Genomic DNA, 115,343 nt, shown 5'->3' on the forward strand with positions numbered 1-115,343 from the left:
AAAAGGTTTAACACCTAAAGCAAAAACCTTTCCTCATGAGTATGAGAGGGAAGGTTTTTCTTATTTTTCACTCGATCTCTTTGAAAAACTGTCCGATATAAAGAAAGAGGGGATGAAAAGTAAGATAGGGTTATAGAAATGAGGTGAGGGGATTTGAACAACAAAGAGCGATTATTATATGTACAAGAAATTTTACAAAAAGAGACCGATGAGGAGAATGAATTAACTCTTGAGCAAATTATGACAAAGCTTCATGCTGTTAAAGGTACGGAAGTCAATAAAAAAACGTTGCGTGATGACTTAAATGCTCTTAAAGATTCTGGGTTATTTCCCATTTCCGTGAATCAAGAAAAGAACGGAGTGGAGAAAACGTACCAACATCGAACGAAATTATTTACCATTCAGGAACTGCGCCTCTTGGCAGATGCTCTTACGACCGCGTCGTTCATCAGCAAAGAAGAGACTGAGCAAATGATTAACAAGCTAAAAAAGCTAACGAGTCATAGGCTAGCAGATCATTTGGATAACCGACTACTGGTACCGCCAGATCGAGGGAATAGGGAAGTTCAAGAGCTCATAAAGACCGTTCACTTACTCCATGATGTGATTAAACACGGTGACGTCATTCGCTATCAGTATGGGCAATACAACCTTACGAAAGAATTTACGCTGCGTGAAAATGGGCGTTTTTATACATTAAAATCATATGCACTTATCTGGGATGATCAGAGGTATTATTTAATTGGGGAAGACGAAGACGAAGATCTAATTCGTTATGAACGGGTCGATCAAATGTATCATGTGGAACGAACAGGTGCCTTTTTCACATGGCCTGAAAAATTTGATCTTATGGAATGGCTTCGCACCCACTCTTCTGTGATGACAGAGCAGAAAGAAGACTTGCAGCTTGAATGTCACCTAGATTCCTTGCAAGACGTACTCGATTGTTTTGGACTTGATGTAACGATTCAATCGTTAACGGATGAGCGTTTTCTCTTGGCAACGAAGGCTGTCATAGACAAAGGATTGATGGATTGGCTCTTTTCTTTAGGAGGAAAGGTGAAAGTGATTCATCCACCTAAGCTTGCAGAAGAAATTCAGCGGGAAGCAACGGCGATTATAGATCAATATCGATTAGCAAATTCATGACAAAATGATAAAGTGCGATAGAGGGGGATAATATATGGAACGCTGGGAAAAGGTTGGAATATTTGTTCGCGATCATGAAACGGTGACGTTGTTTACAGCTATGGAGCAAGAGACGGAGGAGAGAGAGGAAGGTGACAGGCAATATAAATGGACTTACTCATGTTATGGACGGAATGGAAAAGTGAATACGTATAGTCAAGAGGAAGAGCACTTGCTAGATGTTATTGATCAGTTTCATGACAAAGGATTTTGGGCGTTCATTCCGGTCATAATCGATAAGGACCATACTTATTGGGTAAAACGAGAGATCAATCGAAAAATGGAGAACGTGTGGAAGTCACATGGATAACCATTCAAGGGAAAGGTGATGTCAATTGGGCATCGCCTTTTTGTATTCGGGATTTAAACAAACGGTTACCAGGAGGTATATTGTTAAAAAGGGAAGGGAAAATGTTTCTGCTTATCACTCTCTATAGAGCATGTCACAAAGGAGAAAAAAACCTGCTGGAGTTTACTATAAAAAGGCGATTGCTTACATTAAAAATCAAATGTCGTAAGTCTGCCAGCATCTTTTACCGCTGGTTTTTCTTGTGTTTTTATTTTTGTATGATTTATAATAGTGGAAAAACTGTTATTCGGACTTATATTCTGAATATCGGAACAAAGGGGTGGTTTACATTCAAATGAAGAGTACAGCAAAGGTTCTTCCACTAGGAGAGTCGGCTTTGCTGGTGCAATTTGGTAAGGAGATAGATCCGCATGTTCAGCGAAAAGTGGATGCCTTTATGACCTTGCTTGAAACGGAGCCATTTCTAGGGATGCTTGAATGTGTACCATCCTATACGAGTGTTGCGGTTTATTACGACATTTTAAAAATAGCGCCCATGATCGATCATGGTACCACAGCATTCCAAGTTGTCCGAAAACTAGTTAGCGAAAAACTCGAACAGATGAACGAAGGGACGGTGAAGGAACGAAATGTCATAGAAATACCTGTGTGCTATGGAGGGAGCTATGGCCCGGATTTAGAGGAGGTTGCTCAGCATAATCAGCTTAGTCTAGAAGAGGTTGTGAATATACATGCGAGTAAGGAATATTTAGTGTATATGATCGGCTTTGCCCCTGGGTTTCCTTATTTAGGAGGAATGTCAAAGCGAATCGCAGCTCCTCGGAGGAAGGAGCCACGGACGCTTATACCTGCTGGTTCCGTCGGGATTGCTGGTGAACAAACAGGCGTTTATTCCACAGACACACCTGGAGGATGGCAAATCATTGGAAAAACCCCACTCTCTTTATTTCGACCAACAGCAAAACACCCAAGTCTTTTGCAAGCGGGGGACTTTGTTCGCTTTCAACCAATTACAGAGAAAGAATTTATTCGTTTGGAAGGTGAGGAGGCATGAGCATGACAATTTTTCGACCAGGTCTGTTAACTACGATTCAAGACCTTGGTCGAACGGGGTATTTAAAGTACGGTGTCATTGTTAGTGGCCCGATGGATGAATATGCTCACCGAATGGCCAACCTACTTGTCGGGAACGATGAAAAAGCGGCACTTTTAGAAATGACATTTATCGGTCCGACGATTCAATTTACGTCTGATCAGCTGATCGCGATGACAGGTGGGGACTTGTCCCCTACGATTGATGGCCACTCCGTACCGATGTATCGTCCTGTATTTGTAAAAAAAGGAGCCGTTCTATCTTTTGGACGTTGTAAAACAGGCTGTCGATCCTATTTAGCGATTGGCGGCGGAATCGATGTACCAAAGGTCATGAACAGCAGGAGTACCTATCTTCGTGCAAAAATTGGTGGTTTTCAAGGAAGGGCGTTAGTCGAAGGAGATGAACTTATATGCGGAGCTCCACCGGAGCAGACAGAAAGACTAGTGAAAACATGTCAAAAGGGAATCGTCCATTCGTTCGCGACAACTAAATGGAGCGTCGTATCTTCGCAACGGAGTAGGGATGGAGCCGAAAAGGTGGTACGGGTAACCGTTGGTTCACATTATGAACAGTTCTCAGAGGCTAGTCAGCATAAGTTTTTTTCCGAAACGTTTCAGGTTACTTCAAAATCGGATCGGATGGGTTATCGTTTGAAAGGCCCAACTCTTGAACGTCTAGAAGAACAGGAGTTAATCTCGGAACCGATTTCGGTTGGGACGATTCAAGTGCCTGCTGACGGAAACCCAATCATTTTGATGGCTGATCGGCAGACAACAGGGGGCTATCCTCGAATCGCCCATGTCATTGCCGTGGATTTACCGATTATTGCACAAGCCAAGCCTGGAGCAGCCATTCGTTTTCAACAAGCGTCGCTAAAAGAGGCAGAGCGACTATACATACGACGAGCACGTGAATTTAACGAGCTTAAGACAAGCATTTCTTTACAAACACGCTAAATTATTTATGTTGCAAGCCAACCTAATTGCTTGGAAATGCTCTTCGCTGCATTTTTCAGAGTCACCTTCAACATAGGTAAACGCTCCTCTGTGACACGAATGTCAGGACCTGCGATGCTAATACCGGCAACAATCGTTCCAGAATGATCATAAATTGGGGCGGCGATTGCTGTCGTATTGTTTTCCAACTCTGAATGACTGATCGCAACACCCGTTTGTTGCGTTTCGGAAATACGTTCTTTTAATAGGAGCTTATCGGTAATTGTCCCGTCAGCTAATGGTACTAGCTCAACACGCTCTAGATAAGCTGTTTGCTCCTGCTCTGGTAAAAAAGAAAGGATCACTCTTTGACAGGCTCCGGCATATAATGGTGCCCGTCGTCCCACCTTTGTAAAAAGACGCACTGGATGTAGCGTGTCCAGCTTTTCGATATAGATCGCCTCGTCGCCATCGCGAACTGTGAGGTGAACGGCCTCTTCCACTTGATTGCGCAACGCTTCCATAATAGGGAAGGCTACTTGACGAAGATCCAGCCTATCTGAAACCAATTGACCCAACTCTAGGAACACGACACCTAGCTCGTAGGCTCCATCATGTCTTTTCTGAAGAAAGCCCATTTCTTCCAAAGAGTTGATCATACGGTGAACGGATGTTTTGGGCATCCCTGATTGTTTTACCATCTCTTGTAGGGTAAGGGTTGGATAGGTACGAAAGAGGTTAAGGAGGTTCATGGATTTAATTACGGTTTTATTTTTTTCTTGCATCGTATGCCTCCGAAGAATGATCATTACTTATCATTCTACTAAACGGAATAGGGCCTGTCTAGATAACTAGCGAAAGGGTGAAATGAATGAAACAAGAGCTTATGGAAAAAGAATTGACAAAGAAACGAAGGTTGACCGCGATGATGGGAGCCACGTTTCTCATGGCTACTTCAGCCATTGGACCGGGCTTTTTGACCCAAACGGCCGTATTTACTGAACAGTTACTTGCTAGCTTTGCTTTTGTTATCCTCGCATCGATTATCCTCGACATCGGGGCACAGCTGAACATATGGCGCATCATTGCCGTCACGAAAATGAAAGGTCAAGACATTGCCAATACCGTTTTGCCTGGGCTCGGATATGTTGTTGCTTTTTTCATTATCCTTGGTGGATTAGCGTTTAACATCGGAAACGTTGCCGGAGGGGGACTTGGCTCGAATGCATTGCTTGGGATAAGCCCAACGGTGGGAGCTATTTTAACAGGAGTTATTTGTATTATTATTTTTCTATTAAAGGAAGCCCAAGTGGCTATGGATAAAATTGTCCGTTATCTTGGGGCTCTCATGATTTTGCTAACAGCATATGTGATGGTCGTAAGTAAGCCACCATACGGTGAAGCTCTTGTTCATTCCGTTGTTCCACTTGAAATTGATTTTCTTGCGATTGTAACTCTAGTTGGTGGTACGGTTGGCGGTTATATTACGTTCGCTGGTGGTCACCGTTTATTAGAAGCAGGGATATCGGGAAAGGAAAATTTACGGCAAGTAACGAATACAGCGATATCAGGAATTGTCGTCGCCTCTGTCATGCGGATTATTTTGTTTCTAGCGATTTTAGGTGTCGTTGTTGCGGGGTATACACTCAACCCAGACAACCCTACGGCAGATGTGTTTAAGCATGCGGCCGGAGAAATCGGCTACCGTTTGTTCGGTCTCGTGTTCTGGGCGGCTGGAATTACTTCTGTCATTGGGGCTGCGTATACGTCCGTGAGCTTTTTGACGACCTTTCATCCGAGTATTGAGCGAAACAAAAACTATTGGACGATCGGGTTCATTGTCTTTTCCACATCAGTCTTCGCTCTTGTTGGACAACCAGTCACTCTACTCGTGTTAGCCGGGGCCTTTAACGGGTTGATCTTGCCATTAACACTTGGCTGCATTTTGCTTGCTGCCCATCAGAAAAAGATTGTAGGTGATTATAACCATCCGATCTGGCTAACGATTTTTGGGGCCATCGTTGTCATACTCACGCTATTTTTAGGTATTCGCACATTGATGCAAATGATACCACAGCTATTTTAACTTAAAGAGGTGAAGCGAAAATGCAGCGTGTAGATTTGAATAGTGATCTTGGTGAAAGCTTTGGCGCATATACGATTGGTCAGGATGATCGTGTCCTTGAACATGTGACTTCTGCCAACATTGCTTGTGGCTACCATGCTGGAGATCACAATGTCATGGCGCGTACGGTCAAGCTCGCGGCTGACAAGGGAATGGGAATTGGCGCTCATCCTGGCTTTCCCGATTTACTCGGGTTTGGCAGACGAAACATCCAAACAGATCATAAAGATATTTACAACTTTATCGTGTACCAAGTCGCTGCACTAAACGGTTTTTGCCAGTTGCATCGTGTACGGATGCAGCATGTGAAGCCTCATGGGGCTCTTTATAATATGGCAGCGAAAGACCGCGTGATCGCCGAGGCGATTGCCGAGGCCATTTACGATATTGATCCTAGCTTAATTTTATTTGGTCTTTCCGGAAGTGAGTTAATAAAGGCTGGGAAAAAGCTCGGTCTAACCGTTGCCAATGAAGTGTTCGCTGACCGTACGTACCAACCCGATGGCACACTGACGCCGAGGAGTGAAGCGAATGCCCTGATCAAAGAAAGTGAACGAGCGACCGAACAAGTGATTCAAATGGTGAAAGAAAGCAAGGTAATCGCTATCGACGGAAGTCACATTCCGATTGAGGCAGATACGATTTGCGTACATGGTGATAGTCCAACCGCCCTTTCATTTATTGAGCGATTGCACGCACAATTACAGGTAGAAGGTGTGACGGTCACAAAGGTTAGCGATTTTTTATTTAAATGACAACCGTTTGGAAGATTCCACAAAGGTGGAGTCTTTTTTACTTTTAAGAACGGTAAAGAACAGTACTAGAGTATAGAAACCTTTTGTAGTTAAGCCATTAGTGATCTCTTCTTTGAGAGCACTCTTTTAGCATCTTGAACGTGTGAACAAATCGGAACATTTATAGACAATGTGAGACGTAACAGTGTTGCTAGTTTTGTAAAAGCCTGTAGAGATGCAGGCTTTATTGTTGGCACAACTTTTGCAAGAAACAAAATGTAGAAGCACTTTTTTGAAAGCGCTTCATAAAAAGGTGAGGTGATAAAGATGAAGACAGTGGAACAGACAAGTCCAACAATGACAAGTGAGAAGGCGAGGTGGATTTATCAAAAAATGGTGGAGATCAGAATGTTTGAGGATCGAGTCCATGACATTTTTTCTAAAGGAGAGATTCCAGGATTTGTTCATCTGTATGCAGGTGAAGAAGCGATTGCTGTTGGTCTATGCGCTCATTTAGATCACAACGATTACATTACGAGCACACACCGGGGGCACGGTCACTGTATTGCAAAAGGGTGTGAACTGGATGGGATGATGGCTGAGATTTACGGTAAAAGCACAGGCCTTTGTAAAGGAAAAGGAGGTTCCATGCATATCGCCGATTTAGATCGAGGGATGCTCGGAGCTAATGGAATTGTTGGTGGCGGCTTTACCCTTGCAGCCGGGGCTGCCTTAACAGCGAAATTTAAACAGACCGGAGGAGTCGCCGTCTGCTTTTTTGGAGATGGGGCGAACAACCAAGGTACGTTTCATGAAGGGATTAACTTAGCCGCAATATGGGATTTACCCGTCGTATTTGTCGCGGAAAATAACGGCTATGGAGAAGCGACACCTTTCCATTATGCTTCTGCTTGTGAACAGATTACTGATCGCGCAAAAGGTTACAACATACCAGGTGTCAAAGTGGACGGCAAAGATGTGGTCGCTGTCTATGAGGTTGCACGTGAAGCAGTTGAGCGAGCCCGCCGAGGAGAAGGGCCGACGTTAATTGAATGTATAACTTACCGCAACTACGGTCATTTTGAAGGCGATGCACAAACGTACAAAACAGGTAGAGAGAAAGAGGAGCACACGGAAGAACGGGATGCCATTACACTTTTCGAAAAGTATGCGCTAAGCAATAATCTCCTGACGGAAGAAGCGATCCAAACGGTACGACACGAGGTGGAAGAGTCGGTCGATCGAGCAGTAGATTTTGCAAACGCGAGTGACTATCCACAACCAGAAGAGCTGTTAACTGATGTGTATGTTTCTTACGATCACGAAGGGAGGAACGGATAATGACAAGAAAAATCAGCATGTCGAATGCTATTAATGAAGCCATGCAATTAGCGATGCGTCAAGATGAACATGTCATCTTATTAGGAGAAGATGTGGCAGGTGGTGCAGAGGTGGATCATTTGCAAGACGATGAAGCATGGGGCGGCGTCTTTGGGGTGACGAAGGGGCTCGTACAGGAATTTGGTAGAGACCGCGTTCTTGATACACCGATCTCTGAGGCAGGCTATGTTGGGGCAGCAATGGCCGCTGCGGCAACAGGGTTACGGCCGATCGCTGAATTAATGTTTAATGACTTTATTGGCAGTTGTTTAGATCAAGTGCTGAACCAAGGGGCTAAGCTAAGGTATATGTTTGGTGGTAAAGCGCAAGTACCTGTAACGATTCGCACGATGCATGGGGCTGGATTTCGCGCGGCGGCGCAACATTCGCAAAGCCTTTATGCAATGTTCACGGCGATGCCAGGCATTAAAGTCGTCGTTCCTTCTACTCCTTATGACGCGAAAGGCTTGCTGCTTTCTGCTATTGAAGACAATGACCCTGTTATCTTTTTTGAAGATAAGACGCTTTATAACACAATGGGTGAGGTTCCTGAGGGACATTATACCATTCCGCTCGGAAAGGCAGATATAAAGAGAAGGGGGGATGATCTAACGGTCGTGGCGATCGGCAAGCAAGTCTACACAGCTTTAACAGCTGCTGATCAGCTTGCAAAGAAAGGAATTGAAGTTGAAGTGATAGACCCGCGAAGTTTATCACCGCTAGATTCTGAGACGATCTTAACGTCAGTAGAAAAAACGAATCGACTCATCGTCATCGATGAAGCGAATCCAAGGTGTAGCATGGCTACTGACATTGCTGCTCTTGTGGCTGATGAAGGATTTGATTTCTTGGATGCACCGATTAAGAGAATTACAGCACCTCATACGCCAGTACCGTTCTCACCTCCATTAGAGGATCTATACTTGCCGACTCCGGAAAATGTCATTCAGGCCGTATCAGAACTATTAGGAAATTCATCATTACAAAGCGTATAGGGGGAACTTCGATGGCTGTTGAAGTAGTCATGCCAAAGTTAGGTATGTCGATGAAAGAAGGAACCATCTCGGTTTGGAATAAAAAAGAGGGGGACATGGTCGCAAAAGGCGAAGCGATCGTGAGCATTCAATCGGAAAAAATTGAGACAGAGATCGAGGCACCGGCAGACGGTACTTTACTTAAAGTCGTTGTGCAGGAGGATCAAAGCGTTCCTCCTGGCACAGTCATTGGTTATATTGGAGAACCAAATGAACAGTTAGATCAATCCAAATCACTTGAAAAACAGCAGGCCGACTCTCATGCTGAAAAAGCGACGGAAGGAGCCGTTTTTGACGTGGAAAAGCCTTCTTCAAAAGGAGCCACAGTGAGTAGTTCGCCTGTTGCAAGAAAGATGGCCCTAAAGGCAGGGATTAATCTAGAGGACATAGTAGGAACAGGACCAGGGGGAAGGATTACGAAGGCTGATGTGGAAAAAACCATTGCTGAGCAGAGGGTGGAACCAAGTGAAGCGAAACGATCGAATTCGGACGTTACAGAGAAGGGGATGCAAGACGGGGCCAAAATCACACCTGCGTCGGCCATGAGACAGGTGATCGCTACGCGGATGCACGGTAGTTTAATGCAATCAGCTCAGCTGACGATGAATATGAAAGCGGATGTAACGGACCTTATGGCTTTACGAGAGGAAGTAAACCACACTGTTCAAACACGATACGGGATGAAATTAACGGTAACTGACTTCATTGCCCGTGCTGTCGTACTCGCGTTACAAGAACATTCAAACATGAACAGCGCCTACATTGATGAGCATATCGTTACTTATGAATATGTCCATCTTGGGATGGCTGTCTCACTAACTCAAGGCTTAGTTGTCCCGGTCGTTCAACATGCCGAAGCCTTATCTGTGGTTGAGCTTTCAAAGCAGATTAAATCGTTGTCAGAGCAAGCTCGTACAGGAAAACTCCAAAGTGATCAATTGACAGGTTCCACATTTACGGTCACCAACCTTGGTGTCTACGGTGTCGATCACTTTACGCCGATTTTGAACCCGCCTGAGGCTGGTATTTTAGGGGTTGGGGCGGCAACGGATGCACCCGTTTTTCAAGGTGGCGATTGGCAAACGAGAACCATGCTACCGCTTAGCTTAACGTTCGATCATCGAATCGTTGACGGGGCACCTGCTGCCGAATTTCTACAAACGATAAAACAATTTTTAGAAAAACCCACTCACCTACTTTTGTAGAAAGGAGATTTCTATGGATAGAGTTACGATCGTTGGAGGAGGACCAGCCGGGTATGTGGCGGCAATTACAGCCGCCCACCGGGGAAAGCAAGTAACGTTAATTGAGCAAAAAAAATTAGGTGGCACGTGCTTAAATGAAGGGTGTATGCCTACGAAATCATTGTTAGAAAGTGCAGCCACCTATGATAAAGTGAAACACGCAAGTGATTATGGCATTAAGGGACCAGTAGATGAAATGCGTATCGAGTGGGGACAAGTACAGGCTCGTAAAAATCAAATTGTCCACCAGCTTGTGAAAGGGATCGATTATTTACTAAAGAAGCATAAAATAGAGCTTCTGGAAGGCGCGGCTTCGTTTCAATCGGCACATGAATTACTTGTGCAAACAGAACGAGGTCAACAAACAATCGAAGCAAATCAAATTATCATCGCGACAGGTTCTGAACCGACTCCGTTACCTTTTGCTCCTTTTGACAGGGAATGGGTTATCAGTAGTGAACAAGCAATGTCGTTACCTATCCAGCCTGAATCTATGATCATTGTAGGGGGCGGGGTGATTGGTTGTGAATTTGCAAGTATTTATGGACGGATGGGAACGAAAGTGACGATCATTGAAATGGCTGATCGGTTGCTGTTTGGTGAGGATCACGATATTTGTAAGGTTTTAATGGAGGAGCTTAAACGACAAGGGGTTGAAATCTATCCATCGACAGTCATCAAAGAAATGCAGCGAGACCGCAAGCAGGTTGTTGTTGAAAGAGATGGTCAAGTGGAGGTTTTAACTGGTGATTATGTGCTTGTTGCCATAGGAAGAAAGCCGCGTTTACAAGAGATAGGATTAGAGAGAATTGGAGTTGATTTTACTTCACGAGGTATAACGGTCAATGAACACATGCAGACGACGATCCCACATATTTACGCATGTGGTGACGTAATCGGAGGGATTCAGCTTGCCCACGTAGCGTTTCATGAGGGAAGCGTCGCTGCTAAGCATTTGTGTGGCGAACCTATTCAAGTGAGGTATGAGGCAGTTCCTCGTTGTATTTACACATCACCTGAAATTGCAACGGTCGGTTTGACGGAGACACAAGCGCGGGAAAACTATGGACACGTTCGAATTGGTGAATATCCGTTTGCTGCCAACGGGAAGGCGCTTATTGCGAATGAAACGATAGGAAAAGTAAAAGTTGTGGTCGAGCCTGAGTACGAGGCGATCGTCGGGTTAACGATCGTTGGACCCCATGCCACGGAATTAATTGCTCAAGGAACGCTCATGGTACACAATGAATTAACGCTTGATAGTTTAGAGTCGTTTATCGCTGCTCACCCAACCGTATCGGAAGCTGTACATGAAGCTGTGCTGCAAGCATTAGGCCAGGCGGTTCATGTCTAATTTTTTGGCCATTCCTTGATTGATCTCATTGTTAGCGCTTTCTTTTGTGGTATAATCAAACCAAATCTTGATCTATCTTGACATCTATTAGCGACCCTGCTGATTCATTAAAGAAACGTTTGAATCAAGGAGAGAGGGTGAAAAAATGAATCATTCACTTCCTTTGCAAACATGGAAACGTTTTGTAAAAGAAGGAGCTTTAGACGAGGCGAGGCTCAGAACGCGCATCTATGAATCATGGCACCGATGCAAAAAGGCACAGGTCAGTCCTTATTTGAATAAAGGGACCTTTGTGTTAAATGAGAAGGAGTTTGAGAATCAAATAGAAAAAAACAGACGTTTACTACAATTGGCTCAACCTCATCTTCAGCAAATCCATGATTTTATTCACTCTCTAGGAATGATGGCGCTGATCATTGATTCAGATGGATATGTCCTGCAGATAACTGGCCATGAACATACCGTATCAAAGGCCGATAGGATTAATTTCATTGAAGGCGTTCGTTGGACAGAAGAAGCGGTGGGAACGAATGCTATTGGTACCGCATTAAAAATCGAAGAACCTGTTGTGATTAGTGGGTATGAGCACTATGCGGTTGCCTCCCATACATGGAACTGTTTTGCAGCCCCAATCCGTGATGAGGAGGGGAAAGTCGTCGGTGTCATCGATGTTTCTTGCCCAAGTGATCGTTCTCATCCTTACGTTCTAGGGATGGTGACGACAATCGCATATGCAATAGAAAAAGATTTTCATGTTCAGGCGAAGCAGGACGAATTAGAGCTTATGCAACAATCGATGGGTCTTTTATCTAAACAAGAGCCTGCCCTGATTTGTAACCAAAAAGGGAAAGTCATTGGTGCTAGTTCAAGCATATACGAGCAATTACCACACCTTGTCGGTTGTCATATGGATGAGCTTCGATTAGCCGGATACAAAACTCAATTAAAAGCACCTATATTCTCTAAACATGATCCGATGCTGGCCATTGGTTATTTTGTACGGGCTGAACGAATGGAGAAAAGCAAAAAACCATTTTCATTGGCAAATACGCATAAACCATTTCTGTTCAAAGGCGAACCTGGAGTGAGCAAAAGTTTTCGACAGACATTGAATCTCATTCAGCGAGTGGCTAAAACGGATGCAACTGTTTATTTGTTTGGCGAAACAGGTACAGGAAAGGAAGTCACGGCCCGCACCATTCATGAAAATAGTAGTCGACACGAAGCACCGTTTGTCGCGATTAACTGTGGTGCGATACCGAAAGATTTAATTGGAAGTGAGCTTTTCGGTTATGTGGAAGGTGCGTTTACAGGTGCTAGGCGACAGGGGTATAAAGGGAAGTTTGAGCAAGCGCATGGCGGCACCGTATTTCTTGATGAAATTGGCGAGATCCCTGAGGCGATGCAGATTGCTCTTTTGCGAGTTTTGCAGGAGCGAGTGATCACACCGATCGGAGGGACAAAAGAAATTGAGGTGGATATCAGACTTATCACAGCGACTAATAAGGACTTGCGTCAATTGGTGAGAGAAGGGAATTTTCGCGAAGATTTGTATTATCGCTTGAATGTTTTCCCGATTGCTTTACCATCGCTCCGAGAACGAAAGGAAGACATCCCTCACTTGATTCGTTACTTTTGCCAGCAAAACGGTTGGGAGTTGAACCTCTCAAAAACACTCATGGCGAAATTGATGAGTTATCATTGGCCAGGGAACATTCGCGAATTATTGAATATTTTAGAACGGATCTTTATTTTATCGGACGGAGGAGAAAGGGAAGTATCGGAGTTTGACTCACTGTTGTTTGAACACCATAAAGGTACGGAAGATTCGGAAAATGAAGCGGTCGAGCTTACGGGTCCTTCTGCAAATTCTTTACCCTTTCGCGAACGAATTTTAAAAGAGAAAATGATTCGTGCGCTGCGGGATACAAATGGAAATGTGACGTTAGCGGCAAAGGAGCTAGACATGCCGCGAAGCACGTTTTATAAAAGGCTAAAAAAATACAATTTGTCATGAGCTCATAAAAAACAGAGCTGTCGAACGGGATCGTTTCTGGACAGCTCTGTTTTTTTACGGAGAAGATGGTTTTAACTAATGAGCTTTTGTATATTTATGTATGATCTTAGACCTCGAGTGCAAAATGCTCATCGTTTTGTGAAGAAAAATGTCAAGACTAAAAAAATGAAAGATTTTTCAGATAAATGAATAAATATTCTGTTGCGTTACATATTAACTTCTTTATAATAATTGCCGATGCTATGAATAGCTCCATAGATCATACAAAAGAGCAGGGGGTTATGTCATGGCAAAATCAATCAAATGGAAGTTGATTGTAACGACATCAGGACTAATAGGGCTTATTGTTTTCGCTATATTAGGCACGATGTACGTGCAAGCGAGCAAAGAAACACAAACATCAACCGAAAGCGAAGCAGGACGAGTCACTATTGAAATGGAAAAGTTGCTTGATTATTATTTACCTTTCTTTTCATCAGCGGTCGACCGTTTAGCTCAGGATCGAGCGGTAATGACCTTTTTACGCTCTAATCCCGATAATGAGTCGTTCCCAGATGAGATCAATGAGGAGTTTGTTTATTTTTTAGAAAATGATGAACGAGCCGACCTTTTTTACATTGGACAACAGTCGAATGGGAACTTTTATTCGTACCCGGAAGTCGAACTTCCAGATGATTATGATCCAAGGGCTCGACCGTGGTATGAAAAAGCGGCCGAAACGCCTGAGCAAGTCGTATGGTCAGAGCCTTATTTAAGTGCAACCGTTGGGCATGAGGTGATGATGGTTACGGTGGCGAAAGCGATTGTCGATCCGAGGAATCAACAACTTCTTGGTGTCGTTGCCATCGATATTTTGTTAGATGATTTATCTCAGTTGTTAAATGAAACCGAGGTTGGGATGGGTGGTTCTTTGGCACTGATCCATGAAAGCGGGATGGTCATTGCTCATCCAGACGCTGATTTACGCGGGGAAAACTTAAGTGATGAAAGCTTTATTCAAGATCTACAACAGGCCCAAGGAAAACAGGGACAGATAGAATATGAATTTGAGAATGAGGCACGAACGTTATTTTTTAACAAGATGGATCAGATGGATTGGAACATTGTCGCCTTTTATCGAGATAAGGAAGTGACGGCGCCTGTTCGCCAATTACGCAATTATTTTATCCTCGTTCTTCTTGTAAGTATGACGATTGCGACGGCAACCTCCTATTATTTCGGACGAAAAATGGCCAATCCGATTTTAGCCTTGAATGACCGAATGCAACAAGTCATCAAAGGAGATTTAACGGCTTCTGCTGATGTAAAAAGTCAAGATGAAATTGGTCAGCTAAGCGATGGGTTTAATCAAATGGTTCAAACGCTACGGGAGATGATTCACGCTCTGCGACAAACGGGGGCTACCTCCAATAAGGAGGCTGTGGAGTTGCGGTCCATGCTGCAGGAAGCGATTGCTTCTAGTGAAGAAGTTGCCACATCATCAACAGCTGTGGCGAACGGGGCTGTGGACCAAGCAGAAGAGATTGAGCATGCGAAATCAGACATTGAAAAACTTTCTGCTCAGATCGACTGGATGGATCAAACGGCAAGTCAAATTAATGAGCTTGCTGCATCAACAGCAAATGTAAGTGCTAGTGGGTTAGAACAAGTGGAAACGTTGCGAGAAAAAACGGAAGAGCATGAGCGAATTATTCAAAAAATGGAGGGCATCGTCAACCACTTTGTCCATCAAACAGAAGAAATTCTGTCGATCGTGGAGCTCATCCAGAGCTTTTCAGAGCAAACGAATCTACTTGCGTTGAATGCAAGTATTGAGGCAGCGAGAGCAGGAGAATACGGCAAAGGTTTTTCCGTCGTAGCGGAGGAAATTCGCAAGCTAGCGGAGCAGTCAACGAAGGCGACAAACAATATCCAAAGCGCTGTACAAAAAATTAAAGAGAGCGGTGCTCATGCAACAGAGGAAATGACAAAAACAGCAGCTCAGTCAGCCGAGCAAGTAAAAAGAGTGGACCAGTCAATTGCTTCGTTTACCCATATTTCAAGCAATATTGAACAAGTCGTAAACTCAATAAAAACGGTCGTAAAACAGCTACAGACGATGAACGAAAGTCGTAATCAGGCAGTTCTGGCGATCAACAACATTGCTGGTACGAGTCAGGATACGGCAGCGGCTGCTGAACAAATATCTGCATCGATTGAAGAATTAGTAAACGTGCTAAATACGATCGGTACATCGTCTGAACGCTTAAACACCCTTAGCGATGATTTAAACAAACAAGCAAAGGCGTTTAAAGTTCAATCAACTGATGACGTAGAGAGCGAAAAATAAGTTCAACATATGTAGAAAGTCGTGTGGCCGCACCCACGGCTTTTTATGGTATTCTTATAAGAACTAGGTAAAGTTTTGACAGGGAGGGATATGTATGGAAGAACATGAAACGTGGGAAGCGCTAGATCAATATTTTAGCGAGAAGCTTCATGCCTTTGATCCAGTGATGGATTGGGTTTTAGAAGCAAATGAAAAGGCGGAGCTACCACCAATCGATGTCGCGCCAAATCAAGGAAAATTCCTTTATTTGCTCGCAAAGCTAAAAGGAGTAAAAACGATTTTAGAAATTGGTACCCTTGGAGGCTACAGTAGCATTTGGATGGCGAGAGCATTACCTGATGATGGTCGTCTCGTGACATTGGAATTTAGCGAAAAGCATGCAGCCGTAGCTCAAAGCAACATGAAAAAAGCAGGAGTCGATGGCAAAATTGATGTGATCATTGGACCGGCGCTTGAAACATTGCCTACGTTAAAGGATAAAGGGTTTTCCAGTTTCGATATGATTTTCATCGATGCTGATAAACCGAACAATCCTCACTATTTAGAATGGGCCCTTAAGCTATCAACGCCTGGTACACTTATCGTCGGTGATAATGTTGTTCGCAATGGTAACGTGTTGAACAAAGAAAGTGATGATCCATCTATCAAAGGAATTCGCCAGTTTATTCATTTACTGTCTGAAGAACCTCGCATTGAATCGACCGCCATCCAAACGGTTGGAATAAAGGGCTACGATGGATTCGTTGTCGGAGTTGTTAAAAAATAGAACTTACTTTCTTTGCAGGTCTATTAAGGCCTGCTTTTTTTGTTAGGTAGTTGGTAATAACCCTCAGTTATATTTTCCCCAGTAAAGTCTGACATTATAGGTGAAACCACTTAAAAGGAGTCATTGCATGAAAGCCGTCACCTATCAAGGAATAAAAGATGTAAAAGTAAAAGAAGTACCAGACCCCAAGCTGGAGAAAAAGGATGATGTGCTCGTAAGGATTACAAGCACAGCTATCTGCGGATCGGATCTTCACCTCGTTCATGGCATGATCCCTAACTTTCCTAAAGGGTATATTATCGGCCATGAGCCGATGGGAATCGTGGAAGAAGTAGGGCCTGACGTGACAAAGGTAAAGAAAGGCGATCGCGTCATCGTACCGTTTAATATTGCGTGTGGGAAATGCTATTATTGTACGCACGATCTAGAAAGTCAATGTGATAATTCTAATCCGAATGGGCAAGCCGGTGCATATTTTGGTTACTCAGGTACTTTTGGTGGTTATCCAGGTGGACAAGCCGAGCTATTACGGGTTCCGTATGGTAATTTCACCCCTTTCGTCGTACCGGAAGATGCGGAAATGGAAGACGAAAAGTTACTGTTTTTATCCGATATCATTCCGACAGCTTATTGGGGTGTTGAGCAAGCCGAAGTAAAAAAAGGGGATACCGTTGTTGTGTTAGGCTGCGGACCTGTTGGACTATTAGCACAAAAATTTGCATGGCTGAAAGGTGCCGAGCGGGTTATTGCTGTTGATTATGTTCAATATCGACTTACCCACGCCAAGCAAACAAATCAGGTGGAAGTGCTCGATTTTTCAACCATCGATGATGTAGGAACCCATATTAAGGAAATAACCAAGGGGGGAGCCGATTCTGTCATTGATTGTGTTGGGATGGACGGGAAAAAGTCAGCAGTAGAAATGGTGGAAACAGCGTTAAAGCTACAAGGAGGAACATTAGGTCCAATCAATATTGCGAGCCAAGCCGTTCGTAAAGGTGGAACGGTCAGTATCGTTGGTGTTTATGGGACGCGGTATAATGCGTTTCCGCTAGGGGATTTTTTTGCGCGCAATATTACATTGAAAATGGGGCAAGCACCGATCATTCACTACATGCCGACCCTATATCAAATGATTAAGGACGAGGTATTTGATCCGACCGATCTGATTACACATCGCTTACCTTTAGAGTTGGCAGAGCATGGGTACGACATTTTTGATGCAAAACAAGATGACTGTATAAAAGTGGTTTTAAAGCCATAACGGAGAGGGTCAGACACATGATGCAACAATGCTTTTATTGCCAAGATGCAATCGGGGAAGGGATGGTTTACCATGTCCCCTTTAAATGGGAGCAAGACATTGAAGAGAAACCAATGTGTAAAGAATGCTATGATGAATGGCTCGAAGGGATTAAAGAATAAACGTTTGCCATTGCCCATATGACCGGCAATGGCTTCTTTGTGCGCTGAATAAACCCCGTATGTAAGACAAGATAGATAAAATTTATCAGTAAATTTTAAAAATTGATTGAAAACAGACGAAAAATCAGCTATATTTAAAACGCTTACATTAAGTCATCTGATGACCTAATGATCTAATGATGTTATAATATGGGGGGAAAATGATGAATTTAGGATGGTTGTCATTGCTTGCACTCATCCCGATATTGACGGTGTTTTTACTGTTAGTTGTTTTACGTTGGCCAGCGAAAAGAGCGATGCCAATCGCGTTTTTCGTTACGGCATTAGCTGCATACTTTTTGTGGGAAGTGCCAGGTCATCAAATAGGGGCTGCAAGTGTGAAGGGGGTCGTTACAGCCCTAGAAGTTCTGTTTATCGTGTTTGGTGCGGTCCTGCTTTTAAATACTCTTAAAGAAAGCGGGGCCATACATACGATTCGAAAAGGATTTATTGAAATTTCACCAGACAGGCGCGTCCAAGCCATTATTATTTGTTGGTTGTTTGGCTCATTTATTGAAGGAGCATCTGGTTGGGGGACACCTGCAGCAATCCTTGCCCCGCTCCTCGTGGCGATCGGCTTTCCAGCAATGGCAAGCGTTATGGTTGCCTTAATTATTCAATCGACTCCTGTTTCATACGGAGCTGTAGGTACACCTATCTTAGTCGGTGTCTCCTCTGGTCTTGCAGGGGCAGACAATGTAGCAGTCGAGGCGAGTGGACTAGGATTGACAGTCGACGAATATGTGCGAATGATTGGTGGACAAGTGTCCATCATTCACGGGATCGTCGGATTATTTATTCCGCTCATTATGGTGACCATGCTTACGTTCTTTTTCGGGAAAAATCGATCTTTAAAAGAGGGGTGTGAAGTATGGCCCTTTGCTATTTTTGCTGGATTGGCGTTCACGATTCCTTATATGATCGTTGCCAACGTACTAGGACCTGAATTTCCGTCGTTATTCGGAGGGTTGATCGGCCTTGCGATTGTCGTCCCTGCTGCGAAAAAAGGGTGGCTGCTGCCGAAGCGTTCATGGAGTTTTGCTCATGAATCGATGTGGGACCCTGAATGGACAGGGACGTTAAAAGCGGATTCTTTAGCAGAGCCGACGATTCGTCCATGGGTTGCTTGGCTGCCTTACGTGTTAATCGGTCTGTTGCTTGTTCTTACTCGATTGAATGGACTACCGTTTGGCAATTGGTTAAAACGGCTAGAGTTTTCTGTGGAAGGGTTGTTCGGGACAGCCATTTCGATTACGAGTACGCCTTTGTTTTTACCAGGATTTATTATGGTCATTGCTTCACTTGTTGGTTATGTTATCTATCGAATGAAAGTAGATTCTTATATGCATGCTGTAAAACAATCGAGCGCGATGATTGTTCGGGCAGCACCTGCATTATTATTTGCCGTTCCTATGGTTCAAGTGTTTATTAACTCTGGCGACAATGCCTCAGGATTTGTCAGTATGCCACTCGTGCTAGCCGAAGGAGTTTCTCAGTTGGTTGGTGAAAGCTGGCCACTTGTTGCACCAGTTATTGGTGCATTAGGAGCATTCGTTGCTGGCAGTAACACGATCAGCAATATGATGTTTTCCTTATTCCAATTTGGAACCGCTGAAAATGTAGGCTTGAATCCTGCGACGATTGTGGCGTTACAAGCAGTTGGTGGTGCCGCAGGAAACATGATTTGTGTTCATAATGTGGTTGCAGCTTCTGCTACAGCTGGGTTGATCGGAAAAGAGGGAGCCCTTATACGTAAGCTTCTCATTCCAACAGGGTATTACTTGTTTTTCGCAGGAGCGATCGGCTATGTGGCGTTTTTCGGTATCGGCTTTAATATTGGAACGATAATGGCTATTCTCGTCATCATCGGTATCGTTTGTATGATTGTCAAAGGGAATCAACAGAAGAAGGAGAAATTAAACAACATCGAAGAAAAGTTCGGAGGGTGATCATATGAAAGTTTCGTTGTTTATTACCTGTCTTGCTGACGTCTTTTATCCTGACGTCGGCAGACACACGGTTGAATTGTTAGAGCGATATGGCTGTGAAGTGGAGTTTCCGGAACAGCAAACGTGTTGTGGTCAGCCTGCCTACAATAGCGGTTATCATCGGGACACGAAAAAAGTCGCCAAACACATGATTGAGACGTTTGCAAGGGCAGAGTATGTCGTTTCACCATCAGGATCATGTGTTGCCATGTTCCATGAATATGAGGAATTATTGAAGGATGAGCTGGTTTGGCAAGAACGGGCAAAAAAACTTGTAGCTAAAACATATGAGCTTTCTCAATTTCTCGTAAATGTATTAAAAGTAAAAGAGGTTCATAGTAGTTTGCAAGCGAAGGCTACGTACCATACGTCTTGTCATATGACACGTTTGCTCGGTGAAACGCAAAGTCCATTTGATTTGCTAGAGAAAGTCGAGGGGTTACAGTTGGAAGAGCTACCGAATCGGGAGACGTGCTGCGGATTTGGTGGGACGTTTTCCGTAAAAATGACGCCGATTTCCGAGCAGATGGTAGATGAAAAGGTGCGCCATATTGAGGAGACAGGAGCGGACGTGTTAATCGGTGCTGACTGTGGTTGTTTGATGAACATTGGTGGGCGTATTCAGCGAAAGGGCAAGCCGATTAAAATGATGCACCTTGCCGAAGTGTTGAATCATCAAGAGCGGACAAGGGAGGAATGATTTTATGGGCATTAAAATTGGCCATGCGTCATTTGACGAGCGAGTGGAAAAAGGAATAGACAACCTTTTTATGCGACAAGCGGTGAGCTCAGCGCAAGAGCGATTAAAGCTGGCAAAAGCAAAGGCGGAAGAAGAGCTAGGGGACTGGCAGGAATGGCGGACGCTCGCCGAAGAGATCCGATCGCACACATTAGACAATCTTGATTACTACTTGGAGCAATTGAGCGATAATGTCAGCAAAAACGGCGGTTATGTTTATTTTGCGCAAACAGCTGAGGAAGCCAATGAATACATCAAAGAAATCGCAATGAAACAGCAGGCGAAAAAAATCATTAAATCAAAGTCCATGGTCACAGAAGAAATTGGCATGAACCAAGCCCTCGAAAGCATCGGCTGTGAGGTCATCGAGTCCGATCTTGGTGAATACATTTTGCAAATTGATGACCATGATCCACCGTCCCATATCGTGGCACCTGCTCTCCATAAAAACAAGGAGCAAATTCGAGAGACGTTCAAGGAGAAAAAAGGCTATTCCAAGTCTGCCAATCCGCAAGAGCTGACGCTTTTTGCTCGTGAACAGTTACGGAAAGAATTTTTACAAGCCGATATTGGCATTACCGGCTGTAACTTTGCCGTCGCTGAATCCGGCAGCATCACCCTTGTAACGAATGAGGGGAACGCCCGCCTTGCTACGACGATACCGAAGACGCAAATTACGGTGATGGGCATGGAGCGCATTGTCCCGACATGGGAAGAGCTTGATATCTTGGTGAGCATGCTTTGCCGTAGTGCGGTCGGGCAAAAGCTCACGAGCTATGTGACAGGACTTACCTCGACGAAAGAAGCAGGAGACGTGGATGGCCCAGAGGAATTCCACCTCGTCATCGTCGACAATGGTCGATCAAATATTTTAGGAACGGAATTTCAAGCGGCCCTCCATTGCATTCGCTGTGCAGCCTGTATTAATGTTTGCCCGATTTATCGCCATGTAGGCGGTCACTCCTACGGCTCGATCTACCCGGGACCAATTGGTGCTGTTTTGACCCCGCTTTTAGAAGGCTATGACGATCATCAAGAGCTCCCATACGCCTCTAGTTTATGCGCTGCCTGCACCGATGCTTGTCCGGTGAAAATCCCGCTCCATGAGCTGCTAATTAAGCATCGCCGGGTCATCGCCGAACAGGAGAAACGGACTTCGCTCTCTGAATCCTTGGCAATGAAAGGCTTCAGTCTTGTGGCAAGTCAGCCGAATTTATTTAAAATGGGGACGAAGGGTGCACCTTATGTTCTCTCGCCGCTAACAAAGGACGGTTCGATTAAAAAGGGACCAGGTCCGCTAAAGGGATGGACGGACATTCGTGATTTACCAGCTGCAAAGAAAGAACGGTTCCGCGACTGGTTTAAAACTCGAGGAAAGGGGAACATCCATCATGATTCAACGACGAGAGACCTTTCTCAATAATGTTGCAGAAAAGCTCGGTAGAGGGCGGCGTACGGCCGGGGTCAAGCGTCCGGACTACACCGTTAAGCCACAGTTTGAAGTGATGAAAGAGCACTCTTCAGATCAACTGGTGAATGTATTGTCAGGGCAGTGTACGAAAATCCATACGGACGTGAAGCAAACGAAAGTGGATCGATTAGAGCAAGCCATTGATAACGTGCTAGAAGAATATAGTGCGAGAAACGTGATTACATGGAACGACCCTCGCTTTGATCAGTTTGGGTTAACGTCATTTTTGCAGCGAGAGCAAGTGGAAGTGTGGGATCACACCGAGGGTGAACGCTTAGTCGAAAAAGCAGAGCAAGCCGACATTGGCATCACATTCGCTGACTACACACTGGCCGAGTCAGGAACCGTCGTCTTGTTAAGTGGGAATGGCAAAGGGCGTTCAGTCAGCTTACTACCGACATATTACATTGCAATTATTCCGAAGAGCACGCTAGTCCCGAGAATGAGCCAAGTGACGAGAGATCTCCACCTTAAGGCAGCCAGTGGAGAACGCCTCCCTTCCTGCATTAATTTTATCTCTGGACCAAGCAATAGTGCTGACATTGAAATGAACTTAGTCGTTGGTGTTCATGGGCCGATCCGCGCCTGCTATATTGTCGTAGAAGATCGTTAAGGCTCGTATGGCACCCCGATAAATTCGGAGCACCTAGACTTCTATGGTATAATGGTAGCGATTGATCTAAACGGGGTGCAAGCGATGGTAATTAAACGGGTAGAAACGAAAAAAATTTCAGAGGTCATTCGTGATGAGTTAGAAATGATGATTCGTAACGGTGAGCTACAGCCAGGAGAAAAACTTCAATCTGTGGAGAAGCTAGCAAAGGAGTTTAATGTGAGCCGTTCGGCTGTGCGGGAGGCGCTCAGTGCCTTGCGAGCCATTGGGTATATTACGATCAAGCAAGGAGAGGGCACATATGTGAACAAATTTGACGTGTCACAGATGATGGCCCCCGTTTCCCCTGAACGAATCATGAGTAAAAAAGAAATCGAAGAACTGCTCCAAATTCGGAAAATCATGGAGGTCGGTGCGGCCAGTTTAGCTGCTACGCATCGTACCGATGAAGATCTAGCTGAAATGCGAGCGGCTTTAACGGATATGGCGCAAAGCGAAGGGGATCTCGGAGAAAAGGCCGATGTTCGTTTCCATCTAGCGTTGGCGAAAGCAACGAACAATGGCATGCTTCATGATATGATGCAGCAACTATCCGATACTCTTGGAAAAACAATGTATGAGACGCGGCGAATTGCCTTATTCTCAACAAAACAAACATTAGAACGGCTACAAGATGAGCATGAACGTATTTATGAGGCCATTGAAGCAAGAGATGCCGAAGGAGCAAACGATGCGATGCTCCAACATTTAATGAATGTGGAGCAGACTTTAATGGAGGCATATGAAAAGCAGTTATAGTATGAAGGGAGCTTTGATCACACCGGAGTGGTCAAGGCTTTTTTCACTTCTATGAAAGGTTGCCGAATGTAACTGGTGAAAGTACAAGAAAAAATAACGGTTTTTTTAATTGTGATGATGATAGTAGGATGGGTGAGAGTCACAGATGTAAAAAAGTTTAAAGTTTTTATTAAAAATGGGAAATAGGCTAAAAGCGATATTTTACAAAAAGAAAAAACATGATACAATATAACCGTTGGTTAGTAACCGACGGTTATATTGATTGAAGGAAAGGAGAGGACAATGCCTCACGATATTCAAGCTAGGGAAAGAATTTTAGTTGCTGCCAATAAACTTTTTTTAAAAAAGGGCTATGAACAAGTGACGGTTCGAGAAATTGCCAGAGAGGCAAACTGTTCACATACGAGTATCTATGTGTATTTTGAAGACAAACGAAAGTTGCTAGAAGCGCTTGCGAAAGAACCTCTTGTCAGTCTTCAAGAAAGTATGGCTGGAGCGCTCGCCTCAACCAAGTACGGGGCCAAGGAAAAGTTAATTCGTGTTTCAAAAATGTTTTTCTATTTCGGATTAAGTTATCGGAATCTATATCAAGCATTCCTGACCTATGAAGCCGATCGTGTGGATACCCAAGAGACGAAATGGGAGCTGAATGAACAGCGCTTGACCCTTTTTAATTTCTTAACAAAAGCAGTATGTGGTGTTTTTCCAACAGCAGGGCATCGCAAGGTTGTAGATTTCAGTCGAATGATTTACTTTCTGCTTCATGGCATGATAATGACCTACAAAGATCTAGAAGAGCGGGTTCTTTCAATTGCTAAAAGGGTCTTTCCAATTGTTACAGAGGCCGTTTTATATTTAATAAAAGGAGTGGAGGAAGATGAAACGAATACAAGTATCCCCTCACATCTATAAGCTGGAGAGTTGGTTCTTGCTGAAAATGAGTGCTTGGATTGTGAAAGAGGACGAAGGCGTCTATATTGTCGATACAGGAATGCCTTATATGGGAAAACGAATTCTTAAAGAAGCTGAAAAGTTAGGAAAAGTGAAAGGTGTCCTGTTAACACATGGTCACTCAGATCATGTAGGCGGGCTAAAAAAGATTTTAGACATCCAGGACCTCCCAGTGTATGTTCATAAGCTTGATATCAAACATATGGAAGGGAAAGAGCCTTTCCCAGGTCGGAAAAAAAGAGAATATTTAGTTGAACCGGGTGTTGCTAAGCCATTGCCTGTTGATGAGGACGGGGAGTTTCGCTGTTTTGGAAATCTAGTACCTTACCATACACCAGGACATTCTCCAGGTCATGTCTGTTATTATCATAAAAAAGATCGAGTCCTGATAGGAGGCGATTTATTTACATCGAAGCGTGGCAAGTTACAGCAACCTATTAAAATGTTTACAGCGGATATGAATGAGGCTGTGAGAAGTGGAGAGATTGTCAAAAAGCTTCAGCCAAGTAAAGTGAGTATTTGTCATGGGAATGATATTGACAATCCTCATACACAAATTGATGAATATTTGACCCATTACAAGTATGAGCGGAATGATCAACAAAAAATCAAAAACGAGGATCGTACGATCAGCTAACCACTCTTTATGACATTAACACAATTGCAAAACATCATTTACGACAAATAAATGTTTTATGTAAGAAAAAATACCTTTTTATTCTAAAAAGGTATTTTTCTATTGGATTTATAAAAATTATATTAATTTTAGAAAAAATATGTTGAAATTTATAAAACGATGATTTATTATAACCTTAGGTTAGTAACCGTCGGTTATAAAGGAAGGAGGTGCTTAATGCAGCTATTTTGCTTTCATTGCGCCGGTGGTTCGTCATCATTGTTTAATGGTTGGGGATTTTCTGGAATTGAGACGATTCCCCTTGATTTACCGGGGAGAGGAAGACGAATTCGTGAGCCTTTTCATACAGATTTCCAGAGTGCAGCCCAAGATCTTGCCGGCGAAATTCAAAGAAAAAGAGTAAAGGGACAAGAGTGGGGGGTTTTTGGTCATAGTTTAGGAGCTATGCTAGCTTATGAGGTAACGAGAATCTATCAAGATGAGTGGCTTAGCTTTCGTATCCTGAGTGGTGTTAGGCCGTTGCATCAATATAAAAATGATGTGAGTATACTCAAAGAAGATGATCGTACAATGATTCAGAAGCTAGTTGATATTAGTGGAATACCGTCTAAATATGCTGATCTTCCTGCGTTTGTTCAATGGTTTGCTCCTATTGTTCGTTCAGATTTACTGCTTGTCAAATCATTTCGATTTGTTCAAGATGATGCACCTATATCTACCTATGTTTTAAATGGAACAAAAGATCTCATTACACGAAATAGTCCAGTCATAGAGTGGAGGAAGTGTTGGAGGCAATCCTTTCATTATGAAACATTCGAAGGAGATCATTTTCACATCTTAAAAAAGCCAGAAATTGTCGAACGTTTCATGAAAATGTTTCTGGGAAAAGTAGGTGAAGTCAGGTGATTGCGTTAAAAGAGTTAAAACAATACGCCGACCTACATGTAAAAACACATTCATTCCAAGCGATCAACCCACGCCAAGTATTACAGAGCATTGAACGAGCAGCCTCAGAAGAGCCTACAGCGGGAGCGTGGGATTGGCAGTGGGTGGATGCTGCCAACAAATGCTTGCAAGCAAATGCGATAGAAGATGCTATTCAATGTTACAATTTTGCACGCTTTCCCTTTCCGCAAACGAGCTTACAGCAAGAGGCTGCAGCCCGTTTGACAAAGGTTTTTGAGCAAGCATATTGTAGGGAAGATGTACAAAAACATAGAGTTTATTATGATAATCAAAAGGTAACTGTTTATGCTGCAAACCTTCATCCTGATCTTCCTTGTTTGCTCGTACTTGGTGGAATTGTGTCGATAAAGGAACAATGGAGTGTCTTTCTGCAAGTTGGAAAGCGGCTCGGATTTTCAGTCCTCATTACAGAATGTCCTGGTGTAGGAGAAAATCAAGTACGTTATCATGCAGACTCTTATCGAATGATTGGCCAAATATTAGATACGTTTGCCGAACAAGCTAAGGTTGGTGACACGTATATTGTTGGTATGAGTTTTGGTGGTCATCTTGCTATGAAGCAAGCGTTACATGACGAACGCATTAAAGGAATTACGACGGTAGGAGCCCCACTTCATTATTTCTTTCAAGACTATTCTCAATTGAATGTCCCTTTTATCACACAAGCAACGTTGGCTCATGTGATGGAGGAGGAATTAGACCATGTCGGACGAGCACTTTCTCGTTTCGCTTTTATGCCAAAAGAATTAAACAAGCTTAAAATTCCTATTACTTATATTTTTAGTACCAAAGATGAGATCATTCCTAAAAGTGAGAAATCATTTCTTCTTGACAACATAGCGAATTTGACATTTTACGAGTTTGATGATGTTCATGGATCGCCGAATCATTTGCCTCTCATTCAAAAAATCATTCCTCTAAGCATCCTAAAGCATAGCAATAGCAAGAGGTACTTTGTTCGAATCATGTTAGCGTTTTTACTGACATACAACAAATGGAAGGGACGGGATGGGAAACGGTGAACTCATTAAAGGTTGCTGTCACAGGTATTGGAATTTTAACAAGCATTGGACACAACAAAGAGGAAGTTTTTCAGAATATGCTTGACAATCAAACAGGAATTGGACCGATTCAGTCATTCGACGTACAAGAATTTATTAGCCAAATTGGGGCCGAGATTAGCTCCTTCCAGCCATCTGATCATTTTACACCTGAGGAACAGAAAGGGTTAGATCGTTGCGCTCAGTATGCTGTTGTTTCTATTAAGGAAGCCTTGGAGGAGGCAAGAGTAGATCAGACAGTAGAAAAAACGATTGGTTTAGCCTTTGGAACATGCAATGGTGGCTTGAATTCACTGGAAGAACAGAGAGCTTTACAGGAGTTAGACCTAGAAAAAACACGAAATTATCCTTTTTATCAACAAGGAGATGTTGTAGCTAAATATTTCGGTTTAACCGGACCAGTCATCACGTTAAACACTGCTTGTGCCGCAAGTGGAAATGCAATTGGATATGCGTGTGACATGATTCGCCACGGGTTTGCTGATGTCATGATCGCAGGTGGATCGGATTCGATGTCCACTTCAGTATATGCGGGCTTTAATGCTTTAAAGGCTCTAAATGATCAACCATGTTCTCCTTATAATGAACAATATGGATTAAGTCTTGGAGAAGGTTCTGCTTTTCTTGTTTTGGAACCATTAGAAAAAGCGTTAGCAAGGGACGCAAAGGTGTATACGATCGTAGAAGGTTATGGTTTGAGCAGTGATGCCTATCATGAGACTGCTCCTCAGCCGGAGGGACAAGGCATTCGAAAAGCGGTTGAAATGGCCATTGAACAAGGGAATATTTCCAAAGATGAAATTGATTACATTAATACACATGGAACCGGAACAAAAGCAAATGATCCTGCAGAATTGCGAGGGCTACGTGCTTACTTCGGCAAGCAATTTGACAACATTTACGTTAGCTCAAGTAAAGCGTATTTTGGTCACAATCTAGGAGCGGCTGCAGCAATTGAGTACGCGACGACATTGCTGGCATTAGAACAAGGTCTTCTCCCTGCAACACTTCACTTTTCGCAGGCGAGGGAAGGCTGCAATCATCCGAAATTAGTGACAAACGAAATGAAATCATATAAGCCAAAGTATTTTTTATGTAATAACTCAGCCTTTGGTGGACACAATTCTTCAATTCTATCAAAAAATGTATACCATCCAGCGTTCTCACCAGCTACGATCACCACCTCTAGTGCTGAGGAGAAGAAGCGAATTGGCGTTTATGGCTATGGAACCATTCATAGGTTGGCCGATCATGATGGAACACTTCTATCTAACTTACATCAAGATTCACCTACTACATTTCAACTAGATTTTTCCCTTAAAGAATATAATCGTTCATTATACGAAAGACGGATGAACCCACTAACTCAATATAGCATTGCAGCATGCGATTTAGCTTTAAAGAACACTTCCCTTTCCAACATAGACAATGAACAAATTGGGCTTGTTTATGGAACTTCTCGTGGCAGCTTAAAAAGTGCGGAAAAATACTTAGGTTCTATTTTAGAGCGCGGAGCTGGAAATGCAAGTAGTGTCTACTTTCCAGATATGGTGTTGAACTCAACAGCAGGAAAGCTTGCCAAGAAGTTTGGTATTAAAGGTTTTAGCTCTTCTCATAGCTCAGGTGGTATAGATGGACTACAAGCGATCCTATATGGGATGACTAGCATTCTTGATGGGAAGCAATCAACCGTGCTAGTAGGAGCTGGAGATGAGCGGTCTGGATTATCTGATGAGATTGATCGAGCAATGAATTTACAGAATAGTTCTTATGAGATCGGTGAAGGAAGTACTTTTATCTTGTTAGCAGATACAAAAGTTACTGAAGAGAAAGGTCTAGATCCGATTGCTACAATCGAAGGCTTCGGTCAAGCGTTTTCTGGCCAAAATGATATGGATCAAACGATTCAACATGCTGTGGAGCAATGTTTGCAAAATGCAAACCTTTCTGAGGATGAGATCGATTTCATCTTTTACCATAACAACAATGTGACAGACATCGATGCGTTTCTTCAATTAAAGGAACGCCTAGGGCATATCCCTGTTTATACATTGAACCATCTTTGCGGTTATATGGAATCAATGGATCGCTTTTTCACGCACAAGTGGCACTAGAGCTGCTTGCTTTACCAAAAGAAGAACAACAGTCTATGATTCATGCTTTTGGTTGGCCGAAAAACGATCTGAGAACAGGGCTTATTATCACTACATCGATTAACGGGAATTCTATGGCCATGGCCATTAGAAAATAAAAAAATGGAGGGAATGTAGAATGAAATCTATTAGCGAAATTAAAGAAATTATTAAGGTGAACATTTTGATTGAGAGATTGGAGCTGGAGGACATTGAGGCAGATGAAATTGAGGATGAAGAGCCATTGTTTGGAGATGGGCTAGGACTTGATTCAGTTGAGGCCCTTGATGTTGTCGCAGGTGTTGAAGCTGAATTTGGCGTGAAAGTAGAAGGATTGGAAGAGGAGGATGTTCGTAAGCATTTCTACTCTGTTGCTACTCTTTCATCCTTTATCGAGGAGCAATTGAAGGAAAAAGTAGGGAACTAAATGGAATCATCGGAGTGTGGCTTTGCCCATACTCCGGTCTTTTAAGCAAAGGGGGCTCACCATGTTATTACGTGATAAAGTAGCCATTGTAACAGGTGCTACAAGGGGAATCGGGAAAGAGATTGTAAAAACTTTTGTTGAACAGGGAGCTTTTGTCTATGGCATCTACGCGTCTAATCATGAAGCTGCAAGGGAAATCGAAAAAACCCTTAACCAAGGGGAAAAATGCGTTTCTTATCCTTTCCTCAGATGAACGTCAGCGTGCGGAACGCATGAAATCATCCGTTTACGCAGAGCGTTTCAAACTGATTAGGGGCTATTTACGTTTCTTACTTTCAACCGTGCTCGCGCTTCCACCAAATCAAATTCACTTTACTTATGGGAAGTACGGAAAACCCATAGTCGAAAATAACGACTATTTCTTTAACGTTTCCCATGCTAAAGATTACTTTTTGATCGGTTTGCATGAAACGGCAGTCCTTGGCGTTGATATTGAATGTCCACGCCCTTTTCCACCCAAAGTGCACCCGTTCTTTTTCCATCAAGATGAGATCAACTTATTAGCTTCAGTGGATCCCGATCAGAAGATGAGACTATGGCTGTCATTATGGACGAGAAAGGAAGCGCTAGGGAAAGCAGTAGGGGAAGGATTGAGCAGCAACATAGGAAAGCAATCCGTTCTGTCCGATACAATTCACTATAACGGTCGTGAATATGTTCTTTTGACCCAACACGACCCTAGTTACGTGAAAACCATCTGCCTTGAAGGGAAGAGTGTGCAATAAGTTAAAATTCCACTTACACTTGAATACAGTAGCGACCTCCTCCTGTTTTACTTGTTTTACGTTTGATAATGACGTAAAGTACCGAAAAAGGGAAAATGGCAAAAAAGACATTCGGTTATCGCAACAGAACCGAATGTCTTTTCCGTTGTTAATGATGGGAATCATCCCCATGATCTTGATCGTGACTCTCTCTCTGGTTGTGTAAAATGTTCCAACGTTCCGAGCTGTTCCCCTGTGTAAGGATCGAGGAATACCGTGAGTGGCCCGTTGACCGTTGAGAGTGTCACTTCACTTGAACGGGTAGAGCTCTCTCCTGGGCGATACGCTGTAATGACCGAATCAGGGTACTGTTCATGAACCATTTCTAATTGTTCATCTGGAGACAGGCGATCTCCGGTTGGCGTCACTTCGTTATACTGTTGATAGAGTGTTTGTTCGATTTGTGGTTTAAATAAATAGATTCCCCCGGTTACAGCCAAAATGATCAAAAACGGGGCAACAATCACCCCAGCATAAAAGTGCCACCGCCAAATAACTTGATAGAGTGATGGCTTCGTTTCATTCATTTGTTTGTTCGAATCTCCGCTCGTTGATTTTGCTACATCCATGTCTTCTTAACTCCTTTGTCTGTTTCATGAACCAACGTTGAGTGTTACATAAAAATGTGAGGAAAACGTGAAGTCGTAAAAATATTTAAACAATGTTCACGGACACTTTCATTATCAATAAAGAATGATGTTTTCAGCGATAAGTGTGAGATTGGCTGAGCAAACGTTACATGGAAATCAAATACATACCCCAGATTCCGCTTTCACCGTAAGGCCGTTTTGTCTATAATAAAAAGGATGACTTCAAATCATAAACACTTCCACAAAAGGTGACGGACATGACAACGATTTTAGATATTGCTAAATTAGCAGGTGTAGCCAAAAGTACCGTATCTCGTTATTTAAATGGCGGCTCTGTCAGCGAACCAACAAGGCAAAAAATTGAACGAGTGATCAAGGAAACAGGGTATATCCCGAATGCTTTTGCCCAAAGCTTAAAAGCGAAGCAAACGAATTTTATCGGAACGATTGTCCCTCGATTAGATTCCTTTGCTGCTTCAAGAACGGTCATGGGAATTGATGATGAGTTAAAATCGTTAGGTTATCAAATGCTCATGTCCAATACGGATCAAAGCGTAGAGCGAGAAATCGAGACGATCTATAACTTAGCGAATCAAAAAATTGCTGGGGTTATTTTGCTTGCCACTGTCATTACGAAAGAGCATCTCAATGCCTTTCGAGAAGTAGGCATTCCGACGTTACTCGTCGGTCAAGAGCATACTGAGGTTCCGTGTTTGATCCATGATGACTTTAAAGCAGGTTATGAAATGGGGAAGCATGTGCTCAGCAAGGGGCATAAGCGGATCGCGTATTTAGGTGTCGGGGAACACGACATTGCGGTAGGAGTTAAACGTAAAGAAGGGTTCAAGCAAGCGATTGCCGAGCATGGTCCGTGCGAGGTGGCGTATTTCGAAACAAGCTTTAGCATGCAAGATTCGTTTCGCGTGTCACCGAAAATGATCGAAACCTATCGACCGTCAGCTCTCGTCTGTGCAACAGATAATATTGCGTTGGGGGCGCTAAAAGGGGCCTATTCGATTGGAATGAACGTACCGAAAGATCTGTCGATTACGGGATTTGGCGGCTATGAGGTCACCGGGATTATCCATCCAAGCCTCACGACAGTGAATTTTCACTTTAAAGCTGCAGGAAAAATGGCGGCGAGAAAAATGATCAAATTAATGAACGGAGAAGAGGTAAACCATCTTACACGTATGGATGTGGAATTAATTGAACGAGAAAGCGTTGACAATGTGTAAAAGCATGAGATATAATGAGGTCGAAACCGGTTCCAAATGACTATTAATTAGAATGGAACCGGTTCCTAAAGACTAGGCTAAGATTTTTATTTTTGTTTTCTTGTGGAACCGGTTCCTAAAAAAGATTATGATAAAGGAGAGGCAAACAATGAATCATCAAGAAGTGGTTAAACAGCTTATCCCATTGTTAGGTGGAAGAGAGAACATTGTCAGTGGGACTCATTGTGCTACTCGTCTTCGCATCGTGTTAAAAGACGATCAGCTGGCGCAAACGAAAGAGATTGAACAACTTGACGGCGTAAAAGGGGCGTTCTTAAGCTCAGGACAATATCAAATCATTTTTGGTACAGGTGTTGTGAATAAAGTATACGCAGCTTTCGCTGAGGAAACAGGGTTAAAGGAAGGGAATCAAGAGGATCATCAAGAAGCTGTTAAGAAAAAAATGAACCCAATTGCGCGTTTTGCGAAAACGCTATCAAACATCTTTGTTCCAATCATTCCTGCGATTGTTGCAAGCGGTTTATTAATGGGTCTCCTTGGAATGATGAGAACGTTTGAATGGGTAGCTCCAGATCACGCACTAATCGTATTGCTTGACATGTTTTCGAGTGCGGCCTTTATCATTTTACCAATTTTAATTGGTGTTAGTGCGGCAAAAGAGTTTGGCGGCAATCCTTACTTAGGGGCAGTCATGGGTGGTATCATGACCCATCCCGCGTTATTAAATCCATGGGGACTCGGGAATGCGGAGCCAGATTATTTAACGTTTCTCGGCTTTGATATCGCTCTTATCGGTTATCAAGGTACTGTGATTCCTGTCCTACTTGCTGTATATGCAATGAGCAAGATTGAGAAAGGTTTACGCAAAGTTGTTCCAAACGCAATTGATTTACTCGTCACACCGTTTGTGACCATCATGTTAACAGGTTTTATTTCCCTTATGGTCATTGGACCGATCGGAAACTTCATTGGAGATGGAATTACCGTCATCTTAAATTTCGTCTATGATCACGTTGGCTTTGTTGCCGGACTATTGTTTGGTGGTGTTTATTCTGCCATCGTTATTACAGGTGTACATCATAGCTTCCACGCCATTGAAGCAGGCTTAATCGCAAGTATTGGTATAAACTATCTGTTACCGATTTGGTCTATGGCCAATGTAGCGCAAGGCGGAGCTGGACTTGCGGTCTTCTTTAAAACAAAACGAGCAAAAACGAAGGAAGTGGCTCTACCATCGGCGTTTTCCGCTTTTCTCGGAATTACTGAACCGGTCATTTTTGGGGTTAACTTAAAATATCGTCGCCCGTTTGTCGGAGCGATGATTGGAGGGGCATTAGGCGGAGCATATGTTGTGTTCATGAATGTTTCCGCAGTAGCCTATGGTTTAACAGGGATTCCGATGTTGGCGATCGTTTCTCCACTCGGAACGATCAATTTGCTCCACTATGTCATTGGATTCTTTATTGCCTTAGTCACTGCTTTTGTTGCCACATGGCTATTAGGCTTCAAAGAGGAAGAAAATTAAACATTGAAGAAGGACCTGAGGGGAACACCTTTGCGCGTTCCCCTTCATGTATAGGAAGGGAGTTATCGAGATGAACCGAGGTGTTATCTGCTTAGGTGAAGCGTTGATTGATTTTATTCCGATGGATTCTACTAATGAAATCTACCAAAAAAGTCCCGGGGGTGCTCCGGCAAATGTGGCTGTAGGATTAGCCAAGCTTGGGGCAAAGTCAACGTTTGTCGGCAAGGTGGGAGACGACTTGCTCGGGCGATTTTTAAAAGAAACTTTGTCGAAAGCGAATGTAAACACTGAGCACATGCTGTTTAGCAAGGAGGTCCGTACTGGGGCTACGTTTGTAACCCTTGCAGTTAATGGCGAACGAAGCTTTGATTTTTATATTAATCCGAGCGCGGATCGTTTTTTAGAAAAAGGTGAGGTTGCTCCTACTATATTTGAAGAGCATGGTGTTCTCCATTTCGGTTCAATTAGTTTAATAAGTGAACCGGCACGAACGGCGACAAGACATGCTGTGTCGTTAGCAAAGAAAAATGGACTGATGATCTCCTATGATCCGAATTTACGCCTAAACCTTTGGGAGGATGAGGAGCAAGCACGATTGCTCATCACTTCAATGCTAGGGGAAGCAGATGTGCTGAAAATCAGTGAGGAGGAATTGGCGTTCATCACGGGCGAACAGACAATTGAGGCGGGTTTGGATCAGCTTGCAGCTTACAACATTCCGCTTGTTTTTGTCACATTAGGGGAAAAAGGTAGCATCGTTTCGTATAACGGCATCCAGCGTAAGGTTCCGGCGATGGCAGTACAAACAGTTGATACGACCGGTGCAGGTGATGCATTTGTTTCAGCTATTCTTTTCAAACTGCAAGAGCAACGGAAGCAAGTAGCTGAGTTGTCTATCAAAGAAGTAGAGCAGATGGCCCGATTTGCTAGCGTGTCTGGAGGGTTAGCGGCTGCAACGAAAGGGGCGATGACGGCATTGCCGACCCTTGAGAAAGTTAATGACATCCTACGAAATGAACAGATGGAGTGAAGTGTTGATGACGAATCGAGATCAAGAATTACGACAAAAGGCGAAAGAGACCATTAAACGATATGAGCGCTTAGTACAACGTGATCCGTACCGTCTTGTTTATCATTTAATGCCACCTGTTGGGTTATTAAACGATCCGAACGGGTTTATTGACTGGGATGGGACCTACCATTTATTTTATCAGTGGCATCCATTCGAAGCGGCTCATGGGCCTAAATTTTGGGGGCATTTCGTATCAGGCGATCTAGTCTTTTGGGAAGAGAAAGAGCCCGCGCTTACGCCAAGCGATTGGTTCGATAAAAACGGCTGCTATTCAGGAAGTGCTGTGGCAGACAATGGAAAGCTAAAACTCTTTTATACAGGGAATGTAAAAAATGAAAATGACGAACGGGAAAGCTATCAATGTGTAGCAGAATCAGAGGATGGCTTAACATTTACGAAAAAAGGCGTGATTTTGCACGTTCCGGACGGTTATACGGCGCATTTTCGTGACCCAAAAGTATGGAAGCGTGATGGCATCTGGTATTTAGTGATTGGAGCACAGACAAAACAGATCGACGGGCACGTTTTGTTGTTTCGATCAGACGATTTAAAAGAATGGCAGTTTGCTGGTATTGTGACAGGATCGAATGTACGAAGTATGGGTGATTTCGGCTATATGTGGGAATGCCCAGACCTTTTCCATTTAGATGGGGAGGATGTTTTGCTCGTTTCACCACAAGGGCTCGAAAAGCAAGGTTATCTTTATCATAACGTTCATAATACCGGCTATTTTATTGGTCGGCTCGATTATGAAACGGGCGAGCTTGTCCATGGGCCATTTAAGGAGCTAGATCGAGGCTTTGAATTTTATGCGCCGCAAACCACGATCGATCGTTACGGTAGACGAATTTTGTTCGGCTGGATGGGGGTACCGGATCAGGGAGAGGAGAAGCATCCAACGGTCAAACATCAGTGGATTCATGCGATGACATTACCTCGTGAACTGAAGTTGGTGGATGGGAAAATCTATCAACGCCCAGTGGAAGAGCTCAAACAATTACGAAAAAATGAAGTGTCACGACCAAGTGTAAAGATCTCAGAACACCCTCAGAGGTTTGAAGAAATCTCTGGCGAAGCCTTTGAATTACTCCTTGATGTTGAAGAGAATCAGGCAGAGGTGTTTGAATTAACGATACGCGATAATGTCCGTGTCATTTTCAATCGAGGGTTAAAACGACTAACATTAGAACGAGTGAGCTTTGTTGATGGTTTAACCGAAAGCCGTCATTGTGAGTTAGCTGAGCTATCATCGCTTCACCTCTATGTGGATACGTCTGCTGTCGAGCTGTTTGTAAACGAAGGCGAGGAAGTGTTCACGGCTCGGTACTTTGCAGATCCAGCCAATCGCAGCATTCAGTTTAAGACGATCCATGGCTCTCTAACAGCTTCTCTGAAAAAATGGGCGCTAGACTCCATTATGAAAAAATAACAAAAAACTTGGCTCGGGGCCAAGTTTTTTGTTAATCGCTAGCGTTGAGGTTTTCCATGCTTCAAGACGTTTTGCAAGAAAGTAGGATTCGGATAATCGGAAGCCTCAATCTGTTCACAGACCGAGTGTATGTCGTAGCTAACGCGTTGGATTGTGACACTAAACTGTTCCTCAGCTCCGTCCACGAGTAAATAAGACGCTTGACACACTCCATCGAACGGGAGTCCGACACTACCGAGATTAGCGACGATTTTCCCATCAATAAATCGGACATATGGCAAATGGATATGACCGTAAAGATAAAGGTTTGCTTGATTTTGTGCCATCAGTTTTTCTTTTACGACATGATCGGCAGCTGTCGGTGTCACGATATCAAAAAGACTCGTTGGTGTCGCATGGAAGCAGAGGACATTCCAAGTATCTGATAAAGAAAAAGTATGTACGGTTGGTAACTGTTTTAAGAAATCAATGTCGGATTCATCTAGCTTTCCATACGTCCATTCCCGTTCTATCCGCATGACCTCAAGAACTGAATCTGGAACTTCCCCTTTGCGAATGCCGCGCACGACCCACTCATCCGCATTGCCTTTTACCACTGGCACTTGAAGTGAACGGACGAGCTCGAGCGACCGTTTCGGTTCAATCCCGCGAAAGCATATGTCCCCAAGGACTATGATCTGATCGACTTGCTTTGATTCAATGTCTGTTAGTACGGCTTCAAGAGCCTGAGCATTACCATGAATGTCTGAAATAAATGCTGCCTTCATAGCGATCCCTCCTGTAAGAGTGTATCCATTCGAAGCTATTCACATCGTACCACATGGCCTTTTGAACGAATAGTTACGGAAAGAAAAAAAGATTGCACATTTACTTGTGAACGAGGATACTAAATGAAGAGGGGAAGTTGGAAGGAGGACTGTTTTATGGTTCCTCGAGAGCTACTTGAGATGATCGTTGTCGGATCAGTCGTCGGAGTGATCCTTTTTGTTTGTTTATTATGTCAAGGAAAATGGAGAAAAAATTTCCTCATGATAGCTGTAACAATTTCGGTAGGGTCCAGCCTCCTGTTTTTCGTCCGACCTTACTACATTGACGTACAAATTGAACGAAAGGTTGGCCAGCTGGAAGCGTATTTAGAGGAGCATTATCCAGGGGAGGCGTGGGGGATACAGACCGTACCCCATCGAGTGAATGAGCACAAGCATCTGAACCCTTACTTAATTGGAGTTGTTTTTGAAACGGAGCCGGACGTTACGTATCATTATTTGGTCAAAGATAAACATACAATCGTACAAAGTGTATATTCATCCAATACAAGCGGGGATGTAGATAAATGAGGAAATAGTAGAGGGGTTTAAATATGGTAGAACAGGGTTATAGAAAAACCTCTGTTAGTAGAAATAGCAGATTTGCTTAAAGGAGATGGGCGGTAGAAATCACCGTCTTTTTTTGTACTTTTAGAAATTTGTACGTACAAAAAAATATCAAGCTAATCAAACAAGACAGAAGGAAGGCAATTAAATATTAATTTATCCATTGCTTGCTTAAGAGGAAGATGCTATTATGTACGTACAAGTTAATATTAATATTAATGAGATAATTTATTTATTAACTGAACGTTTGGAGATGGGAATTTCAAGTAGGAAAGGGGAAAGTTTCATGACACTTACAGCAACAATGGTTGTCGACAAATCGTTTAAAATTGGCGAAATTGATAAGCGCATTTACGGTTCATTTATTGAGCACCTAGGACGTGCTGTTTATGAAGGAATTTATGAACCCGGACACCCTGATGGAGATGAGCAAGGGTTTCGCAAAGACGTTATCCGGCTCGTTCAAGAACTGCAAGTGCCACTCGTACGCTATCCTGGAGGAAATTTTGTATCCGGTTACAACTGGGAGGATGGGGTAGGTCCTGTTTCCGAAAGGCCAAAGCGGTTGGATTTAGCGTGGAGAACGACGGAGACGAATGAAATAGGGACAAATGAATTTGTTGATTGGGCGAAAAAGGTTGGGGCAGAGGTGAATATGGCTGTGAACCTCGGCTCTCGCGGGGTTGATGCAGCCCGTAATCTTGTTGAGTATTGTAACCATCCGTCCGGTTCTTATTGGAGTGATCTACGCATCTCCCATGGATACAAAGATCCGCATAATATTAAAACATGGTGTTTAGGGAATGAGATGGATGGTCCTTGGCAAATCGGGCAAAAAACAGCAGAAGAATACGGTCGTGTAGCGGCGGAAGCAGGAAAAGTGATGAAGCTCGTAGACCCTTCCATAGAACTCGTTGCTTGTGGGAGCTCCAACAGTAAAATGGCAACGTTCGCCGATTGGGAAGCAACGGTCTTAGACCATACGTACGATTATGTAGACTATATTTCGCTACATACTTATTACGGAAATCGTGATGATGATCTAGCAAACTATCTTGCTCAGTCGATGGATATGGATGAGTTCATTCGCTCAGTGATTGCGATTGCTGATTATGTGAAAGCGAAAAAGCGAAGCAAAAAAACGATTCATCTCTCATTCGATGAGTGGAATGTTTGGTTCCACTCCAACGAAGCGGATCGGCAAATAACTCCGTGGAGTGTAGCACCGCCATTATTGGAAGACATTTATACATTTGAAGATGCCCTTCTTGTTGGAAGCATGCTCATCACGTTACTGAAGCATGCGGATCGTGTCAAAATTGCGTGTCTTGCTCAACTCGTAAATGTCATTGCTCCGATTATGACTGAAAAAGGTGGGCCGGCTTGGAAGCAGACGATTTTTTATCCGTACATGCACGCATCAGTATACGGACGTGGTGTGGCTTTACAAGCGCAAATCTCTTCACCTAAATACGATAGTAAAGATTTTACAGACGTTCCTTATTTGGATGCGGCGGTGGTGCATCTCGAGGAAGCCGAAGAAGTGACGATCTTTGCAGTTAATAAACACCAAACAGAATCGCTAAATTTACAATGTGATATGCGTAGCTTTGAAGGGTATCACGTATTGGAGCATATTGTCCTTGAACATGAAAATATGAAAGCGACAAATCAAGGACGAGAACAGGTAACGCCTCATCACAATGGTGACTCCGCCATTGATCAAGGGCGGCTGACAGCGAATCTAGCAAAGCTATCTTGGAACGTAATTCGGCTAGGGAAAAAATAAAAAAGACGGGGCTGTCCCATAAGTCAAAATGATTGACTTATGGGCAGCCCTTTTGAATACAAAAAAATCGCCCCGTTCGTTATAATGTAAGTACCCACACAAACAAAATAAGAAAACGGAGGCGATTCTTTTGAGTAACTCTATAGCTACTTTCATTCATTATAACATGGACCAATTAGTCCTTCCAATGGATTTTAGCGATCTCATCGCCGAAGACCATGTGGCGCGTGTGGTGAATGACATGGTGGAAATGGTGGATGAAGATCTCTTCTACGCCCCATACAAAGGTGGCGGCCGGAGTGCCTACCACCCAAAGATGATGACGAAAATCATTTTGTATGCCTACACGCAAAAATTATATTCGTGTCGCGACATTGCCAAGTCCCTGCGTGAACATCTTCCGATGATGTGGTTGGCCGCTCGTCAAACACCAGATTTCCGCACCATTAATCGTTTTCGCTCGGAACGAATGAAAGACATCATTGAGCCATTGTTTACGTCCCTCATTCAGTTACTGCTCGACCAAAACTACATCACCATGGACAACTACTTTCTCGATGGAACCAAAATCGAGGCGAATGCCAATCGATATACGTTTGTTTGGAAAAAGTCCGTCCAGAAGTATAAGGAGCGGCTACAGGACAAGCTCGAAGAATTATTCGCCCACATTGAAGAGACGATTGATTCCGATAACCAGCAGGTAGAGAATGATCAAGGGGAAAACAAGCGTGTGACTTCTGAACAGTTACGTGAAGCTGTCACTCAAGTGGAAAAACAGGCGAATCAAGCGGAACAAGCCCTTCATGACGAACAAGATCCGGTTCTGAAAAAAGAGAAAAAAGCGGAAGCTCGTCACTGGCGCCAATTACATAAGAAGTTAAACACAGACTATCTGCCACGCTTAGAAAGATACGAAGATCAATTAGCGACATTCGGTGATCGAAATAGTTTCTCCAAAACCGATCGAGATGCCACATTTATGCGTATGAAGGAAGATCATATGAAAAACGGTCAACTGAAACCCGGATATAATGTACAGGCAGGGACCGAAAATCAATTCATTGTCGGTTATTCCATTCATCAACGCCCAACAGATACTCGTTGTTTGATTCCACACCTTCGTATGCTTGAAGAACGCCAACTCCCCTTTCCAAAGAAGCTAATCGCAGACGCTGGTTATGGAAGTGAGCCCAACTATTTATATATCGCTGAAAACGAATGGGATGCCCTCATCCCTTATCATACGATGAGAAAAGAAGAAAGCCGGGTCTATCGGAACGACCCATGGAAGGTACAGAACTGGACGTATTTGGAACATGATGATACCTATATATGCCCAAATAACCGGAGAGTGACTTTTCGATACTACCGCAAACGAACGGATGCCTACGGATACGAACGAGACTTCAAAATATATGAATGTGAAGACTGTACCGGGTGTCCATTCAAGACGGATTGTACAAAAGCGAAAGGCAATCGCCAGATTCACTATAATCCGGTATATGAAGAAGGAAAATCAAAAATGAAACGAGCCCTTGATACGGAAGAAGGCGCAAAGACCTATCGAAAACGGAAAACAGAGGTCGAAAGCGTGTTCGGTCATATCAAGGGCAATCGGTCGTTCCGTCGTTTTCACCTTCGTGGCCTTGACAAGGTGAACATTGAGTTTGGGCTGATCGCAATCGCCCACAACTTCCTGAAACAGGCGAAGACCATCCGCCTGTTTCAGGAAGAGATAAACCGATCATCGGAGACAAAAAGCCTGAAGCGACTTATAAATGTCACTTCAGGCTTTTCTTTTTAAGGGCTTTTGAGACAGCCCCTATCTTTAGTTCTACTTTGGCGTGTTCTATTAATAAATCTGACACGAACATTAGGTGATACGTCAAAAGCGTATTTAAGCAAGCGTCGTTCACCTAATCGAAGGAGGCGGACTATACGTGAATCATCTATTGAAACAAGCGAAGCGAGTCGCTAGTGAATGCGAGTGCGGTCACGAACATCAATGGATCGAAATGGATGAATTGCAACTGGGTAGGAACGCGATTAACTACCTCCCTGAGTATCTACATGAAAAAGGGCTATTACATGTGACAATAGTTGCCGATGCCAATACGTATGCTGTAGCAGGACAATTAGTAGCTCAGCTCCTTAGAGGCCGCGGGATCGATGTAGAAAATTGCATCCTTAAAGAGCAGGGGGCGCTTACTTTACTTGCTGATGAGCATGGGCTTGGCCAACTCGTCATTGGGGCAGCTAAGGAAACAGATGTCTTTCTTGCGGTAGGAGCCGGTACGATTCATGATCTGACGCGCATCGCTAGTTACAAGTTTGGTAAGCCATTTATCGCGATTCCCACAGCACCTTCGGTCGATGGGTTTACCTCGATGGGGGCACCGGTTATCCGTGATGGGGTAAAAATAACGTTCCAAACGCAGGCCCCGATCGCTTTATTTGCAGATTTGGATTTTTTAACACAAGCCCCTCGTTCTATGGTAGCTGCCGGTTTCGGTGACATGCTCGGGAAGTCCACATCACTAGTTGATTGGCAAGTGAGCCATATGTTGAATGATGAGCCTTTTTGTCCCGCTGTTTTTCACATGACAAAATCTGCGCTCACGATGTGTATGGAGCATGCTGATGAGATTGCAGCTTGCAATGAACAAGGGATCCGCCTGTTAACAGAAGCTCTCATCATGTCAGGGTTAGCCATGCTTATTTTTGGTCATTCCCATCCGGCATCAGGTGCAGAGCATCATCTATCCCATTATTGGGAAATGGCTTTTCTACGTTCAGGAGGAACGCAACCCCTTCATGGCGCGAAAGTCGGCTATGCGACGATGCTGATTTCGGCATTATATAAAAACGAAGCTCGAAAAAAGATCGAAACGTTCCAAGGCGAAGGCTCCCCGTTGGTCAATAGCATTCATAAACATCGAGAGAGACTTTTAATGTTAATTGACACGATACCAGAATCTAGCGACATTCAAAGGTTGCTAGAAAGTGTAGGTGGGGCAGTGAAAAGTGCTGATTTAGCTCTTGCTGATTCGTTGGAGGACGAGGCGTTAGAGAAAGCTCATAAGCTACGAGAGCGGTGTACGCTTCTTTACTGTCTGAATGAACATTTAAAAACGTCTTAACCTTTATTGGAGGATCTGTTAAGCGCATTTTCAAGCATCAATATCGATGGTCGTCTTTTTTTTTCGGCGCTTCATCCGCTTCTTATCTCGGAAGTTATACAAGAAGGTTTTGTGGAGACAAATAGTAAGGAACGGAATGGTTAACGCATTTCGTTCCTAAGGAGGTGGGATGGGAAAAATGGAACCCATATTAGTTCGGTTCCGTTTTTTTCATATGTTCATAGCGATCGGCCAGTTTCTTGTAGCCGAAGAGAAAGGACCACATCGTGAGTGCCGCCATAAAGCTAGCAGCAAACAAAGGGAGAAGAATCGGAAAAGTTAAAAAGAGCAAGGCGCTTAAACTGAGCGTAATCATTAACAACAAAGTTCGAAACGGCTGCAGCACACCGAGAAGAAATGAATGCTTAAAGTATTGTTTATAAGATAAATCAAAATGAACAAGCGTAGGGAAAATATACAAAAGTGTCACTAGATAAATAAACGAGAGGGCACCAACGCCCATTAAAAGAAGCTGGCCCATCCAGTGGGAAGTTCCGAGAAGGAGGAGAACATCCAGATATAAAATTCCTCCAATTAGAACGAGAGTCTGCCCGACCAAATTCGCGATTTTAAACGACCGTTTAAATTCATTCAAATAGGTTTGAAAGAGCGGAAAATCATCCTCCTTTTGATACCATTTGCGAAAAACCGCAAATAGACTTGCTGTTGCAGGCATGACCCCAAGAATGATGCCGCCAATGAAAGAAAAAAGCAGCCAGAGGAGGTTCAAATAGACGAGTCTCATGATCCATTCGAATAGTTTCATGATTTTCGTGTACGGATTGTCCTCATTCATAGTAAGAATCACCTTCTTCATCGCTATTAATTACAGAATAACATAATTTAATTAATATAAATACTATCTGTTTCTTCATTTCATTTATAAGAATGACGATCTTTTTCTTTTATCATTCAGCTGTATCTGAGAGAAGAAAAAAAGGGTTACTCCTCAATATGATAATTAGCATTGACATTAATGAAATAAGTAAATATAATGTACATATATTAACGATAAAGCAATTTAATTAATTCTAATATTAACAAATGAAGGGGAGCAAGGCATTTTTTATTTTTATGAATCTATGAAAGCGTTTTAACATTGATTGCACGAAAGAATCTTTCTTTCTGTAATATTACGTTACATAAAAAAGGGGAGGTACACGATGGGACGAGTAAAGAAACAGTTAAGTTTTTTCTTGATGGTGTTACTAGCTGTATCTTTGGCTGCTTGCGGTGGGTCTGCACAGGAAGGTGGCGTGCAGGAAAGCAAAGTGGATGAAGAAGGGAATGTGCACATTAGCATTTCCACATGGGGATTACCTGATGAGTTAGCCGTTTTTAATGAGTTAGTTGATAACTTTGAAAATGATAACCCGAACATTAAGGTCAACGTTATTCATATTCCTGATGATTATAGTGGAAAGATGAATACGATGCTTGCAGGGGGAACAGCTCCTGACGTTGTGTTTACTTCTGATGGTGATTTTGGTGGTTGGGTAAAGGCTGGTTTGTTTTTGAACATTCAAGACATGGTGGAAGAAAGCTCGATTAATCTTGAAGATATGTGGGAATCGGCCCTTAGTCGTTACCGCTGGGATGGACGAGTATTGGGAGAAGGGGATCTCTACGCTTTACCGAAAGATATTGGTCCTTCAGCTCTTTTCTACAATAAAGATTTATTCGATGAAGCGGGAGTTTCTTACCCAGATCCAGAAGTTCCGATGTCATGGGACGAATTATTAGAAAAAGCAAAAGCCTTAACGATTGATGAAAATGGTAATGGAAGACCCGATCAATTCGGGTTAGGTCCGATCTGGTGGGAAGGTTTTATTTGGTCCAATGGCGGCGATATTTTAAGTGAAGATAGAACAACGTTTGTTATGAACGAACCGGAAGCAGTGGAAGCTCTGCAATTTGTAGCTGATTTAACCCACGTCCATAAGGTGGCGCCTGACTCTCGTTCGCTTGAAGCAATGGATGCGGATCAAATGTTTGAAACCGGGCGAATTGCGATGATGACAGCGGGACGATGGATGGTACCGACGTATCGTAAACTAGATTTTGACTGGGATGTAGCACCGCCTCCTGCGGGGGCAACAGGGGTGTCATCCAGCTGGTCTGGATCTGTAGGTTATGCGATTAATAAAGACACGAATTTCCCTGAGGAAGCCTTTCAATTAATAGAATACCTTGCGGGTGAACGTGGGCAAGAAATTCAAACAGAACTCGGGTTTGCGATCCCAACTTATAAATCTGTGTCTGAAACAGATGTGTTTCTACAGCCAGGGGAAAAGCCTGAAAATGCAGAAGCATTCATCATTGGTGCGGAAACGCAACGACCAGGTCCATGGACGCTTACGCCGAACAATCGTTGGTTGGACCATGTGAATCAAAATTTGACTTATCTATGGAACGGAGAGCGTAGCGCTGAGGAAATTTTGGATGAAATAGCAGATGAAGTTCAGCAGCTACTTGAAGAAGGGAATCCAGAAATTTTCGGGAATGAACCTGCAAGTGAGGAGGAAGGTGAAGGTGATGGTGAGGAATAGGGGGCTCACCCCCTTTTTCTCACTTTCCTTTTGACCGAAGCGAAAGGAGAGGTGAGTGGAGATGGAAGTAGAAACTCCTCGAGAGACGAAAACGACGAAGGCGAGGAAACAGAAGCGCCGTCTTAATAAAGAGTATTTTTGGGGCTATCTGTTTATTGCCCCTCCGATTATTGGGTTTGCTATTTTCGCGTTAGGCCCTATGCTTTATTCCATTTATGTTAGCTTCACCGATTTCGATTTATATAATGAGCCTGTTTGGACTGGTGCTGATAACTACTATCGTTTGTTTGTGACAGATGATTTGTTTCGAAAAACGGTATTTAATACGTTTTATGCAGCCCTCGGTATTCCGATTGGGATGGCTGTTTCTTTAGGAATTGCCGTTGCGCTCAATCAAAAAGTAAAAGGGATCGCCTTGTTTCGTACAGCGTTCTTTTTACCAGCTGTTAGTTCGGTTGTCGCGATTACATTGCTTTGGCGCTGGATCTTTAACGCTGATTTTGGCTTATTGAACATTATGCTAAATTATGTTGGGATTCATGGGCCAGGCTGGTTAAGTGACGAAAAATGGGCGATGCCGGCAATGATCATTCAAGGGGTTTGGGGCGGCTTAGGGATTAACATGATTTTATACCTTGCCGCGCTTCAAGGGGTTAACCCTGCATTATATGAAGCGGCAGATATTGATGGAGGAAATGCTTGGCAGAAGTTCATTCATATTACGGTTCCCTCCATTTCGCCAACCACCTTCTTTATTTTAATTACATCTACGATAGGGGCATTGCAGGATTTTCAGCGGTTCATGATTATGACTGAAGGTGGACCGAATTATTCGACGACCACGGTTGTGTATTACTTGTTCTTAAACGCCTTTAGATACATGGAGATGGGGTATGCTTCAGCGATGGCTTGGGTGCTCGGGATCATTATTCTTATTATTACAATCATTAACTTTAAGCTTGCAAAAAAATGGGTGCATTATTGATCGGTAGGTGAGGCCTTATGGAAGCTGTTTCTTGGTATCAAAGCAAATCAAAAATGAATACAATCAAAAAAATCCTTTCCTATACTTTTTTAATGATCGGTGGATTGATTATGGCTGTCCCGTTTTTATGGATGCTTTCTACATCGTTGAAGACCCCAGGGGCGATTTTCGCTATGCCTCCAGAGTTTATCCCTCGTGAGATTACATTCGAAAACTACATTCGAGTGTTCACTGAAGCAGATCTACTACTAGGGTTCCGTAATACGATGATCATCATTATTCCTACGACAGCGATCGGGATTTTCACGAGCTCGCTAGCAGCGTTTGCTTTTGCTAAGCTTAACTTTCCTGGACGGGATAAGTTGTTTTTCGCTCTTATCGCCACGATGATGCTGCCTGGGATTGTAACCCTTGTCCCACAGTTCATTTTATTCAGAGAGTTAGGGTGGCTTGATACTTTTAAACCTTTAATGATCCCTGGCTTTTTCGGAGCTGCGATGACAGTGTTCTTCCTACGACAATTTTTTATGACGATTCCAAACGACCTAATCGATGCTGCAAAAATTGACGGACTTAGTTTTTTCGGGATTTTTCGCAAGATCATGGTTCCTTTAGCGAAGCCTGCGATCGTTACACAAGTCATTTTAGGGCTACTTGCTGGCTACAACGATTTTATGGGGCCATTGATTTATCTGAACTCTCCAGAAAATTTCACGCTTCAACTCGTATTAGCATCTTTTCGCGGCTATTACACGTCTGAGTGGGGATTAATTATGGCCGGATCAGTGATTGCGTTAATCCCAACGTTAGTTGCGTTCTTCTTCGCGCAAAAGCAGTTTATTGAAGGCATCGTGATGACAGGTGTGAAGGGATAGTGCAAAAATAAAATGAAACTCAATTAACGGCCCGTGGGGGAGGCCTGCGGGTTTATTGTTTTTCAGAGGGACTTAGGGTTGTTTTGGCGTATCGCTTTGTTTAATCATTAATATATTTACTAATTAATTAATATTTATTTTGGAGGGGATGACATTGACTATTACCGCAAACACATACCGTAATCCATTTATTGAGCAACGGGCTGATCCATGGGTATACAAACATGCAGATGGTTTTTATTATTTCACAGGCTCTGTCCCTGCTTATGACTGCATTGAATTACGGCGAGCGAAAACATTAGATGGACTACGTGAGGCAGAACCGAAAGTCGTTTGGCGAAAATATGACCGCGGTCCGATGAGTGCAAACATTTGGGCGCCAGAAATCCATTACATTGAAGGTAAATGGTATATTTATTTTGCGGCAGCAAGGACGGCAGAAACAAAAGCAGGATTGTTTGACCATCGCATGTTTGTCTTGGAAAATGAATCGGCGAATCCACTAGAGGGATCGTGGATCGAGAAGGGGCAAATCTTTACAAAGTGGGAGAGCTTTTCACTGGATGCGACAACTTTCGAGCACAAGGGCGTTCGTTACCTCGTCTGGCCGCAAAAAGATCCAAACATCGAAGGGAATTCAAATCTATACATTGCCGAAATGGAAAACCCGTGGACGATTAAAGGGGAACAGGTGATGCTCTCAAAACCAGAATTTGACTGGGAAGTGATTGGATATAAGGTGAATGAAGGGCCTGCCGTCATTAAGAGAAACGGCAAGGTGTTTATTGCATATTCGGCAAGCGCCACCGATCACCATTACTGCATGGGTCTACTTTGGGCAAATGAAGAGGCAGACTTACTAGACCCTGCTTCATGGACTAAGTCACCGACTCCTGTTTTTCAAACAAGTGAAGAAAACGGACAATATGGGCCGGGTCATAATAGTTTTACGGTAACGGAAGATGGAAAGTATGATGTTTTAGTATATCATGCTCGTAGTTACAAGGAAATTGAAGGAGATCCGCTGTATGATCCTAATCGTCATGCACGTTTGAAATTATTCACGTGGGATAAGGACGGATTCCCTCAGTTCGGTGAGCCATTACCTGATACGATGAACATGGAGAAAGCGACGTAACCGAAGGTGCTTGCGCTTAGCGAGCACTTTCTGTATAAATGTTTTCGAATCATCGATAAAAAAGAACGGAGACAATTCCGTCCAGAAAGAAAAACGTCTTGGTGATAGCCAAGCCTTTCTAAATTAAAGCAGTCACATCATTCTTCCCTCAATCCTGAATAAATCGCATGCATTTTTTCGAAGATCCAAACCTCTTTTTCTCGAGTAAATCCGATGTTCTCTGCGACACGAATCGAAGCGGTATTAGCCGGATCGATAATGCTGATCAATTTGTCTAAGCCTAGTGCATCAAAACCATAGCTTTTACAAGCCTTTGCTGCTTCAGTTGCAAACCCACGACACCAGTAATTTTTATGAATGTGATAGCCGATTTCTACGTGAGTTTGCCCTTCTATTAGTTGCTTCACCAATCCGCAGTCGCCAATACATTCATCCGTTTCCTTTAGACATACTGCCCATAATCCATAACCATCTCGCTTGTACCGCTGTTGATTTCTGCTCACCCAGCTTTCCGTTTGTTCATACCGAAAAGGAGCGGGATAGTAGCTCATCGTTTCGGCATCTGAATATAAGCTGTGCAATGTAGGGATATCCGTCCCGATAAATTCTCGTAAAAATAATCGTTCGGTTTCTAGTATCAAAAGAGTTACCTCCAGTTTTAAGGATTGATCGAAAAAAATGAAATGACATTCAGCGGGGATTAAAGCCCTCGCAATAGAAAAACTTAATAGGTTGAAGAATACAGCCTTGCCACAATGCCTTGAATTGGGAAGGATAAAATACAAAAAGATAAGGAAGACAGTAAACAACATATCTCCCTTTAGAACAAAGTTATGCTTTTTTTGATGGCTCTTGCTCTGGATTTAAGTCTTTCGTGTAATACAATCTGAAAATAATGTCTTGATTGTAGTTTCCAAAACCCTCTCCGAAAATGGTCACCCCGCCAACGTTTTCCGCATCATCAGGAACGGCCACTCGGAATGACCATTGTTTGCTGCGAATGTGCACATCATCTATCGTGACATCTGAAATTTTTGCCCCTTCGATGAACGTTCCTTCTTTTGTGATCCGGATAAATTTTAAGAGGCCATACTGGTTAATGACTTTCGGCCACCAATCTGGCGTATATTTTCCTGGACTATCACCAAAATCACCAGGACTCGTCCATATGCCGATTTTCACATTATTAAAATAAAAACTAATGTCTGAAGGCCAGTTATCATTCGTAAATGGAGCTTCGGACGAAAGCTCGAGGGAAATTTCTAGTTCTTTCGGATTTTCTGAGTGATGCAAAAAGTTTGGTATTTTATATTCGATGTATCCCTTGGAAAACCATAAAATTTTTGCGTTGACCCGTTCTGGATCTAAGAAATAGCGAGGCTCGTCAAATTCTCCGATAATCTTTTCCGCAGTCGCTAAACCACACGTTGGTTCTACTAGGAAATCTGTATAATGACCGACAGATAAGATGGTTTGATGATATAATTTTAAACTTTCCTTTTTCGGAGGGAAGTTGATTTCAATATGATCTGTATCTAAAATGCAGAGTTTTTGGATCCCGGCCTTTCCGGGAACCATTTCCGTCCGAATAATCCCAGCCTTTTCGAGCTTTTTTATGTGCATCGTCATAATGGCACTGCTTAGTCCGACAGCCTCGGCTAGTTCCCGGATATTCATTGACTTTCTCGTTAGTTGTTGAATGATTGCTAACCGCACTTTGCTTGCTAATGCTTCATATACAGGTAAAGATTCGTTTGAAATGTCTAATTGCATCGTTTTCCTCCGTTGTTTAGTGATTACTGGTCTGGTGAGAGCTTTAACATCATCGACTGATGGGGCTTCAGTTCTATTTGAAACGACTCAGAAGGGGCGAGGGATTGTAAAAATGAACGGTCCCATACATTGAAAAGGTGAACCGTTTCCATAATACCTACCATATCTAATCGGAATTGTAACGTCTTTTGTTGATCGTGTAAATTAAATAATGCAACATATGCCTCGCCATTTCTACCATTTGCAGCCCATGCAACCTTATCCTCCTCACGATAGACGAACCGATTTAATACGCTTTTTTGATTAATCGAGAGGATTTCCTCATTCGTTAATAGCGATAATGTCCACTGGTCGTTATCCCTGAGTTCGCCGCCGAACATTAATGGAGAGCGAGAGATAGCCCATAAGTTCATCATCGTTAACTGCTCGTCTTTTGTAAAACGAGTCCAGCGATCACCACCAGGTCCATCAACAGAACGGATACCGATATGACCGAGTGGCAGCATGTCACAATCCGGCCAGTGGCCTGTACCGATATGTTTTTCCCAAACTTCACATCGTTCAAACATTTGATATAAAAGGGACCAATCGTCCCAGAAGTCATCTGATATCCGCCACATGTTGGCGTTCGTTTTAAAGTGGTGAGCATATTTTATAGGTGCAGGACCAGGGGAGAGGCTTAAAACCATTGGCCTCCCGCATGCATGAATCGCCCGCTGGATCATTTTGATTTCCTCCAGATGTGTATCGTAGAGCCTTGAGGCCGCGATGTCATCCACTTTGACGAAATCGACACCCCACTGAGCATAAAGCTCAAATAAGCTGTTATAATAGCTTTGCGCACCCTCTTTTGTCGGGTCTACACCGTACATATCCGTATTCCATGGGCAAATGGAATTGATGTGAGCAATCTCGCGAGCAGTTTTCGTAGAGCCTAAGACAGGGGAGTTTTCATAAACGGCTTGTCTCGGAATGCCTCTCATTATATGTATACCGAATTTTAAGCCGAGATCATGGATGGCATCACTTAATGGTTTGAATCCGGCCCCGTTTTTTGCAGACGGGAACCGGTTTGTTGCGGGGAGTAACCGGCCATACTCATCCATACAAAGAGGGGCAAACGGGTTATAAGCAGATGAGTTAGCCGTTGGCTCGTACCATTGAATATCGACGACGATATATTCCCATCCATACTTCTTTAAATGATTTGCCATGTATTCGGCATTTCCTAGCACTTCTTCTTCTGTCACGCTCGCTCCATAACAATCCCAGCTATTCCACCCCATCGGTGGAGTTAAAGCAGATAATCGATTCACTTCCAACTTTTATCCCCCTATCCAAACGTTCAAGATAAAATAAACGATCAACTAATCGTTTGCATTTATATTAACATTTTCGTTTGTAAATTAAAAGGATTTATCGCACATATTTACACCAGTGGCTTTGAATGTTTTCTGATAATATTAATGATTGCTATCGAACATTTTAAAAGATTAACATTAACAAAAAATAATTTACGTATTCGTGTAACTATTAATTAAATTGTCCGTATCTGTTATTTGGGAAATTCAGTCGGAAACGTTTTATCGTTCAAAATAGATGTCGATGGATTAAAAGCTGATACACCATACTAATACTAGACATAATAAGAGATCGTGAAAAGAGAAACACTCCTTGATAAATGTAGTTGTTAATACAAGTGATTAAATTGAATATAAATATTGAAAATTGTACGTATAAGTGTAATAATGTGAGTAAGCGTTTCAATCTATGATTAGGAAAGGGGTCGTTTCGGTTGTTAGAGCAATTGAAAGAAACGGTGTTTAAAGCGAATCTTTATTTGCCTAAATATCAACTCGTAACGTTTACATGGGGAAATGTAAGCGGTATCGACCGGGAAAAAGGCTTGGTCGTCATTAAACCGAGTGGAGTGGAATACTTCGAAATGAAAAGCAAAGACATGGTCGTTGTTGATTTAGAGGGCAATATAGTCGAAGGTGATTTGAAACCGTCTTCAGACACGCCAACCCATTTAGCGCTTTATCGGGCATTTGACAAAGTAGGGGGGATTGTCCATACCCATTCGGTCTGGGCAACGGCTTGGGCGCAAGCGGGAAAAGAAATCCCAGCTTATGGAACGACGCATGCTGATTATTTTCATGGGACGATCCCTTGTACCCGCCCAATGACAGAGGTAGAAATTCTAGGAGACTATGAAAAGGAAACAGGGAACGTGATCGTTGAGACGTTTCGTGATAAAGACCCGTTGTCGATTCCTGGCGTCCTCGTTCATTCACACGCTCCTTTCGTCTGGGGGAAAGATCCGATGGAGGCAGTCCATCATGCAGTCGTCCTTGAAGAAGTGGCGAAAATGGCGCAAAAAACGCTATCAATCTCTGAGAGGACACTACCAATGGATTCAGTACTACTAGATCGACACTTTTATCGGAAGCATGGGCAAGCAGCTTACTACGGTCAAGAGAAGAGATAATCAGGAAAGGGTGGGACATATAGATGACAACGAAATACACAATTGGGGTTGACTACGGGACGGAGTCAGGACGTGCGGTGTTAATCGATCTATCGAATGGGCAAGAGCTAGCTGACCATGTGACACCATATAGACACGGAGTCATCGATCAATATTTGCCTAATACAAACATTAAATTAGGTCACGAATGGGCTTTGCAGCACCCCCTTGATTATGTAGAGGTTTTAACGACATCGGTGCCAGCAGTTATGAAAGAATCGGGAGTGGATGCTGACGATGTGATTGGGATCGGCGTCGATTTTACGGCATGCACGATGTTACCAGTTGACGAGGAAGGGCAGCCTTTGTGTTTGCTCGCGCAGTACAAAGACAATCCTCATAGCTGGGTGAAGCTCTGGAAGCATCATGCCGCTCAAGATAAAGCGAACGCTATAAATGAAATGGCTGAAAAACGAGGAGAAGCCTTTTTGCCACGATATGGCGGGAAAATATCTTCTGAGTGGATGATCGCAAAAGTGTGGCAAATTCTCGATGAGGCGGAGGACGTTTATAACCGAACGGATCAATTTTTAGAGGCGACCGATTGGATCGTCTCACAAATGACGGGCAAAATCGTGAAAAATAGTTGCACAGCAGGTTATAAGGCGATTTGGCATAAGCGAGAGGGTTACCCTTCCAATGAATTTTTTAAAGCCCTCGATCCTAGGCTTGAGCATTTGACGACAACGAAGCTACGCGGTGACATCGTCCCTCTAGGTGAAAGGGCAGGTGGTTTATTGCCTGAAATGGCTGAAAAGATGGGCTTGAACCCTGGCATCGCAGTAGCGGTAGGTAACGTAGATGCCCATGCCGCTGTTCCAGCTGTTGGCGTCACGACGCCTGGAAAGTTGGTCATGGCGATGGGGACGTCCATTTGCCACATGCTACTAGGGGAGAAGGAACAGGAAGTCGAAGGAATGTGCGGAGTTGTTGAAGATGGTATCATCCCAGGTTATTTAGGCTATGAGGCAGGGCAATCCGCAGTTGGAGACATTTTCGCCTGGTTTGTGAAGCACGGCGTTCCGGCAGCGACGTTCGATGAGGCGCAAGAAAAAGGGGTGAACATTCACGCTTTGTTAGAAGAAAAAGCGTCACAATTAAGACCTGGCGAGTCGGGTTTACTTGCACTCGATTGGTGGAATGGGAATCGTTCGATTCTCGTTGATACTGAATTATCAGGGATGCTTTTAGGCTACACGCTCCAAACGAAGCCGGAAGAAATATATCGAGCATTGCTTGAGGCAACAGCATTTGGTACACGGGCGATTGTTGATGCTTTTCACGGGCGAGGGGTCGAAGTTCACGAACTCTATGCATGTGGAGGTTTACCGCAAAAAAATCACCTGTTAATGCAAATCTTTGCTGATGTGACAAACAGGGAAATTAAAGTGGCTGCTTCAAAACAAACACCAGCTCTTGGGGCAGCAATGTTTGCTTCTGTTGCTGCTGGTTCAGAGGTAGGAGGCTATGACTCGATTGAAGAAGCTGCCAAGAAAATGGGCCGAGTGAAGGACGAAACTTTTAAGCCAATTCCTGAACATGTGGCTATCTATGAAAAGCTTTACCAAGAATATGTGACGCTTCACGATTACTTCGGACGGGGTGCGAATGATGTCATGAAGCGTTTGAAAGCGTTAAAAAGTATCCAGCATCGTCCGTCTTCTTTGTTAACGTAACTTATTAATTTTCAAATCTTATCATTAGTGGGGGGTTCTCGAATGTTACAAACGAAGCCATATACGTTTTGGTTCATTACTGGAAGTCAGCATTTATATGGAGAAGACGCGATAGAGCAAGTAAGACAGCACTCGCAAACTATGGTAGAAAAGCTTAATGAAATTGGCGAGTTGCCGTACACCATTGAATTAAAAGAGGTTCTCACAACACCTGATGCGATAAGAAAAATGGTCATTGCGGCCAATAGCGATGACGATTGTGCGGGGATGATTACGTGGATGCACACATTTTCCCCAGCAAAGATGTGGATTAACGGTTTAAAACAATTAAAAAAGCCGCTCCTCCACTTGCATACGCAATTTAATCGAGAAATCCCTTACGATGACATCGATATGGATTTCATGAATTTAAATCAATCTGCCCACGGTGATCGCGAGTACGGGCACATTGGGGCACGGCTTAACATCTCTCGAAAAGTAATCGTCGGTCATTGGCAAAATAATGATGTACAAGAACGGCTAGGGGCTTGGATGAGAACTGCTGCGGCCTTTGTGGACGGTCATCACTTAAAAGTGGCTAGATTTGGCGACAACATGCGGGAGGTTGCTGTGACGGAAGGAGATAAGGTCGAAGCACAAATTCAATTCGGTTGGTCGATCACGGCCTTTGGTATTGGCGATCTCGTCGAAAAAATGAAAGCAGTATCTGAAGACGAAGTCCGGCGCTTATTCGATGAATATCAAGAGCTTTACCGCTTAAGTCCATCGATTCTCGAGCAAGATGAGGTAAAAGCAGCGGTTTTAGAGCAAGCGAAAATGGAACTAGCGTTAAAGGAGTTCTTGGAGGAAGGGGGCTACACAGCGTTTACAACGAACTTTGAAGACTTGCACGGAATGAAGCAGCTTCCAGGCCTAGCGGTGCAACGTCTTATGGCAGAGGGATATGGCTTTGGTGGAGAAGGAGACTGGAAAACGGCGGCGTTATTGCGGATGATGAAAATCATTGCTGATGGTAAAGGAACCTCATTCATGGAAGATTACACATACCATTTGGCCGAAGGGAACGAGCTCGTGCTAGGTTCTCATATGTTGGAAATTTGCCCAACGATTGCGGCGAATCAGCCTGAAATCCAAGTTCATCCGCTAGGTATTGGCGGGAAAGAAGATCCTGCACGGCTTGTCTTTGATGGGGCCGATGGACCAGCGTTAAATGCCTCCTTGATCGATCTTGGCCACCGATTCCGTTTAGTTGTGAACGAAGTAGAAGCAATCAAACCAGAACGGGATATGCCGAAGCTACCAGTTGCTAAAGTTCTTTGGAAGTGCAAGCCATCCTTAAGTGAAGCGACAGAGGCTTGGATCCATGCAGGGGGAGCTCATCATACGGTGTTCTCCTTCGAAGTGACGCCTGAGCAGCTCTATGATTGGGCAACTTTAGCTGATATTGAAGTGGTTTTCATTAATGACAAAACAGACGTACCGCAATTCCAGCAACAGCTCCAATGGAATGAAGCTTTCCGCCGACTATTTAAATAAAGCTTTTTATGAATCAGTATTAAAGTTGAATAAAGTGAGGAGAGGCAAGATGAAGCAATCAATTAAAGTCTATACAGATCTTGAACATGGGAAAATTAGCAAGCATATTTATGGTCATTTTTCAGAGCATTTAGGCAGGTGCATTTATGAAGGATTGTGGGTTGGAGAGGACTCACCAATCCCAAATACAGAGGGGATCCGCAACGATGTACTAGGGGCATTACAAGAGTTAAACATCCCGATCCTACGCTGGCCAGGGGGCTGCTTTGCCGATGAGTACCATTGGAAAGATGGTGTGGGGCCAAGGGAGAACCGGAAGCGAATGGTGAACACCCATTGGGGCGGTGTTGTCGAAAATAATCATTTCGGCACGCATGAGTTTATGAGATTATGTGAGCTCCTTGGCGCCGAGCCTTACATTTGTGGAAATGTCGGCAGTGGTACCGTTCAAGAAATGCAAGAGTGGGTTGAATATATGACATTTGATGGGGAATCGCCAATGGCCAATTGGCGCACAGAAAATGGGCGAGAAGAGCCTTGGGCTTTAAAATATTTTGGTGTTGGAAATGAAAACTGGGGCTGCGGGGGGCATATGCGTCCTGAATACTATGCGGATCTTTACCGACGCTATCAAACCTATGTCCGTAACTACGGAGACAATAAAATTTATAAGATTGCTGGTGGGGCCAATGTAGACGACTACCGTTGGACTGAGGTGTTGATGCGAGAGGCCGCTCATCTTATGGACGGATTAAGCCTGCATTATTACACGATTCCAGGCGATTTTTGGAAAGGCAAAGGGTCGGCCCTAGATGATCGTGAATCCGAATGGTTTAAAACGTTGAAAAAGTCGTTCCGAATGGATGAATTATTGACGAAGCATTCGACAATTATGGACCGTTATGATCCTGAAAAGCGAGTCGGCTTAATTGTCGATGAATGGGGTACATGGTTTGATGTGGAGCCAGGTACAAATCCAGGCTTCCTTTATCAACAAAATACGATCCGTGATGCGTTAGTGGCTGGCGTTCATTTTCACATTTTCCATGAGCATAACGACCGGGTTCATATGGCGAACATCGCACAAATGGTCAATGTTTTGCAGGCGATGGTGTTGACGGAAGGGGAGCAGATGCTTTTAACGCCAACCTACCATGTATTTAACATGTATAAAGTTCACCAAGATGCAACGAGGCTTGAAGTGAATGCAGACGTGGGAACTTACAAGTTCGGAGATGATGAGCTTCCGGCGGTAACCGTTTCTGCATCGAAGGATAACGAAGGTGCCATCCACGTAAGTGTTTGTCATTTAGATCCTCATCGTGATACAGATCTCACCCTTAAGCTAAGTGGGCTAAACAAGTCGTTGTCAGCATCATCTGTTTCAGTAGAACTATTAACAGCAAATGAATTAAATGCCCACAATACGTTTGAACGACCGAATGAGGTGGAGCCTGTTCCGTATGAGCCAGCTTCTGTAAGCGGACATGAGATGGAACTAAAGGTTCCGGCATCATCTGTACTCCGTGTGACAATTAGACCATAAAGGTCATTAACAGGGATTGCGGAAAAAGGAAGTAATCCCTGTTTGACCTTCAAGGAAAGGTGATTGTATCAATTATGGTATAATCATTTGTACGTATAAGTTGTCAGGTGGGATAGATGATGGAAACAAAATATAATTTTGTTAAGCAGCAAATTAAATCGAAAATTCTTGAAGGAATCGTTTTGCCTCATGGAAAGATTGGTTCCGAAAATGAGTTAATGAAAGAGTACAATGTAAGTCGACATACGGTGCGAAAAGCGATTGACGAATTAGTGAATGAAGGATGGGTATACCGGAAGCAAGGGGCTGGGACATTTTGTGCGGATCGCACAGATCAAAAAAACCCTATCGGTAAAGCGCAGCGGAAAAACATTGCCCTTATTACGACCTATCTATCTGAGTATATTTTCCCCTCGATTATTCGCGGAGCTGAAAGTATTTTGAGCGAACATGGATACCAAGTCACCATCTTTAGCACGAACAATAATCACGAACAAGAAAAACGGGTATTAGAAGCGGTTTTATCGCAAAGGTTTGATGGTTTGATCGTAGAACCAACGAAAAGTTCCATTCCAAACCCGAACATCAATTACTATTTAAATCTTGAACGTCAAGGCATTCCATATGTAATGATCAACGCTTATTACGAGGAGCTAGAGCCTTATTTCTTAGGGATGGATGATGTAAAAGGAGGCTACACGCAGACGAAGCATCTCCTTGATTTAGGCCATGAGCAAATCGTTGGTCTATTTAAAAATGATGATTTGCAAGGGGCAAAGCGGTTAAAAGGCTTTATAAAAGCACACCGGGAGCAAGGAATTGCCCTCAATCCTCAGCATATTATTACGTACACGACTGAGCAAAAGAACGCTAAGCCATTAGAGGAGCTGCATCGGATTTTTAAAGACCGTTCCCATCGGCCGACGGGGATTGTTTGTTATAATGATGAGCTTGCCCTAAAGCTACTTGATGTCATACGGGAATTTGATATCCGCGTGCCAGAAGAACTCTCTGTTGTTGGCTATGATGATTCTTTTTTATCTGTTGCCTCCGAAGTGAAGCTAACGACGATTCAACATCCAAAGGTGGAGATGGGGATCGATGCAGCAAAATTGATCATTTCCTGCATTGAACAAGAGAGAAAGGATCGATCGGCAGATGGAGAGCAATCAATCATCTATGAGCCGAAGTTAGTCGTCCGTCATTCTACTGCAGAAGCCAAAAGTGAAAAGGGTGTGGCAAAGTGAGTGGAGAACCTTTTTGCAAAAGTTGTACAGCAAGTGTCCGATTAACGAAAAAAGAGATGGATCAACTTATGGTTGAGTATGGTCAAAAAGACGGCAAGTCTCTTGTCGGAACAGGCGAATATTTTCGCCGTGTCAATCAATGCATGCAATGTCCAGACTTATTGTATGAAACGACGTGTAAATATAGCGGGATGCTCGTGCAATATATTTCCCGTTTTCAGAACAAATCGTGTCCCCATCCTGCTGGCACGAAATGGTCCTAGCCTCATGATCGGGGACCACTGTATAGAGGGTGAAATCAATCGAAAACGTAAAACTAACAAAAGGGTTATTCTATGATTCCCAGAAGAAGGGGAATGACGTTATCCTTGCTTTGGATATTGATCGTCTGCTCGCACCTTACTATGAAGCAGCAAACCTCCCACCGAAGAAACGGAGCTACGGCGGCTGGGAAGAACGGGAGATACGCGGACACTCCCTTGGACACTGGCTTTCGGCAGCTGCAGCAATGTATGAAACGACTGGAGATAAGGCGTTATTGGAGCGGATCGATCGTGCGGTTCAAGAGCTAGCCACTATCCAAGATGATGTGGGCTACGTGGGCGGAGTGAAACGCGCTCATTTTGACGAGATGTTTTCTGGAGAGTTTCAGGTAGGGCATTTTAACATTGCGGGTACATGGGTGCCTTGGTACAACCTTCATAAGCTGTTTGCCGGTCTGATTGATGTGCATCAGCTAACCGGACATTCACTCGCCCTAACAGTTGTAACCAAACTTGCTGACTGGGCAAAAAAAGGTACGGATCAGTTAACCGATGACCAGTTTCAGCGCATGTTGATTTGTGAACATGGTGGAATGAATGAAGCAATGGCCGATTTGTATACCCTTACAGGTCATAAGGATTACTTACAGCTCGCGATTCGCTTTTGCCATTGGGCGGTACTTGAGCCGCTCGCAAACGGTATAGATGAACTTGAAGGAAAGCATGCGAATACGCAAATTCCGAAAGTAATAGGCGCTGCGAAATTGTTCGAGATTACAGGCGATGATACGTACCGAGCGATCGCTGAGTTTTTTTGGCGCCAAGTCACAAACGATCGCTCCTACATCATAGGCGGCAATAGCAACAGTGAGCATTTTGGCCCGGCAAACAAGGAAACGCTAGGTGTGGAAACGGCCGAAACGTGCAATACGTACAATATGTTAAAACTAACGGAGCATCTGTTTCGCTGGAATCGCAGCTCTCAATTAATGGATTACTATGAAAAGGCTCTTTACAATCATATCCTTGCCTCGCAAGATCCTGATACAGGGATGAAAACGTATTTTGTCTCGTTACAACCTGGTCATTTCAAAGTGTACAGTTCGTTAGAAGAATCGTTTTGGTGTTGCTTCGGAACAGGCTTAGAAAACCCAGCTCGGTATACGAGAACGATTTATGATCGGGATGATCGCCATATTTATGTGAATTTGTTTATGGCTTCTGAGATTCATTTAAAAGACTTACAAGTCCAAATTCGTCAGGAAACAAATTTTCCGGAAACGGATCGAACAAAGCTTACGTTTGTGAAAGCAGATGGTGTACCGATAAAGCTCCATATTCGTGTTCCTGAATGGGTTGCAGGCCCTGTTACGGCTCGGATCAATGGAAAGGAAACCTTTTCTGAATCAGGGGCTGACTATTTAACAATCGAAAGAGAATGGCAAAAAGGGGACGAAATCGAAGTTCATTTGCCTATGGAACTCCGAATTTACGAAGCGAAGGATGATCCACATAAGGTTGGAATCATGTACGGGCCTATCGTGTTAGCAGGAACTTTCGGAAAGGATCATTTTCCAGAAACGGATATTGTCCCGAACCATTTAAGTTTACACAATCATCCGCTTATTGATGTTCCTACTCTTGTCGCTACGAAAAAAACGCCAGATCAATGGATTCATCCGGTGGAAGGAAGGCCACTTACGTTTCGCACGGCAGCTATCGGCCAACCAGGGAACGTGCAGATTACATTGATTCCTTTTTATGCTCTCCATCACGAGCGTTATACTGTTTATTGGAACTTGATGAGTGAGGTAGAATATGAAGCCTTTAAAGCGCGAAAAGAAGTAGAGAGTGATCGATTACAGGCACGTACAGTTGATGCGGTCCAGCCAGGTGAGCAACAGCCTGAAGTGGAACATCAATTAAAAGCGAATCATTCGGAAACCGGTTATCTGAATATTATGCAAAAACGGTGGCGTGATAGTCGAGGGGAAGATGGCTTCTTCTCCTATGTGATGAAGGTAAAACCAAATCAACAGATGTCTCTTCTCGTGACGTATTACGGTGGGGATCATGGTCTTTTCGTTGATGGGAAGTGGTGCGATCGCAGCTTTCGCATTCTCATTGACGAAGAAGTGATAAAAGAAGAACAGCTGTTAGGGAAAAATCCAGGCGAGACGCTAGATGTTTACTATCCGATTCCACTTGCGCTAACGGAAGGAAAGGAAGAGGTAGTCGTTACGTTCGCTTCAAAAGAAGGAACGGTGGCGGGTGGTGTTTACGGCGTCCGTATGCTATGTGATTGATGTTTATTAGGGTTTAATATAAGTGAAACAGAGTTGACTCAGTGACGAGTCAGCTCTTTTTGTTAATGTTTATGTTAATTAAGTTGGAAAGGTTAATGAAAATAATCAGCGTAGGTATTGCATAATCATAATGTTTCATATATTCTGATTATATTAAATAAAAACATAAATTAATTGATGTTTTTATGAACCTTTTAGGGAGTGAGGTGGTGTTGATACGCTTAGAAAAGGTTCAGTGATGTTTACTTTTGTAAGGGTTTTCACAAAAGAATAGGAGGTCATTTGTGAATGAAAAGAACAACCATGTATCGCTTGTTTATTGGAGTTCTCCTTCTAGCTATCATGATTCCTACAGCGAGCTTAGCTCAATCAGGAGATCAAAAGGAGGCTCCTTCCTTTACGGAGGCGTCTGTTCACGATCCTTCTGTTATTAAAGTAGAGGATACATTTTATGTATTCGGTTCCCATTTGGCTGCAGCTAAAACAGGGGATTTAAGGAACTGGACACAAATCGCAACTCATGTTCATGAAGGTAATCCATTGATTCCGAACGTATTTGAGGAATTAGCCGAAGCGTTTGAATGGGCCAATAGCAATACCCTTTGGGCGGCAGATGTCATTCAATTAGAAGATGGGCGATTTTACATGTACTATAACGCTTGCCAAGGAGATGCGCCAAGGTCAGCACTTGGTGTCGCTGTAGCAGATGATATCGAAGGGCCATACGAAAACTTAGGGGTGTTTTTAAAGTCAGGGATGTGGGGAGAAGAAAGCCCAGATGGCACGATTTATGATGCCAATGTTCATCCGAACGCTATCGATCCCCATGTATTCTTTGATGAAGAAGGAAAGCTCTGGATGGTGTATGGCTCATACTCTGGGGGAATTTTTATTTTAGAGATGGACCCTAATACAGGCTTTCCATTGCCTGGCCAAGGGTATGGCACTCATTTAATGGGAGGAAACCATAGCCGGATCGAAGCGCCCTACATTCACTACGACAAAGAAACTGAGTATTATTACCTGTATGTCACATTCGGTGGACTTGATTCAACCGGTGGCTATAACATGCGCGTAGCTCGCTCGAAGCAGCCGGATGGACCGTATGTGGATGGAGAAGGACATTTGATGAGCGAAGTAAGAGGAGCTCCGGGCACGCTTTTTGATGATGCCTCGATTGAGCCATATGGTGTGAAACAGATGGGGAACTTCTTATTCAAGCGTGAGTTAGGAGAGCGAGGAACAGGGAGCGGAACAGGATATGTCTCTCCAGGGCATAACTCCGTTTACTACGATGATGAGGTAGACAAGATTTTTTTATTTTTCCATACACGCTTTCCTGAGCGTGGAGAAGCACATGAAATTCGCGTCCATCAAATGTTTATGAATCGGAAAGGTTGGCCGGTGATCGCTCCTTATCGCTATACAGGGGAGTCGCTTGAAAAGGTAAAAGCCAAAGAAGTTATCGGTGACTATCAATGGATCAATCACGGAAAAGAGATTTCAGCTGAAATAAAGGAGTCGGTCACAGTTCGATTAGAGAAAAATCATAAGGTCTTAGGCGATGTGACTGGGAAGTGGAAAAAAGTCGGGGATTATCATGTGGAACTACAGATTGACGGAGAGACCTATTATGGTGTATTTCTTCGCCAATGGGATCCGGTAGCTGAACGTGAGGTCATGACATTTACTGCTCTTTCTGAAGAAGGGATTGCTATTTGGGGGAGTCAGTTAGAGGAAAAAACGGATAACGAGATCGTGGATGCGGTGTATGATGATTTAACTTTAGAAGGAACGATAATAAGTGATGTCGAACTGCCAACAAGTGGGATGCGGCAAACGACCATCGCTTGGTCGTCCTCTCATGAGGAGGTCCTTTCATCATCTGGTAAGGTGAATCGTCCTGAAATTGGGGAAGACGATGTGGTCGTGTCACTAACCGCTACTATATCAAAAGGGAGTGCAGAGCGGATCAAAACGTTTGAGCTCGTTGTGCCTGGGCAACCGGAAGGCGGATTAGTTGCTCACTATCCTCTAAATGGGACGTTAGAAAATGCAGTGGATGATGCTCGATTTGGTTCTGGCACAGTAACGGGAAATCGCATTGACAATCCAGGTGGAACGATTGCGTTTGAACAAGGGATAGACGGGGAGGCAGCTGTTTTTGACGGGACTATGGGCATCCGCCTACCAAATGGTCTCATATCAAGAAATACGTACACCGTCTCATTTTGGCTCAATCCTGAACATCTGACGGAGTTTACGACCGCTTTCTTCGCAGCAAGGTCAGAACATCATTGGCTTAGCTTCGTACCAAGGGGCCACAGTGGGGTGAACCATGATACGATGCTTTGGGCCGGTAGCGCTCAATGGTATGACGCAGGAACGGGAGTAAAGTTACCGGTTGGCGAATGGAGCCATGTTGCTTTCTCGGTAGATAACGGAGAGATCGTCATCTATCTGAACGGCGAGGAACGGTTTAGAGGGGAGAACTTCCCGAATCTCTTTACAACACCAAATGCATACTTCGCTTTGGGGGTTAATCATTGGGACGCGCCTTTTCAAGGAATGATAGATGAGCTGCGCATTTATGATGGAGTAGCTTTAACGAGAGAGGAGATCGTACATCTAGCCAAGCAAAAATAAGAAAGTAGGCTCGCTATGACGAACGTTCGTAGCGGGTCTTTTTACATTCAATTCACTTCAGTAAAGATTAAACGTAGAAGAAAAAACGGATTTTGGCGAAAAGCTTTCTAAACATTTAAGAAGAGAATGCGATAGGCTTCTCTCATAAGAATTGGCGATTCTAGAAAAACGAGTTTCTTCAAAGAAAGTTAAAGTCAAATAAGAGGTTTCGTGATAATCTGCATTTCTTCCTAAAAAGGGTGATTTTTGTTGTAAAATGAAAAAAGATGAAGATTTCCCGTAGTTAAAAATCAGTGGAGGGTTCTTTTATCCTTTAGTGAATGTTACCTGTGTTCATTTCACATTGACTAAGTCTTTCTTATGCTGCTGTGCTTTGAAATGGGGGTCTTAGCGCTAAATATACGGGAAAGATCTCGTTTACGCTCTAAGGAACAAAAAAGTTGCTTAATAGAAAGGGAGATTGACATTGGATCAGATGATCATGGATATATGTGATTTATATGAGCATAAGTTCCCTGTTCAGATTACGTATGTACCTCTCCATTCGACTCAAGAGCATGCGGTTGTTACTCAAGAATTGATTGATTCTATCGTTAAAACAGGCTTCCCTATTTTTTTGGCTGAAAAGGAGCGAGTAGAAGATAGCCATCGTCATGGAGAATGGATTTTGCCGATTCGACTTCAACTCAAAGTGGTCGGATTATTGTGGGTCATGTTTACAAGTGGGAAAAAGATCCCCTTCAACGAAATCGAGCAAGTCGTGGCGATGATCGAGACGTATCTGAGTATGGAGGAAAAACAACGTCAATACACGGTAGAGAATAGAAAGTTACGGCAGGAATTAAAAGGGTTTCTTGAGTTTGAAGATAAACCCCTTCTCTTATTGGACAGACAAGGAATAGTGACGGAATGCTCAGCAGGGGTCCAAACTGTTCTAGGGCTGAATCGATCGCGACTTTTAGGCGAGACGATTGAACGGTTAACCTCGGAAAAGGTCAAGGTTGACGTAACGAACGTATTCAAACCATCCTTTCAAACAGTAGAAATGAAGCTGGAGGGGAAAAGAGAAAAATGGCATGTGCAAATTAAGCCAACTTACGTTCAAGGTGAGGTCGTATCGTTTATGATCAAGTTTTTAAAGAAAGAAACAAATCAATTCAAACAATCGAAGGACCTTCTCTATTCGTTCCAAGATATTATCGGGAGTAGTGAGGCGATTCATTTTGCCCGAGAGATGGCTCGCCGTATCGCAGGTCAAGACATTACGATCCTTTTGCGAGGTGAAAGCGGCACGGGAAAAGAGATGTTTGCACAGGCTGTTCATCGTAAAAGTCAGCGGGCGCAAGGCCCATTCGTTGCAATTAACTGCGCCGCCATTCCGGATAATTTACTGGAAAGCGAATTGTTTGGCTACGAAAGCGGTGCATTTACCGGTGCGCAACGCCAAGGAAAAGCAGGGAGGTTTGAGCTAGCACATGGCGGAACGATTTTTTTAGATGAGATCGGTGATATGTCCCTTCATCTACAGGCGAAGCTTTTGCGAGTATTGCAGGAGCGTAAGGTTGAGCGTGTCGGCGGGACACAAAGTGTTTATGTCGACGTGCGTATCATTGCAGCTACACATCGAAACTTGGAGGAGATGGTGCAGAAAAAAACGTTTCGTGAAGACTTGTATTATCGTTTAAATGTGATCCCAATCACAATCCCGCCTGTAAGAGAACGGAAAGAAGACTTACCTATTTTAATCGAGTATTTTATGAAACGTCTATCAAATAAAGAAAAAAAGCAACCGAAATATTTTTCGAAGGATGCGTATGACTTAATTTTTCGATATCCTTGGCCGGGAAATGTACGTGAAATTGTCAATATGGTAGAACACGTGATTTATTTGGAAACGGGAGACCTTATCACGGCCGATAGTTTACCAGCCTATTTGAAAATAAAGGAAGGGAAAGCTACTTCTCAGCTGCAAATAAACGTAGCCCCTCACGGTGAGGAGTCGTTTAAACAACAAGTTCTTCACCTGCTGGATGTTTATGGTCGGCATACGGAAGGAAAAAAACGAATTGCGAAGGAGATGGGCATTAGCCTCCCAACACTTTACCGCAGGTTGAAAAAACTGAAAATTAGATAAATATTGAGAATTATTGAGAAAAATCGATAAAATCAACAGTTCATCGACAATATTCGGTGTTTTTAAAAGTCGGATTCTCACAATCTTTATACAAATTTGTAAGATTTAAGTGTTTTATTCGAAAAAGATCGAGCGATAAATTCCCTTGGCTTAGGAATATTTATAAAAATTAGCAAAGTTGGCACGAAACTTGCAAATATTTTTGATAGAAGGGGCGTAGAAATGAGTTGGTTCATATCGAGAAAAGATATTGCTTATATTTCGAGAGGAGCTAAGCTACTCGGATGTGGAGGTGGTGGAGATACAAAGACTACCCAAAGGCTTCTAGAATCGATCATGAAGGAAGACGATCAAATTAACGTCTTGCAATATGAAGACCTTACAGAACAGGTTGTCGCTACAGTTTGCTTCGCCGGTTCTCCTATCCTTTATGAAGAACAACTTCCTAGAGGCGATGAGGGGCAAATGGTTTTTCAGGAGTATCAATTAAAAACAAACAAAAAAATCGATGCTGTTATTTCGGCTGAGATTGGCGGGATGAATGCGTTAATTCCTCTCGTTGTCGCCTTACAAATGGGGTGTGCTGTCGTTGATGGAGACGGTATGGGACGGGCATTTCCAGAGTTTACAATGACCACCTTTTATATGCACGGCCTTCCGATAAGCCCATTGATTCTATTAACACGGGATGGCAAACAGCATCTGATTGAAGGCGCGGCAAATGATCGGATCGTACGAGACAATCGACAACTTCTAAACATGCACGGGGGATTCGGTCATTTTATTTGTTGTGGAGCAGACGCTAACGTTGTAAAAAATATGATGGTCTCAGGTACATTAAAACTCGCATATCGTCTCGGACGAGCGATGGAACAAGATCAATTGTCAGCAGCAGCAGGTTGGACTGCGGTGGAAGATGAATGGGAAAATTCCATATATGGTAAGCCTACTTTGCTAATCAAGGGGACGGTTGAGTCTGTCGTTCGAACGTTTGATCAAGAACAGATCGTTGGAGAGTTGACGATTATCGGAAAACAACGATTTATTGGAACAACGCTTACAGTTTCTTTTCATAATGAATTTATAGCAGTGAAGAAAGAGGGACAGTATCTTGTTATGGTGCCAGATTTAATTATTATTGTTAACGCAAAAACGTTTTTGCCTTATACGACAAACGAGATTCAGCGTGGAATGTCAGTTCTTATCTATGCCATTCCAGCGCCAAACGTTTTAAGACAAAAGCAAATGATTGATCATGTCGGCCCACAAGCTTACGGATTGGACGTATCCTACGAACCTTTCTTCTAAAAAAGGTAGGTGAACAAGATGAGGATAGGCATTAATGTAGGTAGCACCCAAGTTGATGCTGTCATTCTCTCTAAGCATGGAAAAGTCGTGGCCGCCTCCGAAACGGTGATTCAAGATGATGAGACAGTCTTAGCAATTAAAGAAGCACTTGTTTCACTCATCCGTTATTTGCGCGACACAGATGAAGTAAGAGGGGTGTTTATCGGCGCAACGAGTGAATGCCAAGAAGTCAAACTTGGAAAAGGCCTTGCTAAAACAGGATTGATTCGATTGAACCGATATCAGTCGCAAATTCAACCGTTAATGAAGTGGCCAAAGGCTCTTTCCGATCATGTTGTTTACACTCAGTCCGTTGAAATTGGTGAAGAACTCGATTGGTTTAATTATTTTCAAGAGTCACTTGCTCGCTTAAAAGAAGCCGAAGTGGAAGCGATTGCGGTGGTAGGTGCGTTCTCTCCAATGGATAACTGCTCCGAGCAGCTAGTGAAAGAAAGTCTTAATTATCATCTTCCGTCCATTCCAGTCACGATGTCCCATACGATAGGGAGTATTGGATTTCTTGAACGAGAAAATGCTGCTGTTTTAAATGCGCTGCTTTCAAAGAAAATGAAAAACACACTTAAAGGAGTGAAAGATTTTTTAAGTTCGCTCGGGTTTCACTGTCCTTTATGGGTAACAAGAAACGATGGATGTTTGATGACAATAGAAGAAGCCATTGAATTTCCTGTTTTAACGCTTGGTTCTGATTCGGCAAATAGTTTTCGCGGAGGGGCATTTCTTGCAAAGGAGCGTTCTTGTATAGTGGTTCATGTCAGTGAGGGGATAACGAAAATCGGGACGATGATCCAAGAGAGATTCGAGGAAAGCCATAGCCAAACCTATGTTTTCGGAATTCCGACAAATTTACGAATGCCTCATTCGATCGTTCTACCTTTAGGAGAGGAAAAGCAGGGGGCGCTTGGTCATGATATTCGTCACGGGAATCCTAGCGAAAAGACCTTAAGGGAAGAAGTGCTTATCTCTGAAAGGAAAGGCGTATCGTTAGCTGAAAGGCATGCAGGGTCGTCTGCCAGCAATCTAGAAGACCAACAAGAAATGTGGTCCACGTTAAAGCAGTCAGAGCTTGATCGAGAGGCGATGACACAATATGTGGAGCGAGTGAATGACTCAATTGAGGAGCTTCAAATTTATGACCAAGAATTACCTATTGTTGTTGTAGGCAGTGGGGCGCCATGTATGATGCAGCGGCTGCAAAGTCAAACAAGGGAGGTCGTTGCACCGTTTGGCTATCAAAGGTGCCATGCTGTTGGAGCTTGTCTTGGAATGGTGAGCGCAGAAGTTGATCAAGTGTACCACCTTAAGGATCAAACGAAAGCAGAAGTCATTGAGGAGGCGAAGGAGAAAGCGATAAAAGAAGCAGAACGCAAAGGGGCATTTCCTGACACGATTTCCATCGAACAAGTGGAGGAATATCCGTTTGACTATTTGCAAGGCGAAGTGATTCGGATACGAGTTAAAGCGGTTGGGCAAGTCAAAGACTCATGAATGGAGGAATGAATGTGAACAAACAAAGCGAAGCCCGAAAGATTGATGATTTTGAACGAATGCCGGTTCCAGAAGAACATCGGAAAGGTTGGATTCATCTTTCACTTGTATGGCTCGGGATTGCGATTGCCTTATCGGCTACTGTTCTTGGTGGGACGTTAGGTGGCGGTTTAACACTAGGTCAGGCCATATTAGCGACAATGCTTGGGGCGCTTGTCCTTTCAATCGTTAGTGCATGCTGTAGCGTCGTTGGTGCACGCACCGGTCTTTCAACAGGTCTTGTCTCAAAATTTACCCTCGGTACCTATGGCGCTTATGTTGTTTCGGCTGTTATTGCAATAGCTTTATTCGGTTGGTTTGGAGTTCAGCTCGATTTATTTGGGACAAGCTTTCAACAAGTCATCATGAATGTTTTTGGTTTGAACATTCCTAAAATACTACTTGTCATTATCGGAGGAATTCTCATGACCTCTACGGCCGTCATCGGATACAAGGCGATTGAAAAATTAAGTAAGGCGGCCGTTCCTCTTATGGGTTTACTACTCATCGCTTCGTTATGGCGTGTTCTATCTACACAACAATGGAGCGATGTAGTAAACGCGCCAATGACTGGTGACCCACTGCCGCTCGGGATTGCGATCTCACTCGTGATCGGCTCATTCGCAGTAGGAGCTGTCATTGGACCAGATATCGCTCGGTATGCAAAAACGCCAAAAGATGCGGTTATTGGCTCTTTTTCAGGGTTTCTCGTCGGGTTTAGTGCAGTCTTGATTGTTGCAGCGATTTTAGCTAAGGCAACAGGGGAAGTCGACATTGTGGCGATCATGCTAGGGCTCGGCTGGGGAACGTTCGCCATGCTGATCCTGATTCTTGCCCAATGGACAACGAACGACAACAACTTGTACTCAGCGGCGCTCGGCTTTTCTGTCATTTTTAAAAATATCCCGAAAGCTAAGCTAACCATAGGGGCCGGGATCATCGGTACACTAATGGCCGTGTTTGGAATTTATGATAATTTCATTCCATTTCTCATCTTCCTAAGTGCGCTTATCCCTCCGATTGGCGGTATTTACGTTGCCGATTATCTTTTAAACAAAGGGAAATATTCATTTGCAAATCTTTCGAACATGAAAATGATCAACCCTATAGGTGTCACGACATGGATGATCGCATCACTGTTTGCCTTTATGACCACACCTTCTCCAAATGGCTTCGGTTTCTTTTCCTTTACAAATGCACCTGGGCTTGATGCCTTTATCGTTGCTTTTGTCTTACAGCTAGCCCTCGTAAAGCTATTTGCAAGACAGGAAACCGTTATCGAAACAGGAACACGTCAGGCAAATTCAAATTAAGGAGCGTGTCACGACATGAGATGGTTAGGAAAACAGGAGATTGAAGACATTGCTGTCGGAGCGGCGCTATTAGGAACAGGGGGCGGGGGAGATCCTTACATTGGCAAGCTAATGGCCCTACAAGCGATTGAGGAGTATGGACCTATTCAACTATTAAGTGTGGATGAAATCGAAGATGAAGCGGTTGTTGTCCCATCCGGAATGATGGGAGCCCCTACTGTTATGATCGAAAAAGTGCCAAACGGGGAAGAGGCGATCGCAGCTTTTCAAACGTTGGAACAATATTTAGGGAAAAAAATTTTTGCCACGATGCCCATCGAAGCTGGAGGGATCAATTCATTGTTACCTCTTGCGCTCGCCGCCAGGCTCGGATTGCCAGTCGTCGATGTAGATGGAATGGGACGGGCCTTTCCGGAGCTCCAGATGGTGACGTTTTATCTTGATGGCATTTCAGCCACACCGCTCGTTATTGCTGATGAAAAAGGGAATCATTCGGTTTTAAATACAGTGAACAATATGTGGGCTGAACGGATTGCAAGAGCGGCTACGATCCAGATGGGCGGCTCAGTGATGATGGCGATTTATCCAATGGTCGGAAAACAATTAAAGGAGAGCGGCATTCACCACATTTTAAAGCTTGAGGAAGACATTGGCCGAATCATTCGTGAGGCGAAAGGAACGAACGCTAAGCCTATCGCAGAAGTGTTAAGCCTTGTTGGCGGCTTCGAATTGTTTAAAGGAAAAGTTGTCGACATCAACCGTAAAACAGAAAGTGGGTTTGCCAGAGGAACGGCTCACATTCAAGGATTTGATCTGTATCATGATCAAACATTAGAAATAAAATTTCAAAATGAGCACCTTCTTGCAAAAACGCCTGATCGATTATTATGTGTAACACCTGACCTGATTGCTATCCTTGATTCAGAAACAGGCCTACCGATCACGACTGAGGGATTAAAATATGGAGCGAGATGTGTCGTGATCGGGATTCCGTGTCATCCAAAATGGCGGACGGCCAAAGGCATTGAAACATGTGGGCCTGCCTATTTTGGCTATGATGTGGACTACGTACCTGTTGAGGACTTAGTCAAGGAAGGGGCGCAGACAAAATGACAAGCTACCGAATTGGGATTGATGTAGGTGGTACCCATACAGATGCGGTGTTGTTAGATGAGACCAATCAGGTTATGGCAGAAACGAAAGCACCGACGACGGAAGATGTGAGCCGAGGTATTTATCAGGCGATGAGAGACGTGATTGAATCTGCCCAAGTCGATCGAACCCGGATCGATTATGCCATGCTCGGTACGACTCACTGCACAAATGCAATCGTGGAAAGGAAGCGGTTAAACACAGTTGGGATTATTCGCATTGGTGCTCCTGCAACGCTTGCGGTAAAGCCGCTCATTGGGGTACCTGACGACCTGCGTACCCTGCTAGGGAAGCATGTCTATATTGTAAGTGGCGGACATGAGTTTGACGGACGGGAAATCGCTTCTTTGGATGAGGATCACCTTTATGAGATTGCTCATGAAATTAAAGGGGCTGTCGATTCTGTTGCGATTACGTCTGTCTTTTCTCCTGTTTCAGACAACCATGAAGTGAGGGCAGCGGAAATAATCCGTGAAGTTCTTGGAGAGGCTATCCCTATTTCATTGTCAAAGGAAATTGGCAGCGTAGGTTTATTAGAAAGGGAGAATGCAACCATTTTAAACGCCTCTGTCGTCAATGTGGCGCAGGCAACCGCTGAAGGCTTTGTCGCAGCTTTAAAGGAAGAAGGAATTGAGGCCAACGTTTTCTTTGGTCAAAACGATGGAACGTTAATGTCTGTTGAATACGCGAAGAAATACCCGATTTTAACGATTGCTTGCGGACCGACGAACAGCTTGCGAGGCGCTTCTTTTTTAACAGGAAAAGAGAATGCGATCGTCGTTGATGTCGGCGGGACAACGACCGATATTGGTGTGCTCGCTCAATCTTTTCCACGTGAATCATCCCTCGCTGTAGAAATTGGCGGAGCCCGGACAAATTTTCGTATGCCGGATTTAGTGTCGATCGGTTTAGGTGGAGGGACGATCATCAGAGTGAATGAAACGGACGGGACTTTTACCATTGGTCCAGAAAGCGTGGGCTATCGGCTCCCAGAAAAAGGGCTCGTGTTTGGTGGTGACACATTGACGACAACAGATGTGGTCGTCGCCCTTGGCAGAGCCAATATCGGTGACCGTTCAAAAGTGGCACACTTAGACAAAGAGCTGCTTAGACGAATCTATGACCAAATGGTCGAGATGGTTGAAATGGCGGTCGATCAAATGAAAACGAGTAGTGGGGATGCTCCAGTCATTTTAGTCGGTGGTGGCAGTATTTTATTGCCTGATCAATTACGAGGTGCCTCCGAAGTGATGAAGCCTGAGCATTTAGGTGTTGCGAATGCTATTGGTGCGGCCATTGCTCAAGTAAGTGGACAAATTGAACGAGTGTTTTCCCTTGATGAGCGCGGGCGTGAGCAAACACTTGCGTATGCGAAGGACTTAGCAAGGGAAGAAGCGATAAAAGCAGGGGCAGATCCTAGTGATTTGACGATTGTTGACGTGGAAGATGTTCCGCTCGCTTATTTGCCGGGAAACGCCACGCGAATAAGGGTGAAAGCAGCAGGACCATTAGGGAGTGCATCAGCTGAGCAGTACGAAAAGGGAAACGTCATTCTGTAAGACGTTTGCTTACATCTGCCGCTCTGGCTTTTTCGTTACATTTTAACCCTTGCTAAATTGAATAAAGGAGCTGAAAAGACCTAGGCGCAAATTTTTACATGAGCCAGGTCTTTTTTACACTTAAAAAATGACGTGCTATCAAGGCTATATCCTATTTTGGCAGTTAGAGTAATCAACGGCTAGTCAAACTTGAAATAGGGCTAGCTGTATACCGTTATTTTTGTGAATTCTGTCACAAAAATGCCATGTAGGGTATCTCATTATGGGTGATTTTTCGACAACAATCGATTAAAATAATCGTGTATGACCCATTGGTCAAAGATTATTGAACCATTGTTCGGATGATCGCCCTTGAGGAGGAAAAGGCTTATGACTAAATATGAACTAAATGTGAAACAATTAAAAATACTGAAAACAGAACTTACACGTTTTATGATGTCTTATAAATTTGCTTTACAAGAGCTTAACACAAAGATAGATATCCTAAAGCAGGAATTTCAATACATTCATGATTACAATCCGATTGAGCATGTGTCATCAAGGGTCAAATCACCGGAGAGTATTGTAAGTAAGATTCAACGAAGGGGTAACGACTTTACGCTGGAGTCCATTCGAGAGAATGTTCGTGATATTGCAGGAATTCGTATTACATGTTCGTTCGAATCGGATATTTATACGCTCAGTGAACAATTGATGCAGCAACATGACATTACGGTCATTGAAACGAAAGATTATATTAAAAACCCGAAGCCAAACGGTTACCGCAGTCTCCATTTAATTTTATCGATTCCGATTTTCATGTCTGACCGGGTGCAGGATGTCTATGCAGAAGTACAAATCCGAACGATCGCCATGGATTTCTGGGCAAGCTTAGAACATAAAATTTACTACAAATACAACAAAAATGTGCCTGAGCATTTGTTGAAAGAATTAAAGGATGCAGCAGAATCAGCTGCGCTCTTAGATCAAAAAATGGAGAAGATTCAGCATGAAATGAGTGCCTGGAAGGATCGACAAACCGATGAGGATGAACGCTACGAATTAATCATTGATAATGAAATCTTCAGTCTTCCGAATGAATCGATTTTAGTTAATTTGATGCCCCCGTCTTCATTGCGTGATTAATCCTTCAAATGTTTATGATGAGGAGGAATACTTATGTTACGAAAGCAAGACAAAATGACACTTCATGTGAAAAAAGAGTTTGAGCGAATGCAGCTCCAGCTTGCCCCGATTATTCGTAAAAGCACGATTTATAGCTTCATCTCTATTCCGCTTCTTTCATTTGCCCTATTTAATTTATTCCTCTTTTTGTTTAACGGGGAGTTGCCTATACAGGACTTCACGATTGCGATTGCCATTTTCTGTTTAATGGGTGCATTCGGATTGGCACTTTTTAAAGAGTCGATGCATAAAAACAAAGAATTTATCGACTCCAGTATTACCTATATTAAAGATCGGATCGCCACAAGCTCTTATGTTCCAGACCAGGCAAAGGAACGGTATCTTCATGATATTAAAGAAGATCCGCGGCAAGTATTTTGGGTTTTTCAGCAGTTTCTTGAGCAGGAGGAGCGGATAAAGCGGTTGGATGAGGTTGATGACTAACTAGAGAGAGGGAGAAACATGCGAGAGAAAGAACGATTGATTATCGAACGAGCGATGAGGCTTTTTATTGAAAAAGGCTTTGTCGCAACTTCAATTCAAGAAATTGCTTCAGCATGTGGAATGGCTAAAGGTTCACTATATTCTTATTTTTCATCAAAGGAGGATATCCTTCTAGCAGCGTTACGAATGTACTTTCAAGCCGTTCAGTCAGAGCTGATGTCGTTCCAACAGCTAGGGAAAGATCCGAGGGAGGTTTTTTGCCAGCAGCTTTCTTATCTATTAGACCATATTTCAAGCCACAAGGAATTTGTCGATGATCAGCTGTTGCAACAAAGTGTGAGGATTCCTGAAAAAGTACGAAAATTTTTAATCACAAAGCACTATGAACTTCATGCCTTTTATTTGCATGGGCTTCGAGCGATTTACGGGCATGAGGCAAAGCCGTATATCCATGATTTAGCGATCATGCTAGATGGCATGCTACGATCATATATGAAAATTCTCATTCTCAATGAACAGACATTCTCAAGTGATGATTTAGTCGCATTTCTCTTGAATAGAGTTGATGATCTATATCAAGGTCTATGTGCAAATGAAGAAAAACCGATGATGTCTGAAATTCAAATGCACCGAATTTCCAAAAGGGTTCGTGCTTTCGTAAAAGAGGATGAGGACTCTATTGCCCAGTTAATTCACGGAATGAAGCAAACGCTATCGACTATCCCAAATAGCGATGACGCACTTTTGTCGATCCACGTGATTGAAGAAGAGTTGGAGAATGATTATCCTCGTTATCCCGTCATCAAAGGAATGCTTTCTAACTTAGTGGGAATAAAAGAACTTGAATCGTTCGTAAAAGAATTAAAGCGACAAATGGCATTAAAGTAGTCAAGGGGGGTGTCTCAGAAGCACCTTGAACCATAAAATCGGTTGGACCGCAGTAAACGGTCCAACCGATTTTTGTGTTGATGTGTTTCTTTGGTTTCTTCTTCATCCCCTAGACAAGTAGACAGCTAAAAAAGTTTGGGAGCTAGCGTGCATCAATGCTCATTCGCGCGTTAATTATTTGTGGAGAAAGTTGGATTCTTCATTACTTTATTAAAACACCCAATTGTTGATTAAGAGTTACCTCACCAATTGGCATCCTAATAAAAAGGCTGAATATTGGAAATCACAGGGGCATGATCATGTTGCGTTTGCTCGCTCCATGATTTCTTGGACAATCGAGCTTTTAGCATCTGCGTAGTGTTGCACTTGTCGCCATTCATGCTGAGCAAGTTTGCGTTTAACACGAGCGTAGTTGTCCCGGTCTGAATTGTTGGCCCGTAACCAATCTCGGAAGCGCAACATTCGATCAATCTCGGATGTTCCTTTGCTGAATACGTGTAGGTTGATGTCTGTATCAGGTCCTTTGAAAACACGGTGCTCAAACCAATCAGGTTCACGAATACGTAACGTATAGCCGACTTTCTCTAAGTCGGGAACATAGGTCGTTTCGTCAGCAGAATCAGTCACAACGAGTAGGATATCAATGATGGGCTTGGCACATAGTCCCGGCACTGAAGTTGATCCTACGTGTTCTACTTGTAATGCCTTGTTGCCAAGTACTGAACGTATTCGTTTAGCTTCTCGGTCGAATAGTTTAGGCCAACGTGGATCATATTCCAAGAGAGTAATGGAGGCATTATGAGGCTTAAGCTCTCCAACCGTAACCTCTTGGAGTTCTTCATCAGTTCTAGGCGTTGAATTTGAACTATCCTTCATTGGTGGCATTTAAACGACCTCCTTCATGATTATGTTTTAGAAAGACTTTTGAGGTAACCCCTCCTTTTCTCCATTATACTTAGAAAGTAGTTCACGTAACGACTTTTTTATGAGAGTCACAAGTTGTACAGGCTGTTTGACAGTTGCGTCATGGCCGAACCCGATAAAATAGTAGGAGAAATAGGGAACCTCGCTTTCAGGGAAGGGACCTTCAAGCCAACCTGACCCATCTTGACGAATGTGTAGGTGAGGTTTCAGCCATTGTTCGGCAACACATCGTTGAACGCCGTCTTGCGACAGTTCCACATAGAAATCGAGAACGTTTCTTTCTTGTTTCATATAGGACTGCCAATTCCCTAGATGAACATGCCGAAAGTTTAAAGGGTTGTTTGTTGTTTGCTCGGTTACATATGTGATCCGATCACAGCGAAAAAGACGCATGTCCTCTCGTAAAAAACAATAAGAAGGACAATACCAGAAACCATCTCGTGCATAGACCCCAATCGGTTGGATTTCTCGTTTTGTCTTCTCCTGGCTCGTTTCATATTCGATGGATACTACGTTCTGTTTAATCGCTGCATCAAGCAAGGTTGGCAAATACGGTGTAGCCAATGGTCTCATCGGGGTTTCAAAATCAAACCGATTTTTCAATTGATCGATCCGCTCTTTAACGTCTTCTGGCATGTACGAATAGAACTTATGATTAACAGAGGAAGATTCCGCTTGGAATGGAAGGGCTGAAAAGTGGCGTAGGGCATGGACGGTAAAGAAGATGGCGACCGCTTCTTCCTCTGTAAATGCAATAGGTGGCAGTACTCGCTCATTGAGTACTTCATAACCGCCATGAGGGCCTACCTCTGAATATAAAGGCACTCCAAGCTCACTTAATTCCTGTAAATCTCTTAAAATCGTTCGTGATGAAACACTAAATTCCTCGGCAAGTTCCTTCACTGTAAATCTCCGCTTTCGGTTGATAACCATCATTAGCTCCATGAGGCGTTTCGCTTTTGACATGATGTTCCCACCTTTTCTCCGTAACTATGACAAGTTTTGTCACTATTATATGCTAGACTTTACCTTGTGAACAGAAAAATGTCAGCTTGGTCGCTAAAGGAGGGCGGCTTTATAGAGGCTAAGCACATGTTTCAAAATAAAAGGAGGTCTCAGTATGTATACGAAGGTGACACAATTTTTGCAAGAGTGGAAGGAAGAAGCATCGATAACGGAGAAAGTAATCGCAGCGTTAACAGATGAATCGTTAGATAAACGCTTTTCTGAAAACGGCCGGACGCTTAGAAGGTTGGCTTGGCATATATCACAAACGATACCCGAGTATTTAACGGAGTTTGGTTTTGAACTGGAAGAGGTGGAAATGCCAGCGAATGTTCCAACAAAAGCGAAGGAAATAGCCGATTATTTTCGTATGGCTAGCAAGGCTGTCTCCCGCTCAGCAGAGCAGCGATGGACGGATGAATCGTTATCCTACGTCCAAGATGCCTGGGGGGAACCGTTATCGAAAGCAGAGCTCCTCTCGCTTTTCATTAAGCATATGATTCATCATCGCGGACAGATGACCGTTCTTATGCGGCAAGCGGGGGTAAAGGTTCCTGGCTGTTACGGGCCTTCATTTGAAGAAGGACAAGAGATGGGTTTTATTCCGGAAGTGTAAGACGAAAGGAGACGAACGATGCAGTTAACTCGAGAGCAATTTGATCGCGTGAAAGCGTATGTTATGCGAGAGGCTAGACCGCTCGACAGGCAGTTGTTTCGCTATTATTTTGAAGGTGGGGACAGCGATAAAGTGGCGCGCGAGCTCGCAGCTTTCCAAAATGAAGATGGAGGGTTTGGCCACAGTTTAGAGCCTGATTTTCGCTTAATTGCCTCGTCCTCATTAGCTACGACGGTCGGGATGCAGTATGCTCGTGCGATCGGTTTACCTAGTGAACATCCGATTGTGAAAGGAGCAATTGGTTATTTTCTCAATAAATACGATGAAAAGAAAAAGAAGTGGCAAATGGTCCCGAAAGAGGTAAACAACGTCCCCCATGCTCCGTGGTGGCATTTTGATGAAGGAAACGATTTCCCAGGTGAACACGATTCATGGGCGAACCCAGGGGCAGAAATTGTTGCCTACCTTTACGAACATCGCAGCCTCGTTCCAGCCACTTTTTTAGCGGAAGTAACTGAAAACGCCATGCAAGCCGCCAGAACTGCGCCACTTGAGATGGAGATCCATGATTTTTATTGCTTTGCTCGTTTATTAGACGTCATTCCTGATCCATATAAGACGGAGTTATTCGACAAGCTTAGTTCATCGGTTCGCGTCATAACCGCGCTCGGTCCTTCAGAGTGGGACGATTATGGAGCAAAGCCTTTGCACATCGCACCATCTCCTCATTCTCCCTTTGCGCCGTTACTAGAAAAACAAATTGCTGAGAATCTTGATTATGAAATCAAACAGCTAGGAGAGGAGGGATATTGGCAACCTAATTGGTCTTGGTTCGGTCACTATGAAGACGTTTGGAAACAGGCTGAGATAGAATGGAGAGGCTATTTAACGGTGCACATGCTTAAAGTGTTGCAAAACTATGAAAGAATCGAAACTTCGCAAGATTAGATTACTGTAATGATGTTATGTAAACAAAAGTGAGGAATTCTCTCTTCTTGAGCGAGAGTTTCTCACTCTTTTATGATCCTTCACCTTCAAAAAAATGGAAAAGATAGGAGTGATCCGAGTGTTACACTTATTTTTGTACAACTGGGACGTCCGGAGCAAGTGGTTTGACTGGTGTGAAAACTTATCGTTTGAACAGTTAACGGCCGAGCGAATAGGAGGAGTAGGCTCAATCTTACAAACGCTCTTTCATATCGTCGATGTGGAGCACAGCTGGATTCGAGCGATGAAAGGAGAAAAGGATCTGATTTTAGATTACGAATCAATGAAGTCTCTTACATACATTCGCCAACATTCTGAAGCGTGTCAGCCGGAAATCTATGAATTTTTACAAACATGGACAGATGAGCAGGAGGAGGATCTAGTTGACCCCCGTTGGCTTGAAGGTACTTATCGAAAAGGCGAGATTCTACGTCATGTGATTGCCCACGAAATTCATCATATGGGGCAGCTGTCTGTCTGGGCAAGAGAGCTAGGGCGGGAACCAGTCTCTGCTAATTACATTAATCGGTAAGGAAGGGGGCTTGCGGAACAATCTGTGTTTTTTTCGAATAACCGAAACGAAACATTAGCGGGAGCCGTATATGAAGGGGAGACCGATCAAGGAGTTCTCTTTGGTCATGGATTTGTCTCAAGCGAAAAAAGGAGCCGATAAGATGGGATACATGAAAGATTTACGTAAACGAGTCGGAACAAGGCCGCTTATATTACCAGCATCTGTGGTCATCATTTTAAATGAACAGGATGAAATTTTACTGCAAAAGCGGCTCAATGGACGATGGGGGTTGCCCGGCGGTTTAATGGAGCTCGGTGAAAGCTTTGAAGAAACAGCGAAGCGTGAAATACTTGAGGAAACAGGTTTGACAATCAGAAACATCACCTTCCTTGATGTATTTTCCGGTAAAGATTTATACGTTAAAGTCGATAATGGTGATGAATTTTACGCGGTCACGGCTCTGTTTATGACCCGTGATGTAGCGGGGAGTATTCAAATGGACCCGCGAGAATCGTTGGACCTACAATACATAGCACTTGATCAATTCCCGCCAAATGTCACGAGAACAAGCAGGATTTTCCTCGATCGGTTTATGGAGTTAAAATAACAGGAGCTTTTCCCTGAACCGTTTGTGCGATTTCCTTTATCCTACCTCTACCATTTGATCTCATAATATGATAGGATCATATTGTTGGAAGTTCATTCCTTTCATGAAAATTTGAGGAGGACTTAAAATGGAGAAAGCTCCGCGGAAAAAGCGTCATCATGTGACGCTTCGATTAAATGTGTTATTTTTTGCAATTTTTATCTTATTTTCCTTACTCATTTTGCGCTTAGGTATGGTGCAAATTGTTGAAGGAGACGTCCACAATGCAAACTTGCAACGAACGTCGAATAATGTGGCGCGCATTGACGCCCCGCGCGGTATAATGTTTGATCGGTACGGTCATGTCGTTGTGGATAACCGCTTAGAACTGTCACTAACCTACACGTCTCAAGGGAACACTCGTGATATGGAAGAAATGCTGGATGTGGCTAAAAAGCTAGAAAAAATTATAACGGTTGAAACGGATAAAATTACCGAAAGGGACCGTAAAGATTACTGGCTGCTGACAGCGAGCGAAGAAGATCGCTACGAGCTCGTTACACTTGAAGAGCGAAAGGATCTGCCACAAAAAGAGGAATACGACCTTGAAATCGAGCGGGTTTCCGATGTGCATTTGCAAACATTAACGGAAGAAGATGAACGAATTTTAGCGATTTTCCGTGAGATGAATCAAGGATATGCGATGACTCCGCAACGGATTAAGCGAAACGTCACCGAAGAAGAAGCCCATATGATCGGGGAAATGCTTGATGAATTACCGGGCGTCGACTTGTTGCGTGACGCCTCTAGAGAATATCCTTACGGTGACTCACTCATGGGGGTATTCGGGAAGACCGGGCAAATTCCGCGAGAAAAGTTAAACTATTATTTATCGGTCGGTTATGACCGTTCAGACATCGTCGGAACAAGCTATTTAGAAGAGCAATACGAGGATGTCCTTCGCGGGCAAAAAGCGGAAGTCGAGAGCGTTACAACGATGACGGGTGGACAGGAAGTTGACCGCTTAGTGAATGAACGATTAGGCTCCCGGGGCTATGACTTAGTGCTCTCAATCGATATGGAGATGCAGCAACACTTAGAAGAGATCGTTGAAAAGAAGATTTCAAATAGCCGTCATGGTTTTGTCGATGTCGGCTCAGCCTATGTCGTCATGCTCAATCCGAAAACGGGTGACGTCATCGCCATGACCGGCTATCGTACTGACCGTGGACCGGATCAACTCGGAGTTGTGAACGCGGCCTTTGAAATGGGCTCTTCGATTAAAGGAGCGTCTGTATTAACAGGTTATCATACGGGGGTCGTTTCCCCGGGACAATCGTTGTACGATACGCCGATTCAATTACCAGGTGCTCCTCCAATGGGCTCCTATACAAATATGGGTTGGGTGAACGGACAAACGGCGTTAGAGCGCTCTTCCAACGTTTACATGTTTCGTATCGCCATGGCGCTCGCTGGCTACAATTTAAGTTCTAACTGCTGCTGGAACTTAGAAAAAGGGTATGGCGAAGCACGCTATTACTTCGGGCAGTTCGGTTTAGGCGTTGAGACCGGGATTGATCTCCCTTCCGAATACATCGGGGTTAATGGGGGTATTCAACAAGGGGGGAACTTGCTCCACTTGTTTATCGGGCAGCTCGATACGTACACGACACTACAGCTAGGACAGTACATTGCAACGATTGCCAACGACGGCTACCGGATGCAAACACGGCTCGTCACGGAAATTCGTGAGCCGAGCACGGAAATAGGCAGCCCTGGGGCGCTCGTGCAACAGTTTGAACCGCGGGTGTTAAACCGGATCGATATGAGCGAAGCCCACATTCGTGACGTCCAGCAAGGGTTGCGACGGGTCGCAGTTGGAGGTCGAGGAACGGCGAGAGACAAATTTTCTGGAAAGAGCTATCAGCCAGCGTTGAAAACAGGAACGGCACAGGTGTCGGTTGTCGTCGGTGAAGGGGACAATCGTAGAGTCGTAAAGGGGAACAATCAAGCATTGGTTGGCTATGCTCCATACGACGATCCGGAAGTGGCGTTTGCCATCATCGTACCAAATGCGAGGGTCGATTCAGCACCAGGTGCAGTAAGGGGTATGGCGCAGGATATTGGTAGTGAGATGCTCGATCAATATTTTAAGCTCAAAGAAGAAAGACGCGGGCCAAAGCTTGCAGATGAACCGTTAGTCAATGATGAAGATGATGAGGAAAATGAAGAAAACTAGTGATAGAGTTTAACCGATTTTGCCAGGCTGTTAGGGGCTTCCTAGCAGCCTTTTTTATCGTTTGTTTTTCTACTAGTGATTCGTTTGTTAACGAATGTCCTAAACCCCGAAAGGCTCTCCCAGTAAAAAAGACGGAGAGTTATCCGTAAATGTTTCCATTTAACCTCATGTTTACGTTTTTTTAACATCATTTTTTAACCTGTTTCATAGGATTTTTACAGTCTCGTTGCGAAATAGAGACATAAGCATTTTTGAGCCGGGAAAGGGGGGAGCAGACGAACGGCTATCAATCTTTTGGGGGAGAGGTACAATTGAAAAAAGTAGTTGGGTTGATGATGATGATGTTTCTTTTGATAATTCCAGTTGACGCATTTGCAGGGAAATTCGATCCACCAGGGAACCCTGGTCATTGGTATGCAGGCGACGACCCGGGGAGTATAGACCCTAATAAAGCCCCGATTGTGTTCGTCCATGGTCTCAATAGTTCATCACATACGTGGTGGGATGGAAACGACATGTACGATACCGCACGAGCCAACGGCTACCAAACGGCCTTCGTGGATTTATACCCTGTGAAGGATATGTGGGACAACGGCTCGATGTTAGCCACCATGTTAGAGGAGATTTATCATCACTTCGGTAGAAAGCCTCTCGTATTAGTCACCCATAGCAAAGGGGGGGTTGATTCACAAACAGCTCTAGTTCATTATGGCGCCCATCCTTATGTTTCCAATGTGATCACCTTGTCGACACCCCATCATGGCTCCCAACTCGCTGATCTAGCTTATAGCAGTTGGGCTGGTTGGCTAGCAGAAATTATCGGTGGGAGGAATGATGGGACGTATTCATTGCAAACAGGTCATATGGCGTACTATCGTAGCTTAACAGACTCCCACGCGCATCATCGCACGAATCCAATTTATACATTAGCCGGTACGAGCTGGGGGAGCTTTGGAGGCTCTCTTTACTGGGGTGGTCTTTATTTAAGTCAGTATGGCCAAAATGATGGAGCTGTCACAGTCTCATCCTCTCGGTTACCTTATGCAAGGGAACTTGCCGTCAGTAACTGGGATCATTACAACATCAATAATGGTCGCACGACTTTTCAACATTTTCGTTCTTATTTGACCCCTAATCGTCAGACAGTTTCCACAATGAACGCACAAGCGGAGGTTGATCAACCATTGGCCAGTGCAACAATTTTTCGCGGTGGGGAAGAGCAAGGAGAAGTAAAGGAAGTCGTGACGGTTGAGGATGGTGTCCAAACAATTACATTTGATTATTTATCCGATGCACCGTTGCAAGATGTGACCGTAACGGCTCCTAACGGCGACAAGTATCCTCTCAATCAAGTAGTCGAAGTAGAGGGTGAGTTCGCTGGTGCTTGGCAGCATATAGCAACTGTTACGAACCCACAAGTAGGGGAATGGACGGTGACAGCCAAACATGTGAAAACACATCCGTATCTTCTAACGGTTCAGCTAGAGGGAGGCGTAACCGATCAGCTTGAGATCGAAATCCCTACGGTGACGAATGAAAAAATTAAAACGAAGGGCGCAAAAATAAATAAGCAAAAGTTGAAATACGATGTTCAAGTTGAGTATACGAACCCAGCGAATAAAACCGTTACCCAGAAAGTAAAAGCAAGAGTCACGAAGGACGGCGAACTGTATCTTCCGTTAAACAAAGAAGGCTCTTACACGATCACACTCGATGTTTCTGGGGAGACGACGAACAAGGCGCCTTTTGAGCGAACCATTGTCAAAAATGTTTATGTCGATAAAAACGGAAAATTGTTTCAATAGTCTGTATGAAAAACGTTGGACTTTTCGTCCAGCGTTTTTTACACTTTTAGAAGGTAAAGATTTGAATAGGGAGTTCAAGAGAAATGAGTAAACCAGTTATGCATGTAAGTTTAGTGATCGGCCCAAATTGTGAAATGGAATCCTACGCGTTGCGCTCAACATTAGAATATTTTGGCGCGAGGGTGAACGTCCATTGGGTGGGACGGCCAAATGATTTTGTTGATGTATTATCAGGCGTTGATCGGGAGCAGCAAGTAGACTATTTACTGTTAAATTTTCATGGTGATGAGGGAAGGTTTTGTCTTCCGGTGCTTAGTGAGGACATCTATGAGCCCGGTGAGCCGAAAGGGGAATTTTTCAGTGCCGATGATGTGATTCGGTCTGCAAGTGTAAAAGGTGTCAAGGTGTTGGCCACTGGTTGCACCCTAGGAGTAGAACGGTTAGCCGAGTCGTTTCTTCAGTGTGGTTGCCCGTCGTTTATCGGTCCTATTGATTATATTGATGGCAATGCCAATCTAATGTTTGTGACACGGTTTATGTACGAGCTGATCACGAACGGGAAAAGGGAGCAAGAAGCGTTTACGATCGCGGCTGCGATGGATCAAGAGACCTCCTTATATAGGCGCTACACGGCTGAGGGATAAGGCCCCTTTTCGAGCGGCTGTATACTGGTGTTTCACCAAAGGCTAATAAACGTAAAGAGACGCGGTAGGATGGGAGAGACTAAAGAAGAGGTGGTAGAATTGCAACCGAGACTGGTGATTGCAGGGACTCATAGTGGAGTCGGGAAAACAACTGTTACGTTAGGATTAATGGCGGCATTTGTTGAAAAAGGAAACATCGTCCAAGGGTTTAAATGTGGCCCTGATTATATCGATCCGAGCTACCATCGTGCGGTGACAAAGCGTGCATCGCGAAATTTAGATAGCTGGATGGTGAGCGAGGACGTCGTGAATGATATTTTTATTGAAGGCTGTAATGGAGCGGATTTGTCGATTATTGAAGGAGTCATGGGGTTCTATGATGGCAAAGCCTCCACAAGTGATAAAGGAAGTACAGCGGATATTTCCCTTCTTTTGCAGGCGCCGGTTCTGCTCGTTGTCGACATTAGTGGGATGGCTCGGAGTGCAGCTGCGGTCGTCAAAGGCTTCCAACAATTAAATGAGAAGGTGAAGATCGCTGGCGTCATTCTCAACGGGGCAGGAAGTGAGAGACATGCGGAAATGTGCAGTGAAGCGATTAAGGAAGCGTGTGGAATTCCCGCTTTAGGCTACTTGAAAAAAGGGGACGTTCCATCGATCCCAGAACGGCATTTAGGGCTCGTTCCTGCCCTTGAGCGTGGAGAGCATGATTCGCTTTTTTCACAGTTAGCGGCAGTTGTTTCAAGGCAATTTGATCTTGAACGAATCGAGCGGCTGGCTTTGGAAACATCTGCCCTTTCAAGGCGAACGAACCTGTTTCAACAAACGAAACGCCCATCAGTTGTGAAAATTGCGGTCGCTTATGATGCGGCTTTTCATTTTTACTATGAGGAAAATTTCACATTGCTCAGGCAAGCTGGTGCTGAGCTTGTTTATTTTAGCCCCCTTCGCGGTGAAGATTTGCCGAGTCATTGTGATGGTTTGTATTTAGGCGGCGGCTTTCCAGAAGAGTTTGCAGATGAGCTCTCTCAATGGATAAAAGACCATCCCCAGCTTAAAAAGCGAGTCCAAAGCGGACTGCCTACATTAGCCGAATGTGGTGGCTATATGTTTTTAGGCGAACAGCTGACCACGACTAAAGGAAAAACAGTTGAGATGGCTGGTGTCATTCCAATGGTCGTTCAAATGGAGAACAAGCTCGTTTCCCTCGGCTATCGAGATGTAACCCCATTAGACGATTCGTTTTTACTTTCGAAAGGACAACAAATTCGTGGACATGAGTTCCATTATTCAAAAGCAGTTTACACGGAAACAGAAAGGCCGGCTTATTTTGTGAAAGGATTGTTTGGGGAAGGGAAGGAAGGCTACATGTCTGATCATTTACTTGCTGGCTACACCCATCTACATTTTGCTTCCGAACCAGCTGTTGCTACGCAATGGGTAAAAGCCTGTGAGGTGTACAAAAATCGGCGTTTACATAGGGGCCAAGTAAGTCAATAACGAACTTTACGAGATCAACCGTCCTTTTTTCAGTAAGTTTCTTCCGTCCAATGTGGATAGATGCCCAAACATTCAGGGCATCAACCTAATAGGATACTAAGGAACATAGGAAAAAGGAGCGAAGAGAATGAGCGAGAATGAACGACATCAAGAAGAAAACGAGCAGGAAGGAGAAACCTTTCAAGAGCAAGCAACATCGGTTGATCCGTGGAACGAGATCATGTTTGGCGGTACGATGGAAGAACCGGCACCACAGACAGAGGAGACTCCAGTCCAAGAACGTTCGAGTGAAGCTGAAGATGAGTGGTATGGGTTTATGTTCGGAAGACGGTCAGAAAATATAGAGCAGGAAGCTCCCATCCCCGATCCGTGGCTCGGCTTTTTGTTTGGCATGCCGGCTGTTGTAGAAGAGGAACAGGAGGAATAGCTGACGAGAAATCCTTCAGATAACTGGAGGATTTTTTCGCATGACGCTAGGACATGAAATTCAGCCTTGACATGGGGAAGTTTCCAAACTATGCTATAAATGTGTGTTGCCTACAGGATGTAGGCCCTAGCATTGCGTTTTGATCAGCTTACCATTTTGAGAAGCCAATTTTCAAAACGTAACAATGATAAGGAAAGGATCGGTACTTTGCCAATGAAGCAGTAATCCTACACTTCAGACAATCGTCATAAAAGAACAGATGATTTTGTCTAGATAGGATTAGTCTGCCATTTTTAGGGTACTGGTTCATCCTTTTACGGTTAAGAAGTGATTGCAGAAGCGCGAGTAAAGACGATTTTGTGCACTATTTAGGCACATGCTCCTTCCGGCGTTTTTTGCGATGATTTAAGGATGTTATTAGCCCGATCGGATTAATCCTCTCTAGCAACGCAGGGAGGGTTTTTTATGTTGTTATTAGAAGCAAAACAACTCGAGAAAACATATGGGGATCGCCAGGTGATACAGGCGGAAGAGCTCTTCGTCTACGAAGGGGACCGAATTGGAGTGGTCGGGAAAAACGGGGAAGGAAAATCGACCTTGCTCAAAATGTTGGCTGGCGTGCTAGCTTCAGATGGCTCTGGCTTTGTGAAGGCTTATGGAGACATCGCCTATATCCCCCAGCTTGAGGATCGTGATGCGAGCCTCGATGGACGAGTGAAAAAGCAGTGGAATGTTTCTCAGGCTTCAAACGAAAGGATGAGCGGTGGGGAACAAACGAGAAAAAAGATTGCCCAAGCCCTTTCCACATCGGCAAAGATACTCATTGCAGACGAGCCAACAAGTCACCTCGATTTGAAAGGAATTGAAAAGCTAGAAGCTGAGCTTATTCATTTTCCAGGAGCCCTCATTCTCATTTCTCATGATCGTGAGCTATTAAATCGTGTCTGTACGTCGGTATGGGAAGTGGAATCTGGCGAAGTGAATCAATATGACGGAAATGTGGATGCCTATTTACAGCAAAAGGAGCACGAGCGCGAGAGGCAACAATTTGAATATGTACAGTTTCAGAAAGAGAAAAAGCGACTCGAGGAGGCGGCAAGGAAACAGAGCGAAACATCGAAATCGCTCCGCAAGGCACCGAAACGGATGGGCAACTCAGAAGCCAGGCTTCATAAGCGAAGTGTCGGTCAAAAGAAGGCGAAGCTTGACAACCGAGCCAAGGCCATTCGCAGCCGAATCGAGCAATTAGACGTGAAGGAAAAACCGAAAGAGGCCAAACCGATTCAGTTCGATGTCCAAACGTTTCAGGCGATGCATAGCAAGACGGTCCTTTCATTCGAAAATGTCACGATTCAAGTTGGAGAATCGTTGCTAGTCTCACGTATCTCTGGATCCATTCAACCGGGAGATAAGCTAGCGATCACAGGTCCGAATGGCGCAGGAAAGACGACGCTTCTTCATCTGATTGAAAAGGCAAACGCACCAGGTATAAAACTTGCCAGACCAGCCGTTTTGGCAACATTTCATCAACGGCTCGAACAATTAGACGAGGAGCGCTCGATCCTAGAAAATGTGTCTGACTCAAGTGCTTATGAGGAAACGTTTGTACGGACGGTTTTAGCTCGGCTACTGTTTAGGGAGGAAGAAGTCCATAAAAAGGTCGGTGTCCTTAGCGGTGGTGAGCGGATGAAGGTGGCGCTAGCCAACGTTTTATTAAGCCAGGCAAATGTTCTCCTTTTAGATGAACCGACCAATTATTTAGATCTCCAGTCAAGGCAAGCCCTTGTGGATGTACTGCAAGCCTATCCCGGTACCGTCGTATTTGTGACCCATGATCGGCATCTCCTCCAATCGGTTGCCACCCATGTTCTTCCTTTAGAGAAAGGGGTGATTACTGAGGTAGGGAGAAGAACGACTGCACCTGTAATGAAAAAGGACGAGGAGCTCTTAACGATTGAAATCGAGTTAACGGAAACGATTAGCAAGCTATCAATTACTACTGATGAAGCAGAAAAAGATGCGCTTGAGAAACGATATGAGCAGTTGCTTGAGAAAAAAAGATCTCTTGCAAAGCGAAGCTAGGGAGAATTCTTGAACCAACCACGTGATGATACGTGGTTGGTTTTTACGTTGTCAGTGGGATTAAGTGGACAGATCGCTTTTGGTATAGCTTCCAAAATGTAGCGAATAATAGTCGAAAGAAATGTAAAAAAGGGGTAGCTTCGATGCTGAAAAAGTGGTTTTTTCGGTCTAAACGGAAGCGGAAACAAAAAGAGGTTGTTCATGAGGTGGGATTTCAAGCAGATAAGCGACCACTTCAAAAAAACTTAGACGAAATGATTCACAGCATTCGTCATGAGCTCGGAGATTGTCCGGACCTTGTGGTACGCATGTTTCATGTTGGCCACAAGCAAATAAGACGAGTTGCGGCGATTTACATAGAGGGCATTATAGATGAGGAAAAGGTAAATGATTTTGTCGCTCGTTCCTTGCTGCTTGAATCTGTAGAAGCTGATGCTCCGCGAGGAAAAGGCTCTACCACGAGTCAAGTAAAGTGGATATACAATATGATTTGGAAGCGAGCGCTAACAGTCGGCGATGTAAAAGACATTAATGAATGGAATGGGATGATCTATTGCATTTTATCTGGGGATGTCGTCATTTTGATTGACGGCTGTGCCACAGCGATCGTCGGGAGCACGAGAGGCGGAGAAACGAGAAGCATCTCGGAACCGAAAACCGAGGTAAACATTCGGGGGCCACTTGACAGCTTTACGGAATCGATCGGAACTAATACATCGCTCATCCGCAGGCGGTTAAAAAGCCCAAATTTGCGCTTGGAACGGATGCGCGTCGGAAAAATTTCGCAGACAGAAATTTCTCTCATTTATTTAAAAGGAATTGCGGAAGATCGATTGGTTGCTGAAATCAAACAACGATTAAATGATATTCAAATTGATGCCATTCTCGAATCAGGAAATCTTGAGGAATTAGTGCAAGATGAAACGTTTACACCATTTCCGACGGTGTTCAACACAGAGCGCCCAGATGTAGCGGTTGGTAACTTACTTGAGGGACGAATTGCTCTACTTGTTGATGGGACACCTAATACTCTCATCTTGCCGACGACATTCTCGCAGTTCTTCAAAGCAGCAGAAGATTATTACCAGCGATTTGACTTTGCGGTTTTTATGCGACTGATTCGCTATTTTAGCTTTTTTACCCTTTTGCTTCTTCCATCTATTTATATCTCGGTGACCGCTTACCATCATGAAATGATTCCAACACCGCTAGCGATCAATTTAGTCGCTCAGCGTGAAGGGGTTCCGTTCCCGGTTGTGTTCGAAGCTTTACTAATGGAAGTGGCCTTCGAAACGATGCGAGAAGCGGGTACTCGCATGCCGCGAGCGGTTGGTCAAGCCGTCTCGATCGTCGGGGCCGTTGTGCTCGGTCAAGCGGCAGTTGAAGCGGGGATTGTAACGGCGATGATGGTTATTATTGTGGCATTCACGGGAATTGCTAGCTTCACAATGCCTGGCTTCACCTTGGCGACTTCGGCGCGGTTGATTCGTTTTCCGATGATGCTAGCGGCAGCGACTCTTGGATTTTATGGCGTGATTATGGGTGTCATTTTACTCGTGGCCCACATGTCGAGCTTGCGGTCTTTTGGTATTCCATATTTGTCTCCGTTTGCGCCATTCGGTTTCAAGCATCAGAAGGATACGATTTGGCGTATTCCTTTCAAGAAACCTACAACCCGTCCAGATATGAAAAATTCGGTTCATCATGATGTAAGTTCTTCTTCGAGTCAAAGTTCACAAAAATAGAAAGGAGGAATCGTGTGAAGCGAGTAAAGGGAGTGATGCTCATCATTCTGTCCCTTATAGCCCTTACTGGGTGTTGGGACTACCGGGAATTAAATGAACTCGCATTTGTCCTTGCAATGGGGGTAGATAAAATACCAGATACAGGTGAATATCGTTTTTCGTTTCAACTGGTAAACGCCCAAGAAATTGCCGGTGAGGCGGGAAAGAAAGCGCCCGTTGTTATATACAGCGGAAAGGGAGACACGTTATTTGAGGCCGTCCGGGAAGCGTCAGAAAAGTCACCGCGGCGAATTAATTTTGAACATGTCCGTGATTTTATCATTGGTGAGGAATTAGCGAAGGAAGGGATTGAAGACGTATTTGAATTAATTGAACGGGATGCTGAACCGAGAATGACGACCCGGGTTTTTATCGCGAGAGGCATTGACGCAGAGACGATGTTGAAGACACGGACAACAGTCGAAATGATCCCGGCAAACTCGATCCTCGGAAAGTTAAAAATCTCATCACATGTGCTAGGTGAAGCCTATGAGGTTCAGATCGATGATGTCATTCGCGGGCTGCTAGTCAAAGGCGGCGGTCCTGTCATAAGCGGGATTGACCATCTAGGCGATCCAGAAACAGGCCAGAAACGAATCAATGTGGACAATTCCGATCCGCCAGCACAGATGCATGTGAGTGGGATGGCTCTTTTCAAAGACGCCAAATTAGTCGGGTGGGTCAACAATGAGGAAGCCAAAGGGCTTTCTTGGATTAACCATGAAATGCAAAGTACAATTATAAACCTAGACTGCGGAAAAAAGAAAGATGCGATCGCAATTGAACTTCTTCGTACCCGTACAAGAAAGGTAGGAGAGATACGCAATGGTCAACCAGTCGTCAAAGTGACCATTGAGCAGATCGGTGTTGTGGGTGAAGCATTGTGCCCGATCGACCTAAGCAAATCGGAAGAAATTCGTAAGTTAGAACGCCAATTGGAAGAAGAAACGAGCAATCACGTAAAAGTGATGGTTGACAAAGCGAAGGAGCTTGAGACCGATGTCCTTGGCTTTGGTGAAGCGATTCTTCGCGCAGACCCTAAGACATGGCAACAAATGGAGAAAGAGTGGGATAAAATTTTCCCTACGATTGAAGTAGAAGTGAATGTAGAATCGGCCCTTAGACGAACAGGACAAGTGTCAAAGCCTTATTTATTAGAAATGGAATAGGTGACAAGGAAGGGTGGTGGGGTAAAGTGGAAAATGCAAAAATTAGTCCAGGCCAATTGTTTGCCTTGCTCGTCCTCTTTAATTTAGGAACCGCAATTCTTCGTGTTCTCGCCATTGATGCCGAAAAAGATGCGTGGCTTGCGATCCTATTAGGAGCGATTGGAGGACTTTTCCTTTTTTACATCTATGTTTCCCTTTATCGCCAGTACCCTAACCTGCCGCTAACCGGGTATATGAGGGCGATTCTTGGGAAATGGATCGGTTGGCCGCTCGGTTTAATTTACGTTCTATTTTTTATTCATGGAGCGGCCCGCGACTTGCGAGAAGGAGGAGATTTGCTAGCGGCATCAGTACTAGATCAAACACCGCTTATTGTCCTTAATATCGTAATGATCTTTTCGATTGCGTATGTCTTGAATAAAGGGTTTGAAGTATTAGCTAGAACGGCACAAATCTTCTTTTCGATTTTTCTCATTTTCGCAGCGATTAGTGGACTCCTCTTATATTTTTCAGGAGTCATTGATATCAACCGCTTGCTCCCAGTCTTGGCGAAAGGGTGGGAGCCTGTGATTGAGACGACGTTAAAGCAGACGTTTCAGTTTCCCCACGAGGAAGTTATTTGTTTTGCCATGGTGCTCCCTTATTTAGCCAATAGGAAGAAAGGTATACGGGCTGGTTATTTGGCCGTCATTGTCAGTGTGCTGATTCTTGCTTACTCGACAGCGATGAATGTGGCAGTGCTCGGTGTGGATATTTCCGCACGGGCCGTGTTCCCTTTATTGCATACGATCAGCTTGATTAACATTGGAGAATTCATCCAACGGCTCGATGTATTTGTCGTGTTAACGCTCATCCTTGGTGATTTTTATAAAACGGCCATTTTTTATTATGCCGGTGTCATTGCTGCTGCCGATGTTTTTCAATTTCAAGATCATAAAAAGCTTGTCAACTATGTTGGGCTCATCATTTTGTTTATTTCAATGATGCTGACAGGTAATTTCGCCGAGCAAATTGAAGAAGGGAACGTTTTGTTGTACACCTTCTTTTTAGCATTCGGTGGAATTATTCCTTTTATTTTGTATGTGGTGGCTAAGCTACGGAAAACTTTTAGTTCTGCACGCACATAAACGAAGAAAGCGATAAGACGGAAAGGTGGTGAGAACGGTGGGAGATATCAAAATAAGCCCAGGCCAACTATTTGCTTTAATTTTCTTGTTCAATATGGGTACAGCGTTAGTTGTCAGTTTAGGGATTATGGCAGAGAAGGACGCGTGGCTCGCGATTTTATTCGGAACGGTCACTGGTCTCCTTTTGTTTTTCGTTTACGTTGCTCTTTACCGACAGTATCCGAAACTCCCCCTTTCCGGCTACATTATCGAGATTTTAGGTAAGCCGATTGGCTGGCCGTTAGCCTTACTTTATGCAATTTTTTTCATTTATGGGGCGGCGCGAGATGTCAGGGATGGTGGTGTGCTCCTCGTTATCTCGGTATTGGATCAAACACCGCTGATTGTCATCAATGCCGTTATGACATTGTCTGTTGCGTACGTTTTAAATAAAGGGATTGAAGTGCTAGGGAGAACAGCTCTTATCTTTTTAGGTATTTTGGTTCTTAGTGGTGTGGCAAGTAACCTGCTATTGTTCGTTTCTGGAGTGGTTGACTTTACCCGTCTATTACCTGTGTTGGAGAGAGGCTGGGAGCCAGTGTTAGAAACGACACTCACCCATACGTATGAATTTCCGTTCAACGAAGTTATTTGTTTTACGATGGTCTTGCCATTGTTAAGCGAGATGAAACGGGGGATTCGATACGGTGTCATCGCGACACTCTTGAGCGGATTTGTTCTTAGCTTAACGACAGTGATGAATATTGCTGCACTTGGAATCGGTATTGCAGGCAGGGCAACGTTCCCTTTACTGCACACGATCAGTCTGGTGAATATCGGTGAGTTCATTCAGCGGTTGGATTTACTAGTCGTCCTCTCACTAATTATTGGAGATTTCTTTAAAATTGCGCTGTTTTACTATGCAGGGGTAAAAACGGCGGCGGATTTGTTTCAAATAAGTGACCACCGTAAGCTGATTTATCCTGTGGGGTTGATTATTCTGTTCGTCTCGATAATGATTGCGGGGAATTTTGCAGAACATATAGAAGAAGGGAACTTCGCACTGATTTCTGTTTTTCTTATCTTTGGCTCAGGCCTTCCGATCCTTATGTTGATCGTAAGCACGGTAAAGGGGAAATTTAGATTCAATTCCTCCTAGCGAAAAGGCATTTTATCGCCACTTTTGAGCAAAATGAATCACAACTGGCTTTAAAAATACGTAAAGGGTAATAAGGGTCACAATGACAACTTCTTCGACCATTAAAGCCCTGAACGTCATAATAATATTGCGAAACGAAACCGATAAAGGGATCGATACGAGCAGGTCCATGGCGATCACCATAAGGACACTAAGGAAAAAAAGCAGTAAAAAAAGAAAAAATGTGCGCATATTCAAAGCCCTCCCAATCATTGTCAAAGCTTCTTTCCTTAGTATGATTCTTTTCTGATGATCTCATTACAGGTGAGATGACTGGAGGGGAAAATCAAGTGATGCTGAGCATTTTCGCTGTTGCTCAGTGAGAGATATGCTAAGATTATGCCATGTGATAAGAAAGTAGGTGCGACTATGCAAATTGACATATGGTCAGATTTTGTTTGTCCGTTTTGCTATATTGGCAAGCGTCGGTTGGAACAAGCGATTGGGCAACTCGCAGACAGTGAGCAGCAAATGATTGATGTTGTGTTCCGCAGCTTTGAACTTGATCCGAATGCTCCGCGAGAGAATCAAGTAACTGTATATGAGAGCTTAGCAAGGAAATATGGCATGTCCATTGAAAAAGCGAAGGAGATGACAGAACAAGTCAAGATACAAGCAGCAACCGTGGACTTGGCGTTTCAATTTGAACAAGCGAAAGAAACAAATACGTTCGATGCTCACCGGCTTGCTAAATTTGCAGATACCAAAGGTAAAGGAAAGGCGATGACGGAGCGGTTGATGAGTGCTTATTTTTGCGAATCACTCCCGATTGATAACCACGAAACGCTTGTGAAGATAGCAGGTGAAGTGGGTCTCGATACGAGTGAAACACATGCCGTGTTAAAAAGTGAAGCCTTTTCCGATCAAGTACGTAGCGAGGAAGCAAAGGCCCAGTCGCTGCAAGTCCGTGGCGTCCCGTATTTTGTCATCAACGACAAATACGCCCTGTCTGGTGCCCAACCCACGGACGTATTTGTCCGAGCCCTAAAGCAAGTGTTAGACGAAGAAAAGCAGGAGTTGAAACCACTAGCAAATGAAGGGGAACAAGGGGCTGCATGTAGTGATGGCAGCTGTAAGATCCCTAATGAATCGTAAATGATTGTGACAGAAGATTGAAAGATGAAAAGGTTCTTCTAAATACTAGACTTCGTTCATAGATTTAGGACAAGTCTAGTTTTTGGAGGGGCCTATGTTTTTTGTTACGAGTTATTCCATCAGTGTTAAACGCTTAGTCACATTCATCGTTGCAACGATGGCACTCATGATGGTCCTTGTCTCCTTCCTCGTATCGAACACTTATTTCCATTCACAAAAAGTCCATAGAGGAATGGAGCTTGTTACAAGTGAAATGCTCCTGTCGATGATGGGAACAGAAAATCCGTATTTTACAACGGCTTTGCCGGAAGGGTATGAACCCCCTTCTATGGCAACGATCTCGTTTGAAATGGCGACAAGCATTGAAATGGGGGACATTCGTTCACTGCTCGGACGAGAGTTGCCTGGTTTAGCTCTTTTTGATACACGTATTATCGTTGCAGGGGAAGGGACAAATCTTTCGAACATGCCTTTCGAATCACCGCCACCGATGGAAGTGTTGTTGGAAGAACGAGAAGCGGTCATGGAGTCTTCAGATGAAGAAGAAGCTGATACTGAATCTACACCAGATACAGAGCGGCAAACGGACAGCACACGTGTGTTTATCCATCATACCCATAGCTGGGAATCGTTTTTGCCTCATTTGCCAGGTGTGGAAAACCCAAATCAAGCGACGCACAATGAGATGAATATTATTAAGGTGGGTGAACGCTTAGGGGATGCCCTTGAAAAACACGGAATTCAGGCAGCTGTCGACAAAACCGATATGACCGCATTGCTTCATGAGCGCAATGTTCGTCCGAGTCGGGCGTATGAAGTATCACGAGAAATTGTTCAAGAAGCGATTAAGGAACACGATGACCTCTCATTTATTTTTGATCTTCACCGAGACTCCGTACGAAGGGATGATACAACGGTTACTATTAATGGGAAAGAATATGCGCAAGTGTTGTTTGTCATCGGTGAATCCCATCCTGATTATGAGAAAAATTTAGAGCTTGCGACAAAACTGCATGAAAAAGTGGAAGAAAAATATCCAGGACTCAGTCGCGGTGTGTTTGGTCGGGATCGCTCAAGCGGAAATGGCGTCTACAATCAAGATCTCTCTGACCAATCGATCTTAATTGAATTTGGCGGTGTCGATAACCATATTGACGAGCTAAATCGTAGCGCCGACGCATTTGCCGAAGTGTTTGCTGATTATTTTTGGACATTGGAAGATGGATAAAAAGATGTAAAGAGTCTTGGACAAAAGGATTTTAGTCAAAGTATAATCCGAACTATGATTCAAAGCCTTAGGTAGAAAATGTAAGTAGAGAGAATGATCTCAAACGACAAAACTATTATTTACACTTTAATTAGCTATTAAAGTTTAAGGTTGCTGATTGAAGAGAAGGTAACTGACAATAAAGCCATTTTTAATGATGGAACGAAGGTGGAAGCCAACGTTAATAAGTTCACGGCCATAAACGCCGATCAAACAACAGACGATCCTCAGACAGAAAAAAGGTTCAGATCATTTTATTTTGATGATCCGAACCTTTTTCTTACGTTTGGCTAGTTATGTCCCGAGCTCCACTCAAAAAATCATTTTTTGAACATTCGTCATGGACGTAGTCTAACCCCTTTAGACGCCTAGGTGGACAACCACCTGTTTCACATCAAGGATAGGGTGGAGGATGACAGAGCCATCGCTAATTTCAAAGTCAGCTCCCTCAACGCTAGACACCTCTGTGACATCGTGTAAATGTACGGTCCAAGGCTTGCTTCCATCAGATATATCAAATGTGACTGTAGTGGTGGAGCGAGTCGCAGATAAAGTGAGTGCTTCCTCTCCCTCTACTGTATAGATGGATGTTGTCGCGTAATTTTCAAGGGCAAACACGTGGAATGCCACATTGTGTGTATAGTCATAGTCTGGACGGTCATCCACCGAGCCGATCGGAACGATCGAATTTGGGCGAACGAGTAAAGGGATGCTCAGATGGTCGTGATGCTCTTTCTTCCAGCTACCACCTTCCACAGTTTTGCCTGTTAAGAGATTTGTCCAACGACCATCAGGAACGTAGTAATGAGCGAGCCCTTCTTCATTGAAGATCGGAGCCACAAGCAACTGATCCCCGAGCATGTATTGGCGATCTAAAAACGCACACGTCGGATCGTCTTGGAATTCTAACACCATCGCACGCATGAGTGGGAGCCCGGTCGTTCTTGCTTCACATGCTTTCGCATAAAGGTATGGCATGAGGCGACATTTCCATTTTGTAAACTGACGAAGAACATCGGTGGCTTCCTCATCATAAACCCACGGGACTCGATACGATTTATTTCCATGCAGACGACTATGGCTCGATAATAAACCAAAGGCGGTCCAGCGCTTATAAAGGTCAGCAGTGGATTGGCTTTCAAAGCCGCCAATGTCGTGACTCCAGTAGCCAAAACCAGACATACCGAGAGATAATCCCCCTCGTAAGCTTTCCGCCATAGACGAGTAAGTTGCGGCACAATCTCCACCCCAGTGAACAGGGAATTGTTGACTGCCAGCCGTGGCCGATCGAGCAAATAAGACGGCTTCATGATTACCCTTTACTTGTTTCAAGACGTCAAACACCGTTTGATTATAGAGGAACGTGTAGTAATTATGCATTTTTTCTGGGTCAGAGCCATCGTGATACACGACATCGGTCGGTATCCGTTCACCGAAATCGGTTTTAAAACAATCAACGCCCATTTCTAGAAGCCTGCGAAGGTGGTCCTGATACCAAATCCGAGCGTCAGGGTTCGTAAAGTCAACCACGCCCATCCCTGGTTGCCATAAATCCCATTGCCATACATCACCGTTTTCTTTTTTCAGTAAGTATCCATTTGCAGCCGCTTCTTGAAACAGCGGAGAGCGTTGCGCAATATAAGGGTTGATCCAGACAGATAGCTTCAAGCCTTTTTCTTTTAAGCGCTGTAGCATTTTTTCTGGCTCTGGAAATACCCGCCGATCCCATTCAAAATTACACCATTCAAATTCCTTCATCCAGAAGCAATCAAAATGAAACACGTGAACAGGCAAGTCGCGTTCATTCATCCCATCAATAAATTGGGTGACAGTCGCTTCATCATAGTTCGTTGTAAACGATGTGGACAGCCAAAGACCGAACGACCAGGCCGGCGGCAATGCTGGTTTTCCCGTTAAATCGGTGTAGCTTTCAATGACTTTTTTCATCGACGGCCCAGCCATCACATAGTAATCAAGGCGATGACCTTCGACGCTAAACTGAGACTTCGACACACTTTCAGATCCTACTTCGAACGACACCCACTCCGGATGGTTCACGAACACGCCGTACCCTTTGTTAGAAAGATAAAAGGGAACATTTTTATACGATTGCTCCGTGTTCGTACCGCCATCTTTATTCCAAATGTCGACGACTTGACCGTTTCGAATCAAAGGTGTAAACCGTTCGCCTAAAGCATAAATCATTTCATCTGGCTGGAGACTAAGCTGCTCACGCATATAAGCCTTTCCGTCCTGAGCGAGAATGTGGGCGATGCTTTTTGAACCACTCGATGTGATCGTTTTTCCTTGATAGGAAAAGGTAATGAGCCAATCACCTTCTTTATGGACGGTGACGGATAGGTCGCCACTTGTGAGGATTGCCGTCGTCTCCGTTTCTGTAAAACTTGCTTGATGCTTGTGATCATGTTTGGTAGTAAAAACCGGACCTCGTTTTCTCCCTCCTTTATGATGATCGATTTGCACGCGGATCATCTCTCGCCTAGGGGCGGAAAAAGTGATCTCCAGTAACGGGGTATCAAGCTGTCCATACCGATCCACAATCGGTTTCGGCGAGGCTAGAACCGTCATGGATGCTTCCCCTTGTATGATCTCATGAACTTGAACCGCTCCTATAATTGTATACTCTTGTCGTGTCAGCCACTGACCATCTGAAAATTTCATCCTTTGTTCCCTACCTTTCGAGTTCGTTTTTGTGTATAGAGAAGCTTCTGATCACATCATACTGATCTTTTTAGTAAGAATCTTAAATTTTTCTGCCCTTTTATATAACAATTCTGATAGATTATTAATAAGGAGGTGTGCCTGTGAAAGATGATCAATGGTTGGAAGCAAGAGCACATGGGGACCCTATGTTTCCGTGTAACGTCTATAGGGTCAAAGAGGTGAATGGACAGGTGATTATCCATTGCCATTGGCATCATGAAATGGAATGGATTTATATGGAGGCAGGGGAAGCTGAGTTTCAGATCGGTACCAAGATGACCACGGTAAGAGCAGGGGAAGGACTTTTTATTCCGAGCGGTCACCTGCACGGGGCGTATCCGGTCTCGGACAAACCGTTCTCTTTATATGCTACGGTCGTTCACCCTGACTTTATCAGTAGTTTTGGTTATGATTTAATCCAGAGTCGCTATATAGACCCTTTTAAAGACAGTGAACGAACCGGACCGATAAAACTTTGCCCCACCCACTATTGGATGAGCGATATGCTCACGATGTTGCAGGCGACGATTAGCCAATTTCAGCAAAAAGAAGAGGGCTATGAACTTGTCATTAAAGCAAATCTTCTTCAGATGATGGCGGAATTGGTGAAGCATTTTCCTAGAACTGAGGAACAGAAAACAGGCACACCTCAGCAAATTCGTCAAATAAAAAAAGTGCTTCAATTTATTGATGAACATTATGATGAGAAACTTACGATTAAACAGTTAGCCAATCTCGTTCAAATGAGTGAAGGCCATTTTAGCCGATTTTTTAAATCAATCGTTCGGATGACGGCTGTGGAGTATATTCATACGCAACGATTAAATAAAGCCGCTCGTCTTCTGCGAGAAACGGATCGAACAATTATGGACATTTCCATGTCAGTTGGCTTCGACCATCCTAGCTACTTTATTAAACTGTTTAAGCGACATAAACGTTGTACACCATCTGAGTTTCGCCGCATAGGGCTTCCGACCTTTAGCGAAAATATGAAAACATGAATGGATTTTTTGACTAAATAAAACATGGAATCCGTACATGAAGATTGCTAAACTAAACGTAATTTCGTAAGCGCTTACTTTTTTTGAGAAGGTGACCTTGTGAATTGAGGAAAATTTAACGAAGAGCAGTGGTGGAGAGAGGGGGAATAGTAAAAATGAACGGGCCATTTAGCGGCTTGTACAAACTATCCACGTTTATAACCCGTTTCGCCTATACGAATCTTATTTGGATCTTTTTTAATGCACCGGTCGTCTATTTACTATTACATTTGATCGTCACCGATGCAAAAAACATGAACCATTTGCTCGCGATAACCGCTTGTTTACTTCCATTTGTGTTTTTCCCAGCAACGACTGCTTTGTACGGTGTAGTCCGAAGATGGATTATCAAAGAGAACGATTCCGGTCTGCTTATCACTTTTTGGAGTCTCTATAAAGAAAATTATCGGAAAAGTGTGACAGGAGGGGTTTTTCTCGTCATCTTTTGGGGAGCTTGGCTGGTGAACTATGTTCAGCTCATCCAATCGTTATCCGGTCTCATTCTCATTGTGTACCTGTTGCTTACAGGTCTATTTATTACATGGACTGCTTATTTTTTCTCCTATATCGTCCATTTTGAGCGTGGGGTGATTCCTGCATTAACGAATGCCCTCATGTTGGCGGTCTCTCATCCAATTTCCACAGCAGCCGTTGCGGGCCTTCACATGGCTTTATTCTACTTAAGTCTCGGGCAGCTTTATCTGATCGCAAGCGTAGGCGGCTCTCTCGTTGCCTATTGTGGGTTTTTCTATTTTTACCAGGCCGTTCAAAAAACAATTCGCGTACAACATGTAAGAAAAGAGGCAAAAGGTGAAAAGTCGTACTGATTTTTTTTCAAATTTTAATCGTATGATCGTGCAAATTTTACTTTTACACTAAAGAAAACTTATGTGGAGAGAGGGATCATGATGAAAATATACGCAAGCGATGAGCAGTATAAACAAATGAACGAAGAGCTAGATGAAAGGGTAGAATCGCTTGTCTCTGAACTGACACTAGATGAAAAAATTCGCTTAATGTGCCAATATCAGGAGGCGGTTCCGAGGCTCGGTATTGGGAAGTACAAGCATGGGACAGAAGGGGCTCACGGTGTAGCGTGGCTCGGAAAAGCGACTGTTTTTCCGCAAAACATCGGACTTGGCTGCACATGGAACGAAGAGCTAATGAAAAAAATAGGCGACGTTATAGCCGAAGAAGCTCGGGTTTATTATCAGGAAAATCCTGAACAAAATGGTCTTACCATTTGGGCACCAACCGTTGATATGGAACGGGATCCGAGGTGGGGCAGGACCGAAGAAGCCTATGGAGAGGACCCTTATTTAACAGGGAAACTCACGACCGAGCTCATTAAAGGAATGCAAGGAGATCATCCTTTCTACTTAAAGACGGCTGCAACATTAAAGCATTTTCTCGCAAACAACAATGAAGAAGCAAGAACCGAATGCTCCGTAAGCATTGATCCTAGAAACTTGAGAGAATACTATTTGAAGGCGTTTGAACCTCAAGTGAAAGAAGGGCACGTTCAGTGTGTCATGACCGCCTACAATGCGGTTAACGGAACACTGTGTAACATGAATCCAGATGTCAACGATATTTTGAAAGAGGAGTGGGGACTACAAGGGTTCGTTGTAAGTGATGCTTGTGACGTAGTAGGATCGGTTGATGATCATCAGTTCGTAGAATCGTATGCTGAGGCGGTTGCCCTGTCCATTAAAAACGGAATTGACAATGTGACCGATGATGAGAAAATCATTCACCGCGCGATTGGTGATGCCCTTGAACAAGGCATACTTGGTGAGGAAGATTTAGATCAAGCATTGAAGCGTGTGTTTCGTGTCCGCATCCGTTTAGGTGAGTTTGATGAAGAGAATAAGAACCCCTATGCTACAGTAGCAAAGGAAAAGCTTTGTGCCCCTGAACATAGCCAACTTGCCTTACAAGCAGCTAAAGAAGCAATCGTGCTTTTAAAAAATGACGATCTTCTGCCATTAAGTCCTGAGAAAAAAGTGGCTGTCATCGGCCCTTTAGCAAACGAGATCTATACTGATTGGTACAGCGGGACTCCCCCTTACACAATTTCGCCTCTTGAAGGCATCATGCAAAAGGCAAATGAACCAGTCCTTTATGCTGATGGTTCTGATCGTATCTGCTTACGTGATGCAAAATTAGGCAAAGGTATCGGAATCGATGCAAGCACAAGCCAACTAACGTGTCATGATGGACAAGGGGAAACGTTTATCCACACAGATTGGGGCTGGGGGTGCGAGACCTTGCAATCGCAACAAAATGGAAAGTATGTGACGTTAACGGATGAAGGGGTGCTAGCGGCCAATGCCTTAGAAGTCAAAGGCTGGTTTGTGAAAGAACTGCTGACAATGGAAGAGAATGATCATGAAGTAACGCTTCATACATGGGATCGTCAGCAAGTAAAAAGGGATGAATTCGAACGACTTTCGGTAAATGGAGAGAATGGCTGCTCACTTGTGAAGGACATTGTCGAGCGAGGCATTGATCAGGCGGTTGAAGCGGCGAAGCAAGCAGATACAGCGGTCGTCTTTGTAGGAAATCAGCCATACATCAATGGAAAAGAGTGTGTTGATAGGCCTGACCTTGCGTTACCTCCTGCACAACAGCGACTCATTGAAGAAGTCGTAAAGGTGAACCGAAATACGGTTGTTGTCATCGTTGGTAGTTATCCATTTACGATTCCATGGGTGAAAGAGCACGTGCCTGCCATTATTTACACGGCCCATGGAGGTCAGGAATTTGGCCGAGCGATTTCTGATGTACTATTCGGTGACTATAACCCCGCGGGAAGGCTCAATATGACATGGTATTCATCAGCCGACCAGCTTCCTGATATGATGGACTATGACATGATCAAAGGGAAGCGAACCTATCAATATTTTGAAGGTGACGTTTTGTATTCGTTTGGTCACGGATTGTCCTATGCTCGTTTTTCGTATGACCATTTGCAGATTCAGAAAACGAACGTATTGACCGTTTCAGCGACCATAACGAACACGAGCCATTTGGACGGAGAGGAAGTTGTTCAGCTATATGTTCGTTGCCAGACATCTAGGGTAAAACGACCTCTAAAAACGTTAAAAGGGTTCAAGCGGCTTATGATAAAAAGAGGCGAGCAACAAGTCGTCACATTTACCCTTGAACCAGAAGAGTTAGCGATTTGGGACGTGACGAGGGAGCGTTATTGTGTAGAACAAGGGATGTACACGATCATGCTCGGTCGTTCTTCAAAGGACATTCAGCTTGAGGAAACCATTGAACTCGAAGGTGAAGTGATTCCTGCTCGCCTACTATCGACAAAAGTGAAGGCGCTAAACTACGACGACTATCATAACGTGTTGATCGATCGATGCGTGGAAGGTGGGCAAAGTATACGAGGCTTAGGGGATGGAAGCTGAATCGCCTTTCATGATGTTAATTTGGAGCAGCCAACGAACCTCATAACTGTAAGGGCGGCTAACGAAAACGAGCGAGCAGTGCTTGAAATTAGGGCAGACCGTGTCGATGGTTCTCTTCTTAGTCAATGTCATATTCCTCCAACAGGGGGATTGCAAGCTTGGACGACAGTCACTGCTAATGTAAATGGCGAAACGTCCGAAATCAGAGATCTCTATCTCGTCTTTAAAGGAGAGTTCCAACTTAGCTGGTTTTCGTTTTCATGATGGTAGCCGTAAAGAACTTGATGAGTTTTCATACTTTTCAAGTTCTTTTTCGCATATAAGAGAGCATTTATAAACTGTTGAAAGCGATTGCAGATTAGAGGGGATACTTGTGAAAACGAGAATGTACTCAACGCTCATTCAGACGATCAATGACATGAAATTACGGGATAAGCTAATGTTTATGTTTGTCGCCGTCGTTTTTTTTCCAATGATGATCGTCGGAATCTTTTTAACAAATGAACTCAGAAGCAATGCGATTCAAGATGCGATACAGCAATCCCAAGTTAATGTGGAGCGCGTAAAAGAGCGAACGACGGAAGTGTTGAACGTCCCCGTTTTAATTGCTAACAACCTACAATTCGATGAACGTTTTATCGAGTTAGTCAATCGAGAATATGAAACAACCTATGATGTCGTCAGTGCCTATCGCCAATACAAGAATTTTACCTTTTACCTTCAGTACTATCCAGAAATTCATAATATGAAGTTTTATAGTGAGAATCAGACCTTGATGAACAATTGGGCCATTATCCCAATCGGTCATGAGGGAGGAGAAGAGTGGTTCATGGAGGCAATGACAGACCCTGCTTATAATCGTTGGGTTTATTTAGAAGATGAAACGAAGAAAAACCAAGCCTACTTGAGCATGGTCAGACGGCTTAACTTTTTAAATCACGGTTCTGCTGGTGTATTGGTTATCACGATCGACCCTCGTAAATTGGATCGAATCTTACAACAAGAATCATTTGCTACGATGATTGTCGATGAGCGAAACCGAATTGCAGCGACTAATCAGCGAGAGTATATAGGAAAAGACTTACATGAAGTGATTGATTTTCATGAGATGATTCAGGAGGGACCGGCCATTTACGAAGGAAAAGTGAACGGCGAGCCTTCGCAAATTATTGTGGATTACCTCACGCTACAAATGAGTCAAAGTGAGTTGAAAATCATTTCAATTGTGACGAACGAACACATTATGAAGGATGCCAAACGTCTCAGTATGATGGGGGCTACTGTGACGATGGGTGGGATGGCGGTTGCGGTTATGCTGATCGTTCACTTTTCTTGGTTAATATCCAAGCGCTTATCTCATTTAAGTGAAAGGATTGATCAGGTCGCATCAGGGGATTTGAAAACGAAGATTGTTGTTGACGGAAAGGACGAGATTGGTCAACTTTCCGTGCAATTTAATCAAATGGTAGCGAACGTCCGTAGCCTCATACATCAAGTCCATGAAACAAACAGGCAGAAACGCTTACTTGAAAAAAGCCAAAATGAGATTAAATTAAAAATGCTTGCCAGCCAAATTAATCCGCATTTTCTTTTCAATACCTTAGAATCGATCCGAATGAAATCTCATATGAAAGGGGAAACCGAGATCGCCAAGGTTGTGAAACAGCTAGGAAAATTAATGAGAAAAAGCCTTGATGTAACAGGACACCGCATTCCGTTACGAAATGAGCTTGATATGGTGAGATGTTATCTGGAAATTCAAACATTCCGTTACGGTGATCGCTTGCATTACGAACTGTATATCGATCCTCAATCGGAAATGGTTGAAATCCTACCACTGATCATTCAGCCGTTGGTGGAAAACGCGGTGATCCACGGGTTGGAACGTACAGAGGATGGAGGAACCGTTACGATTTCAACGATCGTCAATGGAAACGATTTAACCGTCATCGTAAACGATGATGGCTGCGGAATGGATGAGGAGAAACTTGAAGCGATTCAAAACATGTTACACCATCCACAAGAGGTAGACGGAAATAAAATTGGGTTGCTTAATGTCCATAAGCGGCTACAGCTCACGTATGGGAAGCCTTCTGGACTAATCATCGAAAGCGCTAAAGGGAAAGGAACGTGCGTACGGTTTACCATATCTCAAATCAGGGGGGATGACGATGTATGATGTGATGATTGTCGATGATGAAGCGATGGTGAGGGAAGGATTAAAGGCGCTTATTTCATGGGAGGAGTATGGATTTCGCGTCATTGATACTGCTCGAAATGGGAAGGAGGGGTTTACGAAATATCGCCAGTTATCGCCAGATTTGATGATTGTGGATATCCGAATGCCAGAAGTGGACGGATTGTCATTAATTGAAAGCATTAGGGCAGAAGATTCGGCCATTCATTTTATTATTTTAAGCGGACATAGCGATTTTAACTATGCAAAAAAGGCCCTAGGCTGTCAGTGTGACGACTATTTGTTAAAGCCGCTCGATGAGGATGAATTAATTGATAGTTTAAAGAAGGTATATGGACGGATTACACGTCACCATCAGGTGCATGAACTAGTGGAGCGGGCGCAAGAAAAACAGGTGGAGATGGTTTTAACCGAGCTATTAGAAGGAACGCCATTATCGGAAATCCCCATCGGGAAAGAACACAACTTTTTTGCTACCGATTATCAAGTAGCCCTTGTTGAGAACAGGCAGGATCGTTTAACGAAACAGTTGAAACGATTGATCGAGGAACAAGACGAAGGGTACGTGATCCCCTTTCCTGAATATATTGTCATTGTTTGTAAGAATCGGTTTTTGCAAAAACGAGGAAAGGATCATCGCTATCATTTGTTTGCCAAATGGCTTGAAGAAGAAGAGCTTCATGCGTGTGCAGGTAGTAAAGTGGTTAATCTAGTCGACATTCATGAATCGTATCAGTCAGCGAAGCGACTGTACGAAAAGAAATTTTTCGTAGAGAAAGGACGTTTGTTTACCGCTGATCAGCTCGTTGACCGAAGCAAGCCGGAAGCACCGGAGTTTTCGCTTGAATCATATGCTGACCGGCTCTACTATTCTATCGATATCGGCAATATGCAAGGCTGTGTGGCGATCATAGAGGAGCTAAAGAATGTTGTAATCGTTCATCTACAAGAAGAAAAAGAAATCAAAGTTGCCCTATTTCAACTATATTCGAATATCCTGCATCAGCTTGTCCGTTCACATCCAAATATGGAAGGGGTACTTGAGCCGCTCGTAATGAATGCTGGTGACATTTATCAGTTTGAACATTTACCAGGCATTATGGCATTCCTTACCAAGCAATTGAAGCACCTTATTGAATGCCTAGATAATGGTCAGCCAGACCTGCTCCTGAGAAAAATGATTGCGTTAATCCATAAAGATTATGCGAAAAATTTACGGCTCGAAACACTCGCAAGCGTTTTTAATTATAATCGTGCTTATTTAGGAAAGCTTTTTAAAAATTACACCGGCGAGTACTTTAATACTTATCTTGATAAGGTACGAATTGAGAATGGAAAAAGGTTGTTGCAAAAAGGCTATAAAGTATATGAGGTAGCTGAAAAAATAGGCTATGCGAATGTAGATTATTTTCACAGAAAATTCAAAAAATACGTCGGTGTCTCACCATCAACCTTTCGAAAACGTCACGACAATTTGCAAGTTTATCATGACTAAATGCTAGGCAATCTCTCATTTTGACCTGAAATCGCCTCACATTCGAAAGGTACTGAAACGAAACGGTTTTCGTTATGATAAAAGTATCAGAGAGGGGGGGTTATTTGGAAACCGTAAAAGAGAAAGCGCATTCAAAGATTCGAGTGCAGCGCCGAAAAAAGATCCTTACAACGTTGAAGCAGCAAAAATATTTGTATTTAATGTCACTTCCTTTCGTTGCTTGGGTTTTAGTGTTTCATTATTTTCCCCTTTGGGGATGGACGATGGCGTTTCAAAATTTCCGGCCGGGTTTATCTTTTTTTGAACAAGAGTGGGTCGGTTTGCAACATTTTATCGAGTTATTTCAAGATGATCGCTTTTATTTAGTTTTACGTAATACGTTGGCGATGAGCATCATGGGACTTATTGTAGGCTTTACGATGCCAATCCTATTTGCGGTTTTATTGAACGAAGTAAGACACGCAGTATTTAAGCGTACAGTTCAAACGGTTTCTTATTTGCCTCACTTTGTCTCATGGGTCGTTGTGGCTGGGATTGTTACGAAAATGCTTTCGATCGATGGTGGCATCGTGAATCAACTGCTCATGGCGTTTGGGTTCGTTGATCAACCCGTGCAGTTTATGGCCAAGGGTGAATGGTTTTGGGTCATCGTTACGTTATCTGACTTGTGGAAGGAAATGGGATGGAACTCAATCATTTTTCTAGCGGCAATGGCCGGAATTGACCCACAGCTTTATGAAGCAGCGAAAGTTGATGGTGCGAGCCGTTGGCGACAAATTTGGCACATCACTTTACCGGGAATTCGGCCAACCATACTCGTCATCTTGATTTTATCGATTGGGCATTTGATGGCGATCGGATTTGAGAAGCAATTTTTACTCGGAAATCCGTTGGTCGTTGACTATTCTGAGGTTCTGGATTTATATGCATTAAACTATGGCTTGGGACTTGGACGCTATTCCTATGGAACAGCGATTGGTATTTTTAATTCCGTTGTCTGTATCATTTTGTTGTTTTTAGCGAATGGCATTTTTAAACGGTTCACGAATCAAAGCGTAATGTAGGAGGCGGAAAGATATGACAGGCAAATGGGGGGATCGACTATTTGATTGGTGCAATTACCTTTTTTTAACGATGGTCTTACTTGTCACACTGTACCCTTTTTTAAATGTTCTTGCGATTTCGCTCAACGATTCGGTCGATACAGTTCGGGGAGGAATCTACATTTGGCCACGGGAGTTTACATTAGAAAACTATCGAGTTATTTTCGAGTACGACCACCTTGTGACCGGGTTTATTAATTCGGTTTTACGGACAGTGATCGGTACGGTGCTTGGGGTCCTTTCGTCGGCGATGGTGGCCTTTACCCTAAGCCGAGGAGATTTTCAAGGGCGGAAATTTGTCTCGACGATTATCGTCCTTACCCTTTATTTTTCAGGTGGGTTAATCCCTGGCTATATGCTCATCCGTGAGTTAAATTTAATTAATACGTTTTGGGTGTACGTTTTGCCAGGGATGGTCAATGCATTCCATATTATTATCGTTCGTTCATTTATGGATGGCTTGCCATATTCCCTACAGGAGTCAGCGAAAATCGATGGGGCGAATGATTTTACGATTTTCTGGCGAATTATCCTCCCTCTATGTACGCCTGTTTTGGCAACCATCGCCTTATTTGTGGCCGTTAGTCAGTGGAATGCTTGGTTTGACACGTACCTTTATAATAGTTCCAACCCGAATTTGACGACATTGCAGTACGAACTAATGAAAATTCTACAGAACACAACGATGAGCGCCTCCGATGCGAACGCGTTTAGGGGAACATCTGGTGAAGATCATAGTAGGACTGTGTCCCCTGAATCGATAAAAATGGCGATCTCGATGATAACAATCATTCCGATTTTGCTCGTGTATCCGTTTGTCCAACGCTTTTTCGTCAAAGGTATGACGCTAGGTGCAGTGAAGAGTTAACAAGCGAAAGGGGAACTGAAATTGAACATAAACTTCCGATTATTAAGTGGCTTATTGCTTGCGATGATCATCGTTTTGGCAGGGTGTAGTCAAGAGACCTCAACAGAGGGACAGGAAAGCTCGGATGAGCCTGTCACTTTTACGCTATTTAGCGCCGATCCCCATTCCCAATGGGACAATATGGACAGCCCAGTGAGTCAAAAAGTTGTGGAAGCGACAGGAATTACATTAGAGGCGGAATTTGATGTAGCTGGAGGAGAACAAAAGATCCCGCTTATGGCGGCAAGCGGTGACTACCCTGATTTTATTTTGCCGAAAGGTTCGGCCAGCATACTGGTCGATGCAGGGGCATTTATTGACCTTACGGATTTAATTGAGGAGCATGCACCTAACTTGCAAAAAATTTATGGAGATTATCTCGATCGATTAAAATGGAGCACAGAGGATCCGTCGATTTACATTTTACCGACATCACCTGTGGACCATACGTATTGGGAGCCAGGCAACGGGTTTATGCTTCAACATGACGTCGTAAGGGAGTTAGGGTACCCGGACATTCGAACAGTTGATGATTTTGAGCAAGCCATTCGTGACTATTTAGAAATGTATCCTGAGGTTGATGGACAGCCAACGATTGGCTTATCGTTACTTGCAGATGACTGGCGAATCTTAATTTCTACGACCAATCCCGCTTTTTATGCAACAGGTGCTCCAGATGATGGTGAGTTTTACATTGACCCTGATACGTATGAAGCCACGATGCACTATCGTCGTCCGGAGGAAAAAGACTATTTCCGTTGGTTAAACCATATGAATGATAGCGGCTTGCTTGATCCAGAGAGCTTCGTTCAAAGCTATGATCAATATTTAGCGAAAATCTCATCAGGTCGAGTCCTAGGAGCGATTGATGCAGATTGGCAAGTCGCTGATGCACAGCGGGCTCTAAGGGAAGAAGGAAAGCATGAACGGATGTTTGGTATGTATCCTGTCACGCTCTCAGAAGAGTATAAGCATCCGAACTTCCAAGACACAGGTTATCTTGGCGGCTGGGGCATCGGCATTTCCATCGATTGTGAAGATCCTGTGCGCGCGATCAAATTTATCGATTTCTTAGCATCTGAAGAAGGGCAAATATTGCAAAATTGGGGGATAGATGGAGAACATTATGAGGTGATTGACGGAGAGCGTGTCATTCCTGAAGAGGAAATGGATAGACGTAATAACTCTGCAAATTACGTAAGGGACACTGGAATCGGTGTATTAAAAGGATTTGCTCCATCATACGGTGACGGAGTGACTGATTCGACGGGACAGACGTATACGATTGTAAGTCCAGATCAAATTATTGAAGCTTACACTGACGTTGAAAAAGAGGTTTTAGCGAATTACGATGTGGAGATGTGGAAGGATTTGTATCCCACGAAAGAGGAATTCCCTGTTAAACCGTGGGGTGCGGCATATAACATCCCAGTAGAGTCTGGATCACAATTAGAGCTGATTATGCAAAGATGTCTAGATATTGTGAAAAAGCGAATCCCTGAAGCGATTCTTGCCTCACCAGACGATTTTGATGACATCTGGGATGCGTTTATGAACGACCTTGAGGAAGCAGGGGTAGAAGAAGCTGAAAAGGCTTATACTGAGCTCGTACGAGAGCGAGTGGAGCTTTGGAACGAATAACATGAATGTTATCAACGCGCAGTCTTTTTTTAAAAGTCTGCGTTTTTTTTGTTGTGTTTACCGATAATTTCAAATTGATGACTGAAAAGTTAGCAGATAACATTTCGGCTTGCCCCCAACAGAGTTTTTGCGAATCATTACAAAAATTTGGTATGATAAAAGATAAGCGCTTCCAAATGTAGGAGGGATATGTGATGGGACAAGTCGAAGTCATTGACCGTCGACAAAGCGTGTTTGGTGACGACATTCAGCTGCAAAAACGAAGCAGTAGCTATGAAATTATTAGCAATGGCGTGTTTCTCATGTCTACAGAAAATGGACGATCCGAGCGAGAAATGGTAACCCTTGGGGCTCAGCATATGAAAAATGCAGTTCATAGCGTGTTGATTGGTGGGCTAGGTGTCGGAATCACAGCTGATGAAGCGGTGCACCTAAACGATCACGTTCAAGTTCACGTCGTTGAAATCGAGCCTTCTGTAGTGGAATGGCAATATCGTTACCTTTATCCTTTCTCCAATCAAGCTCTAGAGCATGAACGGACGGCGATCATTATTTCCGACATTCAACAATGGCTACGTACGAACGAACGGACGTACGATCTCATTTGTCTAGATACGGATAACGGACCAGATTGGATGGTCCATAAGCAAAACGCCAGCTTGTATGGGAAAACAGGTCTCGAACTTGTTCGCGAGCGGGTAAGCGTTGGCGGTGCTGTGTCATTTTGGAGTGCTTCACCATCTGAGAGCTTCCTTCATGAACTTGAAACATTGTTCGATCGGGTCTATGAGCACCCAGTTTCCATCTCTCATGTATTACCACCTGATTATGTTTATGTTGCTTGCCGAGATCGATAAGGGGAAAACGGCCTTCCTCAATAGGAGAAGGGCCGTTTTTCGTTATGTTCATATTCCTGCTACCTGGCAGAGGTTAAGCGAGCCCCCTCTACTTTGGACGAAAAGAACTCGATTTAGCATCACTCACTGTCTTTCTTATAAAAAACGTGTAAGATTTGCCAATCATCTGCAAATGCTATAACTGTTGCATTTGTTAACTGCTATATATGACATGAGATGGAAAGGAGTTGGTTCTATGGCAAGACGACGACGTCCTCTCGTTCCAGAAGCCCGCGAAGCATTAAATCAATTGAAGCAAGACGTAATGGCAACGCAAGGATATCAGACATCTAATGATGTGAAGTATGAAGTAGCGCGAGAGCTCGGTGTTCCTCTAACGAAAGGGTATAACGGCAAATTAAGTTCCAATGAAGCTGGTAAAGTCGGAGGACGAATCGGGGGCCAAATGGTCAAAGAAATGATCTCTATGGCGTTACAACAACAAGCAAAAGGAGGTAGTGACCATGAAAAAACGTGAAACGAATCGAGACGAGCCTTTAGAAGTTCATATGGAAGACGATCATCCAGGCTCTCAGTTTACAGAAGAGTTTAACGAAACGGGCCAGCGTGAAAAAGGCGTGATCCCACCGAGAGGAAAAGAGGCGCTCGATGAAGTGTAGAAAGGAGGACAGTTGTCATGAAAACATATAGAAAAATCTTACTAGCGGTTGTTTGTTTATTGTTATTCTTCCTGCTGCCAGTAGGAATGGCGTTTGCAAACGACCACGGAGTAAATTGGTTTAAACGTGCCGAGGAAAGACAAATACCTGATCCTGAAGGTGGTGCTGAAATGACTCAGCGCATACCGGTGTCGAATGTAGTTTTACAGCAACGTTACCCTGATACGGTTGTGCTCGCTGGACCTACAACGGCGAACCGTATCGCATTAACCTTTGATGACGGTCCTGACCCTCGTTTCACGCCGCAGGTGCTAGATGTACTACAAGAGTACAACGTTCCGGCAACGTTTTTTGTGATGGGCCGGCGTGCGGAACGTTTTCCAGACCTTGTAACACGGATGGCAGCCGAAGGGCATGTGATTGGGAATCACTCCTATTCCCATCCTAATTTTGTGGTGGAGGATGATGTTGCTCTCCTTGAACAGGAGGTGCTTCAAACGGAGGCCATTATTCAAAACCTCGTTGGGTACAGACCACGCTTTTTTCGAGCGCCTTACGGGTTTTTATACAACGAACTTGTGGAGAAGTTAGCCGAATTAAACAACACGGTTGTCGCTTGGTCTATCGATACGTTAGATTGGCGCGAGCGCCCTGCTGAGGAAGTCGCTTTTTCAGTGATTAGCAGTGCCCAGCCCGGGTCTATCGTACTGATGCATGATGGTGCAGAGGCTGACGGTGATCGGACTCAGACGATTGAAGCCTTGAGACAAATCATCCCCACATTACAGGAGCAAGGCTTTGAGTTTGTGACGGTTTCTGAGCTGATCGGCATTCCATACGAAAAATAAGGAATGAAGTCCGCTTAAACATAGGCGGACTTTTTTCTATTTTTTGCAGAACTAACGGACCGGATAGAAGTAAGCCTCTATGGTTACACCAACGATCTTTAACTGATCAAATGCCATCACCTTTTGTAGTTAGGCTGGCTGCCAAACAATGTCACCAGCTTGTTTTTCTGTATCAATGTTCACATCGAAATGATGCTTTTCGTAAAAGTGGATGAGGCGATCAAGATGATCCCAGTCCCGCTTTGCGATATCTCCTGTCACATAACGGATATTTTGTTCGTAGGCGATCTCTTTTAAATATTTCATGCAAATCGATCCGTACCCTTGATTTTCTGGTCCTTTAATGTCACCAATGTGAAGGTGATCTTCATCCTTATAGCTAGCCATGATTGAAAAATCCCACGTGCCATCAAAAGCTGAATCGCAGGATGTTAACATTACCTTACATTGGTAGCCATCATCATGTAAATAGACGATGACCCATTCCGCTCCCTTTGTAGGCTCAATTCCTATCACTTTAGACTTTTTGGCAATTTCCTTTACATTTTCACGCATACGAAACATTTGAAACTCTAGATCCTCTAAATCTTCTTTTAATTCTTTCGCGTCTTTCAATTCCTCCTCTTGAGCAAGCAAAAACATGAAATACTCCTTTCTATTAATTCCCACAAACATTAAAGAAACCAAAAAAACATACAGTTTTACATTCTACTAGATCATGCAAGAGAATGCAAATGCACACCACCAATATCACCATAAGTCGAATGACATCTGTTGACAAACCTTACATTTAAGAGAAAAATAGATGATGAACAAGCAAGAAAACAAGGAATGTGAGAATGAACGTACGAACGAGTGGCATCGAACCCCTCCTAGTCATTTTACGCTAGTATGCTACAAATGTTTGACATCATTCACTTGTTTTTGCCATCATGAAAAATTCCGTCTTTCGTCTTATGTACTTTTGCAGGATTTGACAGCCGTTAAAGAGAATAGTTGCTACATAGGAAGCAAACGGAGGGAGTGTATGTGGTGGAATCATTGCATTTTGAGCCGTTATACATTTTTAACTCAAAATACCGCTGCCGTTATGAATACGGACTAAACCCAAAAGAACTTCCAAGCCTTGATCCATATTATCCAACACAAATTCTTGAACATAGGCAAGCACAATACAAAGAGTTTTTAGAGATTACGAAACCTTTTGTTGATAAGCTTCTTTTGTATTTGAAAGGGATCCCTACATTGATTATCGTCACCGATCATGAACGTGTCGTCCTTGATGTAACGGGGGAAGCCTTTTTTCAAGAAGAGCTCGGATTAAAGCCAGGATTGGCCTTTACGGAAAAGGGAGCAGGAACGAATGCTGTAGACTTAGCGCTTACATATGAGAAGACGTTCCAAGTCAAAGGAAAGGAACACTTCTTTGAAAGTATGCACAACTTTTCATGTACAAGCTGCTTATTTAGTACAGTTAATTGGTATAATGAACCTCAAAAGGGAACAATCGGGATTATGACAAGCGTGGAAAATGCCAGTCCGCTACATAGTGGTCTGTTATCTTCAGTCGTTGATGGGATTGAGCGAGAATTTAAGCTACGGGTACAAAATCGCAAGTTGGAAAGCCTGAATCAAATTATGGTCACAACGTCGAGAAACGGAATTGTTATTACGGATAAAGAAGGCAAGATAACCGAGTGCAACCATAGCGCGGAAGAGTTGTTTGCCATTGATCGTGAGGATATGTTAGGGAAGAAGGTTCGCGAGGTTCAGCCATTTGGCGAATATGTTGAGTTAGCCGTGAGGAAGAAACAACGCATTGACAACATGGATTTAAACTTTATAAACATTGAAAATAAGATGAAGTATATTACGATGGACGTATCACCAATCTACGGAAAAAATCAAGAATTTATTGGTGCTTATGGCCAATTTCGTGATATCACGGATCGTGTAGAACTAGAACAGCAAGTAATTCAAAATGAGAAATTCTCTGCGATTGGTCGACTGAGTGCTGGGCTTGCCCATGAAATACGGAATCCGTTAACACCGATTATTGGTTTCGTGAATCTATTAAAAAATGAAAGCCATTTAGATGAAAAGGTGAA

Annotated in this window: 98 protein-coding genes and 1 pseudogene (2 of these 99 only partly in view); 87 read left to right on the forward strand and 12 right to left on the reverse strand. The window is 43.7% G+C overall.

What is annotated here, in order from left to right; genetic code table 11:
* The 5 genes from FED51_RS09680 to FED51_RS09700 all read left to right on the forward strand — a co-directional run.
* A protein-coding gene (locus FED51_RS09680) for a helix-turn-helix domain-containing protein (protein WP_053431281.1) crosses the window boundary here: on the forward strand, nucleotides 1-2 show a 2-nt sliver of it. Its footprint begins 892 nt before the window's first position; just 2 of its 894 coding nucleotides fall inside the window; its start codon lies off the left edge, out of view; the stop codon is cut by the window's left edge — 2 of its three bases fall inside, at nucleotides 1-2.
* Nucleotides 3-153: 151 nt separating this feature from the next.
* A complete protein-coding gene (locus FED51_RS09685; protein WP_053431280.1) occupies nucleotides 154-1,149 on the forward strand; it encodes a helix-turn-helix transcriptional regulator in 996 nt (331 codons plus the stop codon).
* A gap of 34 nt (nucleotides 1,150-1,183) precedes the next feature.
* Nucleotides 1,184-1,498: a hypothetical protein gene (locus tag FED51_RS09690; protein ID WP_053431279.1), complete on the forward strand. Its 315-nt coding sequence runs from the start codon at nucleotides 1,184-1,186 to the stop codon at nucleotides 1,496-1,498.
* Between the two features lie 334 nt (nucleotides 1,499-1,832).
* Nucleotides 1,833-2,552 (forward strand): 5-oxoprolinase subunit PxpB, encoded by a 720-nt coding sequence (gene pxpB, locus FED51_RS09695; protein ID WP_053431277.1) that lies wholly within the window; start codon nucleotides 1,833-1,835, stop codon nucleotides 2,550-2,552.
* Nucleotides 2,549-3,550 (forward strand): 5-oxoprolinase subunit C family protein, encoded by a 1,002-nt coding sequence (locus FED51_RS09700; protein ID WP_053431276.1) that lies wholly within the window; start codon nucleotides 2,549-2,551, stop codon nucleotides 3,548-3,550. Before pxpB ends, FED51_RS09700 begins: the two co-directional genes overlap by 4 nt.
* A 5-nt stretch (nucleotides 3,551-3,555) precedes the next feature.
* Here FED51_RS09700 and FED51_RS09705 read toward each other — a convergent pair whose 3' ends face one another.
* Nucleotides 3,556-4,314: an IclR family transcriptional regulator gene (locus FED51_RS09705; protein WP_053431275.1), complete on the reverse strand. Its 759-nt coding sequence runs from the start codon at nucleotides 4,312-4,314 to the stop codon at nucleotides 3,556-3,558.
* An 86-nt stretch (nucleotides 4,315-4,400) separates the two neighbouring features.
* Between FED51_RS09705 and FED51_RS09710 the strand changes: the two genes are divergently transcribed.
* The 24 genes from FED51_RS09710 to FED51_RS09820 all read left to right on the forward strand — a co-directional run bounded on the left by FED51_RS09710 (nucleotide 4,401) and on the right by FED51_RS09820 (nucleotide 30,544).
* The gene (locus FED51_RS09710) at nucleotides 4,401-5,615 is read left to right on the forward strand and encodes an NRAMP family divalent metal transporter (RefSeq protein WP_083445544.1); all 1,215 of its coding nucleotides are present in this window, start codon (nucleotides 4,401-4,403) and stop codon (nucleotides 5,613-5,615) included.
* A 20-nt stretch (nucleotides 5,616-5,635) separates the two neighbouring features.
* Nucleotides 5,636-6,409: a 5-oxoprolinase subunit PxpA gene (locus tag FED51_RS09715; protein WP_053431274.1), complete on the forward strand. Its 774-nt coding sequence runs from the start codon at nucleotides 5,636-5,638 to the stop codon at nucleotides 6,407-6,409.
* A gap of 306 nt (nucleotides 6,410-6,715) precedes the next feature.
* Complete coding sequence (locus tag FED51_RS09720) at nucleotides 6,716-7,729, forward strand: thiamine pyrophosphate-dependent dehydrogenase E1 component subunit alpha (RefSeq protein WP_053431273.1); 1,014 nt, start codon at nucleotides 6,716-6,718, stop codon at nucleotides 7,727-7,729.
* Nucleotides 7,729-8,763 carry an alpha-ketoacid dehydrogenase subunit beta gene (locus FED51_RS09725; RefSeq protein WP_053431272.1) on the forward strand — a complete coding sequence of 345 codons (1,035 nt, stop codon included), beginning with the start codon at nucleotides 7,729-7,731 and terminating at the stop codon, nucleotides 8,761-8,763. Before FED51_RS09720 ends, FED51_RS09725 begins: the two co-directional genes overlap by 1 nt.
* 11 nt (nucleotides 8,764-8,774) lie before the next feature.
* Nucleotides 8,775-10,007, forward strand: a complete 1,233-nt coding sequence (locus FED51_RS09730) for a dihydrolipoamide acetyltransferase family protein (protein ID WP_053431271.1) — start codon at nucleotides 8,775-8,777, stop codon at nucleotides 10,005-10,007.
* Between the two features lie 13 nt (nucleotides 10,008-10,020).
* Nucleotides 10,021-11,400, forward strand: coding sequence for a dihydrolipoyl dehydrogenase (gene lpdA, locus FED51_RS09735; RefSeq protein ID WP_053431270.1), 1,380 nt, complete (start codon nucleotides 10,021-10,023; stop codon nucleotides 11,398-11,400).
* 145 nt (nucleotides 11,401-11,545) lie between these two features.
* Entirely contained in the window at nucleotides 11,546-13,417 is a 1,872-nt protein-coding gene (locus FED51_RS09740; protein WP_053431269.1) for a sigma-54-dependent Fis family transcriptional regulator, read from the forward strand.
* 286 nt (nucleotides 13,418-13,703) lie between these two features.
* Nucleotides 13,704-15,746 (forward strand): methyl-accepting chemotaxis protein, encoded by a 2,043-nt coding sequence (locus tag FED51_RS09745; RefSeq protein ID WP_053431268.1) that lies wholly within the window; start codon nucleotides 13,704-13,706, stop codon nucleotides 15,744-15,746.
* 94 nt (nucleotides 15,747-15,840) lie between these two features.
* On the forward strand, nucleotides 15,841-16,512 hold the full coding sequence (locus FED51_RS09750; RefSeq protein WP_053431267.1) for an O-methyltransferase: 672 nt from the start codon (nucleotides 15,841-15,843) through the stop codon (nucleotides 16,510-16,512).
* Between the two features lie 127 nt (nucleotides 16,513-16,639).
* A complete protein-coding gene (locus FED51_RS09755; RefSeq protein ID WP_010897990.1) occupies nucleotides 16,640-17,776 on the forward strand; it encodes a zinc-dependent alcohol dehydrogenase in 1,137 nt (378 codons plus the stop codon).
* 17 nt (nucleotides 17,777-17,793) lie between these two features.
* Nucleotides 17,794-17,937 carry a hypothetical protein gene (locus FED51_RS21120; RefSeq protein ID WP_010897991.1) on the forward strand — a complete coding sequence of 48 codons (144 nt, stop codon included), beginning with the start codon at nucleotides 17,794-17,796 and terminating at the stop codon, nucleotides 17,935-17,937.
* A 203-nt stretch (nucleotides 17,938-18,140) separates the two neighbouring features.
* On the forward strand, nucleotides 18,141-19,925 hold the full coding sequence (locus tag FED51_RS09760; protein WP_053431266.1) for an L-lactate permease: 1,785 nt from the start codon (nucleotides 18,141-18,143) through the stop codon (nucleotides 19,923-19,925).
* A 4-nt stretch (nucleotides 19,926-19,929) separates the two neighbouring features.
* Nucleotides 19,930-20,664, forward strand: a complete 735-nt coding sequence (locus FED51_RS09765; protein ID WP_053431265.1) for a (Fe-S)-binding protein — start codon at nucleotides 19,930-19,932, stop codon at nucleotides 20,662-20,664.
* A gap of 4 nt (nucleotides 20,665-20,668) precedes the next feature.
* Complete coding sequence (locus FED51_RS09770) at nucleotides 20,669-22,126, forward strand: LutB/LldF family L-lactate oxidation iron-sulfur protein (RefSeq protein WP_053431264.1); 1,458 nt, start codon at nucleotides 20,669-20,671, stop codon at nucleotides 22,124-22,126.
* Nucleotides 22,095-22,787, forward strand: coding sequence for a LutC/YkgG family protein (locus FED51_RS09775; protein ID WP_053431263.1), 693 nt, complete (start codon nucleotides 22,095-22,097; stop codon nucleotides 22,785-22,787). Before FED51_RS09770 ends, FED51_RS09775 begins: the two co-directional genes overlap by 32 nt.
* An 84-nt stretch (nucleotides 22,788-22,871) precedes the next feature.
* The gene (locus FED51_RS09780; RefSeq protein WP_041821462.1) at nucleotides 22,872-23,585 is read left to right on the forward strand and encodes a FadR/GntR family transcriptional regulator; all 714 of its coding nucleotides are present in this window, start codon (nucleotides 22,872-22,874) and stop codon (nucleotides 23,583-23,585) included.
* Between the two features lie 282 nt (nucleotides 23,586-23,867).
* The gene (locus FED51_RS09785; RefSeq protein ID WP_053431262.1) at nucleotides 23,868-24,497 is read left to right on the forward strand and encodes a TetR/AcrR family transcriptional regulator; all 630 of its coding nucleotides are present in this window, start codon (nucleotides 23,868-23,870) and stop codon (nucleotides 24,495-24,497) included.
* Nucleotides 24,463-25,173 (forward strand): MBL fold metallo-hydrolase, encoded by a 711-nt coding sequence (locus FED51_RS09790; RefSeq protein WP_053431261.1) that lies wholly within the window; start codon nucleotides 24,463-24,465, stop codon nucleotides 25,171-25,173. The genes FED51_RS09785 and FED51_RS09790 overlap by 35 nt, the downstream gene beginning before the upstream one ends.
* A 216-nt stretch (nucleotides 25,174-25,389) precedes the next feature.
* On the forward strand, nucleotides 25,390-26,079 hold the full coding sequence (locus FED51_RS09795) for a thioesterase II family protein (protein ID WP_053431260.1): 690 nt from the start codon (nucleotides 25,390-25,392) through the stop codon (nucleotides 26,077-26,079).
* Nucleotides 26,076-27,161, forward strand: coding sequence for an alpha/beta fold hydrolase (locus tag FED51_RS09800; protein WP_053431259.1), 1,086 nt, complete (start codon nucleotides 26,076-26,078; stop codon nucleotides 27,159-27,161). Before FED51_RS09795 ends, FED51_RS09800 begins: the two co-directional genes overlap by 4 nt.
* Nucleotides 27,158-29,314 (forward strand): beta-ketoacyl-[acyl-carrier-protein] synthase family protein, encoded by a 2,157-nt coding sequence (locus FED51_RS09805; protein WP_233443893.1) that lies wholly within the window; start codon nucleotides 27,158-27,160, stop codon nucleotides 29,312-29,314. Before FED51_RS09800 ends, FED51_RS09805 begins: the two co-directional genes overlap by 4 nt.
* Nucleotides 29,315-29,471: 157 nt before the next feature.
* Nucleotides 29,472-29,759 (forward strand): phosphopantetheine-binding protein, encoded by a 288-nt coding sequence (locus FED51_RS09810; protein WP_010898002.1) that lies wholly within the window; start codon nucleotides 29,472-29,474, stop codon nucleotides 29,757-29,759.
* 61 nt (nucleotides 29,760-29,820) lie between these two features.
* Nucleotides 29,821-30,012, forward strand: coding sequence for an SDR family NAD(P)-dependent oxidoreductase (locus tag FED51_RS09815; protein ID WP_083445541.1), 192 nt, complete (start codon nucleotides 29,821-29,823; stop codon nucleotides 30,010-30,012).
* 19 nt (nucleotides 30,013-30,031) lie between these two features.
* Complete coding sequence (locus FED51_RS09820; protein ID WP_166740106.1) at nucleotides 30,032-30,544, forward strand: 4'-phosphopantetheinyl transferase family protein; 513 nt, start codon at nucleotides 30,032-30,034, stop codon at nucleotides 30,542-30,544.
* Between the two features lie 161 nt (nucleotides 30,545-30,705).
* On the opposite strand, the gene FED51_RS09825 is transcribed toward FED51_RS09820, so the two are convergent.
* On the reverse strand, nucleotides 30,706-31,152 hold the full coding sequence (locus FED51_RS09825) for a PepSY-associated TM helix domain-containing protein (RefSeq protein ID WP_053431256.1): 447 nt from the start codon (nucleotides 31,150-31,152) through the stop codon (nucleotides 30,706-30,708).
* 278 nt (nucleotides 31,153-31,430) lie between these two features.
* Between FED51_RS09825 and FED51_RS09830 the strand changes: the two genes are divergently transcribed.
* From FED51_RS09830 to FED51_RS09845, 4 genes are all read left to right on the forward strand, one after another.
* Nucleotides 31,431-32,411: a LacI family DNA-binding transcriptional regulator gene (locus FED51_RS09830; RefSeq protein ID WP_053431255.1), complete on the forward strand. Its 981-nt coding sequence runs from the start codon at nucleotides 31,431-31,433 to the stop codon at nucleotides 32,409-32,411.
* A gap of 148 nt (nucleotides 32,412-32,559) precedes the next feature.
* Nucleotides 32,560-33,936, forward strand: coding sequence for a sucrose-specific PTS transporter subunit IIBC (locus tag FED51_RS09835; RefSeq protein ID WP_053431254.1), 1,377 nt, complete (start codon nucleotides 32,560-32,562; stop codon nucleotides 33,934-33,936).
* A gap of 70 nt (nucleotides 33,937-34,006) precedes the next feature.
* A complete protein-coding gene (locus FED51_RS09840; RefSeq protein ID WP_175414316.1) occupies nucleotides 34,007-34,966 on the forward strand; it encodes a carbohydrate kinase family protein in 960 nt (319 codons plus the stop codon).
* 7 nt (nucleotides 34,967-34,973) lie between these two features.
* On the forward strand, nucleotides 34,974-36,437 hold the full coding sequence (locus FED51_RS09845; protein WP_083445540.1) for a glycoside hydrolase family 32 protein: 1,464 nt from the start codon (nucleotides 34,974-34,976) through the stop codon (nucleotides 36,435-36,437).
* Between the two features lie 38 nt (nucleotides 36,438-36,475).
* Here FED51_RS09845 and FED51_RS09850 read toward each other — a convergent pair whose 3' ends face one another.
* On the reverse strand, nucleotides 36,476-37,204 hold the full coding sequence (locus tag FED51_RS09850; RefSeq protein ID WP_010898020.1) for a metallophosphoesterase family protein: 729 nt from the start codon (nucleotides 37,202-37,204) through the stop codon (nucleotides 36,476-36,478).
* A gap of 156 nt (nucleotides 37,205-37,360) precedes the next feature.
* On the opposite strand from FED51_RS09850, the gene FED51_RS09855 reads away from it, so the two are divergent.
* From FED51_RS09855 to FED51_RS09870, 4 genes are all read left to right on the forward strand, one after another.
* Nucleotides 37,361-37,774, forward strand: a complete 414-nt coding sequence (locus FED51_RS09855; protein WP_053431252.1) for a hypothetical protein — start codon at nucleotides 37,361-37,363, stop codon at nucleotides 37,772-37,774.
* A 322-nt stretch (nucleotides 37,775-38,096) separates the two neighbouring features.
* A complete protein-coding gene (gene arfA / locus FED51_RS09860) occupies nucleotides 38,097-39,599 on the forward strand; it encodes an arabinosylfuranosidase ArfA (RefSeq protein ID WP_010898022.1) in 1,503 nt (500 codons plus the stop codon).
* A gap of 166 nt (nucleotides 39,600-39,765) precedes the next feature.
* Complete coding sequence (locus FED51_RS09865; protein ID WP_138091072.1) at nucleotides 39,766-41,403, forward strand: IS1182 family transposase; 1,638 nt, start codon at nucleotides 39,766-39,768, stop codon at nucleotides 41,401-41,403.
* Between the two features lie 136 nt (nucleotides 41,404-41,539).
* On the forward strand, nucleotides 41,540-42,739 hold the full coding sequence (locus FED51_RS09870; RefSeq protein WP_053431251.1) for a sn-glycerol-1-phosphate dehydrogenase: 1,200 nt from the start codon (nucleotides 41,540-41,542) through the stop codon (nucleotides 42,737-42,739).
* Between the two features lie 190 nt (nucleotides 42,740-42,929).
* Here the strand turns inward: FED51_RS09870 and FED51_RS09875 are convergent, their stop codons facing one another.
* A complete protein-coding gene (locus FED51_RS09875; protein ID WP_053431250.1) occupies nucleotides 42,930-43,574 on the reverse strand; it encodes a YesL family protein in 645 nt (214 codons plus the stop codon).
* A gap of 367 nt (nucleotides 43,575-43,941) precedes the next feature.
* Here FED51_RS09875 and FED51_RS09880 point away from each other — a divergent pair, with 367 nt between their 5' ends.
* From FED51_RS09880 to FED51_RS09895, 4 genes are all read left to right on the forward strand, one after another.
* On the forward strand, nucleotides 43,942-45,327 hold the full coding sequence (locus FED51_RS09880; protein ID WP_053431249.1) for an ABC transporter substrate-binding protein: 1,386 nt from the start codon (nucleotides 43,942-43,944) through the stop codon (nucleotides 45,325-45,327).
* 61 nt (nucleotides 45,328-45,388) lie between these two features.
* Entirely contained in the window at nucleotides 45,389-46,312 is a 924-nt protein-coding gene (locus FED51_RS09885) for a carbohydrate ABC transporter permease (RefSeq protein WP_041820532.1), read from the forward strand.
* 17 nt (nucleotides 46,313-46,329) lie between these two features.
* Entirely contained in the window at nucleotides 46,330-47,187 is an 858-nt protein-coding gene (locus tag FED51_RS09890; RefSeq protein ID WP_010898027.1) for a carbohydrate ABC transporter permease, read from the forward strand.
* A 154-nt stretch (nucleotides 47,188-47,341) separates the two neighbouring features.
* A complete protein-coding gene (locus FED51_RS09895) occupies nucleotides 47,342-48,325 on the forward strand; it encodes a glycoside hydrolase family 43 protein (RefSeq protein ID WP_412734098.1) in 984 nt (327 codons plus the stop codon).
* A 137-nt stretch (nucleotides 48,326-48,462) separates the two neighbouring features.
* Here FED51_RS09895 and FED51_RS09900 read toward each other — a convergent pair whose 3' ends face one another.
* The 3 genes from FED51_RS09900 to FED51_RS09910 form a co-directional block, all read right to left on the reverse strand.
* Entirely contained in the window at nucleotides 48,463-48,966 is a 504-nt protein-coding gene (locus tag FED51_RS09900) for a GNAT family N-acetyltransferase (protein ID WP_175414317.1), read from the reverse strand.
* A gap of 190 nt (nucleotides 48,967-49,156) precedes the next feature.
* Entirely contained in the window at nucleotides 49,157-50,098 is a 942-nt protein-coding gene (locus FED51_RS09905) for an ArsR/SmtB family transcription factor (protein ID WP_010898030.1), read from the reverse strand.
* Nucleotides 50,099-50,121: 23 nt separating this feature from the next.
* Nucleotides 50,122-51,384: a glycoside hydrolase family 27 protein gene (locus FED51_RS09910; RefSeq protein ID WP_053431983.1), complete on the reverse strand. Its 1,263-nt coding sequence runs from the start codon at nucleotides 51,382-51,384 to the stop codon at nucleotides 50,122-50,124.
* Between the two features lie 509 nt (nucleotides 51,385-51,893).
* Here FED51_RS09910 and araD point away from each other — a divergent pair.
* The 17 genes from araD (at nucleotide 51,894) to FED51_RS09995 (ending at nucleotide 75,394) form a co-directional block, all read left to right on the forward strand.
* Nucleotides 51,894-52,589, forward strand: coding sequence for an L-ribulose-5-phosphate 4-epimerase (gene araD / locus FED51_RS09915; RefSeq protein WP_053431247.1), 696 nt, complete (start codon nucleotides 51,894-51,896; stop codon nucleotides 52,587-52,589).
* A gap of 23 nt (nucleotides 52,590-52,612) precedes the next feature.
* Entirely contained in the window at nucleotides 52,613-54,304 is a 1,692-nt protein-coding gene (locus FED51_RS09920) for a ribulokinase (protein WP_053431246.1), read from the forward strand.
* Between the two features lie 42 nt (nucleotides 54,305-54,346).
* A complete protein-coding gene (araA, locus tag FED51_RS09925; protein WP_053431245.1) occupies nucleotides 54,347-55,840 on the forward strand; it encodes an L-arabinose isomerase in 1,494 nt (497 codons plus the stop codon).
* Nucleotides 55,841-55,889: 49 nt separating this feature from the next.
* The gene (locus tag FED51_RS09930) at nucleotides 55,890-57,386 is read left to right on the forward strand and encodes an alpha-N-arabinofuranosidase (protein WP_053431244.1); all 1,497 of its coding nucleotides are present in this window, start codon (nucleotides 55,890-55,892) and stop codon (nucleotides 57,384-57,386) included.
* 119 nt (nucleotides 57,387-57,505) lie between these two features.
* Nucleotides 57,506-58,633, forward strand: coding sequence for a GntR family transcriptional regulator (locus FED51_RS09935; protein ID WP_053431243.1), 1,128 nt, complete (start codon nucleotides 57,506-57,508; stop codon nucleotides 58,631-58,633).
* Nucleotides 58,630-58,896: a hypothetical protein gene (locus FED51_RS09940; RefSeq protein ID WP_053431242.1), complete on the forward strand. Its 267-nt coding sequence runs from the start codon at nucleotides 58,630-58,632 to the stop codon at nucleotides 58,894-58,896. Before FED51_RS09935 ends, FED51_RS09940 begins: the two co-directional genes overlap by 4 nt.
* Nucleotides 58,897-58,934: 38 nt before the next feature.
* A complete protein-coding gene (locus FED51_RS09945) occupies nucleotides 58,935-61,202 on the forward strand; it encodes a glycoside hydrolase family 127 protein (protein ID WP_175414352.1) in 2,268 nt (755 codons plus the stop codon).
* A gap of 288 nt (nucleotides 61,203-61,490) precedes the next feature.
* Nucleotides 61,491-63,848, forward strand: coding sequence for an arabinan endo-1,5-alpha-L-arabinosidase AbnB (locus FED51_RS21565; RefSeq protein WP_053431241.1), 2,358 nt, complete (start codon nucleotides 61,491-61,493; stop codon nucleotides 63,846-63,848).
* A gap of 475 nt (nucleotides 63,849-64,323) precedes the next feature.
* Nucleotides 64,324-65,982, forward strand: coding sequence for a sigma-54 interaction domain-containing protein (locus FED51_RS09955; RefSeq protein WP_233443916.1), 1,659 nt, complete (start codon nucleotides 64,324-64,326; stop codon nucleotides 65,980-65,982).
* 222 nt (nucleotides 65,983-66,204) lie between these two features.
* On the forward strand, nucleotides 66,205-67,290 hold the full coding sequence (locus FED51_RS09960; RefSeq protein ID WP_053431239.1) for an S-methyl thiohydantoin desulfurase family protein: 1,086 nt from the start codon (nucleotides 66,205-66,207) through the stop codon (nucleotides 67,288-67,290).
* An 18-nt stretch (nucleotides 67,291-67,308) separates the two neighbouring features.
* Nucleotides 67,309-68,835 (forward strand): hydantoinase/oxoprolinase N-terminal domain-containing protein, encoded by a 1,527-nt coding sequence (locus FED51_RS09965; protein WP_053431238.1) that lies wholly within the window; start codon nucleotides 67,309-67,311, stop codon nucleotides 68,833-68,835.
* Between the two features lie 8 nt (nucleotides 68,836-68,843).
* Nucleotides 68,844-70,187, forward strand: a complete 1,344-nt coding sequence (locus tag FED51_RS09970; RefSeq protein WP_053431237.1) for a cytosine permease — start codon at nucleotides 68,844-68,846, stop codon at nucleotides 70,185-70,187.
* A gap of 15 nt (nucleotides 70,188-70,202) precedes the next feature.
* Nucleotides 70,203-71,300, forward strand: a complete 1,098-nt coding sequence (locus FED51_RS09975) for an S-methyl thiohydantoin desulfurase family protein (protein ID WP_053431236.1) — start codon at nucleotides 70,203-70,205, stop codon at nucleotides 71,298-71,300.
* Nucleotides 71,297-72,898: a hydantoinase/oxoprolinase N-terminal domain-containing protein gene (locus FED51_RS09980; RefSeq protein ID WP_053431235.1), complete on the forward strand. Its 1,602-nt coding sequence runs from the start codon at nucleotides 71,297-71,299 to the stop codon at nucleotides 72,896-72,898. Before FED51_RS09975 ends, FED51_RS09980 begins: the two co-directional genes overlap by 4 nt.
* 369 nt (nucleotides 72,899-73,267) lie before the next feature.
* Nucleotides 73,268-74,023: a GTP pyrophosphokinase gene (locus FED51_RS09985; RefSeq protein ID WP_053431234.1), complete on the forward strand. Its 756-nt coding sequence runs from the start codon at nucleotides 73,268-73,270 to the stop codon at nucleotides 74,021-74,023.
* Nucleotides 74,024-74,056: 33 nt separating this feature from the next.
* Nucleotides 74,057-74,506, forward strand: a complete 450-nt coding sequence (locus tag FED51_RS09990) for a YwnF family protein (RefSeq protein WP_053431233.1) — start codon at nucleotides 74,057-74,059, stop codon at nucleotides 74,504-74,506.
* 18 nt (nucleotides 74,507-74,524) lie between these two features.
* Nucleotides 74,525-75,394: a TetR/AcrR family transcriptional regulator gene (locus tag FED51_RS09995; protein WP_053431232.1), complete on the forward strand. Its 870-nt coding sequence runs from the start codon at nucleotides 74,525-74,527 to the stop codon at nucleotides 75,392-75,394.
* Nucleotides 75,395-75,691: 297 nt separating this feature from the next.
* Here the strand turns inward: FED51_RS09995 and FED51_RS10000 are convergent, their stop codons facing one another.
* Nucleotides 75,692-76,279: a GrpB family protein gene (locus FED51_RS10000; protein WP_083445536.1), complete on the reverse strand. Its 588-nt coding sequence runs from the start codon at nucleotides 76,277-76,279 to the stop codon at nucleotides 75,692-75,694.
* A gap of 27 nt (nucleotides 76,280-76,306) precedes the next feature.
* A complete protein-coding gene (locus FED51_RS10005; protein WP_010898050.1) occupies nucleotides 76,307-77,284 on the reverse strand; it encodes a helix-turn-helix transcriptional regulator in 978 nt (325 codons plus the stop codon).
* 154 nt (nucleotides 77,285-77,438) lie between these two features.
* Here FED51_RS10005 and FED51_RS10010 point away from each other — a divergent pair, with 154 nt between their 5' ends.
* From FED51_RS10010 to FED51_RS10075, 14 genes are all read left to right on the forward strand, one after another.
* Nucleotides 77,439-77,939 (forward strand): DinB family protein, encoded by a 501-nt coding sequence (locus FED51_RS10010; protein ID WP_010898051.1) that lies wholly within the window; start codon nucleotides 77,439-77,441, stop codon nucleotides 77,937-77,939.
* An 18-nt stretch (nucleotides 77,940-77,957) separates the two neighbouring features.
* Nucleotides 77,958-78,887: a hypothetical protein gene (locus tag FED51_RS10015; RefSeq protein WP_053431231.1), complete on the forward strand. Its 930-nt coding sequence runs from the start codon at nucleotides 77,958-77,960 to the stop codon at nucleotides 78,885-78,887.
* Between the two features lie 118 nt (nucleotides 78,888-79,005).
* Nucleotides 79,006-79,458, forward strand: a complete 453-nt coding sequence (locus FED51_RS10020; protein WP_083445535.1) for a DinB family protein — start codon at nucleotides 79,006-79,008, stop codon at nucleotides 79,456-79,458.
* Between the two features lie 106 nt (nucleotides 79,459-79,564).
* Nucleotides 79,565-80,047, forward strand: a complete 483-nt coding sequence (locus FED51_RS10025; protein WP_276403809.1) for an NUDIX hydrolase — start codon at nucleotides 79,565-79,567, stop codon at nucleotides 80,045-80,047.
* A 127-nt stretch (nucleotides 80,048-80,174) separates the two neighbouring features.
* Nucleotides 80,175-82,265, forward strand: a complete 2,091-nt coding sequence (locus tag FED51_RS10030) for a peptidoglycan D,D-transpeptidase FtsI family protein (protein WP_053431229.1) — start codon at nucleotides 80,175-80,177, stop codon at nucleotides 82,263-82,265.
* A gap of 311 nt (nucleotides 82,266-82,576) precedes the next feature.
* Nucleotides 82,577-84,070 carry an esterase/lipase family protein gene (locus FED51_RS10035; RefSeq protein ID WP_053431228.1) on the forward strand — a complete coding sequence of 498 codons (1,494 nt, stop codon included), beginning with the start codon at nucleotides 82,577-82,579 and terminating at the stop codon, nucleotides 84,068-84,070.
* 83 nt (nucleotides 84,071-84,153) lie between these two features.
* The gene (locus tag FED51_RS10040) at nucleotides 84,154-84,714 is read left to right on the forward strand and encodes a hypothetical protein (protein WP_053431227.1); all 561 of its coding nucleotides are present in this window, start codon (nucleotides 84,154-84,156) and stop codon (nucleotides 84,712-84,714) included.
* A gap of 69 nt (nucleotides 84,715-84,783) precedes the next feature.
* Nucleotides 84,784-86,211 carry a cobyrinic acid a,c-diamide synthase CobB gene (locus FED51_RS10045; RefSeq protein ID WP_053431226.1) on the forward strand — a complete coding sequence of 476 codons (1,428 nt, stop codon included), beginning with the start codon at nucleotides 84,784-84,786 and terminating at the stop codon, nucleotides 86,209-86,211.
* A 127-nt stretch (nucleotides 86,212-86,338) separates the two neighbouring features.
* A complete protein-coding gene (locus FED51_RS10050; protein WP_053431225.1) occupies nucleotides 86,339-86,638 on the forward strand; it encodes a hypothetical protein in 300 nt (99 codons plus the stop codon).
* Between the two features lie 465 nt (nucleotides 86,639-87,103).
* On the forward strand, nucleotides 87,104-88,720 hold the full coding sequence (gene abc-f / locus FED51_RS10055) for a ribosomal protection-like ABC-F family protein (RefSeq protein WP_053431224.1): 1,617 nt from the start codon (nucleotides 87,104-87,106) through the stop codon (nucleotides 88,718-88,720).
* 143 nt (nucleotides 88,721-88,863) lie between these two features.
* Nucleotides 88,864-90,465, forward strand: coding sequence for a spore germination protein (locus FED51_RS10060; RefSeq protein WP_053431223.1), 1,602 nt, complete (start codon nucleotides 88,864-88,866; stop codon nucleotides 90,463-90,465).
* A 14-nt stretch (nucleotides 90,466-90,479) separates the two neighbouring features.
* The gene (locus FED51_RS10065; RefSeq protein WP_053431222.1) at nucleotides 90,480-91,673 is read left to right on the forward strand and encodes a Ger(x)C family spore germination protein; all 1,194 of its coding nucleotides are present in this window, start codon (nucleotides 90,480-90,482) and stop codon (nucleotides 91,671-91,673) included.
* Nucleotides 91,674-91,699: 26 nt separating this feature from the next.
* The gene (locus FED51_RS10070) at nucleotides 91,700-92,800 is read left to right on the forward strand and encodes a GerAB/ArcD/ProY family transporter (protein WP_053431221.1); all 1,101 of its coding nucleotides are present in this window, start codon (nucleotides 91,700-91,702) and stop codon (nucleotides 92,798-92,800) included.
* A 37-nt stretch (nucleotides 92,801-92,837) separates the two neighbouring features.
* On the forward strand, nucleotides 92,838-93,938 hold the full coding sequence (locus FED51_RS10075) for a GerAB/ArcD/ProY family transporter (protein ID WP_053431220.1): 1,101 nt from the start codon (nucleotides 92,838-92,840) through the stop codon (nucleotides 93,936-93,938).
* A 12-nt stretch (nucleotides 93,939-93,950) separates the two neighbouring features.
* Here the strand turns inward: FED51_RS10075 and FED51_RS10080 are convergent, their stop codons facing one another.
* On the reverse strand, nucleotides 93,951-94,169 hold the full coding sequence (locus FED51_RS10080) for a YczF family membrane protein (RefSeq protein WP_053431219.1): 219 nt from the start codon (nucleotides 94,167-94,169) through the stop codon (nucleotides 93,951-93,953).
* A 177-nt stretch (nucleotides 94,170-94,346) separates the two neighbouring features.
* On the opposite strand from FED51_RS10080, the gene FED51_RS10085 reads away from it, so the two are divergent.
* Nucleotides 94,347-95,072: a DsbA family oxidoreductase gene (locus tag FED51_RS10085; protein WP_053431218.1), complete on the forward strand. Its 726-nt coding sequence runs from the start codon at nucleotides 94,347-94,349 to the stop codon at nucleotides 95,070-95,072.
* A 94-nt stretch (nucleotides 95,073-95,166) separates the two neighbouring features.
* Nucleotides 95,167-96,300, forward strand: coding sequence for a stage II sporulation protein P (locus FED51_RS10090; protein WP_010898063.1), 1,134 nt, complete (start codon nucleotides 95,167-95,169; stop codon nucleotides 96,298-96,300).
* A gap of 399 nt (nucleotides 96,301-96,699) precedes the next feature.
* Here the strand turns inward: FED51_RS10090 and yicI are convergent, their stop codons facing one another.
* Entirely contained in the window at nucleotides 96,700-99,021 is a 2,322-nt protein-coding gene (gene yicI, locus FED51_RS10095) for an alpha-xylosidase (protein WP_053431217.1), read from the reverse strand.
* Nucleotides 99,022-99,164: 143 nt separating this feature from the next.
* On the opposite strand from yicI, the gene FED51_RS10100 reads away from it, so the two are divergent.
* From FED51_RS10100 to FED51_RS10150, 12 genes and pseudogenes are all read left to right on the forward strand, one after another.
* The gene (locus FED51_RS10100) at nucleotides 99,165-100,064 is read left to right on the forward strand and encodes a helix-turn-helix transcriptional regulator (RefSeq protein ID WP_010898066.1); all 900 of its coding nucleotides are present in this window, start codon (nucleotides 99,165-99,167) and stop codon (nucleotides 100,062-100,064) included.
* Between the two features lie 155 nt (nucleotides 100,065-100,219).
* On the forward strand, nucleotides 100,220-100,930 hold the full coding sequence (locus tag FED51_RS10105) for a YesL family protein (RefSeq protein ID WP_053431216.1): 711 nt from the start codon (nucleotides 100,220-100,222) through the stop codon (nucleotides 100,928-100,930).
* Nucleotides 100,931-101,011: 81 nt separating this feature from the next.
* A pseudogene (locus tag FED51_RS10110) lies at nucleotides 101,012-103,792 on the forward strand (glycoside hydrolase family 3 C-terminal domain-containing protein).
* A gap of 109 nt (nucleotides 103,793-103,901) precedes the next feature.
* Complete coding sequence (locus FED51_RS10115; RefSeq protein WP_138090465.1) at nucleotides 103,902-105,707, forward strand: sensor histidine kinase; 1,806 nt, start codon at nucleotides 103,902-103,904, stop codon at nucleotides 105,705-105,707.
* The gene (locus tag FED51_RS10120) at nucleotides 105,700-107,220 is read left to right on the forward strand and encodes a response regulator transcription factor (RefSeq protein ID WP_053431214.1); all 1,521 of its coding nucleotides are present in this window, start codon (nucleotides 105,700-105,702) and stop codon (nucleotides 107,218-107,220) included. The genes FED51_RS10115 and FED51_RS10120 overlap by 8 nt, the downstream gene beginning before the upstream one ends.
* Nucleotides 107,221-107,324: 104 nt before the next feature.
* Entirely contained in the window at nucleotides 107,325-108,284 is a 960-nt protein-coding gene (locus tag FED51_RS10125) for an ABC transporter permease (protein ID WP_053431213.1), read from the forward strand.
* A 13-nt stretch (nucleotides 108,285-108,297) separates the two neighbouring features.
* Entirely contained in the window at nucleotides 108,298-109,191 is an 894-nt protein-coding gene (locus FED51_RS10130) for a carbohydrate ABC transporter permease (RefSeq protein ID WP_053431212.1), read from the forward strand.
* A gap of 63 nt (nucleotides 109,192-109,254) precedes the next feature.
* Entirely contained in the window at nucleotides 109,255-110,871 is a 1,617-nt protein-coding gene (locus FED51_RS10135; RefSeq protein WP_053431979.1) for an ABC transporter substrate-binding protein, read from the forward strand.
* Nucleotides 110,872-111,065: 194 nt separating this feature from the next.
* Nucleotides 111,066-111,728 (forward strand): spermine/spermidine synthase domain-containing protein, encoded by a 663-nt coding sequence (locus FED51_RS10140; protein WP_053431211.1) that lies wholly within the window; start codon nucleotides 111,066-111,068, stop codon nucleotides 111,726-111,728.
* Between the two features lie 235 nt (nucleotides 111,729-111,963).
* Complete coding sequence (locus tag FED51_RS10145; protein WP_010898075.1) at nucleotides 111,964-112,245, forward strand: alpha/beta-type small acid-soluble spore protein; 282 nt, start codon at nucleotides 111,964-111,966, stop codon at nucleotides 112,243-112,245.
* Complete coding sequence (locus tag FED51_RS21125) at nucleotides 112,232-112,387, forward strand: hypothetical protein (protein WP_166740073.1); 156 nt, start codon at nucleotides 112,232-112,234, stop codon at nucleotides 112,385-112,387. The genes FED51_RS10145 and FED51_RS21125 overlap by 14 nt, the downstream gene beginning before the upstream one ends.
* 17 nt (nucleotides 112,388-112,404) lie before the next feature.
* Entirely contained in the window at nucleotides 112,405-113,235 is an 831-nt protein-coding gene (locus tag FED51_RS10150; RefSeq protein WP_053431210.1) for a polysaccharide deacetylase family protein, read from the forward strand.
* A gap of 129 nt (nucleotides 113,236-113,364) precedes the next feature.
* Here FED51_RS10150 and FED51_RS10155 read toward each other — a convergent pair whose 3' ends face one another.
* Nucleotides 113,365-113,877 carry a GNAT family protein gene (locus tag FED51_RS10155; RefSeq protein ID WP_010898078.1) on the reverse strand — a complete coding sequence of 171 codons (513 nt, stop codon included), beginning with the start codon at nucleotides 113,875-113,877 and terminating at the stop codon, nucleotides 113,365-113,367.
* A 390-nt stretch (nucleotides 113,878-114,267) separates the two neighbouring features.
* On the opposite strand from FED51_RS10155, the gene FED51_RS10160 reads away from it, so the two are divergent.
* Nucleotides 114,268-115,343, forward strand: partial view of an ATP-binding protein gene (locus FED51_RS10160; protein WP_138090467.1) — the 5' portion only. The gene runs 568 nt beyond the window's last position; the window shows 1,076 of its 1,644 coding nt (coding positions 1-1,076); it begins with the start codon at nucleotides 114,268-114,270; its stop codon lies off the right edge, out of view.

It is taken from the genome of Halalkalibacterium halodurans, assembly GCF_005671335.1.
GTDB classification, from domain to species: domain Bacteria; phylum Bacillota; class Bacilli; order Bacillales; family Bacillaceae_D; genus Halalkalibacterium; species Halalkalibacterium halodurans.

Excerpts from the sequence above, each read along its gene's own strand:
- FED51_RS09795 (WP_053431260.1), top strand. The coding sequence starts at position 25,390 with ATGCAGCTATTTTGCTTTCATTGCGCCGGTGGTTCGTCATCATTGTTT.
- FED51_RS09990 (WP_053431233.1), top strand. The coding sequence starts at position 74,057 with ATGTTACGAAAGCAAGACAAAATGACACTTCATGTGAAAAAAGAGTTT.
- FED51_RS09830 (WP_053431255.1), top strand. The coding sequence starts at position 31,431 with ATGACAACGATTTTAGATATTGCTAAATTAGCAGGTGTAGCCAAAAGT.
- FED51_RS09765 (WP_053431265.1), top strand. The coding sequence starts at position 19,930 with ATGAAAGTTTCGTTGTTTATTACCTGTCTTGCTGACGTCTTTTATCCT.
- FED51_RS10015 (WP_053431231.1), top strand. The coding sequence starts at position 77,958 with ATGCAGTTAACTCGAGAGCAATTTGATCGCGTGAAAGCGTATGTTATG.
- FED51_RS21120 (WP_010897991.1), top strand. The coding sequence starts at position 17,794 with ATGATGCAACAATGCTTTTATTGCCAAGATGCAATCGGGGAAGGGATG.
- FED51_RS10105 (WP_053431216.1), top strand. The coding sequence starts at position 100,220 with ATGAACGGGCCATTTAGCGGCTTGTACAAACTATCCACGTTTATAACC.
- FED51_RS10135 (WP_053431979.1), top strand. The coding sequence starts at position 109,255 with ATGATCATCGTTTTGGCAGGGTGTAGTCAAGAGACCTCAACAGAGGGA.
- FED51_RS09810 (WP_010898002.1), top strand. The coding sequence starts at position 29,472 with ATGAAATCTATTAGCGAAATTAAAGAAATTATTAAGGTGAACATTTTG.
- FED51_RS09935 (WP_053431243.1), top strand. The coding sequence starts at position 57,506 with ATGGAAACAAAATATAATTTTGTTAAGCAGCAAATTAAATCGAAAATT.
- lpdA (WP_053431270.1), top strand. The coding sequence starts at position 10,021 with ATGGATAGAGTTACGATCGTTGGAGGAGGACCAGCCGGGTATGTGGCG.
- FED51_RS09740 (WP_053431269.1), top strand. The coding sequence starts at position 11,546 with ATGAATCATTCACTTCCTTTGCAAACATGGAAACGTTTTGTAAAAGAA.
- FED51_RS09910 (WP_053431983.1), bottom strand. The coding sequence starts at position 51,384 with ATGGGGTGGAATAGCTGGGATTGTTATGGAGCGAGCGTGACAGAAGAA.
- FED51_RS09845 (WP_083445540.1), top strand. The coding sequence starts at position 34,974 with ATGACGAATCGAGATCAAGAATTACGACAAAAGGCGAAAGAGACCATT.
- FED51_RS09875 (WP_053431250.1), bottom strand. The coding sequence starts at position 43,574 with ATGAATGAGGACAATCCGTACACGAAAATCATGAAACTATTCGAATGG.
- FED51_RS10030 (WP_053431229.1), top strand. The coding sequence starts at position 80,175 with ATGGAGAAAGCTCCGCGGAAAAAGCGTCATCATGTGACGCTTCGATTA.
- FED51_RS10150 (WP_053431210.1), top strand. The coding sequence starts at position 112,405 with ATGAAAACATATAGAAAAATCTTACTAGCGGTTGTTTGTTTATTGTTA.
- pxpB (WP_053431277.1), top strand. The coding sequence starts at position 1,833 with ATGAAGAGTACAGCAAAGGTTCTTCCACTAGGAGAGTCGGCTTTGCTG.
- FED51_RS09720 (WP_053431273.1), top strand. The coding sequence starts at position 6,716 with ATGAAGACAGTGGAACAGACAAGTCCAACAATGACAAGTGAGAAGGCG.
- FED51_RS10045 (WP_053431226.1), top strand. The coding sequence starts at position 84,784 with ATGGGAGAGACTAAAGAAGAGGTGGTAGAATTGCAACCGAGACTGGTG.
- FED51_RS09700 (WP_053431276.1), top strand. The coding sequence starts at position 2,549 with ATGAGCATGACAATTTTTCGACCAGGTCTGTTAACTACGATTCAAGAC.
- FED51_RS09840 (WP_175414316.1), top strand. The coding sequence starts at position 34,007 with ATGAACCGAGGTGTTATCTGCTTAGGTGAAGCGTTGATTGATTTTATT.
- FED51_RS10140 (WP_053431211.1), top strand. The coding sequence starts at position 111,066 with ATGGGACAAGTCGAAGTCATTGACCGTCGACAAAGCGTGTTTGGTGAC.
- FED51_RS10080 (WP_053431219.1), bottom strand. The coding sequence starts at position 94,169 with ATGCGCACATTTTTTCTTTTTTTACTGCTTTTTTTCCTTAGTGTCCTT.
- abc-f (WP_053431224.1), top strand. The coding sequence starts at position 87,104 with ATGTTGTTATTAGAAGCAAAACAACTCGAGAAAACATATGGGGATCGC.
- FED51_RS21125 (WP_166740073.1), top strand. The coding sequence starts at position 112,232 with ATGAAAAAACGTGAAACGAATCGAGACGAGCCTTTAGAAGTTCATATG.
- FED51_RS09755 (WP_010897990.1), top strand. The coding sequence starts at position 16,640 with ATGAAAGCCGTCACCTATCAAGGAATAAAAGATGTAAAAGTAAAAGAA.
- FED51_RS09920 (WP_053431246.1), top strand. The coding sequence starts at position 52,613 with ATGACAACGAAATACACAATTGGGGTTGACTACGGGACGGAGTCAGGA.
- FED51_RS09855 (WP_053431252.1), top strand. The coding sequence starts at position 37,361 with ATGGTTCCTCGAGAGCTACTTGAGATGATCGTTGTCGGATCAGTCGTC.
- FED51_RS09850 (WP_010898020.1), bottom strand. The coding sequence starts at position 37,204 with ATGAAGGCAGCATTTATTTCAGACATTCATGGTAATGCTCAGGCTCTT.
- FED51_RS09820 (WP_166740106.1), top strand. The coding sequence starts at position 30,032 with ATGAAATCATCCGTTTACGCAGAGCGTTTCAAACTGATTAGGGGCTAT.
- FED51_RS10085 (WP_053431218.1), top strand. The coding sequence starts at position 94,347 with ATGCAAATTGACATATGGTCAGATTTTGTTTGTCCGTTTTGCTATATT.
- FED51_RS09985 (WP_053431234.1), top strand. The coding sequence starts at position 73,268 with ATGACTAAATATGAACTAAATGTGAAACAATTAAAAATACTGAAAACA.
- araA (WP_053431245.1), top strand. The coding sequence starts at position 54,347 with ATGTTACAAACGAAGCCATATACGTTTTGGTTCATTACTGGAAGTCAG.
- FED51_RS09815 (WP_083445541.1), top strand. The coding sequence starts at position 29,821 with ATGTTATTACGTGATAAAGTAGCCATTGTAACAGGTGCTACAAGGGGA.
- yicI (WP_053431217.1), bottom strand. The coding sequence starts at position 99,021 with ATGAAATTTTCAGATGGTCAGTGGCTGACACGACAAGAGTATACAATT.
- FED51_RS09885 (WP_041820532.1), top strand. The coding sequence starts at position 45,389 with ATGGAAGTAGAAACTCCTCGAGAGACGAAAACGACGAAGGCGAGGAAA.
- FED51_RS09975 (WP_053431236.1), top strand. The coding sequence starts at position 70,203 with ATGAGATGGTTAGGAAAACAGGAGATTGAAGACATTGCTGTCGGAGCG.
- FED51_RS10025 (WP_276403809.1), top strand. The coding sequence starts at position 79,565 with ATGGATTTGTCTCAAGCGAAAAAAGGAGCCGATAAGATGGGATACATG.
- FED51_RS21565 (WP_053431241.1), top strand. The coding sequence starts at position 61,491 with ATGAAAAGAACAACCATGTATCGCTTGTTTATTGGAGTTCTCCTTCTA.
- FED51_RS09960 (WP_053431239.1), top strand. The coding sequence starts at position 66,205 with ATGAGTTGGTTCATATCGAGAAAAGATATTGCTTATATTTCGAGAGGA.
- FED51_RS09835 (WP_053431254.1), top strand. The coding sequence starts at position 32,560 with ATGAATCATCAAGAAGTGGTTAAACAGCTTATCCCATTGTTAGGTGGA.
- FED51_RS10130 (WP_053431212.1), top strand. The coding sequence starts at position 108,298 with ATGACAGGCAAATGGGGGGATCGACTATTTGATTGGTGCAATTACCTT.
- FED51_RS09965 (WP_053431238.1), top strand. The coding sequence starts at position 67,309 with ATGAGGATAGGCATTAATGTAGGTAGCACCCAAGTTGATGCTGTCATT.
- FED51_RS09745 (WP_053431268.1), top strand. The coding sequence starts at position 13,704 with ATGGCAAAATCAATCAAATGGAAGTTGATTGTAACGACATCAGGACTA.
- FED51_RS09710 (WP_083445544.1), top strand. The coding sequence starts at position 4,401 with ATGAAACAAGAGCTTATGGAAAAAGAATTGACAAAGAAACGAAGGTTG.
- FED51_RS09760 (WP_053431266.1), top strand. The coding sequence starts at position 18,141 with ATGAATTTAGGATGGTTGTCATTGCTTGCACTCATCCCGATATTGACG.
- FED51_RS09825 (WP_053431256.1), bottom strand. The coding sequence starts at position 31,152 with ATGGATGTAGCAAAATCAACGAGCGGAGATTCGAACAAACAAATGAAT.
- FED51_RS10145 (WP_010898075.1), top strand. The coding sequence starts at position 111,964 with ATGGCAAGACGACGACGTCCTCTCGTTCCAGAAGCCCGCGAAGCATTA.
- FED51_RS09785 (WP_053431262.1), top strand. The coding sequence starts at position 23,868 with ATGCCTCACGATATTCAAGCTAGGGAAAGAATTTTAGTTGCTGCCAAT.
- FED51_RS09880 (WP_053431249.1), top strand. The coding sequence starts at position 43,942 with ATGGGACGAGTAAAGAAACAGTTAAGTTTTTTCTTGATGGTGTTACTA.
- arfA (WP_010898022.1), top strand. The coding sequence starts at position 38,097 with ATGACACTTACAGCAACAATGGTTGTCGACAAATCGTTTAAAATTGGC.
- FED51_RS10050 (WP_053431225.1), top strand. The coding sequence starts at position 86,339 with ATGAGCGAGAATGAACGACATCAAGAAGAAAACGAGCAGGAAGGAGAA.
- FED51_RS09715 (WP_053431274.1), top strand. The coding sequence starts at position 5,636 with ATGCAGCGTGTAGATTTGAATAGTGATCTTGGTGAAAGCTTTGGCGCA.
- FED51_RS09970 (WP_053431237.1), top strand. The coding sequence starts at position 68,844 with ATGAATGTGAACAAACAAAGCGAAGCCCGAAAGATTGATGATTTTGAA.
- FED51_RS10090 (WP_010898063.1), top strand. The coding sequence starts at position 95,167 with ATGTTTTTTGTTACGAGTTATTCCATCAGTGTTAAACGCTTAGTCACA.
- FED51_RS09705 (WP_053431275.1), bottom strand. The coding sequence starts at position 4,314 with ATGCAAGAAAAAAATAAAACCGTAATTAAATCCATGAACCTCCTTAAC.
- FED51_RS09905 (WP_010898030.1), bottom strand. The coding sequence starts at position 50,098 with ATGCAATTAGACATTTCAAACGAATCTTTACCTGTATATGAAGCATTA.
- FED51_RS09725 (WP_053431272.1), top strand. The coding sequence starts at position 7,729 with ATGACAAGAAAAATCAGCATGTCGAATGCTATTAATGAAGCCATGCAA.
- FED51_RS09995 (WP_053431232.1), top strand. The coding sequence starts at position 74,525 with ATGCGAGAGAAAGAACGATTGATTATCGAACGAGCGATGAGGCTTTTT.
- FED51_RS10000 (WP_083445536.1), bottom strand. The coding sequence starts at position 76,279 with ATGCCACCAATGAAGGATAGTTCAAATTCAACGCCTAGAACTGATGAA.
- FED51_RS09865 (WP_138091072.1), top strand. The coding sequence starts at position 39,766 with ATGGACCAATTAGTCCTTCCAATGGATTTTAGCGATCTCATCGCCGAA.
- FED51_RS10060 (WP_053431223.1), top strand. The coding sequence starts at position 88,864 with ATGCTGAAAAAGTGGTTTTTTCGGTCTAAACGGAAGCGGAAACAAAAA.
- FED51_RS10040 (WP_053431227.1), top strand. The coding sequence starts at position 84,154 with ATGAGTAAACCAGTTATGCATGTAAGTTTAGTGATCGGCCCAAATTGT.
- FED51_RS09890 (WP_010898027.1), top strand. The coding sequence starts at position 46,330 with ATGGAAGCTGTTTCTTGGTATCAAAGCAAATCAAAAATGAATACAATC.
- FED51_RS09955 (WP_233443916.1), top strand. The coding sequence starts at position 64,324 with ATGATCATGGATATATGTGATTTATATGAGCATAAGTTCCCTGTTCAG.
- FED51_RS09790 (WP_053431261.1), top strand. The coding sequence starts at position 24,463 with ATGAAACGAATACAAGTATCCCCTCACATCTATAAGCTGGAGAGTTGG.
- FED51_RS10010 (WP_010898051.1), top strand. The coding sequence starts at position 77,439 with ATGTATACGAAGGTGACACAATTTTTGCAAGAGTGGAAGGAAGAAGCA.
- FED51_RS09750 (WP_053431267.1), top strand. The coding sequence starts at position 15,841 with ATGGAAGAACATGAAACGTGGGAAGCGCTAGATCAATATTTTAGCGAG.
- FED51_RS09730 (WP_053431271.1), top strand. The coding sequence starts at position 8,775 with ATGGCTGTTGAAGTAGTCATGCCAAAGTTAGGTATGTCGATGAAAGAA.
- FED51_RS09770 (WP_053431264.1), top strand. The coding sequence starts at position 20,669 with ATGGGCATTAAAATTGGCCATGCGTCATTTGACGAGCGAGTGGAAAAA.
- FED51_RS09980 (WP_053431235.1), top strand. The coding sequence starts at position 71,297 with ATGACAAGCTACCGAATTGGGATTGATGTAGGTGGTACCCATACAGAT.
- FED51_RS09690 (WP_053431279.1), top strand. The coding sequence starts at position 1,184 with ATGGAACGCTGGGAAAAGGTTGGAATATTTGTTCGCGATCATGAAACG.
- FED51_RS10005 (WP_010898050.1), bottom strand. The coding sequence starts at position 77,284 with ATGTCAAAAGCGAAACGCCTCATGGAGCTAATGATGGTTATCAACCGA.
- FED51_RS09775 (WP_053431263.1), top strand. The coding sequence starts at position 22,095 with ATGATTCAACGACGAGAGACCTTTCTCAATAATGTTGCAGAAAAGCTC.
- FED51_RS09930 (WP_053431244.1), top strand. The coding sequence starts at position 55,890 with ATGAAGCAATCAATTAAAGTCTATACAGATCTTGAACATGGGAAAATT.
- FED51_RS09780 (WP_041821462.1), top strand. The coding sequence starts at position 22,872 with ATGGTAATTAAACGGGTAGAAACGAAAAAAATTTCAGAGGTCATTCGT.
- FED51_RS10155 (WP_010898078.1), bottom strand. The coding sequence starts at position 113,877 with ATGTTTTTGCTTGCTCAAGAGGAGGAATTGAAAGACGCGAAAGAATTA.
- FED51_RS10120 (WP_053431214.1), top strand. The coding sequence starts at position 105,700 with ATGTATGATGTGATGATTGTCGATGATGAAGCGATGGTGAGGGAAGGA.